The 103,159-nt window shown below is 72.5% G+C and carries 108 protein-coding genes and 2 rRNA genes (2 of these 110 only partly in view); 71 read left to right on the top strand and 39 right to left on the bottom strand.

All coding sequences use genetic code 11. From position 1 onward, the window contains the following. Positions 1–2,030, top strand: a 23S ribosomal RNA gene (locus AC0HI0_RS23735); it begins 1,048 nt to the left of the window's first position. A gap of 114 nt (positions 2,031–2,144) precedes the next feature. Continuing rightward, positions 2,145–2,261, top strand: a 5S ribosomal RNA gene (rrf, locus tag AC0HI0_RS23730). An 87-nt stretch (positions 2,262–2,348) separates the two neighbouring features. On the opposite strand, the gene AC0HI0_RS23725 is transcribed toward rrf, so the two are convergent. After that, positions 2,349–4,301, bottom strand: a complete 1,953-nt coding sequence (locus AC0HI0_RS23725) for a hypothetical protein (protein ID WP_480925701.1) — start codon at positions 4,299–4,301, stop codon at positions 2,349–2,351. On the opposite strand from AC0HI0_RS23725, the gene AC0HI0_RS23720 reads away from it, so the two are divergent. The 11 genes from AC0HI0_RS23720 (at position 4,245) to AC0HI0_RS23670 (ending at position 13,744) form a co-directional block, all read left to right on the top strand. Then, positions 4,245–4,862: a hypothetical protein gene (locus AC0HI0_RS23720; protein ID WP_480925700.1), complete on the top strand. Its 618-nt coding sequence runs from the start codon at positions 4,245–4,247 to the stop codon at positions 4,860–4,862. The two genes, AC0HI0_RS23725 and AC0HI0_RS23720, sit on opposite strands and share 57 nt — an antisense overlap. A 126-nt stretch (positions 4,863–4,988) precedes the next feature. After that, positions 4,989–5,774, top strand: a complete 786-nt coding sequence (locus AC0HI0_RS23715; RefSeq protein WP_480925699.1) for an HAD-IIA family hydrolase — start codon at positions 4,989–4,991, stop codon at positions 5,772–5,774. Between the two features lie 4 nt (positions 5,775–5,778). Continuing rightward, a complete protein-coding gene (locus AC0HI0_RS23710; RefSeq protein WP_480925698.1) occupies positions 5,779–5,952 on the top strand; it encodes a hypothetical protein in 174 nt (57 codons plus the stop codon). Positions 5,953–5,956: 4 nt separating this feature from the next. Beyond that, a complete protein-coding gene (locus tag AC0HI0_RS23705; RefSeq protein ID WP_480925697.1) occupies positions 5,957–6,763 on the top strand; it encodes a TlyA family RNA methyltransferase in 807 nt (268 codons plus the stop codon). Next, positions 6,760–7,704, top strand: a complete 945-nt coding sequence (locus AC0HI0_RS23700) for an NAD kinase (RefSeq protein WP_480925696.1) — start codon at positions 6,760–6,762, stop codon at positions 7,702–7,704. The genes AC0HI0_RS23705 and AC0HI0_RS23700 overlap by 4 nt, the downstream gene beginning before the upstream one ends. A 69-nt stretch (positions 7,705–7,773) precedes the next feature. Next, complete coding sequence (gene recN, locus AC0HI0_RS23695; RefSeq protein WP_480925695.1) at positions 7,774–9,552, top strand: DNA repair protein RecN; 1,779 nt, start codon at positions 7,774–7,776, stop codon at positions 9,550–9,552. Beyond that, on the top strand, positions 9,549–10,208 hold the full coding sequence (locus tag AC0HI0_RS23690; protein WP_480925694.1) for a hypothetical protein: 660 nt from the start codon (positions 9,549–9,551) through the stop codon (positions 10,206–10,208). Before recN ends, AC0HI0_RS23690 begins: the two co-directional genes overlap by 4 nt. Then, entirely contained in the window at positions 10,205–10,876 is a 672-nt protein-coding gene (locus AC0HI0_RS23685; RefSeq protein ID WP_480925693.1) for a hypothetical protein, read from the top strand. The genes AC0HI0_RS23690 and AC0HI0_RS23685 overlap by 4 nt, the downstream gene beginning before the upstream one ends. Beyond that, positions 10,873–11,553: a hypothetical protein gene (locus AC0HI0_RS23680; RefSeq protein ID WP_480925692.1), complete on the top strand. Its 681-nt coding sequence runs from the start codon at positions 10,873–10,875 to the stop codon at positions 11,551–11,553. The genes AC0HI0_RS23685 and AC0HI0_RS23680 overlap by 4 nt, the downstream gene beginning before the upstream one ends. Before the next feature lie 71 nt (positions 11,554–11,624). Beyond that, the gene (steA, locus tag AC0HI0_RS23675) at positions 11,625–12,809 is read left to right on the top strand and encodes a putative cytokinetic ring protein SteA (protein ID WP_480925691.1); all 1,185 of its coding nucleotides are present in this window, start codon (positions 11,625–11,627) and stop codon (positions 12,807–12,809) included. Beyond that, positions 12,806–13,744, top strand: a complete 939-nt coding sequence (locus tag AC0HI0_RS23670) for a copper transporter (RefSeq protein WP_480925690.1) — start codon at positions 12,806–12,808, stop codon at positions 13,742–13,744. The genes steA and AC0HI0_RS23670 overlap by 4 nt, the downstream gene beginning before the upstream one ends. Before the next feature lie 1,305 nt (positions 13,745–15,049). On the opposite strand, the gene AC0HI0_RS23665 is transcribed toward AC0HI0_RS23670, so the two are convergent. From AC0HI0_RS23665 to AC0HI0_RS23655, 3 genes are all read right to left on the bottom strand, one after another. Further along, entirely contained in the window at positions 15,050–17,497 is a 2,448-nt protein-coding gene (locus AC0HI0_RS23665; protein ID WP_480925689.1) for an ATP-binding cassette domain-containing protein, read from the bottom strand. Between the two features lie 98 nt (positions 17,498–17,595). Beyond that, entirely contained in the window at positions 17,596–18,006 is a 411-nt protein-coding gene (locus tag AC0HI0_RS23660) for a VOC family protein (protein ID WP_480925688.1), read from the bottom strand. A 10-nt stretch (positions 18,007–18,016) separates the two neighbouring features. After that, positions 18,017–18,457 (bottom strand): helix-turn-helix transcriptional regulator, encoded by a 441-nt coding sequence (locus AC0HI0_RS23655; protein ID WP_480925687.1) that lies wholly within the window; start codon positions 18,455–18,457, stop codon positions 18,017–18,019. 298 nt (positions 18,458–18,755) lie between these two features. On the opposite strand from AC0HI0_RS23655, the gene AC0HI0_RS23650 reads away from it, so the two are divergent. Then, on the top strand, positions 18,756–20,447 hold the full coding sequence (locus AC0HI0_RS23650) for a CTP synthase (RefSeq protein ID WP_480925686.1): 1,692 nt from the start codon (positions 18,756–18,758) through the stop codon (positions 20,445–20,447). Next, on the top strand, positions 20,444–21,058 hold the full coding sequence (locus tag AC0HI0_RS23645; RefSeq protein WP_480925685.1) for an NUDIX domain-containing protein: 615 nt from the start codon (positions 20,444–20,446) through the stop codon (positions 21,056–21,058). Before AC0HI0_RS23650 ends, AC0HI0_RS23645 begins: the two co-directional genes overlap by 4 nt. Before the next feature lie 99 nt (positions 21,059–21,157). Here the strand turns inward: AC0HI0_RS23645 and AC0HI0_RS23640 are convergent, their stop codons facing one another. After that, positions 21,158–21,679: a helix-turn-helix domain-containing protein gene (locus tag AC0HI0_RS23640; RefSeq protein ID WP_480925684.1), complete on the bottom strand. Its 522-nt coding sequence runs from the start codon at positions 21,677–21,679 to the stop codon at positions 21,158–21,160. Positions 21,680–21,904: 225 nt separating this feature from the next. Here AC0HI0_RS23640 and AC0HI0_RS23635 point away from each other — a divergent pair, with 225 nt between their 5' ends. Then, positions 21,905–22,276 (top strand): DUF2752 domain-containing protein, encoded by a 372-nt coding sequence (locus AC0HI0_RS23635; RefSeq protein ID WP_480925683.1) that lies wholly within the window; start codon positions 21,905–21,907, stop codon positions 22,274–22,276. A gap of 10 nt (positions 22,277–22,286) precedes the next feature. Here AC0HI0_RS23635 and AC0HI0_RS23630 read toward each other — a convergent pair whose 3' ends face one another. After that, positions 22,287–22,874, bottom strand: coding sequence for a DUF1707 domain-containing protein (locus AC0HI0_RS23630; RefSeq protein ID WP_480925682.1), 588 nt, complete (start codon positions 22,872–22,874; stop codon positions 22,287–22,289). A gap of 68 nt (positions 22,875–22,942) precedes the next feature. Between AC0HI0_RS23630 and ald the strand changes: the two genes are divergently transcribed. From ald to AC0HI0_RS23575, 11 genes are all read left to right on the top strand, one after another. Further along, complete coding sequence (gene ald / locus AC0HI0_RS23625) at positions 22,943–24,052, top strand: alanine dehydrogenase (protein WP_480925681.1); 1,110 nt, start codon at positions 22,943–22,945, stop codon at positions 24,050–24,052. Continuing rightward, positions 24,049–24,945, top strand: a complete 897-nt coding sequence (gene xerD / locus AC0HI0_RS23620; RefSeq protein ID WP_480925680.1) for a site-specific tyrosine recombinase XerD — start codon at positions 24,049–24,051, stop codon at positions 24,943–24,945. The genes ald and xerD overlap by 4 nt, the downstream gene beginning before the upstream one ends. Before the next feature lie 137 nt (positions 24,946–25,082). After that, a complete protein-coding gene (locus AC0HI0_RS23615; RefSeq protein ID WP_480925679.1) occupies positions 25,083–25,403 on the top strand; it encodes an ArsR/SmtB family transcription factor in 321 nt (106 codons plus the stop codon). 94 nt (positions 25,404–25,497) lie between these two features. Beyond that, positions 25,498–26,469 carry a ParA family protein gene (locus tag AC0HI0_RS23610; protein ID WP_480925678.1) on the top strand — a complete coding sequence of 324 codons (972 nt, stop codon included), beginning with the start codon at positions 25,498–25,500 and terminating at the stop codon, positions 26,467–26,469. After that, the gene (locus AC0HI0_RS23605) at positions 26,466–26,795 is read left to right on the top strand and encodes a hypothetical protein (protein ID WP_480925677.1); all 330 of its coding nucleotides are present in this window, start codon (positions 26,466–26,468) and stop codon (positions 26,793–26,795) included. The genes AC0HI0_RS23610 and AC0HI0_RS23605 overlap by 4 nt, the downstream gene beginning before the upstream one ends. Beyond that, complete coding sequence (locus AC0HI0_RS23600) at positions 26,792–27,640, top strand: segregation and condensation protein A (RefSeq protein ID WP_480925676.1); 849 nt, start codon at positions 26,792–26,794, stop codon at positions 27,638–27,640. Before AC0HI0_RS23605 ends, AC0HI0_RS23600 begins: the two co-directional genes overlap by 4 nt. After that, complete coding sequence (gene scpB, locus AC0HI0_RS23595) at positions 27,637–28,338, top strand: SMC-Scp complex subunit ScpB (RefSeq protein WP_480925675.1); 702 nt, start codon at positions 27,637–27,639, stop codon at positions 28,336–28,338. The genes AC0HI0_RS23600 and scpB overlap by 4 nt, the downstream gene beginning before the upstream one ends. After that, positions 28,331–29,071, top strand: a complete 741-nt coding sequence (locus AC0HI0_RS23590) for a pseudouridine synthase (protein WP_480925674.1) — start codon at positions 28,331–28,333, stop codon at positions 29,069–29,071. Before scpB ends, AC0HI0_RS23590 begins: the two co-directional genes overlap by 8 nt. A 566-nt stretch (positions 29,072–29,637) precedes the next feature. After that, positions 29,638–30,408, top strand: a complete 771-nt coding sequence (locus AC0HI0_RS23585; protein WP_480925673.1) for an ABC transporter permease — start codon at positions 29,638–29,640, stop codon at positions 30,406–30,408. Beyond that, positions 30,405–31,202 carry an ABC transporter permease gene (locus tag AC0HI0_RS23580; protein WP_480925672.1) on the top strand — a complete coding sequence of 266 codons (798 nt, stop codon included), beginning with the start codon at positions 30,405–30,407 and terminating at the stop codon, positions 31,200–31,202. The genes AC0HI0_RS23585 and AC0HI0_RS23580 overlap by 4 nt, the downstream gene beginning before the upstream one ends. A 1-nt stretch (position 31,203) precedes the next feature. Next, a complete protein-coding gene (locus tag AC0HI0_RS23575; protein WP_480925671.1) occupies positions 31,204–32,088 on the top strand; it encodes an ABC transporter ATP-binding protein in 885 nt (294 codons plus the stop codon). Between the two features lie 86 nt (positions 32,089–32,174). Here AC0HI0_RS23575 and AC0HI0_RS23570 read toward each other — a convergent pair whose 3' ends face one another. After that, positions 32,175–33,377, bottom strand: coding sequence for a 4-hydroxybenzoate 3-monooxygenase (locus tag AC0HI0_RS23570; protein ID WP_480925670.1), 1,203 nt, complete (start codon positions 33,375–33,377; stop codon positions 32,175–32,177). Between the two features lie 187 nt (positions 33,378–33,564). Between AC0HI0_RS23570 and AC0HI0_RS23565 the strand changes: the two genes are divergently transcribed. The 4 genes from AC0HI0_RS23565 (at position 33,565) to AC0HI0_RS23550 (ending at position 39,000) form a co-directional block, all read left to right on the top strand. After that, on the top strand, positions 33,565–34,590 hold the full coding sequence (locus AC0HI0_RS23565) for an ABC transporter substrate-binding protein (RefSeq protein WP_480925669.1): 1,026 nt from the start codon (positions 33,565–33,567) through the stop codon (positions 34,588–34,590). A 321-nt stretch (positions 34,591–34,911) separates the two neighbouring features. Then, on the top strand, positions 34,912–37,962 hold the full coding sequence (locus tag AC0HI0_RS23560) for a sensor histidine kinase (RefSeq protein ID WP_480925668.1): 3,051 nt from the start codon (positions 34,912–34,914) through the stop codon (positions 37,960–37,962). Next, positions 37,959–38,381 carry a roadblock/LC7 domain-containing protein gene (locus AC0HI0_RS23555; protein WP_015103904.1) on the top strand — a complete coding sequence of 141 codons (423 nt, stop codon included), beginning with the start codon at positions 37,959–37,961 and terminating at the stop codon, positions 38,379–38,381. Before AC0HI0_RS23560 ends, AC0HI0_RS23555 begins: the two co-directional genes overlap by 4 nt. 28 nt (positions 38,382–38,409) lie before the next feature. Continuing rightward, complete coding sequence (locus AC0HI0_RS23550; RefSeq protein ID WP_480925667.1) at positions 38,410–39,000, top strand: GTP-binding protein; 591 nt, start codon at positions 38,410–38,412, stop codon at positions 38,998–39,000. 102 nt (positions 39,001–39,102) lie between these two features. Here AC0HI0_RS23550 and AC0HI0_RS23545 read toward each other — a convergent pair whose 3' ends face one another. From AC0HI0_RS23545 to AC0HI0_RS23525, 5 genes are all read right to left on the bottom strand, one after another. Then, positions 39,103–41,037 carry a diguanylate cyclase domain-containing protein gene (locus AC0HI0_RS23545; protein WP_480925666.1) on the bottom strand — a complete coding sequence of 645 codons (1,935 nt, stop codon included), beginning with the start codon at positions 41,035–41,037 and terminating at the stop codon, positions 39,103–39,105. Between the two features lie 105 nt (positions 41,038–41,142). After that, the gene (locus AC0HI0_RS23540) at positions 41,143–41,949 is read right to left on the bottom strand and encodes an SAM-dependent methyltransferase (RefSeq protein WP_480925665.1); all 807 of its coding nucleotides are present in this window, start codon (positions 41,947–41,949) and stop codon (positions 41,143–41,145) included. A gap of 160 nt (positions 41,950–42,109) precedes the next feature. Beyond that, a complete protein-coding gene (locus AC0HI0_RS23535; RefSeq protein WP_480925664.1) occupies positions 42,110–42,568 on the bottom strand; it encodes a hypothetical protein in 459 nt (152 codons plus the stop codon). Then, positions 42,540–43,175: an RNA polymerase sigma factor gene (locus AC0HI0_RS23530; RefSeq protein WP_480925663.1), complete on the bottom strand. Its 636-nt coding sequence runs from the start codon at positions 43,173–43,175 to the stop codon at positions 42,540–42,542. The genes AC0HI0_RS23535 and AC0HI0_RS23530 overlap by 29 nt, the downstream gene beginning before the upstream one ends. A gap of 72 nt (positions 43,176–43,247) precedes the next feature. Then, positions 43,248–44,417 carry a S8 family peptidase gene (locus tag AC0HI0_RS23525; RefSeq protein ID WP_480925662.1) on the bottom strand — a complete coding sequence of 390 codons (1,170 nt, stop codon included), beginning with the start codon at positions 44,415–44,417 and terminating at the stop codon, positions 43,248–43,250. Positions 44,418–44,528: 111 nt separating this feature from the next. On the opposite strand from AC0HI0_RS23525, the gene AC0HI0_RS23520 reads away from it, so the two are divergent. Both AC0HI0_RS23520 and AC0HI0_RS23515 read left to right on the top strand, forming a co-directional pair. Next, entirely contained in the window at positions 44,529–47,141 is a 2,613-nt protein-coding gene (locus tag AC0HI0_RS23520) for a CHAT domain-containing protein (RefSeq protein ID WP_480925661.1), read from the top strand. Positions 47,142–47,175: 34 nt separating this feature from the next. Continuing rightward, complete coding sequence (locus AC0HI0_RS23515) at positions 47,176–47,946, top strand: GNAT family N-acetyltransferase (RefSeq protein ID WP_480925660.1); 771 nt, start codon at positions 47,176–47,178, stop codon at positions 47,944–47,946. On the opposite strand, the gene AC0HI0_RS23510 is transcribed toward AC0HI0_RS23515, so the two are convergent. After that, positions 47,936–48,340, bottom strand: a complete 405-nt coding sequence (locus AC0HI0_RS23510; protein ID WP_480925659.1) for a hypothetical protein — start codon at positions 48,338–48,340, stop codon at positions 47,936–47,938. The genes AC0HI0_RS23515 and AC0HI0_RS23510 overlap by 11 nt on opposite strands. Positions 48,341–48,411: 71 nt before the next feature. On the opposite strand from AC0HI0_RS23510, the gene AC0HI0_RS23505 reads away from it, so the two are divergent. Genes AC0HI0_RS23505 through AC0HI0_RS23495 form a run of 3 tightly spaced genes read left to right on the top strand, consistent with a single transcriptional unit; the run spans position 48,412 to position 49,749 of the window. Beyond that, the gene (locus tag AC0HI0_RS23505; RefSeq protein ID WP_480925658.1) at positions 48,412–48,948 is read left to right on the top strand and encodes a PadR family transcriptional regulator; all 537 of its coding nucleotides are present in this window, start codon (positions 48,412–48,414) and stop codon (positions 48,946–48,948) included. Positions 48,949–48,958: 10 nt separating this feature from the next. Continuing rightward, positions 48,959–49,288 (top strand): TfoX/Sxy family protein, encoded by a 330-nt coding sequence (locus tag AC0HI0_RS23500; RefSeq protein ID WP_480925657.1) that lies wholly within the window; start codon positions 48,959–48,961, stop codon positions 49,286–49,288. A 32-nt stretch (positions 49,289–49,320) separates the two neighbouring features. Further along, complete coding sequence (locus AC0HI0_RS23495) at positions 49,321–49,749, top strand: nucleoside deaminase (RefSeq protein WP_480934369.1); 429 nt, start codon at positions 49,321–49,323, stop codon at positions 49,747–49,749. A gap of 62 nt (positions 49,750–49,811) precedes the next feature. On the opposite strand, the gene AC0HI0_RS23490 is transcribed toward AC0HI0_RS23495, so the two are convergent. The 7 genes from AC0HI0_RS23490 to AC0HI0_RS23460 form a co-directional block, all read right to left on the bottom strand. Beyond that, positions 49,812–50,921: a CU044_5270 family protein gene (locus AC0HI0_RS23490; RefSeq protein WP_480925656.1), complete on the bottom strand. Its 1,110-nt coding sequence runs from the start codon at positions 50,919–50,921 to the stop codon at positions 49,812–49,814. After that, positions 50,914–51,510 (bottom strand): RNA polymerase sigma factor, encoded by a 597-nt coding sequence (locus tag AC0HI0_RS23485; protein ID WP_480925655.1) that lies wholly within the window; start codon positions 51,508–51,510, stop codon positions 50,914–50,916. The genes AC0HI0_RS23490 and AC0HI0_RS23485 overlap by 8 nt, the downstream gene beginning before the upstream one ends. A gap of 169 nt (positions 51,511–51,679) precedes the next feature. Further along, complete coding sequence (locus AC0HI0_RS23480; RefSeq protein ID WP_480925654.1) at positions 51,680–52,036, bottom strand: STAS domain-containing protein; 357 nt, start codon at positions 52,034–52,036, stop codon at positions 51,680–51,682. Between the two features lie 282 nt (positions 52,037–52,318). Continuing rightward, positions 52,319–53,260 (bottom strand): baeRF2 domain-containing protein, encoded by a 942-nt coding sequence (locus AC0HI0_RS23475; protein WP_480934368.1) that lies wholly within the window; start codon positions 53,258–53,260, stop codon positions 52,319–52,321. An 89-nt stretch (positions 53,261–53,349) separates the two neighbouring features. Then, positions 53,350–53,718: a hypothetical protein gene (locus tag AC0HI0_RS23470; protein WP_480925653.1), complete on the bottom strand. Its 369-nt coding sequence runs from the start codon at positions 53,716–53,718 to the stop codon at positions 53,350–53,352. A gap of 37 nt (positions 53,719–53,755) precedes the next feature. Next, complete coding sequence (locus AC0HI0_RS23465) at positions 53,756–54,511, bottom strand: SigB/SigF/SigG family RNA polymerase sigma factor (protein WP_480925652.1); 756 nt, start codon at positions 54,509–54,511, stop codon at positions 53,756–53,758. Further along, positions 54,508–54,867 carry an ATP-binding protein gene (locus AC0HI0_RS23460; protein WP_480925651.1) on the bottom strand — a complete coding sequence of 120 codons (360 nt, stop codon included), beginning with the start codon at positions 54,865–54,867 and terminating at the stop codon, positions 54,508–54,510. The genes AC0HI0_RS23465 and AC0HI0_RS23460 overlap by 4 nt, the downstream gene beginning before the upstream one ends. A gap of 179 nt (positions 54,868–55,046) precedes the next feature. Between AC0HI0_RS23460 and AC0HI0_RS23455 the strand changes: the two genes are divergently transcribed. Further along, positions 55,047–55,595 (top strand): DUF8189 domain-containing protein, encoded by a 549-nt coding sequence (locus AC0HI0_RS23455; protein WP_480925650.1) that lies wholly within the window; start codon positions 55,047–55,049, stop codon positions 55,593–55,595. Between the two features lie 480 nt (positions 55,596–56,075). Here AC0HI0_RS23455 and AC0HI0_RS23450 read toward each other — a convergent pair whose 3' ends face one another. Further along, positions 56,076–56,252, bottom strand: coding sequence for a DUF397 domain-containing protein (locus AC0HI0_RS23450; RefSeq protein WP_480925649.1), 177 nt, complete (start codon positions 56,250–56,252; stop codon positions 56,076–56,078). Positions 56,253–56,254: 2 nt separating this feature from the next. After that, complete coding sequence (locus AC0HI0_RS23445) at positions 56,255–57,097, bottom strand: helix-turn-helix domain-containing protein (protein ID WP_480925648.1); 843 nt, start codon at positions 57,095–57,097, stop codon at positions 56,255–56,257. Positions 57,098–57,185: 88 nt separating this feature from the next. On the opposite strand from AC0HI0_RS23445, the gene AC0HI0_RS23440 reads away from it, so the two are divergent. Next, on the top strand, positions 57,186–57,437 hold the full coding sequence (locus AC0HI0_RS23440; protein ID WP_480925647.1) for a hypothetical protein: 252 nt from the start codon (positions 57,186–57,188) through the stop codon (positions 57,435–57,437). A gap of 132 nt (positions 57,438–57,569) precedes the next feature. Here the strand turns inward: AC0HI0_RS23440 and AC0HI0_RS23435 are convergent, their stop codons facing one another. Next, the gene (locus AC0HI0_RS23435) at positions 57,570–58,256 is read right to left on the bottom strand and encodes an NPCBM/NEW2 domain-containing protein (protein ID WP_480925646.1); all 687 of its coding nucleotides are present in this window, start codon (positions 58,254–58,256) and stop codon (positions 57,570–57,572) included. Positions 58,257–58,677: 421 nt separating this feature from the next. Between AC0HI0_RS23435 and AC0HI0_RS23430 the strand changes: the two genes are divergently transcribed. The 7 genes from AC0HI0_RS23430 to AC0HI0_RS23400 all read left to right on the top strand — a co-directional run bounded on the left by AC0HI0_RS23430 (position 58,678) and on the right by AC0HI0_RS23400 (position 65,071). Continuing rightward, positions 58,678–59,286 carry a Pvc16 family protein gene (locus tag AC0HI0_RS23430; RefSeq protein ID WP_480925645.1) on the top strand — a complete coding sequence of 203 codons (609 nt, stop codon included), beginning with the start codon at positions 58,678–58,680 and terminating at the stop codon, positions 59,284–59,286. Continuing rightward, complete coding sequence (locus tag AC0HI0_RS23425) at positions 59,283–61,274, top strand: ATP-binding protein (RefSeq protein WP_480925644.1); 1,992 nt, start codon at positions 59,283–59,285, stop codon at positions 61,272–61,274. Before AC0HI0_RS23430 ends, AC0HI0_RS23425 begins: the two co-directional genes overlap by 4 nt. A gap of 119 nt (positions 61,275–61,393) precedes the next feature. Beyond that, entirely contained in the window at positions 61,394–62,107 is a 714-nt protein-coding gene (locus AC0HI0_RS23420; protein WP_480925643.1) for an eCIS core domain-containing protein, read from the top strand. 377 nt (positions 62,108–62,484) lie between these two features. Beyond that, positions 62,485–64,002 (top strand): phage tail sheath family protein, encoded by a 1,518-nt coding sequence (locus tag AC0HI0_RS23415; protein WP_480925642.1) that lies wholly within the window; start codon positions 62,485–62,487, stop codon positions 64,000–64,002. Positions 64,003–64,015: 13 nt separating this feature from the next. Further along, entirely contained in the window at positions 64,016–64,459 is a 444-nt protein-coding gene (locus AC0HI0_RS23410; RefSeq protein WP_480925641.1) for a phage tail protein, read from the top strand. A 4-nt stretch (positions 64,460–64,463) separates the two neighbouring features. Beyond that, positions 64,464–64,916, top strand: a complete 453-nt coding sequence (locus AC0HI0_RS23405) for a hypothetical protein (protein WP_480925640.1) — start codon at positions 64,464–64,466, stop codon at positions 64,914–64,916. Further along, the gene (locus AC0HI0_RS23400; RefSeq protein ID WP_480925639.1) at positions 64,913–65,071 is read left to right on the top strand and encodes a DUF6760 family protein; all 159 of its coding nucleotides are present in this window, start codon (positions 64,913–64,915) and stop codon (positions 65,069–65,071) included. The genes AC0HI0_RS23405 and AC0HI0_RS23400 overlap by 4 nt, the downstream gene beginning before the upstream one ends. Before the next feature lie 152 nt (positions 65,072–65,223). Here AC0HI0_RS23400 and AC0HI0_RS23395 read toward each other — a convergent pair whose 3' ends face one another. Together AC0HI0_RS23395 and AC0HI0_RS23390 are read right to left on the bottom strand one after the other, a co-directional pair. Further along, the gene (locus AC0HI0_RS23395; RefSeq protein WP_480925638.1) at positions 65,224–65,394 is read right to left on the bottom strand and encodes a hypothetical protein; all 171 of its coding nucleotides are present in this window, start codon (positions 65,392–65,394) and stop codon (positions 65,224–65,226) included. Between the two features lie 1,176 nt (positions 65,395–66,570). Beyond that, positions 66,571–67,287, bottom strand: a complete 717-nt coding sequence (locus AC0HI0_RS23390; RefSeq protein ID WP_480925637.1) for a hypothetical protein — start codon at positions 67,285–67,287, stop codon at positions 66,571–66,573. Between the two features lie 76 nt (positions 67,288–67,363). Here AC0HI0_RS23390 and AC0HI0_RS23385 point away from each other — a divergent pair, with 76 nt between their 5' ends. The 11 genes from AC0HI0_RS23385 to AC0HI0_RS23335 all read left to right on the top strand — a co-directional run bounded on the left by AC0HI0_RS23385 (position 67,364) and on the right by AC0HI0_RS23335 (position 79,697). Continuing rightward, positions 67,364–67,708 carry a hypothetical protein gene (locus AC0HI0_RS23385; protein WP_480925636.1) on the top strand — a complete coding sequence of 115 codons (345 nt, stop codon included), beginning with the start codon at positions 67,364–67,366 and terminating at the stop codon, positions 67,706–67,708. Between the two features lie 13 nt (positions 67,709–67,721). Then, positions 67,722–68,153 carry a phage tail protein gene (locus AC0HI0_RS23380; RefSeq protein ID WP_480925635.1) on the top strand — a complete coding sequence of 144 codons (432 nt, stop codon included), beginning with the start codon at positions 67,722–67,724 and terminating at the stop codon, positions 68,151–68,153. Positions 68,154–68,160: 7 nt separating this feature from the next. Next, positions 68,161–68,919 (top strand): CIS tube protein, encoded by a 759-nt coding sequence (locus AC0HI0_RS23375; RefSeq protein ID WP_480925634.1) that lies wholly within the window; start codon positions 68,161–68,163, stop codon positions 68,917–68,919. After that, entirely contained in the window at positions 68,909–70,726 is a 1,818-nt protein-coding gene (locus AC0HI0_RS23370) for a VgrG-related protein (protein ID WP_480925633.1), read from the top strand. The genes AC0HI0_RS23375 and AC0HI0_RS23370 overlap by 11 nt, the downstream gene beginning before the upstream one ends. A 12-nt stretch (positions 70,727–70,738) precedes the next feature. Further along, positions 70,739–71,020: a PAAR domain-containing protein gene (locus AC0HI0_RS23365; protein ID WP_480925632.1), complete on the top strand. Its 282-nt coding sequence runs from the start codon at positions 70,739–70,741 to the stop codon at positions 71,018–71,020. Position 71,021: 1 nt separating this feature from the next. Continuing rightward, positions 71,022–71,432 (top strand): GPW/gp25 family protein, encoded by a 411-nt coding sequence (locus tag AC0HI0_RS23360; protein ID WP_480925631.1) that lies wholly within the window; start codon positions 71,022–71,024, stop codon positions 71,430–71,432. Continuing rightward, a complete protein-coding gene (locus AC0HI0_RS23355) occupies positions 71,432–73,372 on the top strand; it encodes a putative baseplate assembly protein (RefSeq protein ID WP_480925630.1) in 1,941 nt (646 codons plus the stop codon). The genes AC0HI0_RS23360 and AC0HI0_RS23355 overlap by 1 nt, the downstream gene beginning before the upstream one ends. Further along, positions 73,369–73,908, top strand: a complete 540-nt coding sequence (locus AC0HI0_RS23350; protein ID WP_480925629.1) for a phage tail protein — start codon at positions 73,369–73,371, stop codon at positions 73,906–73,908. The genes AC0HI0_RS23355 and AC0HI0_RS23350 overlap by 4 nt, the downstream gene beginning before the upstream one ends. Further along, complete coding sequence (locus tag AC0HI0_RS23345; RefSeq protein ID WP_480925628.1) at positions 73,905–75,071, top strand: NADase-type glycan-binding domain-containing protein; 1,167 nt, start codon at positions 73,905–73,907, stop codon at positions 75,069–75,071. Before AC0HI0_RS23350 ends, AC0HI0_RS23345 begins: the two co-directional genes overlap by 4 nt. A 7-nt stretch (positions 75,072–75,078) precedes the next feature. Beyond that, on the top strand, positions 75,079–78,300 hold the full coding sequence (locus AC0HI0_RS23340) for a VWA domain-containing protein (protein ID WP_480925627.1): 3,222 nt from the start codon (positions 75,079–75,081) through the stop codon (positions 78,298–78,300). 89 nt (positions 78,301–78,389) lie between these two features. After that, a complete protein-coding gene (locus tag AC0HI0_RS23335; RefSeq protein WP_480925626.1) occupies positions 78,390–79,697 on the top strand; it encodes a COG1470 family protein in 1,308 nt (435 codons plus the stop codon). A 56-nt stretch (positions 79,698–79,753) separates the two neighbouring features. Here AC0HI0_RS23335 and AC0HI0_RS23330 read toward each other — a convergent pair whose 3' ends face one another. From AC0HI0_RS23330 to AC0HI0_RS23320, 3 genes are all read right to left on the bottom strand, one after another. Next, entirely contained in the window at positions 79,754–80,377 is a 624-nt protein-coding gene (locus AC0HI0_RS23330) for a helix-turn-helix transcriptional regulator (RefSeq protein ID WP_480925625.1), read from the bottom strand. 67 nt (positions 80,378–80,444) lie between these two features. Continuing rightward, on the bottom strand, positions 80,445–81,122 hold the full coding sequence (locus AC0HI0_RS23325) for a response regulator (RefSeq protein ID WP_480925624.1): 678 nt from the start codon (positions 81,120–81,122) through the stop codon (positions 80,445–80,447). Positions 81,123–81,128: 6 nt separating this feature from the next. Then, entirely contained in the window at positions 81,129–81,767 is a 639-nt protein-coding gene (locus AC0HI0_RS23320; RefSeq protein ID WP_480925623.1) for a sensor histidine kinase, read from the bottom strand. A gap of 195 nt (positions 81,768–81,962) precedes the next feature. Here AC0HI0_RS23320 and AC0HI0_RS23315 point away from each other — a divergent pair, with 195 nt between their 5' ends. After that, positions 81,963–82,967 (top strand): radical SAM protein, encoded by a 1,005-nt coding sequence (locus AC0HI0_RS23315; protein WP_480925622.1) that lies wholly within the window; start codon positions 81,963–81,965, stop codon positions 82,965–82,967. Here AC0HI0_RS23315 and AC0HI0_RS23310 read toward each other — a convergent pair. Further along, the gene (locus AC0HI0_RS23310) at positions 82,951–83,940 is read right to left on the bottom strand and encodes a PHP domain-containing protein (protein ID WP_480925621.1); all 990 of its coding nucleotides are present in this window, start codon (positions 83,938–83,940) and stop codon (positions 82,951–82,953) included. The genes AC0HI0_RS23315 and AC0HI0_RS23310 overlap by 17 nt on opposite strands. A gap of 167 nt (positions 83,941–84,107) precedes the next feature. Between AC0HI0_RS23310 and AC0HI0_RS23305 the strand changes: the two genes are divergently transcribed. Further along, the gene (locus AC0HI0_RS23305) at positions 84,108–84,746 is read left to right on the top strand and encodes a TetR/AcrR family transcriptional regulator (RefSeq protein WP_480925620.1); all 639 of its coding nucleotides are present in this window, start codon (positions 84,108–84,110) and stop codon (positions 84,744–84,746) included. Here AC0HI0_RS23305 and AC0HI0_RS23300 read toward each other — a convergent pair. The 5 genes from AC0HI0_RS23300 to AC0HI0_RS23280 form a co-directional block, all read right to left on the bottom strand. After that, positions 84,728–86,434, bottom strand: coding sequence for a serine hydrolase (locus AC0HI0_RS23300; RefSeq protein WP_480925619.1), 1,707 nt, complete (start codon positions 86,432–86,434; stop codon positions 84,728–84,730). The genes AC0HI0_RS23305 and AC0HI0_RS23300 overlap by 19 nt on opposite strands. A gap of 13 nt (positions 86,435–86,447) precedes the next feature. After that, positions 86,448–87,041: a nucleotidyl cyclase domain-containing protein gene (locus AC0HI0_RS23295; protein ID WP_480925618.1), complete on the bottom strand. Its 594-nt coding sequence runs from the start codon at positions 87,039–87,041 to the stop codon at positions 86,448–86,450. Further along, positions 87,038–87,502, bottom strand: coding sequence for a hypothetical protein (locus tag AC0HI0_RS23290; protein ID WP_480925617.1), 465 nt, complete (start codon positions 87,500–87,502; stop codon positions 87,038–87,040). The genes AC0HI0_RS23295 and AC0HI0_RS23290 overlap by 4 nt, the downstream gene beginning before the upstream one ends. Then, positions 87,499–87,813, bottom strand: a complete 315-nt coding sequence (locus AC0HI0_RS23285; protein ID WP_480925616.1) for a PadR family transcriptional regulator — start codon at positions 87,811–87,813, stop codon at positions 87,499–87,501. Before AC0HI0_RS23285 ends, AC0HI0_RS23290 begins: the two co-directional genes overlap by 4 nt. Positions 87,814–87,930: 117 nt before the next feature. Next, positions 87,931–88,920 (bottom strand): LacI family DNA-binding transcriptional regulator, encoded by a 990-nt coding sequence (locus AC0HI0_RS23280; RefSeq protein ID WP_480925615.1) that lies wholly within the window; start codon positions 88,918–88,920, stop codon positions 87,931–87,933. A gap of 262 nt (positions 88,921–89,182) precedes the next feature. On the opposite strand from AC0HI0_RS23280, the gene AC0HI0_RS23275 reads away from it, so the two are divergent. The 4 genes from AC0HI0_RS23275 to AC0HI0_RS23260 all read left to right on the top strand — a co-directional run bounded on the left by AC0HI0_RS23275 (position 89,183) and on the right by AC0HI0_RS23260 (position 92,026). Beyond that, positions 89,183–89,629 carry a hypothetical protein gene (locus AC0HI0_RS23275; protein ID WP_480925614.1) on the top strand — a complete coding sequence of 149 codons (447 nt, stop codon included), beginning with the start codon at positions 89,183–89,185 and terminating at the stop codon, positions 89,627–89,629. A 170-nt stretch (positions 89,630–89,799) separates the two neighbouring features. Then, entirely contained in the window at positions 89,800–90,702 is a 903-nt protein-coding gene (locus tag AC0HI0_RS23270; RefSeq protein WP_480934367.1) for a DUF1996 domain-containing protein, read from the top strand. Positions 90,703–90,782: 80 nt separating this feature from the next. Continuing rightward, complete coding sequence (locus tag AC0HI0_RS23265) at positions 90,783–91,334, top strand: sigma-70 family RNA polymerase sigma factor (RefSeq protein ID WP_480925613.1); 552 nt, start codon at positions 90,783–90,785, stop codon at positions 91,332–91,334. Next, positions 91,331–92,026 carry an anti-sigma factor family protein gene (locus AC0HI0_RS23260; protein ID WP_480925612.1) on the top strand — a complete coding sequence of 232 codons (696 nt, stop codon included), beginning with the start codon at positions 91,331–91,333 and terminating at the stop codon, positions 92,024–92,026. The genes AC0HI0_RS23265 and AC0HI0_RS23260 overlap by 4 nt, the downstream gene beginning before the upstream one ends. Before the next feature lie 456 nt (positions 92,027–92,482). Here the strand turns inward: AC0HI0_RS23260 and AC0HI0_RS23255 are convergent, their stop codons facing one another. Beyond that, positions 92,483–93,451, bottom strand: a complete 969-nt coding sequence (locus AC0HI0_RS23255; protein ID WP_480925611.1) for a zinc-binding dehydrogenase — start codon at positions 93,449–93,451, stop codon at positions 92,483–92,485. A gap of 567 nt (positions 93,452–94,018) precedes the next feature. On the opposite strand from AC0HI0_RS23255, the gene AC0HI0_RS23250 reads away from it, so the two are divergent. Further along, positions 94,019–94,690, top strand: a complete 672-nt coding sequence (locus tag AC0HI0_RS23250; protein WP_480925610.1) for a DUF4383 domain-containing protein — start codon at positions 94,019–94,021, stop codon at positions 94,688–94,690. 104 nt (positions 94,691–94,794) lie between these two features. On the opposite strand, the gene AC0HI0_RS23245 is transcribed toward AC0HI0_RS23250, so the two are convergent. Further along, on the bottom strand, positions 94,795–95,739 hold the full coding sequence (locus tag AC0HI0_RS23245) for an aldo/keto reductase (protein ID WP_480925609.1): 945 nt from the start codon (positions 95,737–95,739) through the stop codon (positions 94,795–94,797). A gap of 89 nt (positions 95,740–95,828) precedes the next feature. On the opposite strand from AC0HI0_RS23245, the gene AC0HI0_RS23240 reads away from it, so the two are divergent. From AC0HI0_RS23240 to AC0HI0_RS23225, 4 genes are all read left to right on the top strand, one after another. Next, the gene (locus tag AC0HI0_RS23240) at positions 95,829–96,485 is read left to right on the top strand and encodes a M50 family metallopeptidase (protein WP_480925608.1); all 657 of its coding nucleotides are present in this window, start codon (positions 95,829–95,831) and stop codon (positions 96,483–96,485) included. 47 nt (positions 96,486–96,532) lie between these two features. Continuing rightward, complete coding sequence (locus AC0HI0_RS23235; protein ID WP_480925607.1) at positions 96,533–98,350, top strand: thiamine pyrophosphate-requiring protein; 1,818 nt, start codon at positions 96,533–96,535, stop codon at positions 98,348–98,350. Beyond that, positions 98,347–98,532 carry a hypothetical protein gene (locus tag AC0HI0_RS23230; protein WP_480925606.1) on the top strand — a complete coding sequence of 62 codons (186 nt, stop codon included), beginning with the start codon at positions 98,347–98,349 and terminating at the stop codon, positions 98,530–98,532. Before AC0HI0_RS23235 ends, AC0HI0_RS23230 begins: the two co-directional genes overlap by 4 nt. 90 nt (positions 98,533–98,622) lie before the next feature. After that, positions 98,623–98,934, top strand: a complete 312-nt coding sequence (locus AC0HI0_RS23225; RefSeq protein ID WP_480925605.1) for a WhiB family transcriptional regulator — start codon at positions 98,623–98,625, stop codon at positions 98,932–98,934. Positions 98,935–99,122: 188 nt separating this feature from the next. Here AC0HI0_RS23225 and AC0HI0_RS23220 read toward each other — a convergent pair whose 3' ends face one another. Continuing rightward, the gene (locus AC0HI0_RS23220) at positions 99,123–99,911 is read right to left on the bottom strand and encodes a SigB/SigF/SigG family RNA polymerase sigma factor (protein ID WP_480925604.1); all 789 of its coding nucleotides are present in this window, start codon (positions 99,909–99,911) and stop codon (positions 99,123–99,125) included. Beyond that, entirely contained in the window at positions 99,908–100,333 is a 426-nt protein-coding gene (locus AC0HI0_RS23215; protein WP_480925603.1) for an ATP-binding protein, read from the bottom strand. Before AC0HI0_RS23215 ends, AC0HI0_RS23220 begins: the two co-directional genes overlap by 4 nt. Before the next feature lie 125 nt (positions 100,334–100,458). On the opposite strand from AC0HI0_RS23215, the gene AC0HI0_RS23210 reads away from it, so the two are divergent. Then, entirely contained in the window at positions 100,459–101,277 is an 819-nt protein-coding gene (locus tag AC0HI0_RS23210) for an ATP-binding protein (RefSeq protein WP_480925602.1), read from the top strand. On the opposite strand, the gene AC0HI0_RS23205 is transcribed toward AC0HI0_RS23210, so the two are convergent. Further along, complete coding sequence (locus AC0HI0_RS23205) at positions 101,204–101,641, bottom strand: STAS domain-containing protein (RefSeq protein WP_480925601.1); 438 nt, start codon at positions 101,639–101,641, stop codon at positions 101,204–101,206. The genes AC0HI0_RS23210 and AC0HI0_RS23205 overlap by 74 nt on opposite strands. A gap of 434 nt (positions 101,642–102,075) precedes the next feature. Here AC0HI0_RS23205 and AC0HI0_RS23200 point away from each other — a divergent pair, with 434 nt between their 5' ends. The 3 genes from AC0HI0_RS23200 to gcvH all read left to right on the top strand — a co-directional run. After that, the gene (locus AC0HI0_RS23200) at positions 102,076–102,315 is read left to right on the top strand and encodes a hypothetical protein (protein WP_480925600.1); all 240 of its coding nucleotides are present in this window, start codon (positions 102,076–102,078) and stop codon (positions 102,313–102,315) included. A 210-nt stretch (positions 102,316–102,525) separates the two neighbouring features. Next, complete coding sequence (clsA, locus tag AC0HI0_RS23195) at positions 102,526–103,113, top strand: cardiolipin synthase ClsA (protein WP_480925599.1); 588 nt, start codon at positions 102,526–102,528, stop codon at positions 103,111–103,113. A 39-nt stretch (positions 103,114–103,152) separates the two neighbouring features. After that, positions 103,153–103,159, top strand: partial view of a glycine cleavage system protein GcvH gene (gcvH, locus tag AC0HI0_RS23190; RefSeq protein ID WP_480925598.1) — the 5' end (the start) only. Its footprint extends 395 nt past the window's final position; 7 of the gene's 402 nt are visible here — the first part of the coding sequence; the start codon lies at positions 103,153–103,155; its stop codon lies off the right edge, out of view.

Here is a 103,159-nt window from a genome sequence, read left to right as displayed (position 1 = left end):
CGTAGTCGAGAGGGAAACAGCCCAGAACGCCGGCTAAGGCCCCTAAGTGTGTGCTAAGTGGGAAAGGATGTGGGGTCGCTCAGACAACCAGGAGGTTGGCTTAGAAGCAGCCACCCTTTAAAGAGTGCGTAATAGCTCACTGGTCAAGTGGTCCTGCGCCGACAATGTAGCGGGGCTTAAGCACACCGCCGAAGCCGTGTCATTCAGATTTTGTCTGGATGGGTAGGGGAGCGTCGTTCAGCCGTCGAAGCGCCGGAGTGATCCAGGTGTGGAGGCTGGACGAGTGAGAATGCAGGCATGAGTAGCGAAAGCAGAGTGAGAAACTCTGCCGCCGGATGACCAAGGGTTCCTGGGCCAGGCTAATCCGCCCAGGGTAAGTCGGGACCTAAGGCGAGGCCGACAGGCGTAGTCGATGGACAACGGGTTGATATTCCCGTACCCGTGTGAACGCGCCCATGGCGAACCTTGTGATACTAACCGCCCGAAGCCCGCTCTGATCCTTCGGGTGAGGAGTGACGTGGAGCGCGGGACCTGAACTTGTAGTAGTCAAGCGATGGGGTGACGCAGGAGGGTAGCTCCGCCAGTGAGTGGTAGTACTGGTGTAAGCGTGTAGGCCGACGTGTAGGCAAATCCGCACGTCATATAGGCTGAGACGTGATGCATAGCCGATTGAGGCGAAGTAGGGTGATCCCATGCTGTCGAGAAAAGCCTCTAGTGAGTGTTCATGCGGCCCGTACCCCAAACCGACACAGGTGGTCAGGTAGAGAATACCGAGGCGATCGGGCGAACTGTGGTTAAGGAACTCGGCAAAATGCCCCCGTAACTTCGGGAGAAGGGGGCCGAGGGATTTGAAGCCCCTTGCGGGCTAGGATTTTTCGGCCGCAGAGACCAGCGAGAAGCGACTGTTTACTAAAAACACAGGTCCGTGCGAAGTCGCAAGACGATGTATACGGACTGACGCCTGCCCGGTGCTGGAACGTTAAGGGGACCGGTTAGCTCTTCGGGGCGAGGCTGAGAACTTAAGCGCCAGTAAACGGCGGTGGTAACTATAACCATCCTAAGGTAGCGAAATTCCTTGTCGGGTAAGTTCCGACCTGCACGAATGGCGTAACGACTTCTCGACTGTCTCAACCACAGGCCCGGCGAAATTGCACTACGAGTAAAGATGCTCGTTACGCGCGGCAGGACGGAAAGACCCCGGGACCTTTACTATAGCTTGGTATTGGTGTTCGGTTCGGCTTGTGTAGGATAGGTGGGAGACTGGGAAGCGGCCACGCCAGTGGTTGTGGAGTCGTCGTTGAAATACCACTCTGGTCGTACTGGATGTCTAACCTCGGTCCGTGATCCGGATCAGGGACAGTGCCTGGTGGGTAGTTTAACTGGGGCGGTTGCCTCCCAAAGGGTAACGGAGGCGCTCAAAGGTTCCCTCAGCCTGGTTGGCAATCAGGTGTCGAGTGCAAGTGCACAAGGGGGCTTGACTGTGAGACCGACAGGTCGAGCAGGGACGAAAGTCGGAACTAGTGATCCGGCCATGGCTTGTGGAAGCGTGGTCGCTCAACGGATAAAAGGTACCCCGGGGATAACAGGCTGATCTTGCCCAAGAGTCCATATCGACGGCATGGTTTGGCACCTCGATGTCGGCTCGTCGCATCCTGGGGCTGGAGTAGGTCCCAAGGGTTGGGCTGTTCGCCCATTAAAGCGGTACGCGAGCTGGGTTTAGAACGTCGTGAGACAGTTCGGTCCCTATCCGCCGCGCGCGTAGGATACTTGCGGAAGGCTGTCCCTAGTACGAGAGGACCGGGACGGACGGACCTCTGGTGTGCCAGTTGTCCTGCCAAGGGCATTGCTGGTTGGCTACGTTCGGAAGGGATAACCGCTGAAAGCATCTAAGCGGGAAGCCTGTTCCTAGATGAGGTATCCCACCCTTTGTGGGGTAAGGCCCCCAAGAGACTATTGGGTTGATAGGCCGGAGATGGAAGGCCGGTAACGGCTGGAGTTGACCGGTACTAATAGGCCGAGGACTTGCTCACAAACATGCTACGCATCCACTGTGCGGTTCTGAAGGAACCGAACCGGACCACCACGGTCCCGGGCCCGGGAGGGTGTCGGGGTGTGGTGCCTACGGGTTGGTAATTTCATAGTGTTTCGGTGGTCATAGCGGTTGGGGAACACCCGGTCCCATTCCGAACCCGGTAGTTAAGCCTTCCAGCGCCGATGGTACTGCACTCGTGAGGGTGTGGGAGAGTAGGACGCCGCCGAACAATTTTTCCCTGAAAGGGCTTGTGGTGGGGGCACATCGAGATGTGCTCAAGTCACAAGCCCTTTCGGCGTGTCCACAGTAGGAGGAGTTACAGGTGTCGAGGTTCGGGGACCGTCCAGGCGACCGCCAGCGTGGCCAGGGAGACCGACCGCGCCGTTCCGAAGGTGGCCGCGCCGAGGGAGGCCGCAAGCCCAGCAGCGGTGGTGGTCGCGACAGCGGCCGCGACAACACCGGGCGGGACAGCGGCAGGAGTGATCGCGGCGGATATCCCCGCCGTGACGACAACAAGCCCAGCTTCGACCGCAACCGCGACGACCGCCCCCGTGGCGGCGACCGCAGCCGAGACGATCGCGGCAGCTACAACCGCGACGACAACAACCGGCGTGATGGTTTCCGGCGTGACGACAGCCGCTCGGACAACCGGTCCGACCGCTCGCGTTCCGACCGCCCTTTCTCGGACCGTCCGCGCTACGACAAGCCGCGTGACGACCGTGGCGGTTACAACCGTTCGGGTGGCGACAACCGGAGTTCCGGCAGTCGGTTCGGTGGTAGCCGGACCAGTGGTGGCAGCGGTGAGCGTCGTGAGTTCAAGCCGCGTGACGACCGTGGTGGATACCAGCCTCGCGACAGCCGTAGCGACAGTCGTAGTGACAGCCGCAGTGGTGAGCGTCGTGAATTCCGGCCGCGTGACGACCGTGGCGGGTACAAGCCGCGCGAGGACCGTGGGGGTTACCAGTCGCGGGACAACCGTGGCGGGGATCGCCGTGAGTTCAAGCCGCGCGATGACCGTGGCGGCGAGCGTCGTGAATATCGGCCGCGTGATGACCGGGCTGGCGAACGCCGTGAGTACCGGCCTCGGGACGACCGCGCCGGTGAGCGTCGCGAGTTCAAGCCGCGTGACGATCGCGGTGGTGAGCGTCGCGAGTTCCGGCCGCGTGACGACCGTGGCGGGGACCGTCGCGACTTCAAGCCACGCGAGGATCGCGGTGGCTACCAGTCGCGGGACAACCGCAGTGACAGTCGTAGTGACAGCCGCAGTGGTGAGCGTCGTGAATTCCGGCCGCGTGACGATCGCGGTGGGTACAAGCCGCGCGATGACCGTGCTGGCGAACGTCGTGAGTTCAAGCCGCGTGACGATCGCGGCGGCGAGCGTCGCGAATACCGCCCTCGGGATGACCGGGGGACGGACCGTCGTGAGTTCAAGCCCCGTGACGACCGTGGCGGCGAACGCCGCGAGTACCGGCCTCGGGACGACCGCGCCGGTGAGCGTCGCGAGTTCAAGCCGCGTGATGACCGCGGTGGCGAGCGTCGTGAATACCGGCCGCGTGACGACCGTGGTGGCTACCAGTCGCGGGACAACCGTGGCAGTGGCGACCGGCGTGACTCGCGTCCGCGTGACGACCGCGGTGGTTACCCGCGTCGTGACGACCGGGGCGGGTTCCGGCGTGACGATCGGCGCGATGACCGTCGCGACGACCGCAAGGACGGCAAGCGTGACGAGCGGAGCCGTGACCGGGCCGCGCGTTTCCAGGATCGGGTCGCGCAGACCGATGAGGTCTCCGGCAACGATGCCGTCGAGTCGGCCGTTCTCGCCGATGGCACGGTCGTGGTCGAGGGTGGGGCGTCCGGCACGCAGGCCGCTGCGGAGTCGGTGAGCACGTCCGACAAGGACAAGGACGTTGCCGGCCAGGACGTCGCTGACGACCTGGACGCCGACGCCGACGAGGTGGCCGAGGACTCGGACGACGAGGACTCGGACGACGACAGCGACGACCGTGGTCCCGAAGGCAGCGACTCGGACGACGTCGGCGCGGAGGATCGCGCCGACGATGCCGATGACGATGACCGCGAGGAGCGCGAGGAGCGCGACGACCGCGACGACCGTGGTGACGCGGGACAGCGGCGTGAGGACAGCGGCGAGTTCACGCGGGCCCGTACGCCGGAGTTGCCCGAGGACGCCGACATCTCCATCCTCGACCCCGAGGTGAAGCAGGAGCTGCGCGGTCTGCCCAAGGGGCTCGCCGAGATCGTCGGACGGCACCTCGCCGCAGCCGGCATCCTCATCGACAGCGAGCCCGAACTCGCCCTGGAGCACGCCCGGTACGCGCGCACCAAGGCCGCCCGGGTCGGGGTGGTGCGGGAGGCCGCAGGTCTGACCGCCTACTACGCCGGCGAGTGGGCCGAGGCGCTGTCCGAGCTGCGTGCGGCGCGGCGGATGACGCACGGCGCTGGTCACCTCGCCGTCATGGCCGACTGCGAGCGCGCGCTGGGCCGTCCCGAACGCGCCATCGAACTCGCCCGCGAGGCCCAGGGCGTCACCCTGGACCCCGAGGAGGCGGTGGAGCTGCGGATCGTCGCGGCCGGTGCCCGGCGGGACATGGGGCAGTTCGACGCCTCGGTCGTCGCCCTCCAGGGTGACGACCTGGACCCGAAGCGGCGGGACCCGTGGAGTGCCCGGCTGTTCTACGCCTACGCCGACAACCTCGCGGCGGCCGGTCGTACCGAGGAAGCCGTGAAGTGGTTCCTCAACGCCGCCCAGGCCGACGACGACAACGAGACCGACGCCGCCGAGCGCGCGTTCGACCTCAGCCCCCAGGACTGAGCCTCTGGGGCTTAGCCCCGGGACCGGCCCGCGCGGGCCGGGTGGGGCAGGATTGACCGGGACAGTGGCCCGTCCGATCGCGGGCGGGCCACTGTCGTGTCCGGACGTTCGAACGACGGGGGAACCGTGCTACTGGACCGCTACGACGCGCTGCTGCTGGACCTCGACGGCACGGTCTACCGGGGCCGGGACGCGGTGCCCGGCGCGGTGGACGCGGTGGCCGCCGCGCGGGGGCGGGGGATCGGCATCCGGTTCGTCACCAACAACGCCTCGCGCTCGCCCCAGGACGTCGCCGACCACCTGACCGAGATCGGTTTCCGCGCCGCTCTGGACGAGGTGAGCACCAGCGCCCAGGCCGCGGCGGCGATGCTGCCCGACCTGGTCCCCGCCGGTTCCGACGTCCTCGTGCTCGGCACCGACGCGCTCGCCGACGAGGTCCGCCGGTGCGGGTTCACGCCCGTCCGCGCGGCCGAGGGGGCGGCGGCCGTGGTGCAGGGCCTGTCCCAGGACCTCGGGTGGCGCGAGCTGGCCGAGGCGGCGCTGGCGATCCGGGCGGGCGCGCGGTGGGTGGCGTGCAACGTCGACGCGACCTTGCCCACCGAACGCGGTCTGCTGCCCGGCAACGGGTCGCTGGTCGCCGCGCTCAAGACCGCCACCGGGGCCGAGCCGCTGGTGGCCGGCAAGCCCGCGACGCCCCTGCTGGAGCAGGCCGCGAAGTCGCTCGGGGCGCAGCGCCCGCTGGTCGTCGGCGACCGGCTGGACACCGACATCCTCGGCGCGGTCAACGCCGGGCTGGACTCGCTGCTCGTGCTCACCGGCGTGTCGACCGAAGCCGACGCGGCCGGGCTGCCCCCGCACCTTCGGCCCACCTACGTAGCGGCGGACCTGTCGGTGCTCGATCGGCTACCGTGAAACGGTGAACTTCGAAGTTCCCCTCCCCGGACCGCCGCGTGATCCGGTGGACGGCATCGACGCCGCGCTCGCCGCGCTGGACGGGCTGGAGCAGCTCGACGTGGCCGAGCACGTGGCCCGGTTCGACGCCGCGCACACCGCGTTGACGGCCGCGCTGGCCGGCATCGACAAGGTCTGATCCGGTGCCGCGCAGGGCTCGGCTGGACGCCGAACTGGTCCGCCGCGGGCTGGCCCGGTCACGGGAGCACGCGAGTCAACTCGTCGCCGCCGGCCGGGTGACGATCCGCGGCACGGTCGCGACGAAACCCGCGACCGCCGTCGAACTGGACACCGCGCTGGTGGTGCGCGAGACCGACGACCCGAACTGGGCGTCGCGCGGCGCGCACAAGCTGGTCGGCGCGCTGGAGGCGTTCCCGGACATCGCCGTCGAGGGCCGCCGCTGCCTGGACGCGGGCGCGTCCACCGGTGGCTTCACCGACGTGCTGCTGCGCGCCGGCGCGCGCCAGGTGGTCGCGGCCGACGTGGGTCGTGGCCTGCTCGACTGGCGGCTGCGCACCGACGACCGGGTCGTGGTCAAGGACAAGACCAACGTGCGGGCGCTGACGCCCGAGGACGTCGGCGGTCCGGTTGAACTGGTGGTGGCGGATCTCTCGTTCATCTCGTTGAGGCTGGTGCTGCCCGCGCTGGCCGCGTGCCTCGACGAGGAGGGCGATCTGCTGCCGATGGTGAAACCCCAGTTCGAGGTGGGCAAGGAGCGGTTGGGGTCGGGCGGCGTGGTCCGCGATCCGGGGCTGCGGGCCGAGGCCGTGCTGGACGTCGTGGCGTCGGCCGCGGCGATCGGGTTGCGGCTGCACGGCGTGACCGCCAGCCCGCTGCCCGGCCCGTCCGGCAACGTCGAGTTCTTCGCCTGGCTGCGCCGCGGCGAGCCGCTGGCGGCCGAGGCCGCCGACGCGCTGGTGCGCGCGGCCGTGGCGGAAGGTCCCCAGTGAGCGACGACACCGGGACGGGGAGAGCCGTGGGCGGCGGGGCGGTGGCCGGGGACCGGGAGATCCTGCTGGTCGTGCACACCGGGCGGCCGAGCAACGTGCTGGTCGCGCAGGAGGTGGCCCGGCGGTTCGCGGCGGCCGGGGTGCGGCTGCGGGTGCTCAAGGACGAGGCGGCCGAGCTGGACCGGTCCTGCTACGCGCAGGTGGTGACCGCCGACGACAACGCCGCCGAGGGCACCGAGCTGGTGTTCGTGCTCGGCGGTGACGGCACGCTGCTGCGCGCGGCGGAACTGGCGCGCGCGGCGGGCGTCCCGGTGCTCGGGGTGAACCTGGGCCGGGTCGGGTTCCTGGCCGAGGCCGACTCCGACGCGCTGTTCGAGGCGATCACCCACGTCATCGAGCGCACCTACGAGGTCGAGGAGCGGATGACGGTGGACATCACCGCGTCCGTGGACGGCGAGGTGCTGGCGGGCACGTGGGCGCTCAACGAGGCGAGCGTGGAGAAGAGTTCACGCGAACGGATCCTCGACGTCGTGGTGGAGGTGGACGGCCGGCCGGTGTCGGCGTTCGGCTGCGACGGCGTGCTGGTGGCGACCCCGACCGGGTCGACCGCGTACGCGTTCTCGGCGGGCGGGCCGGTGGTGTGGCCGGACGTGCACGCGCTGCTGGTGGTGCCGTCGAACGCGCACGCGCTGTTCGCCCGGCCGCTGGTGGTGTCGCCGACGTCGGTGGTCGCGCTGGAGATCGACCCGGGCGGGCACCCGGCGGTGCTCTGCGCGGACGGGCGGCGCACGGTGGGGCTGCCGGCGGGCGCGCGGGTCGAGGTCCGGGGCGGGGCGACGCCGCTGCGGCTGGTCCGGCTGCGCGAGGGCCCGTTCACCGATCGGCTGGTGGAGAAGTTCTCGCTGCCCGTCCAGGGGTGGCGGGGTCCGCTCGCCGAATAGAACACTTGTTCGCCCGACACTCCCACCCGAACGCACCAGGCGCGCCGGTCGCCCAGTAGTGTGCGCGCTGTGCTGGCCGAGATGCGCATCCAGGGCCTCGGTGTGATCGACGAGGCCACCCTTGAACTCGCCGAGGGCTTCACCGTGGTGACGGGGGAGACCGGCGCCGGCAAGACCATGGTCGTCACGGGTCTCCACCTGCTCGGTGGTGGCCGGGCGGAGGCGTCCCGCGTGCGCAACGGCGCGGACAAGGCCGTCGTCGAAGGGCGGTTCCAGGCACCTGCGGGCAGCCCGGCCGCGAAGGTCGCCGAAGAGGTCGGCGGCGAACCCGACGACGACGGCAGCGTCATCGCCATCCGCACCGTCGGCGCCGACGGCCGGTCCCGCGCCCACCTGGGCGGCCGGTCCGTGCCGGTGGGCGTGCTGGCCGAGCTGGCCGAGCAGCTGCTGGCCGTGCACGGGCAGAACGACCAGCTGCGGCTGCTGCGGCCGACCGAGCAGCGCGCGGTGCTGGACCGGTTCGCCGGCGACGACGTGGGCGCGCCGCTGCGCAAGTACCAGAAGATCCGCGACGAGTGGCTCAAGGTCGCCGCCGAGTACACCGAGCGCACCGAACGGGCGCGGGAACTGGCGCGTGAGGCCGAGCTGCTGCGGCACGGCCTCACCGAGATCACCGCCGTCGACCCGAAGTCCGGCGAGGACGTCGAGCTGCACGACGAGGCCCGCCGGCTGGCCGACGCCGACCAGTTGCGCGAAGCCGCCTCGGGCGCGCAGTACGCGGTGGCCGGTTCGCCCGACGGCGACCCGGACACGCCCGGCGCGCTCGGCCTGATCGGCGAGGCGCGCCGCCGGCTCGCCTCCTCCGAGGACCCGAAGCTGCGCGACCTGGAGCCCCGGCTGGTCGAGGCGGAGACGCTGCTGACCGACGTGGGCGCGGAGATCGCCTCCTACCTGGAGCACCTGGACGCCGACCCGGCGCGGCTGGAGCACGTGCTGGCCCGGCAGGCCGAGCTGAAGGCGCTGACCCGCAAGTACGCCGCCGACGTCGACGGCGTGATCGCGTGGGCGGCGGACGCGTCCTCCCGGCTGGCCGGGCTGGACACCTCCGACGAGGCGCTGGCCGCGCTCGCCGCGCGCCGCGACAAGCTGGCCGTGGAACTCGCGGGCTACGCCGAGCAGGTCACCGCGGAGCGCACGACCGCGGCCGCCGAACTGGGCAAGGCGGTGTCCGAGGAGCTGACCGGGCTGGCCATGCCGCACGCGAACGTCGAGGTGGCGGTCCGGCCGAGGGTCGCCGAATCCGGTGACCCGCAGGCGGTGACGGTCGGCGGCCGGTCGCTGCACGCCGGCGCGTCCGGCGTGGACGACGTGGAGCTGCGGCTGATCGCGCACCCCGGCGCGCCCGCGCTGCCGGTGCACAAGGGCGCGTCCGGCGGCGAGCTGTCCCGGGTGATGCTCGCGCTGGAGGTCGTGCTGTCGCACTCCGACCCGGTGCCCACGCTGGTGTTCGACGAGGTCGACGCGGGCGTCGGCGGGCGCGCCGCGGTCGAGGTCGGCCGCAGACTGGCCCGGCTGGCGCGCAGCCACCAGGTCATCGTGGTCACCCACCTGCCGCAGGTCGCGGCGTTCGCCGACCGGCACCTGGTGGTCGACAAGACCGCGGACGGGATCCTCACCCGGTCCGGGGTCCGGGTGCTGGACGAGGCGCAGCGCGTCGTCGAACTCGCCCGGATGCTGGCGGGCATGGACTCCACCGACACCGGCCGGGCGCACGCCGAGGAGCTGCTGGCCGCGGCGAAAGCCGACAAGGACAGCGTTCCGGTGGTGCGGCGGAAGAAGAAGAAATGAGCCGGCGAGCGCTCGGGGTCGCCCTCGCGGTGATCGCCGCGGCGACCTCGGTCCTGGCCACCTTCCTGCCCTACAGCTGGATCGGCACCAACCTGGGCGCCACCCGGTTCGGGTTCACCACGACCGGGTGGGACAAGTACACCGAAGCCGGCCCGCTGCCCGACCTCGGGCCGCAGGCGCAGACCGGCGTGCCGGTCGTCATCGCGGCCGTCCTGCTCGCGGTCGGCGCGGCCCTGGTGTTCCTGCCCCCGCACCAGCGGCGGGCCGGCCAGTACACGGCGGTCGCCGCGACCGGGCTGCTCATCGGCTCGGTGTGGACGACGTTCGCCGTCGTCACGGCCGGCTTCACGCCGACCTTCCGCGACGCGGAGATGACCCTCGCCCACGAGTACGGCGTCGGCCTGTGGCTGCTGGTGGCGGCGTGCGCGGTGGCGATCGCGGCCACGGTGTTCCTGCACGGCGAACCCGCCGCACCCCGTCCCGCTCCGGAAGGCGTGATCGTGCACAGGCCGCAAGACGAGACCGACGACGACACCCCGCCGTTCGGCATCTCGGTGCCCGTCCTGCCCGAGGGCTACCTGGGCCCGGACCACCCCGCGCCCGGTGCGGCCGCCGGCCCCGCCGACCGGACCGACGCGCCGGAGCGGACGACGTGACCCGGCGGGTGGCGGGCGTGGTGGCGCTGCTGATCGCCGCGGTGCTGGTGTTCGCCGGGACGTTCCTGCCGCTCTACACGCAGCTGTGGGACCTCGGCGGCACACCCCGCTTCATCTGGACGATCGAGCAGACGTCGTGGCTGGTGCGCAGCGACCGGCAGGCCGTGTTCGGGCGGGGCGCGCTGTTCGGCGTGCCGATGGTCGTCGGGGCGCTGCTCATGGTGCTCGGCGCGGCACGCGCGGGCGTGCGGTGGGGGCGGCTGCTCGCGTTCGCCGGTTCGCTGCTGCTGATGGGCGGCACGTGGGCGGTCGCGCAGTACGTGTTCGCCATGCACTTCGTCGACAAGCCCGACGACGTGAACATCACCACCACCATTGGGCCCGGCATGTGGACGCTGCTGGTCGCTGGTGTGCTCGCGGTCGCGGGCGGGCTCCTCGTGCAGGAGTGGCCGCCCCGCGCGCCCCGACCGGAAGGAGCCGTCGTGTACCAGATCGAGGGTGCCGACGACGACACGCCGCCGTTCGGCATCCCCGTCGCCGAACTGCCGGTCACCACGTTCGGCGACCCCTACCCGGCGGGTACCGGAGTCGGTGCCGACGTCGATCCCACCCCGCGCCCGGGAACCGGCACCGGGGTGGGCGAGCCGGGCGGGAGAACCGGGCCGTGACCCGCAAGGCGCTGGGCGTGGTCGCGCTCGCCGTGGGCGCGCTGCTGGTGTTCGCCGGCTGCGTGCTGGAGCTGTACCGGCTCGACGGGCCGAGCACCCCCGGCACCGGCGGGTTCGCGTTCACCCCGTGGAACGTCGATTTCAAGTCCGAGCGCGCGACGCCGCCCAGTACCCAGCGCAGCCCCCAGTGGGGGTACGCGCTGGTCCTGGCCGGGGCGCTGGCCGCGTTCGCCGCCGCCACCCAGTTCCGGTCCGGCCGGCTCGCGACCGTCGGCCGGCTCGCGTCGGCGGTGGCCATCGGCCTGGTCGGAGCCACCACGTGGGCCGCGTCCACCACGGTCACCACGCTGTTCGGCGGCGGCCGGGAACCGTCGCCGAGGTTCCACCTGGTCGTCGGCTCCGGGCTGTGGACGCTGATCACCGCGTGTTCGGTGCTCCTGGTCGGGACGCTGCTGGTGCAGGACTGGCCCGCCCTCGTGCCCCGACCCGAAGGCCCGGTCGTCCACCGGGTCGGCGGCCACGACGACGACACCCCGCCGTTCGGCATCCCCCTCCCGGACCCGGCCGGCCCGCCCGCCCCGGACCCGACCGGCCCGCCCGCCGCCGCGCCCGGGGTCGACCGTACGAGCGAAGACCATCCCCCTACCGGGGGTAATCCGTCCACTGTGGAACAGTGACCTGGCTGACCTGCCCGGACCGCTCGGCGTGTTAGCCCGGAACCTGCCACGACGTGAGTCACCATCGGGTAATGAAGCTCTCCGGGTTGCTCAGCCGCACGAACCACGAACTGCCAGGTGTCACCGGCGTGGCGCGGGTCGATCGTCGGTCCGGCGACCTGCTGCGCAAGCTCAGCCCGGGTGACATCGCCGTGCTCGACCACGTCGACATCGACCGCCGCACCGCCGAGGCGCTGGTCAGCGCCGAGGTCGTCGGGGTGGTCAACGCGTCGCCGTCCATCTCCGGCCGGTTCCCCAACCTCGGGCCCGAACTGCTCATCGAGGCGGGCATCCCGCTGATCGACGGCGTCGGCACCGGCGTGCTGCGGGAGCTGAAGGACGGCACCAAGCTGCGGCTGCACGAAGGCGCGGTCTACGCGGGCGAGAAGGAGGTCGGGCGCGGCGTCGAGCAGAGCGCCGAATCCATCGCCGACGCGATGATCGAGGCGAAGGCCGGGATGGCCGCGCAGCTGGAGGCGTTCTCCGCGAACACCATCGAGTTCCTGCGCCGCGAACGCGCCCTCATCCTCGACGGCATCGGCGTGCCCGAGGTGTTCGTCCCGGTGCGCGACCGCCAGGTGCTGGTCGTCGCGGGCGGCCCCAAGCACGCCGAGGAGCTGCGCAGGCTGCGCAAGTACATCCGCGAGTACCGGCCGGTGCTGGTCGGCGTCGACGCGGGCGCGGACACCCTGCACGACGCCGGGTACAAGCCGGACATCATCGTCGGCGACCCGGACGGCATCGGCACCGAGACGTTGAAAGCCGGCGCAGAGGTCGTGGTGCCCGCCCAGACCGACGGCCACGCGCCCGGCCTGGAGCGCATCCAGGACCTGGGGATCGGCGCGGTGACCTTCCCGGCCACCGGCAACGCCGAAGACCTCGCGCTGCTGCTCGCCGAGGCGCACGGCGCGTCGCTCGTGGTGACCGTCGGGTTGCAGGCCGGGCTGCGCGAATTCCTGGACCGGGGGCACTCGGGCTCCAACCCGTCCACGTTCCTGACCAGGTTGAAGCTCGGCAGCAAGCTGGTGGACGGCGAGGCCGTCGCCACGCTGCACCGCAGCCGGGTGTCGCTCGGGGTGATGTTGTTGCTGGTCCTCGCCGCCGTGATCGCCATGGTGGCGGCACTGGCGGTGTCCGGGGTGGGGCAGGCGTACGTCGATGTGGCGGTGGACGGGTTCCGGTCCGTCGTCGACTGGTTCAAGGGGCTGTTCTCATGATCTCGATGCGCTACCACATCGTCTCGATCACGGCGGTGTTCCTGGCGTTGGCCGTAGGGGTGGTCCTCGGCTCGACCGCGATCAGCAGCAGGCTGCTGTCCGGGTTGACCGACGACAATTCTTCGTTGGGCAAGGAAGTCGCCGACTTGCAGGCGTCGCAGAACGGGTTGAACGCGAAACTCGCCGACGCGGACCGTTTCGCGACCTCGATCGGCCCGCTCGCGGTGAAGGGATTGCTGGCCGAGCGGACGGTCGTCCTGGTGACGACCGCCGACGCCAAGCCGAATGACCGCGACGCGCTGGTCGAATTGCTCCGGTCGTCCGGGGCGGCGGTCACCGGCGAATTGCAGCTGACCGACGCGTTCACCGATCCGAAGAAAGCCGACCAGCTGCGCGACCTGGTGGCCAGGCTGCAACCGGCCGGGACCCAACTGCCGACCGGCGGCGACCCCGGCACCCGCGCCGGCGGGCTGCTGGGGGCGTTGCTGCTGCTGAACAAGGACAACAACCAGCCGCAGGCGTCGCCGGACGAGAGCGCGGCGGCACTGGCCGGCCTGTCGGCGGCGGGCTTCGTGAAGCCGGGGCAGGGGCTGCGGCCCGCGCAGTTGGCGGTGGTGTTGACCGGCGGGTCGGTGTCCGGCGACTCGGCGGGCGACCGCGCGGCGACGGTGGCCAGGTTCGCGACCCAGCTGGACCGGTCCGGTGCCGGGACGGTGCTGGTCGGTGGTGAGGGTTCGGCGAACGGGACCGGCGCGGTGGGCGTGGTGCGGGCGGACACGGCGGCGACGTCGGTGCTGTCGACCGTGGACAACATCGGAACGGCGGCGGGCCGTGTGGTGGCGGTGCTGGCGCTGCGCGAACAACTGGAAGGAAAATCCGGGCGGTATGGGGTGGCGGGGAATGCGGAAGCCCCGGCACCGGGTGCGGTGGGGTAAGACGGTGGAGTAACGCGGCGGGTGGGGCGGTGCGGGTAACGCAGTAGGCCGAGTGGTGGGGTAGAGTGGTGAATGTCAGATACGGGAACGACGAATCGGTACAAGCGTCACCCCATTCGGTGAAGCTCCAAGGATTCCGGCACTAATCGGGAACCCCATTCGTTGCCGTAAATAAACGGACACGCCCCGCGGCACCCAAGCCCTGCCCACCCTGCCCACCCTCAAGTCGCCCTTAGCTTCCGCCCTCCGACCCATTCCCCTGTCCCTCCCGACCCCTGTCCCACCCACGTCCGTCCCCTCCGAACCAAGCTCGGCACGGACTGATCGCGGACGAACGAATCGCGGACCGGGAACGGGGAACGGACGGATGCTCGCCCAGTGGTCTGCGCTCGACCGCGAAGCTCGACGGCCAAGCTCGACAGCCAAGCTCAGGCTCGACAGCCAAGCTCAGGCTCGACAGCCAAGCTCAGGCTCGACAGCCAAGCTCAGGCTCGACAGCCAAGCTCAGGCTCGGCGGCTTGAGTTCGGCAGGTCGCCCACGGCAGCTGGTCGGCCAGCCGGTGGCCGTCGAACTTGGCCGTCGAGCCTGAGCGGAGCCGGCGGGCGGTGTTTCCGATCACGCGATGCGGGCCGACGCAGTTGCCTGACCGCTCCGGCTGCTAACTGCCCGGCTGCTAACGGTCCCGGCTGCGTGCCCTCGCTCTAGGCGCGTGCTGTGGCTGCGTGCTCGCGCTGCCTCTGCGTGCTCCGACTGTGGCTACATGGTCCGGCTGCCTGCCCTGGAGGTGGGCCGGGTCCAGAGGACGGGGCAGCCGACTGTCCCGACGCATCCCGACGCTTGGGTGCGCTTGGCGGACGAGCCTGGATGCCGAGCACCAACAGGCGTTGCGGACGGATGGTGCACGGATGGATGCTCGCCCGCTGCCCGCTGCCCGCTGCCCGCTGCCCGCTGCCCGCTGCCCGCTGCCCGCTGCCCGCTGCCCGCTGCCCGCGAGGCGTTCGCAGGGGCCAACGCCCGCTGGCCCTTCGCCCCAAGCCCCTTTGCCCGCCCTGCCACGGGCCGCAGGCTGGCGGCGCGCCTTGCCGCGTGAGGCGGGGAGGCGCACCTACTTCCCTGTGGGAGCTGGATGCAGGGGCTGCGGGAGCTGGGTTGCGAGCGACGGGCAAGCGGGCAGCGGGCGGAGGGGCTTTGGGGCGAAGGGGCTGGGCTCGGAGGGTGGGCTTTGGGTTACGCGGCAGCGAGGCCGCTTGTGGCAACGTGGCCGCGAGGGGGAGGGCGAGCGTGGGCGCGGGCGTAGGCGCGGGTTACGCGCCTACGTAGGTGGCCAGGTGTTGGGCGGTGAGGGTGGAGCGGGCTGCTACGAGGTCGGCGGGGGTGCCTTCGAAGACGATTTGGCCGCCGTCGTGGCCTGCGCCGGGGCCCAGGTCGATGATCCAGTCCGCGTGGGCCATGACGGCTTGGTGGTGTTCGACCACGATCACCGACTTGCCCGAGTCCACCAGGCGGTCCAGCAGGCCCAGGAGTTGTTCCACGTCGGCCAGGTGCAGGCCGGCGGTGGGCTCGTCCAGGACGTAGATGCCGCCCTTCTCCGCCATGTGGGTGGCCAGTTTCAGGCGCTGGCGTTCGCCGCCGGACAGCGTGGTGAGCGGCTGGCCCAGGCTCAGGTAGCCCAGGCCCACGTCGGCCAGGCGTTGCAGGACGGCGTGGGCGGCCGGGGTCCGGGTTTCTCCGGTGCCGAAGAACTCCTCGGCCTCGGTCACCGACATCGCCAGCACCTCGCTGATGTCGCGGCCGCCGAAGTGGTGGTCCAGGACCGACGGTTCGAAGCGCTTGCCCTCGCACATCTCGCACGTCGTCGCGACGCCGGCCATCATGCCCAGGTCCGTGTAGATCACGCCGGCGCCGTTGCAGTTGGGGCAGGCGCCTTCCGAGTTCGCGCTGAACAGCGCCGGCTTCACCCCGTTGGCCTTGGCGAACGCCTTGCGGATCGGGTCGAGCAGGCCGGTGTAGGTCGCCGGGTTGCTGCGCCGGGAACCCCGGATCGCGCCCTGGTCCACCGACACCACGCCCTCGCCCGCCGGGATCGAGCCGTGCACCAGCGAACTCTTGCCGGAGCCCGCCACCCCCGTCACCACGACCAGCACGCCGAGCGGGATGTCCACGTCCACGTCGCGCAGGTTGTGCTTCGACGCGCCGCGGATCTTCAGCGCTCCCTTCGGCGCGCGCACCGCTTCCTTGACCGACGCCCGGTCGTCGAAGTGCCTGCCGGTGATCGTGTCGGACGCCCGCAGCCCCTCCACGGTGCCCTCGAAGCAGACCGTGCCGCCGCCGGTCCCCGCGCCGGGACCGAGGTCGACCACGTGGTCGGCGATCGCGATCGTCTCCGGCTTGTGCTCCACGACCAGCACCGTGTTGCCCTTGTCGCGCAGCCGCAGCAGCAGGTTGTTCATCCGCTCGATGTCGTGCGGGTGCAGGCCCGTCGTGGGCTCGTCGAACACGTAGGTGACGTCGGTGAGCGACGACCCGAGGTGGCGGATCATCTTGACCCGCTGCGCCTCGCCGCCGGACAGCGTGCCCGACGCCCGGTCCAGCGACAGGTAGCCCAGGCCGATCTCGACGAACGACGCCAGCGTGTGGTGCAGCGTCGCGAGCAGCGGCGCGACCGACGGTTCGGCCAGCCCGCCGACCCACTCGGCCAGGTCGCTGATCTGCATCGCGCACGCGTCGGCGATGTTGATCCCGGCGATCTTCGACGACCGCGCGCCTTCGCTGAGGCGGGAGCCGCCGCACTCGGGGCACGTGGTGAAGGTGACCGCCCGGTCCACGAACGCCCGGATGTGCGGTTGCAGCGACTCCTTGTCCTTGGACAGGAACGACTTCTGGATCTTCGGGATCAGCCCCTCGTAGGTGAGGTTGACGCCGTCGACCTTGACCTTGACCGGGTCCTTGTACAGGAAGTCGTTGAGTTCCTTCTTGGTGTACTTGCGGATCGGCTTGTCCGGGTCGACGAAACCGGACTCGGCGTAGACCCGCACCGTCCAGAAGCTGTCGGACTTCCAGCCGGGGATGGTGAACGCGCCCTCGGACAGCGACTTCGAGTCGTCGTAGAGCTGCGTGAGGTCGATGTCGGACACCGAACCCCGGCCCTCGCAACGCGGGCACATGCCGCCGGTGACGGTGAAGCTGCGCCGTTCCTTCACGGTCTTCCCGGCGCGCTCCATGGTGACCGCGCCCGCGCCGCTGATCGAGGCGACGTTGAACGAGAACGCCTGCGGCGAGCCGATGTAGGGCTTGCCGATCCGGCTGAACAGGATGCGCAGCATCGCGTTCGCGTCGGTGGCGGTGCCGACCGTGGACCGGGTGTCGCCGCCCATCCGCTGCTGGTCCACGACGATCGCGGTGGTCAGGCCGTCGAGCACGTCGACCTCGGGACGCGCGAGCGTCGGCATGAAGCCCTGCACGAACGCGCTGTAGGTCTCGTTGATCATCCGCTGCGACTCGGCGGCGATCGTGCTGAACACCAGCGAACTCTTGCCCGAGCCGGACACGCCGGTGAACACCGTCAGCCGGCGCTTGGGCAGTTCGACGCTGATGTCCTTGAGGTTGTTCACGCGCGCCCCGTGCACGCGGATCAGGTCGTGGCTGTCGGCTTCGTGCAGCCCCTCGGGCCGGGGTGCCGCGGACTTGGGCGCCGCGGACTTGGGCGCTGCGGATTGGGGGGCCGCCGACCGGGGCGTCGTCTTCCTGGCCATGCTCGTCGTGTCTCCATCTGTCAGGCGGGGCGCGGCAACGGTCCGCCCGGTCGGTCGGGGGGAACGGGATCAGCCGGGTCGTCGGGTGGTCGGGGTGCTCAGCGCACTTCCTGGATCCGGATCAGGTTGCCGGCGGGGTCGCGGAACGCGCAGTCGCGGACGCCGTAGGGCTGGTTGGTCGGCTCCTGGACCACCTCGGCGTCGCCGGACTGGAGGCGGGCGAACGTGGCGTCGAGGTCCTTCGTCGCGAAGTTGATGCCGGCGTAGGTGCCCTTGGCCATCATCTCGGCGATGGTGCGGCGCTCGTCCTCGGTGACGCCCGGGTCGGCGGCCGGCGGGTGCAGCACGATGGACGTGCCGGGCTGGTCGGGCGGGCCGACGGTGAGCCAGTGCACCCCGCCGTACTCGACGTCGTTGCGGACCTCGAAGCCGAGGGTGTCGCGGTAGAAGGCCAGCGACTCGGCGGCGTCGTTGTGGGGGAGGTACGTCTGGTGGATGGTGATGTCCATGGCGGCCACATTAAGTCGGGGTCGAGGACCGCGCTTCTCGATTCCTGACCGGTCGCGTCACCTGTTTGGCCACGCACGCCGGCATGCCCTCGGTCGCCTGCGCCTCCTGGTTGCGGTAGGTGCTCGGGGGCACGCCGACCAGCTCGGTGAAGCGCGTGCTGAAGGTGCCCAGCGAGGAGCAGCCGACCGCGAAGCAGACTTCGGTGACGCTGAGGTCGCCGCGGCGCAGCAGGGTCATCGCGCGCTCGATGCGCCGGGTCATCAGGTAGCCGTACGGCGACTCGCCGTAGGCGTTGCGGAACTCGCGGCTGAGGTGCCCGGCGGACATGTGGGCACCGCGCGCGAGTGCCTCGACGTCCAGCGGCTGCGCGTACTCGCGGTCGATCCGGTCGCGGACGCGCCGCAGCCGCGCGAGGTCGCGCAGGTGGTCTGCGGCCGATTTGCTCGTCACCCGCGCGATCGTGCCACACCGGGGGGCCGGCGGGCGGGGGACGCCGGTCCGCGCGGCGCACGTCACGGTGGCCCGTCCGTGCTGGTCGGGCACGCTCCGCGACCGGGCTCGGCGCGGGTCCGCCGGGGGCGGTGGCCGGCCGGTCGGGGCGGCGGCGGGCCCACCACGGTCGGGGCTAGGCCATCCGAGTGATGGTTTGCCGGACCAGGAGCGCGCTCGGTGACCGGTGGCGTGTTAGCGTTAGGGCCCGTGGACAGGGCCGGTTGCCCTGCGGAACTTCAGACCACGGGGAGCCTCCTTGGTGCTTCAGGCACGTACGACCAAGCACGTTTTCGTCACCGGGGGCGTGGCCTCCTCCCTGGGCAAGGGACTCACCGCCTCCAGCCTCGGCCAGTTGCTGACCGCCCGGGGCCTGCGGGTGACCATGCAGAAGCTGGACCCGTACCTCAACGTGGACCCCGGCACGATGAACCCCTTCCAGCACGGCGAGGTGTTCGTCACCGACGACGGCGCGGAGACCGACCTCGACATCGGTCACTACGAGCGGTTCCTCGCCCGCGACCTGTCCGGGGACGCCAACGTCACCACCGGGCAGGTGTACTCCGAGGTGATCGCCAAGGAGCGGCGCGGCGAGTACCTGGGCGACACGGTCCAGGTGATCCCGCACATCACCGACGAGATCAAGCGCCGGATCCGGGCGATGGCTGAGCCCGGCGCGGACGGCGTCGCGCCGGACGTGGTGATCACCGAGGTCGGCGGGACCGTGGGCGACATCGAGTCGCTGCCGTTCCTCGAAGCCGCCCGCCAGGTCCGCCACGACGTGGGCCGCGACAACGTGTTCTTCCTGCACGTCTCGCTGGTCCCCTACCTCGCGCCCTCCGGCGAGCTGAAGACCAAGCCGACCCAGCACTCGGTCGCCGCGCTGCGCAACATCGGCATCCAGCCCGACGCCATCGTGTGCCGCGCGGACCGGGAGATCCCGGACGCGCTCAAGCGCAAGATCGGCCTGATGTGCGACGTCGACACGGAGGCCGTGGTCGCCGCGGTCGACGCGCCGTCGATCTACGACATCCCCAAGGTGCTGCACGGCGAGGGCCTCGACGCCTACGTGGTGCGCCGGCTCGGGCTGCCGTTCCGCGACGTCGACTGGACGGTGTGGGGCGACCTGCTCGACCGCGTGCACAACCCGGCCGAGCGGGTGCGGATCGCGCTGGTCGGCAAGTACGTCGACCTGCCGGACGCGTACCTGTCGGTCACCGAGGCGCTGCGCGCCGGCGGGTTCGCCAACCACGCCAAGGTCGAGGTCGTGTGGGTGCCGTCCGACGAGTGCCAGACGCCCTCCGGCGCGGCGCACGCGCTGGCCGGGCTCGACGGCGTGCTGATCCCCGGCGGGTTCGGGGTGCGCGGCATCGAGGGCAAGATCGGCGCGATCACCTACGCGCGCACCCGGGGCATCCCGCTGCTGGGCCTGTGCCTGGGGTTGCAGTGCCTGGTGATCGAGGCGGCGCGCAACCTCGCGGGCATCACCGACGCGAACTCGGCCGAGTTCGACGAGGGCGGCTCGCCGGTGATCAGCACCATGGCCGACCAGCAGGACGTGGTCGCCGGGCAGCGCGACATGGGCGGCACGATGCGGCTGGGCGCCTACCCGGCCAAGCTCGTGCCGGGTTCGCAGGTCGCGCGCGCGTACGGGGTGGCCGAGGTGTCCGAGCGGCACCGCCACCGCTACGAGGTGAACAACGCCTACCGGGACAAGCTCGGCAAGGCCGGGCTGGTGTTCTCCGGGACGTCGCCGGACGGGCGGCTGGTCGAGTTCGTGGAACTGCCCGAGGACGTGCACCCGTTCTTCGTCGCGACCCAGGCGCACCCGGAGCTCAAGAGCCGGCCGACCAGGCCGCACCCGCTGTTCGCGGCGTTCGTGAAGGCGGCGCTGGACTACCGGCTCGCCGACCGGCTGCCGCTGCCGGAGACCGCAGGGGCGGCGAAGTGAGGCACGAGTTCAGCACCGCGTCCACGCGCGACGTGCACATCGGGCGGGTCGTCGGCCTGCGGGTGGACGAGGTCGTCATGCCCGGCGGCGGGACCGCGACCCGCGAGGTCGTCGAGCACCTGGGCGCGGTCGCGGTGGCGGCCGTGGACGAGGACGGCCTGGTCACGCTCATCCACCAGTACCGGCACCCGCTGGGCAAGCGGTTGTGGGAGCTGCCCGCCGGGCTGCTGGACTCGCCCGCCGAGCAGCCCGTGGAGGCGGCCCGGCGCGAGCTGGTGGAGGAGGTCGGGCTGGCGGCGCGCGAGTGGGTGACGCTGGTCGACGTCGCCGCGTCGCCCGGGTTCACCGACGAGGTGGTGCGGGTGTTCCTGGCCCGAGGGCTGTCCGAGGTCGAGCGGGAGATGATGGGCGAGGAGGAGGCGGACCTGGAGGTGCGGCGGGTTCCGCTGGACGACGCGGTGGCGATGGCGCTGGCCGGCGAGATCGTGAACGGCGCGGCGGTGGCCGGGGTGCTCGCGGCGCAGGCCGTGCTGGCGGGGCGGGCGCAGGGTCGCCCGGCGGACGCCCCCTTCGCGGACCGCCCGACCAGGTTCGCCGCCCGGGGCCGCTGACCCCGGTCGACAGGGTGGGCCGGACCGCTGCGGTCCGGACCGGACGTCGGTCCGCCGCCCGCGAGAGCACTCGCGGGCGGCGGACCTGTCTTTCCGGTCCTACCGGGGCCCGGGACCGTCTCGCGGCTCCCTGCTCCCGTCGACGGCCGCGCGCAGGAAACCGTCACGGTCTGCCGACCCCAACCGCAGCCCGAGCGCGTCGGCCAAGTCCCGCAGCGTCGCCACGGTGAGGCCCGGGGCGGTGCCGGATTCCAGCTGCTGGACGGTGCGCACGCCGACCGCGGCACGCTCGGCCGGTGTTCCCCGGGTCAGCCCCCGGTCCTCCCGGGTCCGGCGCAAGAGCGTCCCGAACCCGTCGGCCACCCTGGCGCGCGCCTCCAGCACGGTGACCGCCGACAGGAAGGTCTCGCGCTCGTCCGGCCCCGACCCGAGCGCGTCGGCCAGGACCTGCGCCGTCCACGACCGGGTACTGGCGAAGTCGCCGGCCTCCAGCCGCCGGATGGTGCGCACACCCGGGTCGCAGAGCACGGCCGGCTGCTCCTGAGTGAGGGCTTTGCGCTTCCGCGCTCGTCGGAGCACCGCGCCGAACTCCGCCGCCTCCGCGCCGCCCGATGGGGTCATCCGGTCACCGATTCCGCCCCCCGGCCGTCGGCCCGACTGCGCAGGTCACAGCGGCGAACAGGCCGTCACACCGGCAAGCTCTGGCGGGTTGGCCGGCCGTCGGACCCGGCGGCGATCTGCGACGCGCCGGCAACCGCGAACAGCACCACCACCGTGGCCGGGTGCGGACGTCGGACGCGCATACGTCCGGTGTGCCGAGCCGGTCCGTGCGGGACAATGGGTCGCATGGGTGTGCGGGGACCGGTCGCGGTCGCGGTGGCGGCCGTGGGGGCCGGGGTGGGGTTGGTGTTCTTCGACCCCAACGGGCCGGGGTCGGTCTGGCCGCCGTGCCCGCTCTACGCGTTGACCGGCATCCAGTGCCCTGCCTGCGGTTCCACCCGGATGGTGCACGCCCTGCTGCACGGCGACCTGGCGGCGGCGTGGCAGCTCAACGCCGTGATGCTGGTGGCCGGGCTGCCGCTGCTCGGGTGGCTGTGGCTGCGCTGGTTGCGCGCGGCCCGGCGGGACGAGCGAACGCCACCACTGCCCCCGAAGGTGGGGGTGCCGGTGGTGGCGCTCGCGGTGGTCTGGATGCTCGTGCGGAACCTGGCCTGGTGAGCCCGGGGGGCTAGTCGCGCAGCTTGCGGCCCTGGCTGTCGGTCCCGCCGTTGACCAGCAGGATGATGCCGTCGATCAGCGACCAGATCCCGCACCCGCCGCAGGTCAGCAGCTGGGCCACGCCGATCCCGGTGTCGCCGATGTAGAACCGGCCGATGCCGAACGGCAGCACCAGTTGCAGCACGCCGGCCGCGATGCGCGACTTGTCCGACAGCGGCTGACCGGTCAGCGGGTCCACGCCGTAGGGCGCGTTCGGGCCGAAGCCCGGCGGCTGGGCGTAGGCGTAGTCCACGGGCGGGTAGCCCTGCGGAGGGCCCGGCGGGCTGTAGCCGGGCGCGTTGTAGCTCGGCGGCGGGGTGGCGTAGTCGGTGGGCGGCGCGTACTGCGTCTGCGGCGGCGGCTGCAACTGCGGGTGTGGTTGCGGCAGGTCGTGGAACAGGGCCATGAGTTCGGCGGCGGTCTCGGCGGCGGTCGCGTAGCCGACCCGCTGCTCGTACTCGCCGATCTCCAGGCGGCCCGCCGCGAAGTGGTCGTTGAGCGCGCTGATGGCAGCCTCGCGCTGCTGGTTGCCGATGCGCACCTGGTGGGGTTCCGACACAACTCGCACGCTAACAGCCCGCGCCCGCCTGTTCAGCCGGAACCCGCCGGGCGACCTACGCTGACCTGGTGTTGGTCGGAATCCCTCGGGAGCTGAAGAACCAGGAGCACCGGGTCGCCATCACCCCGGCGGGCGTGGTCGAGCTGACCAGGCGCGGTCACCGGGTGCTGGTGGAGGCCCGCGCGGGCGAGGGCAGCGCCATCCCGGACGTCGAGTTCGCGGCGGCCGGCGCGCGGATCGCGCCCACCGCGGACGACGTGTGGGGCGCGGCCGAACTCGTCCTCAAGGTCAAGGAGCCGGTCGCCGAGGAGTACCACCGGATGCGGCCCGGCCAGACCCTGTTCACCTACCTGCACCTGGCCGCGGACCCCGAGTGCACGCGCGCGGTCGTCGCCGCCGGCGTCGACGCCATCGCCTACGAGACCGTGCAGCTCGCGGACGGCTCGCTGCCGCTGCTCGCCCCGATGAGCGAGGTCGCCGGGCGGATGGCCGCCCAGGTCGGCGCGCACTGCCTGGAGCGCAACCAGGGCGGGCGCGGCGTGCTGCTCGGCGGTGTGCCGGGTGTCCCGGCGGGCCGGGTCGCGGTGCTCGGCGCGGGCGTGGCCGGGATGAACGCGGCGGCCATCGCGCTCGGGTTGCAGGCCGAGGTGGTGGTGCTGGACACCAACGTCAACCGGCTGCGGCAGATCGACTTCACCTACCGGGGGCACCTCCAGACCGTGGCGAGCAACGCCTACGAGGTGGAGCAGGCGTGCCGGTGGGCCGACCTGGTGATCGGCGCGGTGCTCGTGCCCGGCGCGAAGGCGCCCCGGCTGGTGGACAACCACCTGGTGTCGACCATGCGGCCCGGCTCGGTCCTGGTGGACGTCGCGATCGACCAGGGCGGCTGCTTCGCCGACTCGCGCCCCACCACCCACGACGACCCGACCTTCCGGGTGCACGGCTCGCTGTTCTACTGCGTGGCCAACATGCCCGGCGCGGTGCCGCACACCTCGACGTGGGCGCTCGCGAACGTCACACTGCCGTACGTGATCGCATTGGCGGACAAGGGTTTCCGGCGGGCCGTGGCGGACGACCCGGCGCTGGCCAAGGGCGTGAACGCGGTGCACGGCACGATCGTGCAGGCCGAGGTGGCCAGGGCGCACAACCTGCCGCACGTGCCGCTGGCGCAGCTGTGAGCGACCCGACCGCGCGCGCCGCGATCACCTCGTTCCTCGACCACCTGGCCGTGGAGCGCGGCACCGCCCGCAACACGCTCGACTCCTACACCCGCGACCTGCGCCGCTACGCCGAGCACCTGGACGCCCGAGGCGTGGACCGGCTGTCCGGCGTGACCGAGGCGCTGGTGGGGGACTTCCTGGCGGGCCTGCGCGAATCCGGGCTCGCCGAGTCGTCCGCCGCGCGGACCCTGGTCGCGGTGCGCGGCCTGCACAAGTTCGCCCACCTCGAAGGACTGACGCCGACCGACCCGGCGCGCTCGGTGCGCCCACCCACCCCGCCGCGCCGGCTGCCCAAGGCGCTGCCGGTGGACGACGTGCTGCGGCTGCTGGACGTACCCGGCACGCTGCGCGACCGCGCCCTGCTGGAACTGCTGTACTCCAGCGGCGCGCGGATCTCCGAGGTGGTCGGGCTGGACGTGGACGACGTGGACACCGCCGAGCGGACCGTGCTGCTCGACGGCAAGGGCGGCAGGCAGCGGCTGGTGCCGGTGGGCCGCCCGGCGCTGGCCGCGCTGGATGCCTACCTGGTGCGGGCCCGCCCGACGCTGGTCAAGCGCGGTACGCCGGCGCTGTTCCTCAACGCCCGGGGCGGCCGGCTGTCCCGGCAGACGGCGTGGCAGGTGCTCAAGACCGCGGCGCAACGGGCGGGCATCACCGCCGAGGTCTCGCCGCACACCCTGCGCCACTCGTTCGCCACGCACCTGCTGGAGGGCGGCGCGGACGTGCGGGTGGTGCAGGAGCTGCTGGGACACGCCTCGGTGACCACCACCCAGGTCTACACCCTGGTCACGGTCAACACGCTGCGCGAGGTCTACGCGACCGCGCACCCCCGTGCGACCGGTGGAACGTGAGCCCTCCACGGGTACTGTGGGGCATCCCACTCGGACGTCAGCCTTTCGGGTGACGTTCGCAGGGGGTGACATCCCGCGGCCGACCACGTAGAACACAAGCCCCACCCCGGACGCGACAAGCTGGAGGAGCCGTGCCGGTGCCCAACATCGACGAGCCGGACGCCGCCGCCATCGACCTCTGCGCGGTGCTGCACGCGCTGAGCGACCCGACCCGGCTGGCCGTCGTCCTCCAGATCGAGGCCGACGGTGAGCGCTGCTGCGGCGCGCTCGCCGTGGACGTCGCCAAGTCGACGCTGTCCCAGCACCTGCGGGTGCTGCGCGAGGCGGGCATCACCCGGACCAGGGCGTGCGGGAACCAGCGGTGGGTGTCGCTGCGCCGCGAAGACCTGGACGCGCTGTTCCCCGGGCTGCTCGACGTCGTGCTCAGGGCGGCCGATCGGACCACCGCCGTGCGTTGAGAACTCCTCGCCCGCGCTACGGCGAGGCGCGTTGCCGGGTCCCGGCGGTGTGCTTAGGCTGCGCCCAGGCAGAGGACTAGGAATCGGGAAGGCGATGTCGACACCGGAACACGCGGGCCCGTGGGGCGGCCCTCCGCCGCCCACGCCACCGTCCGGTGTGCCGAGGGCGTCGGTCGAACTGAGCCTCGCCCCGCACGCCGCGCCGGCCGACGAGGACGCCGCGGAGCAGTCGGTGGGCGAAATAGGCCCCACCGGACGACCATTGCGCTTCGTGTCGGAACCACCCCTGATCGCCCACCACGGGCCGGCGAAGATCCTGGCCATCTGCAACCAGAAGGGCGGGGTCGGCAAGACCACCTCCACGATCAACCTGGGCGCGGCGCTGACCGAGTACGGCCGCCGCGTGCTGCTGGTCGACTTCGACCCGCAGGGCGCGCTGTCGGTGGGCCTGGGCGTGCACCCGCACCAGCTGGACCAGACCATCTACAACGTGATCATGGAACGCGACGTGACGGTCCGCGACGTGATCATGCAGACCCACGTCGAGGGCATGGACCTGCTGCCCAGCAACATCGACCTGTCGGCGGCGGAGATCCAGCTGGTCTCCGAGGTGGGCCGCGAGCACACCCTGGTCCGGACGCTGCGCCCGGTCATCGACCACTACGACTACGTGCTGGTCGACTGCCAGCCCTCGCTCGGGCTGCTCACGGTCAACGCGCTCGCGGCGGCCGACGGCGTCCTCATCCCGCTGGAGTGCGAGTTCTTCAGCCTGCGCGGGGTCGCGTTGTTGATAGACACCATCGAGAAGGTCAGGGAGCGGTTGAACCCCAAGCTCGAAATCACCGGCATCCTCGCCACCATGTACGACCCGCGCACCCTGCACTCCCGCGAGGTGATGGCGCGCGTGGTCGAGGCGTTCGGCGAAGTGGTGTTCGACACGGTGATCAACCGCACCGTCCGGTTCCCGGAGACGACCGTCGCCGGCGAGCCGATCACCCGGTGGGCGCCCCGCTCGGCGGGCGCGAAGGCGTACCGCGCGCTGGCGCGCGAGGTGATCGCCCGGTGACCCGACGCCCATCACTGCCGGGCGCGTCCGAACTGTTCCGCCTCACCAGCCCGTCGGTCTTCGACGCCGTGCCCGCGCAGCCCTCCGAGCAGGAGCAGGCCCCGCGCCGGGGCACCGGCCGGCAGAAGCACTCGACCAAGATCACCGTGTACGTGTCGGACGAGGAGCTGCTGGCGCTGGAGCACGCCCGGCTCGCGCTGCGCGGCGAGCACGGCCTGGCCGTCGACCGGGGTCGGGTGGTGCGCGAGGCCATCGCGATAGTGCTCGACGACCTGGAGGAGCACGGCGAGGACTCGTTGCTGGTCCGTAGGTTGCGCGAGCGGTGACCGGCGATCCACCCGTCGCCCCGACCCCTGCCGAGCCACCCGCCGACGAGCCCGTCGCGGACGGTCGCTTCAAGGTCAAGCTGACCAACTTCGAGGGCCCGTTCGACCTGCTGCTCCAGCTCATCTCGCAGCACACCCTCGACGTCACCGAGGTGGCGCTGCACCAGGTCACCGACGACTTCATCGCGCACATCCGGGCGCTGGGCGACAGCTGGGACCTGGACGAGACGACCGAGTTCCTGGTCATCGCGGCCACCCTGCTCGACCTCAAGGCGGCCCGCCTGCTGCCCGCGGGCGACGTCGAGGACGAGGAGGACCTGGCCCTGCTGGAAGCCCGCGACCTGCTGTTCGCGCGGCTGCTCCAGTACCGGGCGTACAAGCAGGTCGCCGCCCTGTTCGGCGAGCTGGAGCAGGGCGCGTACCGGCGCTACCCCCGGTCGGTGGCGCTGGAGGAGCGCTACGAGGGGCTGCTGCCCGAGGTGATGCTCGGGGTGGACGCGCGGCGGTTCGCCGAGATCGCGGCCGTGGTGTTCCGGCCCAGACCGGTCCGCACGGTGTCCACCTCGCACGTCCACCAGCACCGGGTCTCGGTGCGCGAGCACGCCGGGCTGCTGCGCGGGCTGCTCGCCGAGCGCGGCACCATGACCTTCGCCGAGGTGGTGGCCGAGTGCACCGAGACGATGGAAATCGTGGCCCGGTTCCTCGCGCTGCTGGAGCTGTACCGGGAGAAGGCGCTGGCGTTCGAGCAGCCCGACCCGCTGGGCGAGCTGCGCATCACGTGGGTCGGCGGCGCGGTCGAGGACGCCGAGGCGGAGGCCCGGGACGAGGACGAGGAGTACGGGTGACCGAGCCGGAGACCACCGCCGAGCAGGCCGTTGCCGAACCGGCCGGCGGCGCGCCGCCGCCGGCCGACGACGGGTTGTTCCCCGCGCCGACGCCCGCCGACGTGGCCGCCGACCCGGACGAGCCGGTGGCCGAGGCGGTCGAGGGGCTGCCCGACCTCACCGACGACGCGGAGTTCGAGGGCGCGCTGGAGTCCGTGCTGCTCGTCGTGGACAGCCCGATCGACGAGAAGCAGCTCGCCGGCGTGTTCGAGCAGCCGGTGAGGCGCGTCACGAAGGCCCTGCACGCGCTGGCCGCCCGGTACACCGACCGGCGCAGCGGCATCGACCTGCGTAGAATCGGCGACGGCTGGCGGTTCTACACGCGGGACCGCTTCGCGCCGTTCGTGGAGAAGCTGCTGCTCGACGGGCAGCGGGCCAAGCTCACCCGAGCCGCCCTGGAGACCCTGGCCGTCATCGCCTACCGGCAGCCCGTGACCCGGGCCCGGATCGCGGCGGTGCGCGGGGTGAACGTCGACGGGGTGATCCGCACGCTGGTCGCGCGCGGGCTCATCGCCGAGACGGGCACCGACACCGACACGGGCGGTCTCCTCTACCGCACGACCGAACTGTTCCTGGAGCGGTTGGGGCTGTCGTCGCTGGACGACCTGCCGCCGATCGCTCCCCTGTTGCCCGAAGTGGATGCGATCGACGATGTCTGACCAGGGACCCGAAGGGATTCGGCTCCAGAAGGTGCTCGCCAAGGCGGGTATCGCCTCTCGACGCGTGGCCGAGGAGCTGATCGACCTGGGCCGCGTCCAGGTCGACGGCGAGGTGGTCCGCGAGCAGGGCCGCCGGATCGACCCCGAGACGGCGGTCGTGCACGTCGACGGCGTGCGCGTGGTCCTCAAGGACGACGTGGTGACGCTCGTGCTGAACAAGCCGCGCGGCGTGCTGTCCACGATGCACGACGAGACGCACCGCCCGTGCGTCGGCGACTACCTGGCCAACCGCAAGGAACGGCTGTTCCACGTCGGCCGGCTGGACGCCGACACCGAGGGCCTGCTGCTGCTGACCAACGACGGCGACCTGGCGCACCGCCTGATGCACCCGTCGTACGGCGTGTCCAAGACCTACCTGGCCGAGGTGCCGGGCCCGGTCGCCAAGGACGTCGGCAAGCGGTTGCGCGCGGGCATCGAGCTGGAGGACGGGCCGGTCACGGTCGACTCCTTCAAGCTGATCTCCTCCGCGCCCGGCCGGGCGCTGGTCCAGGTCGTGATCCACGAGGGCCGCAAGCACATCGTGCGCCGGCTGCTGGAGGCGGTCGGGCACCCGGTGGAGCACCTGGTGCGCACCGCCGTGGGCGAGGTGCAGCTGGGCAACCAGCGCCCCGGCTCGATGCGGGTGCTCAACCGCCAGGAAGTCGGCTCGCTGTACAAGGCCGTCGGGCTGTAGGGCCCGACGGGGGTGTCCGGTCGCGACCGGACACCCCCGTTCCCCCTGGTGGAGCCCCCTCCGGCTCCACCTCACTCTTGGTACGCCGAACCCGTTGTCCAGCGTCGGCACGTGGACGCTGACCGGGTGGCGAGCGGGCGGGCGGTCCGACGTCCCGGTGGTCGAGCAGGCAGGCGCACCACTCGGCGGTGGCGCTGTCGGTGACCGCGCACCCGCCCCGACCGACGTGCACACCGCCCCTGCGCCGCCCCGACCACCGCCGGCACCTCGATGAGCTGCCTCGATCGGGACACCGACCCGGACCGGATCGGGGAGCGGATCTGCGGGACCGTCCACCCCTGCACGACCGGTGAGCAGCGGCGCGCGCACTTCCCGGACCAGCCGTTCGGCCCGCCGTGCCCCTGGCAGTCCGCTCGGAGGCTTCAGTGGGCGTTGACAGTCGCAACCCCTGGACCGGTGAATATTCGTGACAGTGATTTGTCGTGCACTCATTGTCGCGATGGGTGCCGACTCTCTAGATTGAGCCGCGTTGGCTGGGGTTGATCAACTGGAAGTAGGCGTTGCGCGTGCGTGCGCTCACCCGAGGACTGCTCGGTGTGGCCGGGTTCCTCGTCATCTGGGAGCTGTTCGGCCGGTCACGGCTGGTTCCCGCGGAGTATCTGCCGCCACCTTCGGTGGTCGGGGTCGAGTTAGCCGGGCTGCTGGGCGACCAGGCGTTCTTACGCGACGTCATCGCGACCGTGCTGGCGCTGCTGATCGCGGTGGGACTGTCCATCGGCATCGCCGTCCCCTTGGGACTGGTGCTGGGCAGCGTTCCCCCGGTGCGGCACGCGACCCGCGCGGTGGTCGAGTTCCTGCGGCCCATCCCGTCGGTCGCCCTGATCCCGCTGGCGATCCTGGTGCTCGGCATCGGGCCGGAGATGAAGATCACGCTCGCCGTGTACGCGGCGGTGTGGCCGATCCTGTTCAACACGATCTACGCGCTCGACGAGCTGGACCCCCTGCTCGTGGAGACCGCCCGGGTGTTCGGCACCGGCCGCGTGCGGGTGCTGTTCTCCGTGGCGCTGCCCAGTTCCCTCCCGTTCGTCCTCACCGGAATCCGGTTGGCCGCCACGACCTGCCTGGTCGTGCTGGTCAGCGTGGAACTGCTCGCCGGTGGTTCCGGCGGCGGGCTCGGGCAGTTCATCATGAACGCGCGCAGCGGCGCGGGCCGGATGGACCTGGTCCTCGCCGGGACCGTGGTCGCGGGCGTGATCGGGTTCGCGGTCAACGAGGGCCTGGAACGCGCGCAGCGCCGCTGGGTCGCGTGGAGTTCGGTCACCGGAGGACGGTCATGACCCGTTTCTTCCAGCGCTGGGCGGTGTTCGCGGGCCTCGTCGTGGTCTGGGAACTGCTGACCTGGTGGGCCGACGACCCGTTCTTCCCGCGTCCCACCGTGATCGCCGAGTCGGCGTGGACGCTGTGGCTGTCCGGTCCCGCGGACCACCTGTTCCTCACCTCCACGGTGTTCGACCACGTGTTCCCGAGCCTGGGCAGGCTGTTGGCCGGTTGGGGCATCGCCGCCCTGATCGGCGTCTCGCTCGGCGTGGCGCTCGGCCGTTCCGCGACGGCCATGCAGTACGCCGGGCCGCTGTTGACGTTCCTGCGCTCCATCCCCCCGCCGGCCCTGGTGCCGGTGTTCCTGCTGGTCTTCAGCGTCGGCACGCAGATGCAGCTCGCCACGATCGTGTTCGGCGTGCTGTGGCCGATCCTGCTCAACAGCGTCGACGGCGCCCGCTCCGTCGACGCGACCAAGTCCGAGACCTCGGCGGTGTTCCGCATCCCGAAGTTCCAGTGGGTCCTCGGGGTGGTCCTGCCGGCCGCCGCGCCGAAGATCTTCGCCGGGCTCCGGGTCAGCCTGTCGCTGTCCCTGGTGCTCATGGTGGTCTCGGAACTGGTCGGTACCGACAACGGGATCGGGTCGCAACTCCTCGTCGCCCAGCGGGAGTTCGACTTCCCCGACATGTGGGCCGGGATCGTCCTCTTGGGAGTTCTCGGCTACGCCCTCAACACCGTGCTCCTCGTCTTCGAGCGCCGCGCCCTGTCGTGGCAGCCGAAGCGGGAGCGCACCCCCGCGACGGTGGAGGCTTGACATGACCGCGATGTTGTCCGTGGCCGATCTCGGCCATACCTACCAGGCGAAGGACGGTGCCCACACCGCCATCGCCGACCTCTCGTTCACCGTGGGGCCGGGTGAGCTGGTCTGCGTGGTCGGCCCGTCCGGCTGCGGCAAGTCCACGCTGCTGCGCACCATCTCCGGCCTGGTCCGGCCGACCAGGGGCGAGGTGTCCCTGCACGGCAACGCGGTGCTCGGGGTGCCCGACGACCTGGCCGTGGTGTTCCAGGACTACAGCCGCTCGCTGTTCCCGTGGCTGTCGGTGCAGAAGAACGTCGAGTTCCCGCTGAAGCGCTCGCTGGGCCGCTCCGCGCGCCGCGCGCGGGCCGCCGAGGCGCTGGAGTGGGTGGGACTGTCCAAGGCGCACCGCAAGTACCCGTGGCAGCTCTCCGGCGGGATGCAGCAGCGGGTGGCGATCGCGCGGGCGCTGGCCTACCGGCCCGCCCTGCTGCTGATGGACGAGCCGTTCGCGTCGGTGGACGCGCAGACCCGGTTCGAGCTGGAGGACCTGCTGCTCAAGGTCAAGGCGGAGCACGACACGACGGTGCTGGTGGTCACCCACGACATCGACGAGAGCGTGTACCTGGGCGACCGGATCCTGGTGCTGTCCGGCTCGCCCGCGTCCGTGGTGGCGGATTTGCCGGTGCGGTTGCCCGCGCCGCGCGACCAGATCACCACGCGTGAATCCGACGCATTCGTGGCGTTGCGCGCCGAGGTGGCGCGGTTGTTGAACGTCGGCAAGGGTTCGGGTGAGGTGCGGGCCCGCCGGAAGGCCGACGAGCAGTCCGCGGCGAAATGGGCGGAGGCCGAGCGGGCCGAGGTTTCCCGCGCCGAATCGGAGGACCGCGCGGCGTCGTCCTGATTTTCCCGTCGACCGCCGAGGGCGGGCGATTCCCGAGGGAATCGCCCGCCCTCCGGTTTTTTCGCGGTGGGGTGCGGGAACGGAATTCAGGGGCCGACGTAGTTTTGCGCGAAATACCCGGCGGACGACCGGGAACCGATGAGGTGTTCGAGTCGGGCCTGGCCCAATCGGCTGAGGAACGGCTCCGGCGAGCGGTGCAGCATGAAGACCATCCACTGCGAGAACTCCTGGGCACGCCACACCCGGCGCAGGCAGGTGTCCGAGTACTCCTTCAGCCCAGTCTCGTCACCCGTTCGGTGGTAACCGGTCAGGGCGGCGGCCAGCACCTCGGCGTCGTGCAAAGCGAGGTTCATTCCCTTTGCGCCGACCGGCGTGATGATGTGGGCCGCGTCGCCGAGAAGGTACAGGTTGCCGTGGTTCATTGGTTCAACCACATGGCTGCGCATGTCCAGGATCCGCTTCTCCACGATGCGGCCCTCGGTCAATGACCAGTCCGAGTCGCGCAGCGCGAAGCGCTTGTGCAACTCGGTCCAGACCCGCTCGTCCGGCCAGTTGTCCACGGTGTCGTCCACCGGGACCTGGAGGTAGTAGCGGGAAACCGTCGAACTGCGGAGCATGTGCCCGGCGAAACCGTCCGGGTGCAGCGCGTAAATCACCTTGTGGGTGGACGGCGGCGCCTCGGCCAGGATGGACAGCCACTCGATGCCGTGCTGGTGGGAGAACTCCTGGATGGCCCCGGCCGGGATGCTGCGCCGGGTCACGCCGTGGAAGCCGTCGGCCCCGGCGATGAACGAGCAGTCCAGCCGCTGCGCGCGGCCGTCGGCGGCGGTCCAGGTGAGGGCCGGCTCGCTGCTCTCGATGTCGTGCAGCTCGACGTCGGTGACGCTGAACCGGACGTCGCCACCGCCCGCCACGTACGCGCCCACCAGGTCTTTCACGACTTCCTGCTGCGGGTAGACGTAGTGCGTCTGCCCGTCGTAGAGCGCCGAGTAGTCCACCTCGTGGGCCCGCCCGTCGACCCGGAACTCGCACGCCCCGTGCCGGTCGGCCTCGCGCAGCAGCCGGTCGGCCAGGCCGTGCTCGTCCAGCATCCGGACGGCCCGGTGTTCGATGACGCCCGCGCGCGGGCGGGTCTCGATGTGCTCGCGGGTGCCGCGTTCCAGCACCACGCAGGGGATCCCGGCCTGCTGGAGCAGGTTCCCCAAGGTCAGTCCGGCCGGTCCCGCGCCGACGATCCCCACCGGACGCCGGTTGCTCTGTACGGCCCATTCCCCATCAAGATCGCTCACCGCGTACCCCAACCTCTGGACAGCCTGTGCAAAGATGCTCACCGAAGGTAGTGGATCAGCCTTCGAGTGTCGGTCGACTGGGGTCTTGTCGAACCACCAAAGTCACTTTGAGTGGTTCTGCACTGACCACATGTCGCCCGTGCATCCTGCCCCCGCAATGTCGCCACTCCAACAGGAGATGCCCCCCATGACTCGTAGAGTCGGCCTCTCGGCAAGAAGGATCATCGGCGTTCTGTCCGCAGTCTCGATGCTCGCCGTGGTCTCCGGCTGTGGCCTGCTCGGAGGTTCCTCGGACAAGCCGACGGACGCCGCCGCCGCTCCGGGCAAGGTCGAAAAGACCAAGATCAAGCTTGGTCTGCTGCCGATCCTCGACGTCGCCTCGGTGCACGTCGCGATCAAGAAGGGCTACTTCAAGGACGAGGGCCTCGAAGTGGAGCCGGTCACGATCCAGGGTGGCGCCGCGGCCATCCCGGGCCTGGTGAACGGTGAGCTGGACATCACGTTCGGCAACTGGGTCTCGTTCTTCGCCGCGCAGGCCAAGGACGTGGCCAAGGGCGTGGACGGCCTGAAGCTGATCAACGACGGCTACCAGGCCAAGCCCGAGATGTTCCTGATCCTGACCGGCCCGGACTCGGCCATCAAGTCGCCGAAGGACCTGGCCGGCAAGACGATCGCGATCAACACGTTCAAGAACATCGCCGAGCTGACCGCGAAGGCGACCCTGGAGGCCAACGACGTCGACCCCAAGTCGGTGACCTTCAAGGAGTTCCCGTTCCCGGACATGCAGGCCGCGTTGCAGAACAAGACCGTGGACGCCGCCTTCATGGTCGAGCCGTTCATCAGCAAGGCCCAGCGCGCGATCGGCGCGATCACGGTGCTCGACGCCGCGTCCGGCCCGACGGACGGCATCCCGGTCGCGGGCTACGGCACGACCGGCAAGTTCGCCAAGGAGAACCCGAACACCGTCGCCGCGTTCCAGCGCGCGTTGACCAAGGGCCAGCGCGACGCGGCCGACCGCCCCACGGTCGAGCCGCTGCTGGTGGAGTACGCCAAGGTCGACAAGGAAACGGCCAGCCTGGTTCACTTCGGTGAGTTCCCCACCACGCTCGACGCGACCCGCCTGCAGCGGGTGGCCACGCTGATGAGGACCTACGGTCTGCTGGAGAAGGACTTCGACGTCAAGCCGATGTTGGTGGCCGCGTCGGGTAGCTGACCCGGTCGCGGGGGAGCCCGGGGTCGGGCTCCCCCGCGACGTGTTATCCGTTCGGGTCGGGCGCGTGAAAAAGCCGTGAACGCGGGTTAGCGATCGTTTAGCCCGCCCCCCTCGGCGGTGCGGGACAATGGTTGATTTGCAAAATACCGGTGTCCTCGTCCGAACGGCGGTATGACTTCCGGGGATTTTCCACCAAGATCCACCGGGTTTGTAAGGACGTGTCGTTAACTGGCTGGGGGGCTGGGGAGTGTGCTGACGGTGCGCGGTCACGATGACCACGCCTCCGGGAGTGAACCGGAGCGGATTGAACCCGACGAGACGGTGGACGCGGTTCCACCCGAATCGGGTCCGAGCACAGGCACCACCGCGCCCGCCGACCGGGAGATCTCCCGGTGGCGTCTGCGCAACTGGAGGCTGCGCAGCAAGCTCGCCGTGGTGCTCCTGGTGCCCGCGCTGAGCACGCTGACCCTCGCGGGCCTGCGGCTCAACACCCAGCTCGACGACGTCGAGCTGTACGGCAAGGTGCAGCGCGAACTCCAGCTGTCCGCCCAGGCCGCCGCCGTGTCCGACGCGCTCCAGCTGGAGCGCGACGCCGCGGTGTGGTTCGTCGCCGGTGGACGCGCGGACAACAGCGCCGACCTGGTCGCGCGGTCCGCGAAGGTCGACCAGGAGGTCAACAAGTACCGCGAGGTCGCCGCGTCCACCTCCGGCATCGACGAGAGCGTGCGCGGGTCGTTCGAGAAGTCGTTGCAGTCGCTGGACGGCCTGTCCGCGCTGCGCAACACGACGCTGACCACGAAGTACCCCGACATCTCGGTGAACAGCGCCTACGGCCAGGTGCTCAGCGCCCTCGCGCAGGTGCACCGCACCACCGCGAGCAGCCTCAGCAACGAGACGATCACCCCGCTCTCGGGCGCCAACCTCGCGCTGTACAGCGCGAAGGAGCAGCTGTTCCAGCAGAACGCGATCCTGCTGTCCACGGCCAAGCGCGGCCAGTTCGCGCCGGGACAGGTCAACGCGCTGCGCGCGGCCCAGTCCCGGTTGGACGCGGCGCTGACCGACTTCGTCAACACCGCGAGCCAGGAGAACCGCCAGCGGTACTCCGACACGGTGTCCGGGGCCGCGGTGGACGCCCGCAGCCGGCTGGTGCAGCTCGCGCTGGTGCAGCAGGACGAGTCCGGCGAGGTGTCCATCTCCGACGCCGAGGTGATGCGGGTCGGCGAGGAGACCGGCGCGCTCTACCGGCAGATCGCCCTGGACATCGAGAAGCAGGCCGACCAGGCGTCGGTGGCGCTGACCGAGCGGGCCCGCGGCGACGCCTGGCGCGACGCGGCGCTGGTCGCCGTGGCGCTGATCATCGCGTTCGCCCTGATGGCCTTCGTCGCCCGGTCGATGCTCACGCCGCTGCGCGTGCTGCGCCGGTCCGCGATGGACGTCGCCCGCAACCGCCTGCCGGAGGCGATCAAGCGCATCCGGACGCACCGCGACCCGGCCCGCGCCGCGGAGGAGTCGCTGGTGCCGGTGCCGATCCACACGACCGAGGAGGTCGGGCAGGTCGCGCGGGCGTTCGACGCCGTGCAGCGCGAAGCCGTCCGCCTCGCGGTCGAGCAGGTGGCGCTGCGCGCGAACGTCAACGACATGTTCATCAACCTCTCGCGCCGCTCGCAGGCGCTGGTCGAGCGGCAGATCACCGTCATCGACCGGCTGGAGCAGGACGAGCAGGACCCCGACCAGCTGGCCAGCCTGTTCGAGCTGGACCACCTGGCCACCCAGATGCGCCGCAACAGCGAGAACCTCCTGGTGCTCTCCGGCACCACGGTCAACCGCCGGGTCACCCGGCCGGTGCCGATCTCCGAGGTGCTCGGCGCGGCGGTCTCCGAGGTGGAGAAGTACGCGCGCGTGCAGGTCGCGCCCGCGCCGGAGCTGCGGGTGCAGGGCCGCGTGGTCAACGACCTCGCGCACCTCATCGCCGAGCTGCTGGACAACGCGACCGCGTTCTCCAAGCCCACCACCAAGGTGACCGTGCGGGCGATCGAGACCCGGCGCGGCGAGGTGTCCATCCGCATCCACGACCGCGGTGTCGGCATGCAGGAGCAGGACATCATCGACGCGAACATCAAGCTCGCCGAGCCGCCCGAGGTCGACGTGTCGGTGGCCCGCGAGATGGGCCTGTACGTGGTCGGCCAGCTGGCCAAGCGGCACGAGATCCGGGTGACGCTGACCAACAACGACGACATAGAGGGTGGTGTGACCGCCCAAGTCGTGCTGCCCGTGTCGCTGCTGCACCGCGGTCCCGAACCGCTGGCCGCCCGGCCCGCCGCGCCCGCGCTCCCGCAGCGCCAGGCGACGCCGGAGCTGGAGGGCAGCGGGGTCGGCGTGCTGGCCGGTGTGCCGAAGTGGACGCCCGACCAGGCGCCCGCGGCCTTCACCGGCCCGGACGCGACGCCCGCGCCGTTCCCGGCGCCCGCCGAGTCCGCCCCGTACCCGCAGGTGGTGCCCACCCCCGCGGACGAGGGCACGAACTTCTTCCAGGTCGAGCAGACCCCGGCGGCGGACCTGTTCACCGCCACCGTCGCGGAGACCGTGCCGCCCGTCCAGGGCGCGATCGACTACTCCTACCCCGGCACGGCCAAGGCCCCGCCGATCGTGGTGGAGGAAGACGACGCGTCCACTCAGCGGCTGCCGATCTACGAGGACGTGCTGTCACGCTGGTTCCAGGGCAGCGAGGGAGCGGAGGCGCCGGTGCACGGCGAACTCACCGACGACGTGCCGCCGGAGACGCCGGCGGAGAAGACGATGTTCGCCGACCGGGTCGACCTGGTCGGCGACGCGGACCGGCCGGAGACCGCGTCCGAGCGGACCGTGTTCGCCGACCGCGTGGACCTCGTCGGCGACGGTGACCGCCGGGACAAGCCGGAGCAGGTGGACCGGGTCGGCCCGACGCCCACCGCCGCCGGCCTGCCCAAGCGCGCGCCCGCGCCCTCGCCGGTGCCCGCGGCCACCTCCGGGTGGGGGCCGGCCGACGAGGGCTGGTCCGCCGCGAGCGACAAGCTCAAGTCCGAAGTGGACGACACCACCACCGCGGGCCTGCCCAAGCGGGTGCCCAACGCCCGCCTGATGCCCGGCTCCCTCAGCGCTCCGTCGCCGCACCCCTCCTCGCCGTCCGCCAACGGCAGCTCGGCCGCCGCCTCCGGCGTGGCCACCGCCGCACCGCCGCGTCGCTCCGCCGACCGGCTGCGCCAGCGCTTCGCCACCTACCAGCGCGGCATCCAGATGGGACGCGAGTCCGCCGACGAGAACGGGATGCCCTGGGAGGGCGCACCGTTCGGCAACGCAGACATCCCCGGCAACCAAGGCAAGGAGCAGACGTGACCACCGCAGCCGAGGAACTCGACAACTTCAGTTGGCTGGTCGACGACTTCGTGAGCCGCGTCGCGGGCGTGGCGCACGCGATCGTGGTGTCCGCGGACGGCCTGCTGCTCGCGTCCTCGGAACGGCTCCCGATCGACCGCGCGGAACAGCTCGCCGCCGTCGCGTCCGGTCTGGTCAGCCTCAACCTCGGCGCGGCGCGCTGCTTCGAGGCGGGCGACGTGAAGCAGACCGTGGTCGAGATGGAGCGGGGCTACCTGTTCCTGATGTCGATCAGCGACGGCTCGTGCCTGGCCGTGCTGGCCGCGCCGAACTGCGACATCGGTCTCATCGGCTACGCCATGACCCGGCTGGTCGAGCGGGTGGGCGTGCAGCTCACCCCGGAGATCAGGTCCCAACTGCACGTCGCGATGCGTGGCTAGATCCTCTTCTAGGGAAAGCGGAAGCAACATGAGCGGTGGCGCTCCCGGGAGGCCGGGCACACCGAGCCTGACGGTCACGTCGACCAAGATCGTGGTCGCCGGCGGGTTCGGCGTCGGCAAGACCACGTTCGTCGGCTCGGTGTCCGAGATCGTGCCGCTGACGACCGAGGCGGTGATGACCGAGGCCAGCGTCGGCGTGGACGACCTGTCCAGCACGCCGAACAAGATGACCACCACCGTGGCCATGGACTTCGGTCGCGTGTCGCTGGACCAGGACCTGATCCTCTACCTGTTCGGCACGCCCGGCCAGCACCGCTTCTGGTTCATGTGGGACGACCTGGTGCGCGGCGCGATCGGCGCGGTCGTGCTGGTCGACACCCGGCGGCTGTCCGACGCGTTCGCCTCGATCGACTTCTTCGAGGACCGCGAGCTGCCTTACGTGGTCGGCGTGAACTGCTTCGACGGGCTGCTGCACCACCGGATCGAGGACATCCGCGAAGCGCTCACCATCGACCAGGCGGTGCCGATCGTGCCGTGCGACGCGCGCAACCGGCAGTCGACCAAGCAGACGCTGATCACGTTGGTGCAGCACGCGATGAAGCTGCCGACCTTCGCCTGAAACGCCGATCTCCGCACGTGCGCGGCGGGGTCGTGGGAGAAATCCCGCGACCCCGCCGCGTTTTTCGTCCACTGTGGAGCCGGACGGGTCGTCGGGCCCGGGTCACCACCGTACGGACAGGTCCGCCCCGGACACCTCGCTGACCACCAGCGCGCCGGTCGCCCGCACCAGCGGGACCAGCAGCGCCAACGCTTCCCGGGCCAGCGGCTCCTCCGGCGGCACGTCCAGCTCCACGCCGTGCAGCGCGTGCCGCTGCACCAGGGACAGCTCCCGCAGCCCGCAGTCGAACCCGTGCAACATCCGCCGCACGCCCATGTCCGCCAGCGTGGCCAGGTTGTCCTCCACCACGTCCAGCCCGCCCGCCAGGCAGCCCGACGACAGGCTCACCCACAGCTCGGGCGCGGCCAGCCCGGAGGCGCGCAGCGCGTCCCCGACCCTGGTCGCGAGGTCCGGGTCCCGCGACTGGTCGGCCGACAGCCGCACCACCACCGGCACGTCCTCGGCCGCGGCGAACGCGCACGCCTCGTCCAGCAGCCACTCGCCCAGGTGCCCGCTCAACCCCAGGGTGTCCGCGAAGTCCAGGCACTCCTCGTGCCCGACGACCCCGAACTCCGGTTCGTCCCAACGCAACCGCGCCGCCACCGCGACCCGCTCGCCGCCGTCGCCCGGGGCCCGCACCACCGGGCGGTAGTCGATGGCGATCTCGCCGTTCTCCAGCGCGCCCGGCATGGTCGCGATCAACGCCAGCCGGCCGCGGTCGCGGGCGTCCTGGCCGGCGTCGTAGATGCCCCACTGGCCCTTGCCGCCGCTCTCCGCCCGCCGCAGCGTCGAATGCGCCTGGCGCAGCAACGCCATCGCGTCGCCGTCGCGCGCCGACGTGCGCACGAAACCCATGCCCGCGGTGACGCCCACGCCGCGCCCGGACAGGTACACCGGTTCGGACAGCTCGCGGTCGATCGCCTCGGCCAGCGCGGAGATGCTCGGCGTGCCCGGGGCGTCCTCGATCAGCACCACGAACTCGTCGCCGCCGATCCGGGCCACCGTCGCGTTCTCGTCGGACACCACGGTGGTCAGCCGCTGCGCGACCACCCGGAGCATCTCGTCGCCCGCCTCGTAGCCGATGCCGTCGTTGACGATCGCCACGCTGTCCACGTCCAGGTAGCACAACGTGATCGAGCCCGGCCGGCTCAGCGCCCGCTCCAGCCGGGGCAGGAAGCTCTGCCGGTTCGGCAGCCCGGTCAGCACGTCGTGCAACGCCTGGTGGCGCAGGTAGTCCCGGAGCATCCGCTGCTCGGTCACGTCCTCGATCACCGCGACGTGGTACTTCGGCCGCCCGTCCGGGCCGCGCACCGCGGACAGCGCGACGTTCGTCCACATCGGATCGCCCAGCGCGCCGGTGAACTGCTGCTCGATCCGGGTGTCCGCGCCGTCCGCCGCGGTCCACGCGGCGCGCAGCCCGGCCAGCTCCGCCGGTTCGAACAGCTCCGCCGGGTCGACCGCGCGCGCCGCGCCCTCGGCGTGCCCGAGCATCCGCACCAGCGCCGGGTTCGCCTCCAGCACCGCGCCCGCCGCGTCGAAGATCGCGATGCCCACGCCGGAGGAGGTGAACACCTGCCGGAACCGGGCCTCGCTGTCGTGCAGGTCCTGCCGGGTCTGCTCCAGGGTGGTCAGCAGCGACGTGCGGATCTCCTCCTGCTCGGTGAAGATCTGCTCGCGCGCGGCGTTCGCGTAACCGGCCGAGACCGCGCCGAGCACCTGCGCCACCCGCGCCGGGTCGGCGTCGGACAGCGCCGCGCCCAGCACCTCGACCGTGCACCGCAGGCTGTCCCGCCCGGTGAACCTGGCCTCCACCAGCCACTCGCCGAGCCCGGTCGCCGCGTCGGCCCGGAACTCCGCCTCGGCCACCGATCCCGCCAGCGCCTCCCAGTGCCGGGCCAGCCGGCGGCGGACCTTCGGGCGCGACAGCGGCGAGTACGCGGAGTCCAGCAGGGCGCGGGTCCAGTGGCCGACCGGATCGGCGCGCGCGGCACCGGCCACGGGAGGCGCTCCCGAGGCTTGCACGTCAGGTGCCGAATCGGTCATCGCGGAGAGGTGGCGCATAAGATCAGGTCCGCAAATATTGCGCACCCGACCGGGTCCGCGTCAAGGCTTGCGGCCGACCACCGCGTACATGTTCGAGCGGCCCGGGTCGTCCGGGACGTCCTCGGGCGACTCCGGCCGCCACTGCGGTGTCCACACCAGTCCCGGTTCGACCGGTTCGAAGCCGTCCACCAGGTCCAGCACGGCCGCGCGCGACCGGGGCACGACCGGCTCGGCGGCCCGGCTGAAGATGCTCACCCCGGCCGCCGCCTCGCGCGGCATCAGGTCCGAGGTGAAGTGCGACAGGGCCAGGCAGCTGCCCGGCGCGAGCCGGTCCCGGTAGTGGGCCAGCACGCCCCACGGGTCGTCGGAGTCCGGCACGAAGTGCAGCACGCTCACCGCGAGCAGCCCCACCGGGCGTTCCAGGTCGATCAGCAGCCGGGTCTCCGGCGCGTCCAGCACGGCGTCGGGGTCGCGCAGGTCGGCCAGGATCGCGGTCGCCTCCGGGTTGGCCGCCAGCAGCAGCTCGGAGTGCGTCACGGCGACCGGTTCGACGTCCACGTAGACCACCCGGCACTCCGGGTTCGCGTCCTGCGCCACCTCGTGCACGTTGCCCACGGTCGGGATGCCCGAACCCAGGTCGAGGAACTGGGTGATGCCGGCCTCCACCAGCGCCAGCACCACGCGCCGCAGGTAGGACCGGTTGAGCCGGGCCATGTCGCGCACCGGCAGCACCCCGGCGAGTTCCTCGGCCACCGCGCGGTCGACGGCGAAGTTGTGCCCGCCGCCCAGCAGGTAGTCGTAGACGCGGGCCGAACTCGGCGCGTCGAGGTCGACCGAGGCCGGAGCCCAGCGCACCCGTTCGGACACCGACCTGCCTCCGCCAACCGAGGGGAATTCGTCTCACGGTACTGGTGGCCGGGGGCCGCCGCGCCCCTCGCGCAGCGCAATCACCCACAAGTGACCACCGCGGGACCGGTGTCCGGGCGTGAAAGGGCCCCGTCGCGAAGGGCTGGGCATCGCGACGGGGCTAGACGCAGACCCAGTCGGTCATCACGGTCGTGCCGTCGGTCTCGATCCGGAACCGGACCGGACCCGCCGGGGGCGGCCCGAGCAGGAAGCACCCCAGTTCGTCCAGCTCGGCGTCCTCCACCGGGCCGGTCGCGGTCAGCAGCACGACCCGCGCCGCCCGCGCGGGCAGCACCTGCCCGGCCACGCCCGCCTCGGTGACCTCCACCTGCACGGAGATCCCCTCGGCGTCGAACACCAGCTGCCGGGCGGTCAGCGCGGCCCGCGCCCGGCCCGCCAGCTCGGCGTCCAGGATCGAGTCGTAGCTGGTCAGCAGCATCAGCTCGGCGTCGACGGTGCGCCAGGCGTAGGCCGCCCGCGCCGCCTCGTAGAACTCGGCGGGCACCGCGCGCGCCTCGGCCAGCGCTTCGGTCAGGTCCCTGAGCAGGACCTCATCGCTTTCCCACCCCGGAACGCTCACCCAGCACACCTCCTCCCACACCGCCGCGGACCGGCCGGGGATCGAGGTACCGCAGCACCTCGGGGGTCCGGCGCAGCTTCTCCAGGCACCGGATGCGGGTCGGCCCGATGCTGCCGACCGGCATCGCCAGCTGCTCGCTCACCGCCGCGTAGCTGGGCGGCGGGTCGGCCATCAGCTTCGCCAGCAGTTCCCGGCACTGCGCGGTCAACGTCCGGAAGCCGTCCCGCAACGCCTGCCGGCGCTGCGCGGCCTCCATCTCCTCGTCCAGGTCCGCCACCGCGTCGACCGGGCTGGCCGGCTCGTCGTCGGACAGCGGGTCGTACGGCTGGGTGCGCTGCTGGATGCGCAGCATCCGCAGGCACTCGTTGCGGGTGGTCGTGGAGATCCAGCCGGGCAGCGCTTCGGGGTCGCGCAGCCTGCCGATCTGCTCGACGAGGCGCAGCCACAGCGTCTGGTTGACGTCCGCCGCGTCCGCCGGGCGCAGCCGGTGCTTGTAGATCACCGACAGCACCAGCGGCGTGTAGCGGTCCACGATCTCGTTCCAGGCCCGCTCGTCGCCCTGCGCCGCCGCGCCGACCAGCGCGGCGATGGGAGATGCAGGGGTCACGGCCCCTCCTGGGCTCGGGTCTCCTCGTTGCTTCCACACACTACGGAGTTCGGACGTCCCCGCCAGATACGACTAGTCCACCAGGACCCCGTAGTTCGGGAAGAACTCCGCCCCGGTGAGCAGCTTGTCGCGCGCGGCCTCGGCGGACAGGCCGTGCGTGGTCATGGTCTCGGCGATCCGCCCGGACACGTGCGGCGCGGCGAACGAGGTGCCCAGCCAGTAGGCGAAGCGGTCGTAGACGTCCACCACGGTGTCGCCGGGCAGCGCCCACCGGCCCTTGAGGTAGGTGCTGGTGCGGTTGCCGACCGCGCACGCGTCCACCCAGTGCCCGAAGTTCGAGTAGCACGCCGGCGCGCGCGAGCCGTCCCGCTCCTGGGCCACCGCCGCCACGCCGACCACACCGGGCAGCGCGGCGGGCCAGCTCGGCCGGTTGGTGCCCTGGTTGCCCGCCGACGCGACCACCACGGTCGTCTTGGGCAGCTTGGCCAGCGCCCGGCGGACCGGCTCGGAGGCCACGTCGTCCTGGGTGAAGCAGCCCAGCGAGATGTTGACGATCTGCACCCGCTCGTCGAACGACGCCAGCGCCCGCGCGAAGTCCTCCTCGGTGCCCAGCCCGGACGGGTCGAGCGCCTTCTCCGGGTCGAACCGCACGCCCGGCGCGGCCTGCCGCACCACGCCCGCGACGAACGTCCCGTGCCCGCCCTCCAGCGCGAACACGTCGCCGCTGGAGTAGGCGGCGTCGACCTCGTCGGTCTTGGGCAGGTACGCGCCGCCCAGCCACAGCGGGTGGTCCGCGGCGGCGGTCCGGGAGATGCCGGTGTCCAGGATGCCGACGACGACGCCCTTGCCCCTGCCCTCCGAGCCGTTGGGCGGGTCCGCGATGGGGCCCGCCACGTGCGGCGGCTGCCCCGGGTGGCCGTGCATGTTGCCGCCGTGGCCGACCACCGCGTGGTGCGGCTGCACGAACGGCACCCGCTCGCCGGGCCACTGCTGCGGGTCGCGCAGCAGCCGGACGATGGCCGGGATGTCGTCGGAATTGCGCGGCAGCACCAATCGGGACATGCCGGCGAAGTCCCGGCCGCGTTCGTTCCCGATCCCGTTCTGGGTGAGTTTCCGACCGACCCGCAGCACGTCTTCGGGAATCGTCAACAGCTCCCGTGCGACGAACAGGAACTCACGACCGCGCTCGGCGTGCAGCCGCAGGTCCTTGTGCTCCTTGATCGCCTGCTCGAACGCTCTCACGTACAGCTCTGGGCGGTTCGACGATTCGGACACCACGGCCTCACATGCAGCGTAGACGGGTGCTGAGCTTGATCAAGCTACCACAGTGTTCTTGGTAATAAAGTGTGGTCCGTGGCCGGGATTTCCGCCGCCGCAGCGCTGGAAGCCCGGCAACGGGACCCGCACGCGGCAATAGAGATGGGCCGTTCGGCGCTGAGGGCGGCGCGGGCGGCGGGCGACGCGCGCGAGGCGTCCACCGCCGAACGGGCGATCGGCCTGTCGCTGCGCGAACTGCACGAGTTCGACGGCGCGCTGCGGCACCTGAGGCGGGCGGTTCGGATCGCCGAACAGGCGGGCTCCGGCCGGCTCGCCGCGCTGGCCCGGGTGAGCCTGGCGTTCGTGCTGTCCAACACCGGGCGGCACGCGCTGGCGCTGCGCACGGTGAACGCGGCGCTGCCCGAACTGCGCGGCGTGGACGCCGACTACGCCCGGATGCAGCGCGGCCTGGTGCTGCACTACCTGTGCCGCTACGACGAGGCGCGGCGCGAGTACAACTGGGCGATCGAGGCGGCCCGCCGCGACGGCGACAAGCTGGGCGAGGCGCGCGCCCGCAACAACCGCGGCCTGCTGCGCGCCTACACCGGCGGCCTGCGGGCGGCCGACGAGGACTTCGACCGGGCCGCCGTGCTCTACCGGGAGCTGGACCAGGAACTCGCCGTCGCGGACGTGCGCTGGAACGCGGGCATCTCGGCCTCGCGCGCCGGGGACGTGCCCCGCGCGCTGACCATGTTCGCCGAGGCCGAGCGGGAGTACCGGCGGCTGGAGGTGCCGCGCCCGGCGCTGCTGATCAACCGGCTGGAGGTGCTGGTGTCCGTGCCGCTGCTGGAGGAGGCGCGGGCGGCGGCCGACCGGGCGTTGTCGGAGCTGGACAAGAGCCTCGTGCTGGCCCGCTCGGAGGCGTTGTTCTACCGGGCGCGGATCGCCCTGATGGAGGGCGACCTCGACCTGGCGGTGCGGATGGCGGTGTTGGCGCGCAAGGGTTTCCGCCGGGAGAAGCGCGAGGTGTGGGAGGTCGGCGCGCGGCACGTGGAGCTGCGCGCGGCGTACCTGAGCGGCGAGCGGTCGCGGGCGCTGTGCACCGCGATGACCCGGGTGGCGTCCCGGTTGGACGAGCTGGGCTGGCGGATGGCCGGGCTGGAGGCCCGGGTGGACGCCGCGCTGATCGCCCGTGAACTCGGCGACGAGCGGCGGGCGCTGGTCGAGCTGACGGCGGCGGGCGCGGCCCGGCGCGGCGGTCCGGCGGCGCACCGCGTGCAGGGCTGGTACGCCGAGGCGTTGCGGCGCGACCTGGCGGGCAACGCGCGGGGCGCGCAGAGCGCGTTGCGGCGCGGGCTGGGGCTGCTCGACGAGTACCGGGTGTCGCTGGGCGCGGCGGAGTTGCGGGCGTTGAGCGGTGCGCAGGGCAAGGCGCTGGCGTTGGAGGGGCTGCGCACGGCGGTCGCGAGCGGGCACGCCGGGCGGGTGCTGAGCTGGGCGGAGAGCTGGCGGGCCGGGGCGATGCGGATGACGCCCGCGCGCCCGCCGGAGGACTCCGGGCTGGCCGACGCGCTGGCCGAGCTGCGGGCGGTGACCTCCGACATCGACCTGGCGCTGCTGGCCGGCAAGCCCACCGCGGCGTTGCGGCAGCGGCAGTTGCGCGGCGAGCAGCGGGTGCGCGAGCTGACCCGGCAGACCAGCGGCGGGGGAGCGGTCGACCGGGTGCCCGCGGTGCGCGACCTGGCGTGGGCGCTGGAGGACGCGGCGCTCGTGGAGTACGTCGACTTCGCGGGCGCGCTGCTGGCCGTGGTGGTCGCGGGCGGTCGGGCGAGCCTGCACCGGCTGGGGCCGCTGGACGGCGCGGTGCGCGAGATCCGGCTGTTGCGGTTCGCGCTGCACCGGCTGGTGACGCTGCCCGAGCACCTGGACCGCACGGCGGTGCGCGCGGGCGCCGAGCACGCGGCGTCCCTTTTGGACCGTCGGCTGCTGGAACCGTTGCGGCGCAGGCTGGAGGAGCGCGCGCTGGTGCTCGCGCCGACCGGGCTGCTGGGCGGCCTGCCGTGGTCGGCGCTGCCGGGCTGCCGGGGGCGGTCGGTGACGGTGGTGCCGTCGGCCACGGTGTGGCAGCGGGCGGCGTCGTCGTCGCGGGTGCCGCACGACCGGGCGGTGCTGGCGGCCGGGCCCCGGCTGCCCGCCGCGCCGACCGAGATCGCCGCCATCAGGCCGTTCACCGGCGACGCGTCGGTGCTGGTGGGCGCGGCGGCGACGGTGGACGCGGTGGCGGCGGCGATGGACGGCGCGCCGCTGGCGCACGTGGCGGCGCACGGCTCGTTCCGCGCGGACAACCCGCTGTTCTCCGCGCTGGAACTGGCGGACGGCCCGCTGACCGTCTACGACCTGGAACGCCTGCGCAACCCGCCCGCCCGGGTGGTGCTCTCGGCGTGCGACTCGGGCCTGTCGGCGGTGCGGCCGGGCGACGAGCTGATGGGCTTCACGTCGGCGCTGCTCGGCCTGGGCACCCGGACCCTGATCGCCCCGGTGGTGCCGGTGCCGGCCGAGGTGACCACGCCGCTGATGGTCGACCTGCACCGGCGGCTGGGGTCGGGGGAGACCCCGGCGGTCGCGCTGGCGGACGCGCAACGGGCGTACGCGGACGGCGGCGACGCCGAGTTCGCGGCCAGCGTGGGCTTCCTGTGCTTCGGCGCGTAGTGCGACCGGCCGGCCGGTGTGCTGCGATGGCGCGGTGACCACCCTCGACGCCCTCCTGGTCCGGATGGAGCGCAACCTGGCCGAGCACGCCTGCCACCTGCACCGCGGCCTGCCGGGCGCGACCGTCGTGGAGACCGGTGACGTGGTGGTCGCCGACAGCGGGCTGGCCGACGACACGTTCAACGTCGTGGCCGCCGCCCGCTTCCCGCCCGGCGCCGCCGACCGCCGCGTCGCCGAGGTCCTCGCGGCGCTGCCCGACCGGCCGTTCTCCTGGTGGGTGGGCCCCGCGTCGACCCCGCCCGACCTGTCCGACCGGCTCACCGCCGCCGGTTTCCCGCCGGCCGAGCGGGAAACCGCGATGTGGGCCGCCCTCGACGGCCGCACCCCGCCACCGTCCGCCCTCGACGTGCGCGTGGTCACCACGCCCGCCGGAGTGGCCGACTACGCCGGGGTCCTCGCCGCGAACTGGACCCCGCCCGCCGCGACCGTCCGCGACTTCTACGCCCGCGCCGCCGCGCCGGCCGGCCCCGCGCGCTACCTGGTCGGCTACGCGGACGGCGTCCCGGTGTGCTCGGCCGAGGTGTTCCCGCACGCGGGCGTCGCCGGGATCTACAACATCTGCACGGTGGCGGCGCACCGCCGCCGGGGGCACGGCGGCGCGATCACCCTGGCCGCCCTGCACGCCGCCCACGCCCTGGGCAGCCGGGTCGCGGTCCTGCAGGCGTCGGCGGAGGGCGAACCGGTCTACCGCCGGCTGGGTTTCCGCTCGTGCGGCCACTTCACCGAGCACGCCGTCAGGCCGTGACCCGCTCCCGTCGCACGACGATCACGCACAGCACGGCCAGCACCAGGCACGTCGGCGTCCAGATGGCCCGCTCGACGTCGCTGCGCGAGATCGCGTTCATGACGGTCCCCAGCGCGCAGTAGGCCGCGAAGAACCACACGGCCCGGTGCACCCACCGGTCCGACAACGGCGTCCACACGTCGTGACCGCCCCGCCGCAACACGGTCAGCACGGCGAGCGCGAACACCGGCACGGCCACCGCGCTGGCGATCCGCAGCCCGGTCGGCAACTCCGCCGCCGCCCCGCCCCACGCCGCACGCCCCCACGGCACCCCGACCGCCAACGCGGCCTGGAACACCGCCAACCCGCCGAACAACCCGGCCGCGACGCGCGACGCGGTTCTGGCTGCGGACATCCCGATCCCCTATCCTCAGACTTGTATCTGCCAGCAATATCTAACAGGAATATCTAACAGATAGGTGTGCGATGGCAAGGGTGAGCCAGTCCGAACTCGCGGTGCTGGGCGCGCTGAGCGTGCGCCCGATGACCGGCTACGCCGTGCGCGAGTCGATCCGCGACGTGCTCGGCCACTTCTGGAGCGAGAGCTACGGCCAGATCTACCCGACCCTGGCCCGCCTGCACGCCGAGGGCCTGCTCGACCGCCACGACGGCGACCGCGCCGGCTCCACCACCTACTCGCTGACCGGCGCCGGCCGCACCCGGCTGCTCGAACTGCTCCGGCAGCCCGACGTCCCGCGCCCCGAGCGCAACGGCCTGCTGCTGCGGCTGTTCTTCGGCCGCGCGCTGGGCCCGGCGGCGTGCCTGGACCTGGTCCGCGAGGCCAAGGCGGACGCCGAGCACCGGCTGGCGGCCTACGCCGCGATCCGCGCCGAGGTGGCCGCCGACGAGCAGGACGGCGAGCACCGGCCCTACATCCTGCTCACCGTGTCGGCCGGCGAGCACGCCGCACGGGCCGCCCTGGCCTGGGCCGAGGAGGCGATCACGGTGCTGGGGTCGCTCTAGGCTGCCGGACGTGGCATTCGACGAGGTGCTCGCCGACCGGGTGGGCGAGGAACTGGCCGGGCTGCCGGGGCTCGGCACCAAGCGGATGTTCGGCGGGCTGGTGTTCCTGCTGCACGGCAACCTGCTGGTCGGCGTGTACGGCGACGACCTGGTGGCCAGGGTCGGCCCGGACGCCGCGCAGGCGTGCCGGGCGCTGCCGGGCACCCGGTCGTTCGACATCACCGGCAAACCGATGCGCGGCTGGCTGCTGGTCGACGGCGAGGTGCTGGACGAGGACTCCGGCCTCGCCGACTGGATCGGCCGGGCCCGCGAGTTCGTGGAGGGGCTGCCGCCCAAATGACGGGCTAGGTTGGGCCGGTGGACGCACAGGGCATGCTGGCGGTGGCGGTGCAGGAGGCCCGGGACGGGCTGGCCGAGGGCGGGATCCCGATCGGCGCGGCGCTGTTCGACGTGCACGGCGAGCTGCTCGGCCGCGGCCACAACCGGCGGGTCCAGGACGGCGACGCGTCCACCCACGCCGAGACCGCCGCGTTCCGCGCCGCCGGCCGCCGCCGCACCTACCGCGACACGGTCATGGTGACCACGCTGTCGCCGTGCTGGTACTGCAGCGGCCTGGTCCGCCAGTTCGGCATACCGCGCGTGGTGATCGGCGAGGCCCGCACGTTCCACGGCGGCCACGACTGGCTGGCCGGGCACGGCGTGGCGATCACCCTGCTCGACGACCCGACGTGCGCCGGCCTGATGTCGGACTTCATCGCGGCCCGCCCGGAGCTGTGGTTCGAGGACATCGGCCAGGACTGACGACGACGAAGGGGGTCCGTGCGCCCCCGACGCGCACGGACCCCCTGGCCTTCCCCCTAGGCTCAGCCCGCGGGCTTGACCCCGATCTTGTCGGCCACCCCGGTGTCCACCGACGTGAAGCTCAGGACGGTGCCCGCCTTGAAGCGGTCCAAGTCGCGGCTCGCGACCTCGCGCTCGCCGATGAACTGGCCCGTCTCCGGGTCGATGATGATGTCCTGGCGGGTGCGCCCGTCGTCGATGCCCAGCGCGGTGCCGACCCGGCCGGCCAGGTTGGCCTGCTTCTCGGTGACCACCAGGCCGGGCACCTTCGCCAGCGCCTTGTAGAGGGTGGCCCGCACGTCCTTGCCGACCAGGCCGCTGCGCAGCGCGTCGGCCGCGTAGACCAGCAGCTCGGCGTCACCGCGGTCGTTGTCCGGGGCGTCGTCGGACAGCCGCTTGAACAGCGCGTCCGGGTCGGTGGGCAGGCTCGCCTGCCACTCGGCGGTCGGGTTCTGCCAGCCGCCCTTGTCGGCGCAGCGCCGCTCGGGTTCCTGGGCGAAGAAGTCCCCGCACGGGGCCCGCCACTCGCCCTCGGGCCAGCCGCCCTCGGACTCCACGCCCGCCGCCTTCGCCTCCTGCTCGGTGCCCAGCACCCACTGCTGGTTGCCGGTCACGTCGCGGCGCAGCAGCCACTCCTGGCGCGGGTCGGTCGGCGCCCACGTCTCCAGCACGTTCTCCGCCAGCCGGGCGAAGTCCTTGCCGTCGGCGGAACTGGACGCCATCCACCAGGCGTGCGTGGCGACGTAGCGGTACTGGCCCGGCCGCACCTCCGGGTCGATCGCGCCGATCGCCCCGGAGGACGCCCGGTCCAGCGTGGACACCGCCTCCGCGCTGGCCGGGGCCGGACCCCGGCCGAACGACACGGTCTGCACCACGAGCCCGCCCGCGACCAGCACGGCGACCGCCGCCGCGCCGATCAGCCAACGTCGTTCCACGCGTCGTCCCGGACGTTCCCCGGTCACCTGGATCTCCCCCTGGGCCACGTCGACCCCTCCCTGTTCGGTGGTGTTCAGCAGCTCCGCCCTGGCCCGCGCCAGGACCGGTTCGGGCGTGCGGACGTCCGCGTTGAGCGCGTCCAGCGCGCCGTCGAGTTCGTCGTCGGTCCAGATGCGGCGGACGTTGTCGTCACTCATCGCGAGTCCTCTCGTGGTCGGTGGCGGACGCGTGGGCGCGCAGTCGCCGGCGCACGCGGTGCAGCCGGGACCGGACGGTGCCGACCGGGATGGCCAGCGCTTCGGCCACCTCGTTCGAGTCGAGCCCGGCCCAGCTGGTCAGCAGCAGCACGTCCCGGTCGCCGGCGTCCAGGTCGGCCAGCGCGCCGGCCAGCAGCCGGGCCCTGGTCGCCGCGTCGACCTGGTCGGCCACCCGGTTGCCGTGGTCCTCGTCGCCGGCTGCGGAACCGGCCGCCCGCGCGGCGGCGTGCAGTCCGCGCACCTCCTGGCGCAGGTGGCGGCGCAGCAGGTTCGTCGCGATGCCGTAGAGCCAGGACCGGGCGGTCCCGCGTTCGGGCTGGTAGGACGCCCTGGTCTGGAACGCCACCAGGAACGTCTCGCCGACCAGGTCGTCCGCGAGGTCGCCGACCCGGCGCGCGAGGTAGCGGTGCAGCGGTCGGGCGTGCCGGTCGAACAGCCGCCCGAACACCCGGTCCGGCCGAGGGCCGGTCAGGTCGGGTCGTTCGTCCGCGTCGGCCGTCCCGGGCCCGGCGCTCGCGTGATCGGTCATCGTCCTCACACCAGGTATTGCCCGCGGGCGGCGGCGACGTTCACGGCCGGTCGGCGCGGGCCGTGCCCGGGACGGCGCGCGGCCGGGCGTCGGGGTGCGGAAACGCGAACGGCGGGCGGACCCGGTGACCAGCGCACCGACTCCACCCGCCGCACCGCGTGCGCGAGGGCTAGATCCGCCCGAGGGCCTCTTCCAGGGTGGCCGCCAGCGTGAACACCGCCGTCAGCCCGGTCGCCTCGATCGGCCGCAGCACCGCGCGACCGGAGGCGACCACGAGCAGCGGGACGCCGAGCCCACCCGCCCGTTTGCTGCCGGTGACCAGCGATTCGAGGCCCGCCGACCCGAGGAACCGGACCTGGGTCAGGTCGACCACCACGCCGCGCACACCGGTCACCAGGGCGCTCTTGAGCGGCCTGGCCAGTTCGTCCGCGCTGCTCGCGTCCAGCTCGCCGGACACGCGCAGCACCACCACCCCGTCCGACCGGTCCACCTGTACGGACGCGAGCGCTGCCGAGGGCTCTGGCACGCCCGTCTCCTCTCTCATCGCGCACCGCCGATGCGGCGCGTGGTCCACGGTAATCCGGAGCGCGCGACCGCGGTGGCCCTGTCCGGGCCACGTCCCCTCGGCGCGCGGCCACTCCGGGTGATCCTGTCCGGACGAAACCCCGGACAGCGGACGAATGGGTGCGCACCGGGACGGCGAAGGGCCGGAACCCGCGTTCCGGCCCTCGGTCCTCAGCAGCGTCATGGCGCACCAATACCCAGTGCGCGCGCGGTTCAACCCAAACTTCCGGGTGAATTCCCGGATTCACTCGTCGCGCAGCAGCGCCCCGGCGTCCTCGTGCAGCCGCACGGCCTCGCCGACCAGCACGACCTCCGCCCCGGACACCGCCGCCAGCAGCGGCAGCACCTCGTCGGCCCGGCCGCCGTCGGCGTCGAGCGAGCCCACCAGCGGGTCGCTGAGCAGCAGCGTGCCGACCGTCCCGGCCTCCAGCGCGGCCTGCACCGCCGCCACGCCGTGCACGGCCCGCCCGGTCAGCCGCGCCGACTCGTCCCGGAACCGCCGCACCGCGCTGCGCCGCCCGTCCTGGTCGGCCCGCCCGGTCAACGCGGCCACCGCGCCGTCCACCGCGCCGTTCGGGGCACCGTCCGGTGCGCCCTCCACCTCGACCACGAGGTGCCGGTACCGCTCGGGCAGCGCCACCCGCAGCGACCGCCGCGCCGACAGCGTGCCCGCCAGCACCAGCAGCGGCGCGTCCAGCAGGTCCACCAGCGCGGCGGCCTCGGACGCCACGTCCGCCACCTCCGCCGGGTCCAGCTGCCGGTCGGGCCGTCGGGCGCCCACCGACGCCACGGCCACCGGCCGTCCGGTCGGGTCGACGCCGCGCAGTTCCGCGCCGTGCGCGCCCACGTCCACGACGACGTGCGGCAGCAACGGCTCGGACAGGTCGACCATCGGCAGCAGGTACGGCAGGTCGCCGAACCGCGCCACGTACCCGGTCGGCGGCACCGGCAGGAACAGGTCGACCAGCACCCGCCCGTCCGCGACGACCAGCGCCCGCCCGGTCATCCCGGCCGGTGTCACGTCGGTCAGCGCGCCGTCCAGGACCTCCAGCACGTCCGGGCCCGCGCCGAAGCCCTCCAGCTGGTCGCGCACCGCCCGCCACCGCAGGTCCAGGTGGTCGCTCACGTCGAGGTAGACCGAGGCGAACGGCCCGTCCACCCCCACGACCCCCTGCCAGCTCTGCATCACGCGGCCCTCCCGATCGGTGTCACCCGAGAGGTACCCGTCCGGTGCCCGGGGCAACCGCGCCCGGCCACCGGCCGTCCGCGCCGGGGCTACGGCAGCCGGCCGGCCCGCCGCACCGCGCCCCGGCCGCGCTGCTCGCTCCACACGCAGCTCTCCGCGATCCCCACCGAGGCGAACCCGAGCAGCAGGTGCGCGGCGTTGCCCACGAACCCGGCGTCCATCGCGCCGCCCGAGTCGCCCAGCCCGTAGGCGAACACGACCAGGAACACCAGCCCCATCAGCGTGCCCACCAGGCGTGCCGCGCGCGCCCGGAACGCGGCCACCAGCACCACCGCGCCGGTGATCACGTGCAGCAGCCCGAGCGGGCCGCGCCCGGCGGCGAAGTCGACCACACCCCACACCACGAGCAGCGCGCCGAGCACCAGTGCCGTGCGCTGCGGCCAGGACAGGTTCGCCACGGCGACCACCCCGCTCTCCCGCCCCGTGTGGGCTCAGTCACACATCATCGAGCAGACTGCGCAACCGGGCCAGCGAGCGGCTCAAAAGCCTCGACACGTGCATCTGGGACACTCCCACGGAGTCGGCGATCTGGCTCTGCGTCATGTTCCGGAAGAACCGCAGCACCACGATCCGCCGCTCGCGCCGGGGCAGGCCGCGCAGCATCGGGTCCAGCGCGTGCTGCAACTCGACCACCTCCAGCGCCGGGTCGTCGAACGCCAGCCCCTCACCGGTCAGCTCGCCGCCGGCGAGGTCGCCGCCGGTCAGCTCCTCCAGCGACAGCAGGTGGTGCGCGGAGGTGGCGTGCAGGCCCTCGTACACCTCGTCCAGGCCGATGCCCAGGTGCCGGGCGACCTCGGTGGGCTTGGGGGAGCGGCCGGTGCGCCGGGCGAGTTCGACCCGCGCGGTGTCGATCGACAGGCACAGCTCCTTGAGCCGGCGCGGCACCCGCACCGCCCAGCCCTGGTCGCGCAGGTAGCGCCGCACCTCGCCGGTGATCGTGGGCACCGCGAAGGCCAGGAACTCGATCCCGCGCCCGGCGTCGAACCGGTCGACGGCGTGGATCAGCCCCAAGGCGGCGACCTGCCTGAGGTCGTCCACGTTCTCCCCGCGTTCGGCGAACCGGTCGGCGATGTGCCTGGCGAGCGGGAGGTGCTCGGTGACCAGGTGGTCGCGCAGCCGCGCGTAGCGCGTGCCATCACGTTGTGCCGCCGCCAGTTCCACGAACATCGGCTGGTAATCGACCGCGTTCATGCCCGGCACCTCAACTCGACGTGCAACAGGCCGTCTCCATCCACCCAGGTGGCCACCGTGTCGGTCACCGAACTGACGACCCGCCAGTACAACGAGCGGTGATCGGGGACGGTCACGGCCGATGAGCGGACCTGTGCGCGAAACCGAACGGAATCACCGTCTCGGACGAACCGGCACACCAGCAGTGCGTGCCTGCGGGCACGCGCGATCAACGTCCCGCACGCCTCGTCGACCGCGATGACCAGGTCGACGGCGAGTCCGGGCAGGGGCCGCGCGACGGCCTTGGCGACCGCCCGGATCGTGGACAGGTGCGCGGGTCGTGCCGCCAGTCTCAATTCCACGTCCGCGCGGTCCATGCGTGGCGCATACCCCCGTCGCGGCCCGGTTACACCCCGTCCACACAGGACCGGGCCTCGGAATCGTGAAAGCCCGGCCGGCAACGGAATGGCAACCCCGCGCCGACAAGGTGGGACGTGGGCCGCCCGCGTCGACCGGCCCTCGGCCCGAGCCGCGGGCATCTGGAGAGGGGAATGCCGTGCTGCTGGACAAGGTGAAGAGACTGGGGCGCGCCGCCGCGCTCGTGACGACCGCGGCCGCCTGCCTGGCCGGCCTGACCGCCGGCACCGCTGCGGCCGCGCCGCAGGGCCAGGCGGTAGCCGTGAACGCGGTCAACGCCGTGCCGCCGGTGCTGAACTGCGATGGCCGGTCGGAGGAGTTCAGCCTCGGCGAGGACGGGGCGCTGTGGCACCGGTGGCAGGTGTCGGACGGCGGTCCGTGGAGCGGTTGGTACAGCCTGGGCGGGTCGTTCATCTACGACATCGCCATCGCGCTGAACGCCGACTGTCGTTTGGAGGTGTTCGCCATCAGCACCGGGCACGCCATGCACCACATCTGGCAGCTCTCGCCTTCGGGCGCGGCCGGGTGGAGCGGCTGGGGCAGCCTCGGCGGCTACCTGACCAGCAGCCCGGCGGTGGGCTACCTGAGCGGCGGGCGCGTCGAGGTCAGGGCCTGGGGCCCGGACGGCGTCCTGCACCGCATCGCGCAGACCGCCTGGGCGTCCGGCCCGTGGACCGGCTGGTACTGACCTGCCCTCCGGCGGCCGGGAAACCGGCCGCCGGAGCCGTCGCGGCCCTCAGGTCGAGGCGGGAGGCGTTCGGCGGCGAGGCGGGTGGGTGCCGGGAGCTGAAGGTGGGGGCACTGCGGTCTGGCCTGACTCCGTGCGTGCGGGAAAGGCCGGGCGAGGCCGTGGACCTGCCGATCTCGACGGGGCCACCCCGCGTGTGTGGGCGTGCCGGTAGGCCATCGCTCCACCGTCGACTGGACCACCCCCGCGCGTGCGGGGAAGCGGGGACAGCGGCCAAGAGGTAGGCCCGCACTACGGACCACCCCCGCGTGTGCGGGGAAGAGGCTTGTTGACTAGGCGTTTTGTGGGCGGCGGCGGGTTTCATTCGGTGCGTCGAGGTTCCGGAAATCGGGTCCGTTGGTACGACATCGAGGTTCGACATCGTTCGGCCGGAGCCTCGCGCGACGGTCTGACGACCAGGCCCTGTGCCCGCCGGAACGGCTACTTCAAGCCGTCGAGGAACCTCGTGAACTCGCCGACGGCGAACGTCAGCGTCGGGCCGTCGGGGTTCTTGGAGTCGCGGACCGCTGCGGCCTCGTCCGTCCGGGCAAGCTCCACGCAGTTGGCGACGTCGCTGCTCCGGCTGCTCTTGCGCCAACGGGCTGTGGTCGAGTCCACGGTCACTCCTTGATCAGCTCTGCGAGCAGGTCGGCCGTTGCACCGGGTGCAAGACCCACTCCGAGAATATTGCGCAGAGCAAGCCGGTAGCCCTCCAAGTCGGCCGGATCCTCCAGGAACAAGCCGGTGACCTGGTTCTCGACGAACACGATCGCCGGCTCGTGCTCGAACTCCAGGATCATGAACGCCCCGCGCAGCCCGACGTGCGGCCCGACGCTCATCGGCACCGCGACCACCGTGACGTTCCGCTGTTCGTGGACGTCTTGAAGCCGCCGCAGCTGGCGGCGCATCACCCCTCGGCCGCCGACCTCGATGCGCAACGCGGCTTCGTGGACCACCGCGAGGTACTGCGGGCCGTTGCTTCGGGACAACAGGGTCTGCCGGGCCATCCGCGCCGAGACCAGGGTGTCCAGTTCCTGCTCCGAGAGCGTCGGATCCATGGCTTTGACCAGGAAATGGGTGTATTCGGCGGTCTGCACCAGACCTGGGATCATCAGCGGTTCGTAGTTGTGTATGCGCAACGCTTTGTTCTCGAAATCGATCAGTGCGCGCCACAGCTTCGGGAGTCCGGCTTGACGTTCCCACCAGCCCATCTCCTCACCTCTGCGCATGAGGTCGAGGAGTTCTCTGCGACGGTGGCCCTGCACCTTGTAGAAACCGAGCAGGGAAGCGACGTCGTCGATCTGGAGGCCGCTCTTCCCGGTCTCCATCCGGCTGATCTTGCTCGCCGACACGCCGAGTACCTCGGCGACGTCTTCGCAGCTCAGGCGATGTTGTTCGCGGTAGATTCGCAGGGCGTTGGCCACGGTCCGGGAGCGCACCGAGGTGTAGGCGTTTCCTGGCATGGCGTCATCGTCGTCAAGTCCACATTTGATCGGCAATTACCCGATCGGGCTATGTATTGCACCCGTTGCACGATGTCACCCTGCCGTCATGAATACCCAGCAGAAGCTCGCCCACATGGCTGCCCGGCCGCTCGGCAAGAAATTCGTCGTGCCCGCTTACGGCGACCTCGGGCCGGCCACGATCGAATTTTCCCTGCCGCACGTGAAGGTGACCGATTCGGACGGCCGGGTCATCGTGATAACGCCTCGCCAGGCGGAGTTGGTCGCCGCCGCGCTGGACAACGTCACCTCGTGGTTCGAGGACGTCGAGGACCTGCCGGAGGACGTGACCCGGGGTTGACCCGGTGGTCGGGCCGACCGGGAGGCCGGGCCGGCTCGGGAGGCGAGCCGGCCCGGGTCCCCGTCCCCTCGAACGGGTCTGCCGGGCCCGATCCAACGGGCCTGCCTGGCCGGGTCCTGCCCCGGCCGGGCCTTACTTGACCGGGGTGAGCAGCGGGTCGGCCCAGACGCCGACGCGTTCCGGGCCGGGGCACTTGCTCGCGTCGCCGGCCGGCGGTTTCACGCCGATCACCAGGCGGAGCACCCCGGTCACCGGGATGTCCACCAGTTGCGGGGCTTTGTTGGTCACCGCCGCCAAGTCCACCACGCGATTTCCGTCGGTGAGTGCGTAGAAATCCAGCGGCTTGGTCTCGGCGGACTCGTCGGATATCCCGACGAACGCGGTGAACCGGGCGAACCGGCCGTCCAGCGGGTATTCGATCTGGTTCGACTCGCACCACGCTCCGGTGGCCGCCACCGCTTTGTCGTGCGGCACGCCTTTCAGCCGGGCCGGGCCGGCTGTCCAGAGGTTTTCCGCCGGGTCGTTCCGGACCGGCCCCAATTCGCCCAGGGAAATCGCGCCGGGGGACACCTCGGGGAACGACTTCGCGGTGCCGATCGTGCCCGCTGCGGTGGGCTGCGAGGTCGGCGCGGCCTGCGGCGGGGCGGGCTCGGCCGGGGCGTCCTGGCTGCCCAGGGCGACTACCAGGGCCAACGCCGCGACGCTGGCCAGCGTCAACGACAGCAGCACGCGCGGCGCGGGGCTGTTCCCGGTCCGCGCGGTGGCCAGCACGGTCACCCCGATCAGCAGGCAGACCGCCGAGCCGACGGTTTTCAGCAATACCGTCGGAAAGGTGAGAATCGCGATCAGGGTGCCGGTGAGACTGGTCGCCGCCCCGGACCAGCGGGCCACCGTGATCGCCGTCTGCGGAGAAGTCGGCTCGCTTTCCGGGTGGTCCACCGCGGTGTGCGCCCGTTGGTGCCGACCATCCATTGGCCACGGATCCTCTCTACGGCGACCGACCCGAGCACGGCTCGCGAGTTCGCGCCGACATCCCGGTTGGCGCGCACAGTAGCACCGATCCGGGCATGATCAATACGCGGAAAAGCGGACGGCCGAAGCGTCGGGTTTCCGTATTAGTGCGGTAATTGCAAATGAAATGGTTGGGCCGGTGAACTGCCCTCGCGGGCAGCCGGCGCTGCCCCAAGGTCCGTCGCCGCGTCGCTGCCCCCGACCTGCGCCGGACCCCCAAGGTGGAGGCGTGATTCACGAGGTGGACGAGGCCCTTCGCCGGCTGGTCCGGGACGACGCCCTGCGCGGCACGGACGTCGAGGTGGCGTTCGACGCGCCGACCAAGGACTGGGCGGCGCGCCGCAACGCGCCCACCGTGAACGTCTACCTCTACGACATCCGCGAGGACATGCGCCGCCGCCAGCGCGGGCTGCTCAACGAGTACGACGACGGCAAGGTCGTCGCGCGCCACGTGCCGCCGCGCTACATCAAGCTGTCCTACCTCGTCACCGCGTGGACCCAGCGCTCCGAGGACGAGCACCGCCTGCTGTCCGAACTGCTGGTCGGGTTCATCCGGCACGAGTCGGTGCCCGCCGGCCTGCTCGCCGGGTCGCTCGCCGCGCTGGAACTCCCGGTACCCATGTCGGTCGCGCTGCCGCCGCCGGAGGACCGCGCGTTCGCCGACGTGTGGACGGCGCTGGGCGGCGAACTCAAGCCGTCGCTGGACGTCGTGGTGTCCGCGCCGGTCGACTCGGGCCGGGCGTTCCCGGCCGGCCCGGCGGTGGAGGAGGGCGTGCGCCTGGAGATGGGCGGCGACTCGGTCGCGCACCGGCCCGCGATGACGCGCAGGCACCAGTGAACGCGGGCAGCCTGCCGCACGTGTTCGCCCGGCTCGCCGCGCTGGAGCGGCGCATCCGGGACGCGGTCGCGGTGCGCCGCCAGGCCGATCCGAACCCGGACGACCCGTTTCGCGGGCTCTACCTGTCCGACGAGGCGATCGACACCCTGCTGGCGTCCCGGCGCGACCCGTTCGTGCCGTTGCAGTCCTCGCCGGCGTCCGGGCGGCTGGGCCGGCTGGCCGAGGTCGCCGGGCTGTCCGGTTTGGACGTCGAGGTGCTGCTGGTGGCGCTCGCGCCGGACGTGGACAGCCGGTTCGAGCAGTTCTACGGCTACCTGAACGACGACGTGACCCGGCGGCGGGCCACGGCGGGCCTGGCGCTGCGGCTGTGCGGTCTGCCCGAGGCGTCCGCCGCCGGGCGGTCGCGGCTCGACCCGTCGGCTCCGCTGCTCGCCGCCGGCCTGCTCGTGGTGGAGGACCGGGAGCGGCCGTTCCTGTCGCGGTCGCTGCGCGTGCCCGACCGGGTGGTCAACCACCTGCTCGGCGACGACACGCCGGACGCGGCGCTGTCCGGTGTGGCGCGGGTGGTGGACGAACCGGTGCTCGTCGCCGACGTGGCCCGGATCGTGCAGGCGCTGCGCGCCCGGGTCCGCTTGGCGTACCTGAGGGAACGGCCCGGTGGCGGTGCGCGGGAGTTGGCGGCGGCGGCGTTGGCGCACGCGGGTTTCGCGGTGCTGGAGGTCGACGCGGACCGGCTGCGCGCCGAACCCGACCACGACGAGTTGGCCACGGCGGTGCTGCGCGAGGCGGTGCTGCGCGGCGCGGGCGTGGTGCTCGGGCCGGTGGAGGACGCGCCCCGGCTGCGCCCGCTCACCCACCCGTCGGTGCCGCTCGTGGTGCACGGTCCGGACGTCTGGAACCCGCAGTGGAGCACCGATCCGCCGTTGCTGCACGAGGCTTCCGCGCTGCCCGTCACCTCCCGCGCCGAGCTGTGGCGGGAACGCCTGCACGGCAAGCTCGCGCCGGACGTCGACCCGGCCGCCGCGACCGCGCACTTCGTGCTCGGACCGGGCCAGATCGCCCGCGCCGCGCGGGCCGCGTCGATGTCGGCGCTGGTGGACGGCGGCGTGGTGACCACCGCGCACCTGCGGGCGGGCGCGCGCAGCCAGAACGCGGCCGGCCTGCAACGCCTGGCCCGCCGCATCGAGCCGGGCGTGACGTGGGAGGACTTGGTGCTGCCGGCGGGCGTCGTCGGGCTGCTGGGCGAACTCGCGGCCCGCGCCAAGCACCGGGGCCGGGTGATCGACGAGTGGCGGATGCGGCCCGGCGGCGGGCGCGGGCGCGGTGTGACGGGCTTGTTCGCCGGGGATTCCGGGACCGGCAAGACGATGTCGGCGGAGGTGATCGCCGCGTCGCTCGGGCTCGACCTGTACACGGTGAACCTGGCTACCGTGGTGGACAAGTACGTCGGCGAGACCGAGAAGAACCTGGAACGGATCTTCACCGAGGCGGCCGGGGTCAACGGCGTGCTGCTGTTCGACGAAGCCGACGCGATCTTCGGCAAGCGGTCCGAGGTCCGCGACGCGCACGACCGCTACGCCAACATCGAGAGCGCGTATTTGTTGCAGCGCATGGAGACCTTCGACGGGATCGCCGTGCTGGCCACCAACCTGCGGGCCAACCTGGACGAGGCGTTCACCCGGCGGCTGGACGTCGTGGTCGACTTCCCGGTGCCCGAGCAGGACCTGCGCCGGGTGCTGTGGGACAAGTGCCTGGGTGATTCGGTGCCGCGCACCGGGGTGGATTTGGACTTCCTGTCCGGGGCGTTCGAACTGGCCGGCGGGCACATCCGGTCGGCGGCGGTGACCGCCGCCTACCTGGCCGCCGAGGCGGGGCGGCCGATCGGCATGGCCGAGGTGGTCGGCGCGGTCGCCCGCGAGTACCGCAAGCTGGGCCGGCTGGTCGGCGCGCGGGAGTTCGGGCCGTACCTGGACCTGGTGGCGTCGTGACGGCGCGCTGCCCGTTCGGGCAGTCGAGTACGCCCGCGCGGGCGTGCGGACGCCGCCGGCGCGGCCCGACGCGCCGGGACCATCCTCTAGGGCGACACCTCTGACACGTGGGGGCGACCATGCGCGGTCACGAGCACGACGGCGAAGCCTCGTTCCGGCCGAAGGGCGACCGGGTAGAACGCGAGGAGCACGACCTGATGGGCCGTGCGGCGGCGGCCGGGCGGGCCGACGTCCTGGGCCCGGCGGGCATGCTGGGGCTGCAACGCGCGGTCGGCAACGCGGGCGCGAGCGCCGTGGTGGAAGAGGAGTCCCCGGTGCACGACGTGATCCGGTCCAGCGGGTCGCCGCTGGACGTCGGCGTGCGCGAGGACATGGAATCCCGGTTCGGCCAGGACTTCTCCGGCGTCCGGGTGCACACCGACGGCGCGGCCCACGAGTCGGCCAAGTCGGTCAACGCGCAGGCGTACACGGTCGGCGAGAACATCGTGTTCCAGAACGACAAGTACGACCCGGCCTCGGACGCCGGCAAGCACGTGCTGGCGCACGAGCTGACGCACGTCGTGCAGCAGCGCAGCGGCCCGGTCGACGGCACCGAGGCCGGTGGCGGCGTGAAGGTGAGCGATCCGTCCGACCGGTTCGAGCGCGAGGCCAGTGCCAACGCCGACCACGTGATGTCGGCCGCGCCCGCCGCCCCGGTGCAGCGGCACGAGGACCACGACCACGTTCACGGCGCGGAGACGGTGCAGCGCGAGGACGCGCCGGCCGAGGAGGAGGAAGCCCCGGCCGCGCAGACCTACGTGCAGCGGGAAGAAGAGGAGGAAGCGGCCGAGTAACCCGGCGCTCCTCCCGTTCGCACGCACTGCGGCGCGGCCTCCGTTCGCATCGGCGCGCGTGTGAAACCCTTGTCACGTAATGGATTTCTTGTGCAGTTGCCGGTGTTCAGCGGCGCTTCCGGTTTGGTCGGCTCGTGCGGCGACGGTGTCCGCGCGGCCCTTTTCGGCTTTGTGGAGCCGATTTTGGGCTATTGAGGCCGTTTTCCCGGGTTCTGTCAACGGATTTCGTCGTTCACGGTCGGGTGGCGCGGGTGGTTGCCTCTTCGGGCAGCTATCGGTTCCCCCTGGCACAGCCTCGTGGTCGTTTCGGAGAGGTGTGCGCGGGCCGGAGCATTCTCGCTACAGCCGGTTCCGCACGGACTTGGGAGGCAACGCAAATGCCCACCTATCTCTCGCCGGGGGTGTACGTCGAGGAGGTGGAAGCGGGTGCGCGGCCCATCGAGGGCGTGGGCACCGCCGTCGCCGCCTTCGTGGGATTCGCCGCGCGCGGCCCCTTCAACACCCCGACCCTCGTCTCCAACTGGGCCCAGTACGCGCAGACCTTCGGCGACTTCGTCGAGAACTGCTACCTGGCCCAGTCGGTCTACGGCTACTTCCTCAACGGCGGCACCAACTGCTACGTCGTGCGCATCGGCGGCGAACGCGGCAACGGCAACGGCTCCGAGCCGACCGGCCCGCAGGCCGCGCTGGGCAACTACCGGGTGCAGGCCAAGGAGCTGGGCGCGGCCGAGATCACCGTCGAGGTGGCCGACCCGGCCGGCGAGAACCCGCCGGACGACCGGTTCACCCTGCTGGTCAAGCAGAACGGCAAAGTGGTCGAGACGCACAACGTGACCACCAAGCGCACCAAGGACAACGTGCTCACCGTCGTGCAGGAGAAGTCGAACCTGATCACGATCGAGGAGACCTCGTCCGCCCTGGCCAAGCCCGACAAGGGCGCGGTCACGCTGAAGGACGCGCCCGCCGCGCCGCCCGTGCCGCGCAAGATCGCCGCCGACGACTACGTGGGCGACGTCGCGGACCGCACCGGGTTCGGCGGCCTGGAGGCCATCGAAGAGATCACCATGGTCTCGGTGCCCGACCTGATGAGTTCCTACCAGCGCGGCCTGATCACGCTGGAGTCGGTCAAGGCCGTGCAGTTGGCGATCATCGCCCACTGCGAACTCATGGGCAACCGGATCGCGATCATCGACCCGCCGCCCGCGCTGAACCCGCAGCAGGTGCGCGACTGGCGGCAGAACGTCGCGGGCTACGACTCGAAGTACGCCGCCCTGTACTACCCGTGGATCAAGATCTTCGACCCGGCGACCGACGAGCACCAGTTCGTGCCGCCGAGCGGGCACATGGCCGGGGTGTGGGCGCGCACCGACGGGACGCGCGGCGTGCACAAGGCACCCGCCAACGAAGTCGTGCGCGGCGCGGTGGCGCTGGAGACCCAGCTGACCAAGGCGGAGCAGGAACTGCTGAACCCGATCGGCGTGAACTGCGTGCGGTCGTTCCCCGGCCGGGGCATCCGGGTGTGGGGCGCGCGCACGCTGTCGTCCGACCCGGCGTGGCGGTACCTCAACGTGCGGCGGCTGTTCAACTACCTGGAGGAGTCCATCCTCAACGGCACCCAGTGGGTCGTGTTCGAGCCGAACGACGACGCGCTGTGGGCCCGGATCCGCCGCACCATCAGCGCGTTCCTGGTGACGGAGTGGCGCAAGGGCGCGCTGTTCGGGCTCACGCCGGACGAGGCGTTCTACGTCAAGTGCGACCGCGAGACCAACCCCGCCGAGAGCATCGACATCGGCCAGGTGGTCTGCGAGGTGGGCATCGCGCCGGTGAAGCCCGCGGAGTTCGTGATCTTCCGGTTGGCCCAGATCTCCGGCGGCACCAGCCTCGTCAACGAGTAAAGGCGGTTGAGTCATGGCCCTTCCCGACCTCGACACCTCGGTCGGCCATTCGTTCGGGCTCGAAGTCGACGGCGTCGCGATCAAGCAGATCTCCGAGGTCTCCGGCTTGAAGATGGAGCAGGACGTCATCGAGCTGAAGCAGAACACCAACGACGGCAAGTACATGATCAAGAAGCTGCCCGGCCGGCCCAAGGCGGGCGAGGTCACCCTCACCCGCGGCCTCACCGGCGACAACAGCTTCGAGAAGTGGGTCAAGGACGCGCACTTCGGCAAGATGACCAACGCCCGCAAGGGCGGCGCGATCATCGTCTACGACTACGAAGGCCAAGCGATCAAGCGGTACAAGCTGACCAACGCGTGGCCGAAGTCGCTGGAGATCGGCACGCTGAAGGCCGGCGACACCAGCGTCCTGACCGAGAAGCTCGTGATCACCTACGAGCAGATGGAAGTCGAGTGACGCCATGCGCAGGGTGATGGCGGCGGTTCCCCCGCAGGCACCGGACCCGGTGGCCGCGCCGGAGTCGCCGACGCGCGCCGAACCGTCGATGCGCACCGAGTTCGCGTTCGAACTACCGCGCGGGTACGTGGACGACGCGGGCGTCGTGCACCGGTCCGGCGTGATGCGCCTGGCCACCGCGCGGGACGAACTGGTGCCGTTGCGCGACGACCGGGTGCGGGAGAACGCGGCCTACCTCACGGTCGTGCTGCTGGCCCGGGTGGTGGAGCGGATCGGCACGGTCACCGACGTCCACGTGGGCGTGGTGGAGAACCTGTTCGCCTCGGACCTGGCGTTCCTCCAGGACATGTACCGCAGGATCAACAGCGAGGGCCACACCCGGGCGGCGGTGGCCTGCCCGGAGTGCGGGCACGGGTTCAGCGTGGACGTCGCGGGCGGGCGCCTGGGGGAATCGTGACGTACGCGGCCGACCGACTGCACGAAGAGGTCGCGTACGTGGCGTACCACTTCCACTGGTCATGGGAGTCCATTTTGGACATGGAACACCAGGACCGGCTGCGGTACGTGGCCGAGATAGCCCGCATCAACAACCGGATCAGCCAGGGGCGGTGAACCGCGATGTGGCCGTGGGGCAGACGGCAGGCCGAACCACGTGCGGCGCAACCGCGCGTTGCCGAGCCGCGCGTTGCCGAGCCGCGTGCGGCCGAACCCGTGCTGCGCGGGGAGTGGCGTGCCCTGCCGCCCATTCAGCGGGTGGTGCCCGATCACCCGCTGGTGAACCCGGTGGAGCGGTTCTCGTCGTCGCTGGCGTCCTGGCGCTCGCCCGCGTACCTGGAACCCCTGGCGCACCGCGTGGCCGCCGGGGAGCCGTCCGGGTTGATCACCGGGTTGGCGCGGCCGGTGGTGTCGCGGGTGGTGGAGTCGACGGTGGACATGCCGGTGGCCCGCCCACCGGCCCGCAAGCCTCGGGGATCGGTGCTGCAACGCCTGCTCGGCTCCCTGTGGCCGTCGACGCCGCAGCCGGGGCCGACGCCGCAGGAGTCCGCCACATCCGAGACGTCTGACGTCGCGTTGCCTGACGTCGAGCCGGTCTCCGCGGGGCTGGTCGTCGCTGAACCGCAGCTCGCCGGACCGGATTCCGCCGGACCGGATCCCGCTGAATCGGCACCAGTTGAATCGGCACCAGCCGAGCCGGTTCCGGGCGATCCGGTCGGACCGCTTGCCGTGCGGAACGACGCTCCGGTGGCGTCGGGTGGTGCACGGGCCGTCGAGGCGAAGGTTGCGACGGTCGAGCGGCCGGTTGTGCAGCGCGTTGCCGCATCGGCGGTAGCGGTCCCTCCGGCGGCAGTGGATCCACCGGCGGTGGAAGTTTCGGCTGAGCGCCCGCACGTAGTGGACTCGGTGCCGGAAGAGTCGGTGGTTGCGCCGACGGAAACGTTTGCGGACCCGGACCCGGACCCGGAGCCGGACCCGGACCCGGAGCCGGAGCCGGACCCGGAGCCGGAGCCGGAGCCGGAGCCGGAGCCGGACCTGGGCTTGAGCCCGGAGCCAGGCGAGAAATCGGCCCGGGGTGCGGACTCACCTCTGCCGGTGGTGGCTCGGATGGCAGTTGAATCGCGGGCTTCCGTGCCTCGATTGGGACTGGGATTGCCCCGAATCGGGTCCACGTCCGGTCGGGTGGCAGACGCACCGATGGTCGGTGCCGAGCCGCCAGGCGGGGGAGTGCTGGACAGATCACCTGTGGACACGGCACCTGTAGACGCGGCACCTGCGGATAGGGAGTCTGCGGACAGAGGATCTGTGGAGGATTCCGCCGAGCCGGTGCTGGGGATGGCATCGGCTTTGCCCGTGTTCAGCGATCCGCCTGCGTTTGGACCGCTCACGCCTGATCCACTCACGCCTGATCCGGCCACGCATGATCCGCTTACGCCGGAACCGGCTGCGCCCGGATGGCCCGCCCCGAACACGACTGAAGTCGGGTCGGCAGCGGGCGAACCGACTGCCGCGCCTGAGCCAGTTGCGGCTCAGCCGGTCGCGGTTGAACAGGCTGTGTCGGAACCGGCTGCGATTGGAACGACCGCGCCGACTCTCGCCGCGTCGGGCCCGGCGGTTCAGAGGTTGGCGGAATCGGCCTCCGGCTCCCCGACCTCGGCCGCGCAGATCCCGGCGAGCCCGGTCCCCGCCACAGCTATCCCCGCCACACCGATCTTGGCTACACCTGTTGCGGTCACGCCTGTCGTGGTCACGCCTGGCACCGCCGTGCAGAGGTCTGCTGTGCCTGGTCGGCTGGAACCGGTTTCGAGCGGGTCCCCATCCGCCGAGTTGCGTTCGATCACGCCCCCGATTACGCCCTGGATCGCGCCGACTGGCATCGGGGACGCGAGCGGTGAGCTGTCGGAGGCTGCGGCCACCGTCGTTCCCGAGACCCAGGCCCTGACGGTCGGCGTCCCTTCGGCAAGCGCAACCGTGACCGAGGTGACCGTGTCCCGCTCGGTCGCGCCCAGCTTTGGAGTGTCCGGCCCTGGCACGTCCGGCCCTGGCACGTCCAGCCCCGTCCCTCCCAACCCCGTCGTGCCAAGTCCGGTCCCGCTCAGGTCCGGCACGTCCGAACCGGCGTCCGGTCCGGCTACCCGTGGGCCGGCCTCGCCCGGCTTGGTCTCGCCGGGTCCTGTTGCGCACGGGCTCGTCGGCTCCGGACCTGGTGCGTCGAAGGCGTCCAGCACGGTCTCGTCGGGGATCACCGTGTCGCGGATGGTGACGTCGGAGGTCGTACCGGTGGAGAGCGGGGTGGAAGCGGGCACGCTGGGGGTTGCGCCGGAGATGACCACCTTCGCCTCACCACGCACGTTCGCCAACGCCGTTGGGCCGTACCGGCACGTTCAGAGGTCCGTCGAAGTGGGTTCGGTGGCGCAGCCCAAGCGGCTCGGGCTTGGTGCGCCGGTTGCCGCGCCGCACACCACCGGGACGTTCGTGCAGCGCGTGGAAGCACCGGCCGTCCCGCAGACGACGCAGTTCCCGCAGCACACCGAGGTCGTGGTGGCGCGGGACGTGGCCGACGCGCCCGCCGAGGCTCCCGCACCCCCGGCCTCGGAAACCCCGGCCTCCCCGGCGAACCCGGCCGCGCCGGCCGCCGGGCCGGAGCCGGAGGAACTGCTCAAGAAGCTCTACGAACCGCTGCTGCGCCGGCTCAAGGCCGAACTCTGGCTGGACCGGGAGCGGCGCGGGTTGTTGACCGACCGGTGGCACTGAGAGGACTGGGGCGATGGCTGAGGTGGAAGAGGCGGTTGCCGTGTGCTTCGTGGTGCGCATCGACGACGAGAGCCTCGGGTCGTTCAACAGCTGTGACGGGCTCGGTGTCGAGTTCACCATCGAGCAGCGGGAGGAGGGCGGCAACAACGGGATGGTGTGGCAGCTCCCCACGCGGATCAAGTACTCCAACGTGAAGCTCTCCCGGCCGGTCACCAAGGACTCCGCCAAGATCATCAAGTGGATCGCGGGCATGGCGGCCGGGATCGCGCGCAAGACGGCGGTGATCGAGGCCCGGACGTTGCAGGGCACGGTGATCGCCAGCTGGTCGCTGTCCGGCGTGGTCCCGGTGCGGTGGAGCGGGCCGCAGCTGTCCGCCGACTCGCCCAAGGTCGCGACCGAGACGCTCGAACTGGCCCACCACGGCTTCCTGACGTCGGCGAGGTGACGCGACCATGGCCTCCCCCATCACGTTCACGTCCGCCGGCGCGTCGAGGGCCACCAGCTACGCCGCGCCCAGCAACCTCCAGAAGGCCGTGCTCGCCGTGCACAGCCCGCCCAAGGCCGGTGGCGCGGCGAAGCCCGGCGGGCTGCTGCACGAGATCGCGTTCCAGTTCAACCCCAAGGAGCTGTCGCTCACCAAGAACGCCAAGTGGGAGCGCAGCCGCCAGGCCAACAACCCGAAGTCCGGCACGCCCGAGTTCAAGGGCTCGGACCCGGCCAAGCTCGCGCTGGAGCTGTTCCTCGACGCCACCGAGCACATGGACGACAGCGTGGTGAAGAAGGTCGAGCAGCTCTTCGCCTGCTGCGTGCCCACCGAGGACAGCCGCCAGCACGGCAAGGGCTCGCCGCCGTGGGTGATCTTCAAGTGGGGCGGCATGACCGGGTTCCCGGCCTACGTCTCCGGCGTGACCGCGAAGTACACCCTGTTCACCCCGGCGGGCACGCCGGTCCGCGCGCTGTGCACGGTCAACCTGGAGGAGATCTCCGGCGAGCAGGGCGGCCAGAACCCCACCTCGGGCGCGCTGGCGGCCCGCGATTCGCACGTCCTGGTCGCGGGCGACACGTTGCAGTCGTTGGCGTACAAGGTCTACGGCAACGCCGAGCTGTGGCGGGAGATCGCCGAGGCCAACGACATCGACGACCCGATGCGGTTGCGGCCGGGCTCGCGGCTGCTGGTGCCGGCGCTGGAGGAGATCCGCGATGGTCAATGAGAGCTTCGCGAACACCCTGGTGATCGAGGTGGAGTCCGCGCCGCTGCCCGAGGACGTCAAGCCGCTGCTCACGCACGCCTACGTGGACGGCAGCCGCAACCTGCCGGACGTGTTCGTGCTGCGGTTCCGCGACCCCGCGCACGTGGTGCTGGCCAAGGGGAAGTTCAAGATCGGCGCGAAGGTCGCGCTGAAGGTGCAGACCACCGACCCGGGCGGGCCGCAGCCGTTGATGAGCGGCGAGATCACCGCGGTGGGCGTCCAGTTCGACAGCGACGGCACGTTCACCGAGGTGCGCGGGTACGACCTGGCGCACCGGCTGTTCCGGGGCCGCCGCACGGTCGCCTACCCGAGCATGACCGTCGCCGACATAGTCCGGAAAGTGGCGCAGCGGGCCAAGATCCCGGTCGGCACGATCGACGACGTGAAGGGTTTCGGCGGCCGGCCCAACACCCAGATCAGCCAGGACAACCTCAGCGACTGGGAGTTCCTGTCCCGGCTGGCAGGCGCGGTCGGCGCGCAGATCGCGGTGCTGGAGGGCAAGCTCGAATTCCAGCTGCCGGACAAGCCGACCAGCGCGCCCGCGAAGTCCGCCAAGGCCAAGACCAACCCGCTGGTGCTGGAGATGCACCGGACGCTGCTGTCGCTGCGCGCCTCGATCACCGCCGCCGAGCAGGTGCCCGAGGTCCAGGTGCGCGGCTGGGACTACGAGAACAAGAAGGAACTCACCGCGACCAGGAAGCCCGACATGGTGGGCACCGAGGTGACCGGGGTCGACCCGGTCGAGCTGGCGGGCAAGTTCGGCAGCCCGCCCTTCCTGGCCACCGGGCCGTACCGGGCGCAGGGCGAGGTGGACGCGGTCGCCGCCGCGCTGAGCACGCAGCTCGGCGGTGCGTGCGCGGAACTCGCGGGCGTCGCGCGCGGCAACCCCAAGCTGCGCGCGGGCACGGCGGTGGCGCTGACCAACATCGGCGACCCGTTCGCGGGCAAGTACACGCTCACCAGCACCCGGCACCTGTTCGCCGAACAGGGCGGCTACACCACGGAGTTCACCGTCTCGGGCCGCCAGGAGCGCTCGCTGTACGGGCTGGCCAACGGTGGCGGCGGGCGCGACGGCCGGGCCGGGCTGGTGCCCGCCGTGGTCACCGACGCGCGCGACCCGGCGAAGCTCGGCCGGGTCAAGGTCAAGTTCCCGTGGCTGTCCGACGAGTTCGCCAGCGGGTGGGCGCGCACGCTGCAACCCGGCGCGGGGCTCGACCGGGGATCGCTGGTGCTGCCCGAGGTCGGCGACGAGGTGCTGGTGGGCTTCGAGCACGGCGACTTCGACGCGCCGTACGTGCTCGGCGGCCTCTACAACTCCAAGGACACCTCGCCCAAGCTCGGCGTGGAGCCGATCGACGGCGGCACCGGCGCGGTGACCGTGCGCGGATTCGTGTCCCGCAAGGGGCACAAGGTCGAGTTCGTCGAGGACCAGGGGATCCTGATCTCCAGCGGGGACGGGAAGTTCGCGGTCAAGCTGGACCAGAAGAACCAGGTGGTCGAGGTGACCAGCGGCAAGGCCGTGGTGGTCAAGGCGCAGAACGGGATCACCCTCGACTCGGGCACCGGGCCGCTGGAGCTCAAGGGGCAGAAGATCACCGCGCGGTCGCAGACCGACGTCGAGGTCGCGGCGGGCGCGCAGCTGAAGATGAGCGGTTCGGCGGGCGTCAAGGTCGAGGGCGCGACGGTGTCGGTTGCCGGACAAGGGCAGACCGAGGTCACGTCGAGCGGTGTGCTCACCGTGCGCGGCACCCTGGTCAAGATCAACTGAGCGGAGGCGGACGTGCCACCAGCGGCGAGGGCGGGCGACCCGACCGGGCACCCCGGCGTGGTCGGGCCACCGGGCGTGCCCACCGTGCTGATCGGCGGGATGCCCGCCGCGGTCGTGGGCAACCCGCACATCTGCTCGTTCCCCGGCCTGCCACCGCACCCGCCGACCGTGATCGTGCCGCCGGGCTGCCCGACGGTGCTGATCGGCGGCCGGCCGGCGGCCCGGATGGGCGACCTGTCCGCGTGCGGCGCGCCCATCGTGGTGGGCTGCCCGACCGTGCTGATCGGAGGGTGACGTGGACTTCGTCGGACGCGGGCTGGCGTTCCCCGTCCACACCGACGCCACCGGCTCGGTGGCGCTGGTCGGCGGCGACCGCGAGATCGTGGAGAGCATCCGGCTGATCCTGGCCACCGCGCCCGGCGAACGGCCGATGCGCCCGGAGTTCGGCTGCGCCATCCACGACCTCGTGTTCGCGCCCGCCGACGCCGCCACGGCGGGCCGGATCGCCTACGAGGTGCGGATCTCCCTGGAGCGCTGGGAACCCCGGATCACCCTGGCCGACGTCTCGGTGGGCTTCGACGAGGTCGACCAGGGCACCCTGCTCATCGACATCCGGTACGCGCTGCGCGGCACGAACGACCCGCGCAACCTGGTCTTCCCCTTCTACGTCATCCCGCCGCACGAGGCCGACGAGGAGGGCGCCTGATGTCGCTGCCCACGCCGAACCTGGACGACCGCCGCTTCCAGGACCTGGTGGACGAGGCCAAGCGCCGCGTCCAGCAGCACTGTCCGGAGTGGACCGACCACAACGTGTCCGACCCGGGCGTGACGCTGATCGAGGCGTTCGCGCACATGGTGGACGAGCTGCTGTACCGGCTCAACCGCGTGCCGGACCTGCACTACCTGCGGTTCCTCGACCTCATCGGGGTCACGCTGTTCCCGCCCACCGCCGCCCGCGCCGAGGTCACGTTCTGGCTGGCCGCGCCGCGCGAGGTGCCGGTGGTGATCCCGCACGGCGCGCAGGTCGCCACCGAGCGCAGCGAGATCGAGGACCCGGTGGTGTTCACCGTCGACCGGGAGCTGTCGATCACGCCGTGCGAGCTGGCCCACCTGGTCACCGCGCCCGCCGACGCGAACGTCCCGCCGGCCGACCGCACCGACGAGCTGCGCGACGGCAAGTCGCCGGAGTGCTTCGGCGACCCGCCGGTCGCGGGCGACGCGGTCCTGTTCGGGCTGTCGAACGCGGTGCCGGGCTGCGCCGTGCTGTTCCGGGTCGAGGCGCACGCGGAGGGGCGCGGCGTCGACCCGCGCGACCCGCCGTGGGTGTGGGAGGCGTGGAACGGCAACGGCTGGAGCAAGTGCCAGGTCGACCGCGATTCCACCGCCGGCTTCAACAAACCCGGTGACGTCGTCGTGCACGTCCCCCGCACGCACGCCGTTTCCGTGGTCGCCCGGCAACGCGCGGGCTGGGTGCGCTGCCGGGCCGTCGAGCCCGCGCCGGACCGGCCGTTCTACCAGCGCCCGCCCAAACTGGTCTCGGCCACCGCCGCCACGATCGGCGGCACCACCGACGCCACGCACGCCGACATCGTGCGCCGCGAGACCATCGGCGTGTCGGAAGGCGTTCCGGGGCAGCGGTTCGCGCTGACCCGCACGCCGGTCGTGGTCGCCGACGGCGCGCTCGTGGTCGAGGTCGCGTCGGCGGACGGCTGGGAGCGCTGGACCGAGGTCCGCACGTTCGCCGAATCCGGCCCGGCCGACCGGCACGTGGTGCTCGACCGGGTCGGTGGCGAGGTGATCTTCGGCCCGGCCATCCGCCAGCCGGACGGCAGCGTGCGCAACTTCGGCGCGGTGCCGGCGAAGTCGTCCGCGATCCGGGTGCCGGAGTACCGGACCGGCGGCGGGCTGCGCGGCAACGTCGCGCGCGGCCTGCTCCAGGTGCAGCGCGACCCGGTGCCGTTCGTCAGCTCGGTGGTCAACCGCGAGCCCGCGAGCGGCGGCGTGGCGGGGGAGTCGGTGCGGGACGCGGCGATGCGCGGACCGCTCGTGCTGCGCACCAGGGACCGCGCGGTCACCGCCGAGGACTACGAACTGCTCACCCGCGAGGCCGCGCCGGAGATCGCCCGGGTGCGGTGCGTGCCGGCGGGCCAGGGGTCGGCGGCGGTGCGGGTGCTGGTGGTGCCCGCGGTGGGGTTGGGCGAAGAGGCCGATTTCGGGGCGCTGCAACCGGGTGCGGACGTGCGGCAGCGGATCGAGCGGTTCCTGGACGACCGGCGCTGCATCGGCGCGCGGGTGTCCGTGGAACCGCCGTTCTACCAGGGCGTCACGGTCGTCGCGCAGCTCAAGGCCCGCCCCGGCACCCCGGAGGACGTGCTGCGCACGCGGGCCGTGCAGGCGCTCTACGACTACTTCAACCCGATCAGCGGCGGCCCGGACGGCGACGGGTGGCCGTTCGGCCGGCCGGTGCAGTCCGGCGAGGTGTTCGCGGTGCTGCAACGGATCTCCGGCGTGGAGCTGGTCGAGGACGTCAAGCTGTTCGGCGCGAACCCGGTGACCGGCGAGCGCGGCAACGCGGTGCCCCGGCTCGACCTGCCGCCCAACGGGCTGGCCTTCTCCTACGGCCACCAGGTGCGGGTGACGCGATGAGGATCGGCGGACCCACCCTGCCCACGCCGCACCCGCTGGCCGAGCGGCTGCCCGCGGTGTACCTGGAGGACGAGTTCACCCAGCGGTTCCTGGCGGCGCTGGACGAGGTGCTCGCGCCGGTGTTCACCGCCCTGGACGGCTTCGCGGGCTACCTGGACCCGAGGGTCGCCCCGGAGGACTTCCTGGACTGGCTGGCGCACTGGGTGGCGCTGGACGTCGGCGAGGGCTGGTCGGTGCAGCACCGCCGGCTGCTGGTGGCCACGGCGGTGCGGCTGCACCGCAGGCGCGGCACCCGGCCGGGCCTCATGGAGCACGTGAGCCTGCTGACCGGCGGGCGGGTCGAGGTGTTCGACAGCGGGGGCTGCACGTCGACCGACCGGCCGGGCGCGCCGCTGCCGGACGGCGGGCCCGCGCGGGTCACCGTCCGGGTCCGGGTCGCGGACCCGGCCGGGGTGGACCGGGTGCGGCTGGCCGCGGCGATCGCCGCCGCGGTGCCCGCCCACGTCGTCGTGGAACTGGAGGTTGGGGGACCATGATCGTCTGTGCGCAGTGCGGGGAGCGCAACGCCGAGGGCGCGGAGTTCTGCGGCTCCTGCGGCACCTACCTGGAGTGGGAGCCCAAACCCGACCGGCAGCCGGTGCCCGCCCCGCCGCCCGCCGGGTGGCCGGGCCGCGCGCCCGGTCCGCCGCCGGGGTGGCCGGGGCCGCCGGCCGGCCGGCCACCGGGTCCACCGGGCCCGGGACCGGGCCGCCCGCCGGGTCCGCACCCCGGCACCCAGCCGGGGATGCCGCCCGTGCCGCCACAACACACGCCGCACCAGCCCGCGCCCCAGCAGCCCGTGCCGCAACCGGCGCCGCAGCAGCCGGGACCGCAGCAGCCGGGCGCGATGCAGCCGACCGACCAGCGGCAGGCCCCGCCCGGTCACCGGCCCCGGCTCACCGAGCGCCGCGCGGCCCAGCCCGGCGACCTGATCTGCGGCCAGTGCGGCGAGGCCAACCCGCCGGTCCGGAAGTTCTGCGCGCGCTGCGGGGCCGGGCTGGTCGAGGCGCAGGTCGTCGCCGAGAAGTGGTGGCGCAGGATCTTCCCCCGGCGGCAACCGGCCAAGGCCGGCACCCGGCACCGGCGGCGCGGCACGGTGGGCCGGACCGTCGGCCGGGTGGTCCGGTGGGCGCTGGCGGTCCTGCTGCTCGGCGGGGTGGGCGCCTACGCGCTGGTCAGCCCGTTCCGCGAGGCGGTGAACACCCAGGCCGGCGCGGCGGTGGACACCGTGCGGGACTGGTTCTCCGAGCAGGCCCGGCCGGTCCGCCCGAGCCAGGTCACGGCCAGCGCGTCCGTCGCCGGCCACGGGCCGGACCTGGTGGCGGACAACGCGAAGAACACCTACTGGGCGGCACCGGCGCAACCGCCGCCCGCCCTGGTGTTCACCTTCGAGGCACCGGTCACCTTCACCGAGGCCATCTTCCAGATCGGCATCGGCGAGAAGTTCCAGACCGCCCAGCGCCCCAACCAGGTGCACCTCGTGTACTCCAACGGCAAGACGTTCGACCTCTCGCTCACCGACCAGCCCGACCCGCAGACCGTGAAGATCGGGAACGCGGACGGCGTGCGGACGGTCGAGCTGTACATCGTGTCGACGTACCCGTCCTTGCAGGGCACCGACGTCGCCATCTCCGAGATCGAGTTCTTCACGGTGGAATGAGGCAGCGGTGGGGATCGGACGGACGAACCGGTCGACGGCGGTCGCGGTGGTCTGCGTGCTGTTAGGGGGTCTGCTGCTCGGCGACCGGCCCCTGGTGGCCGCCGCCCAGCCGGATCCGCTCAAGCCGTACCGGATCGGCGCGAGCCGGGGCGGGCCCGCGGACATCTGGAGCACCGACTCGCGCGGTGGCGACCAGCGCGCGGTCACCACCGGCGGCGCGCCGGCCGACCGGGACCCCGCCTACTCCCCGGACGGCACCCGGATCGCGTGGACCGAGTCGGCCGGCGGCGAGGAGCCCTCCCGGGTGCGGGTCGCCAACGCCGACGGCTCCGCCGCCCGCTACCTCAGCGGCCGGCGGGGCGAGTCCCAGCCCACCTGGTCGCCCGACGGCACCCGGATCGCGGTCACCGAAGGCGATTCCATCGGCATCGTCCGGGTCTCCGACGGCGTGCTGCTCTCCACCGTCGCGCAGCCCGACCACCTGCGCAGCCAGGACAGCCGGCCGGCGTGGTCGCCGGACGGCCGCACGATCGCGTTCACCCGCAACAGCCAGGGCCTGGACACCCCGCTGGTCGCGCCGCGCTCGGTGGGGGCCTCGACCCCGCCGGGCGGCTCCTTCGCCACGTCCGCGACGCTGCGCACCCCGTCGGTGCCCCGGCGGCCGGAGATCATGTTCCTGCTGGACACCACGGGTTCCATGGGCGACGCGCTCGCCGCGTTCAAGGCCCAGATCCCCGAGGTGATGAGGTCGATCCTCGCCAAGGACCCCGGCGCGCGGTTCGGCGTGGCCTCCTACAAGGACACCCCGGACCGGGGGCGGCGCTACGAACTCCTGCTGAACCTGACGACCGTCGCGGAGGTCGAGGCGCTGCTCAAGGACCCCGAGAAGCTCAAGGCCGAGGGCGGCGGCGACAGCGCCCCGGAGGACTGGTTCAACGGCCTGCACCGGATCGCCCGCGACCTGGACCTGGACAACCAGGGCCGGCACCTGGTGTTCGACCAGCCCGGCACCAGCCGGATCGTCGTGCTGGCCGGCGACGCGAGCAGCAAGCAGACCGGCGACCCGTGCGAATCCGACCTCGACCCCCCGGTCTGCGAGTGGTACTGGTCGCTGGAGCAGATCAAGCTGGACCTCACCGGGACCTACCCGCCGACCGACGAACCGCGCGGTATCAAGATCGTCGCGGTGCCGATCCTGGGCGCCGGCGACGGCCTGGACCGGCAGCTCCAGGCCACCGAGCTGGTCAAGCACACCGGCGGCTCGATGGTCGCCGAGGGCGCGGCGCCCCCGGAGATCGCGCGCGCCATCGACCGGGGCATCCGGGACATCCCGGTCACCGTCACGCCCGCCGCGTCCTGCCCGCCCGGCGTCTCGGTCATCTTCACGCCACCCACCGCCACCGTCAACGGCGACACCGACGTCACGTTCCAGGAGACCGTCCGGCTGGACCCGCCGGGCGACGGGCCCGCCGTCCGGGCGGTCGGCGACCTGACCGGCTGCACGGTCCGGTTCCTGTTCGACGGCAAGGAACCCACCCGTCCGCACGAGCAGACCATCCGGATCACCGAGGCCGCCGCGGGGCTGCCCACCGTCGTGGTGAACGGGGCCGCCGTGCCCAGCCCGCAGGGCGTCCCGGTCGCGGTGGACTTCAGCTCCGCCGCCACGTCGGCGGCCGGCGCACCGCTCACGCCGACCTGCGACGCCGTGCCCGGCGCGCTGTTCCCGGTCGGCATCACCAGCGTCACGTGCGGCGCGACCGACGCCGGGCGGGTCAACCGGGCCACCTCGACGGTGGCCGTGTTCGTCCCGGAAGACGTGCCGTACCGGGACATCTGGCTGGCCGACGTGAGCGGGCCGGTCGTGCAGGCCGACCTGTCGGTGCGGTTCGCGGCGGCGTGCGCGCGCAAGGACGAGGACCCGGACTGGTCGCCCGACGGCCTGCGGCTGGTCTACCGGCACGAGGGCGCGCTGTGCACGGCCAACGCGGACGGCGGCAACGCCGTCGTGCTGGTGCCCGGCCCGGACGCGGAGGAACCCGCGTGGTCGCCGGACGGCGCGCTGATCGCGTTCTCCCGGCCCGCCGGCGGGGAGGGGCCGCGCCGGATCTTCGCCGTGCCGCCCAGCGGCGGGACGCCGCGCGAACTGGTCTCCTTCGGCGACCTGGACGCGCGCGGCCCGGCGTTCCAGCGGCTGCCCGACGTGGTGGTGACCGGGGCGGCGGTGCCCGCGCGGATCCCCTTCGGGGGCAGCACGACCGCCCGGTTCCGGGTGAGCAGCACCGGGCTCGTGCCGACCACCCCGACCGTGGCGCTGACCGTCCCGGCCGGCCTGCGGATCGACGGCCTGACCGCGTCCGCCGGCACCTGCGACGCCACCACCCGGACCTGCGCGCTGCCCCGGCTGGTGCGCGGGTCGACCGCGGAGATCCGGCTCGCGGTGACCGGTGTCGTGGCGGGCGCGCAGGTCGTGCGCGCCGACGCGGGCACCGACGTGAACCCGGCCGACAACCGGGCCGAGGTCACCGTCACCGTGGCCGAGGAGGTCAAACCGCCGCCCACGCCGGGATCGCTGTCCACGGCCGTCGCCGTGCTGCCCGCCGAGAGCTACGTCGGCGGGGAGGACGTCGTGCTGGTCTTCAAGGTGCGCAACGGTTCCGGCACGCCGATGACCGGGGTCCGCGTGGTGACCTCGCTGCCGCCGCAACTGGTGCCGCCCACGGCGGTCTCGCCGGGCTGCGCGGTCGACGGCAGCTCGTGCGACCTCGGCGTGCTGCCACCGCTGGCCGAGGCCGAGGTCCGGATCTCGTTGCCCGCCAAGGCCGCCGTGGACACCAGCGCGGGCGGCTCGGTGCTGGGCACCGGGCCGGACAGCGACGCGGCGGACAACACCGCGGTCGGCAGAGTCCTGGTGCGCCAACCGAAACTCACCGTCGAACCGCTCATCGGACCGACCGGGTTCGTGCCCCGGGTGACCGGCAGCGGCCTGCCGCCCGGCGCCTCGGTCGCGCTCGCCTGGTCGCCGGGCATCTCGGCCACGCCCGGCACGGTGACCGTGCGGGACGACGGCACGCTCGACACCGGGTTCCTGGTCTTCGAGAACGACCTGGTCGGCTTCCGGGAACTGGTGGTGACGCCCTCGGCGGGGCCGGGGTTCGCCGCCGTGCGGTCGCAACGCTTCCTCGTCGTGCAGCGGACCCTGCAACCACCCGACTTCGCCACACGCGGCTGAACGGCTGCCCGTAGGGGCAGCGGGGAACGCACCGCACCCCACCCTTCCGCCACGTGCCACCGCTTTCCGTCCACCGGAGGATTCACGACATGGGCGCTACCGCGACGCTGTCCGCCACGGGCCTGGCCGTGGAGCCGGGCTCTGAGGTCACCTGCACGGTCGTCGTGCGCAACACCGGGGAGCTGGTCGACCAGTTCACCGTCGACGTGGTGGGCGACGCCGCGGGCTGGGCGGCGGCCGAACCGGAGTCGGTGAACCTGGTCCCGCAGGCGTCCGCCGAGGTGGTGGTGCGGTTCGCGCCGCCGCGCGCGGCGGACGTGCCGGCCGGGCCGGTGCCCTTCGGGGTGCGCGTCACCTCCCGCGAGGACCCGTACGGCTCGGTGGTCGAGGAGGGCGTGGTCGACGTCGGCTCGTTCACCGACCTGAGCGCGGAACTCGTGCCCACCAAGGTCGAGGCGGGCCGGCGGGGCAGGTTCGAACTCGCCGTGGACAACGTCGGCAACCACCCGGTGGCCCTGCGGTTCATCCCCGGCGACCCCGACGGCGAGCTGGACTTCAAGCTGGACAAGAAGGAGGTCGTGCTCGCGCCCGGCACCGCGGCGTTCGTGCGGCTGGTGGTCAAGCCCCGGGACACGTTCCTGCGCGGCCAACCGCAGTCCCGGCCGTTCCGGGTGGAGGTGCTGCCCCAGGTCGGCAACCCGCTGGTCGCCGACGGCACGTTCGTGCAGCGGCAACTGCTGCCGAAGTGGCTGCTGCCCGCGCTGCTCGCGCTGGCCGCGCTGGCCGCCCTGCTGGGCGTGCTGTGGTTCACCCTGTTGCAGGCCGCGGTCAAGTCCGCCGCGCGCGACGCGGCGACCGAGCAGGCGGGCGACGTCAAGGCGGCGGTGCAGCGGGCCGAGGACAGCGCCGGTCAGGCGAAGACGGATTCCCAGCAGGCCAAGGGGAACTCGGAGGCCGCGATGCAGGCGGTCGGTCTGGACCCCAACCCCGCGCCCGGCTCGACGCCGACCCCGGTCCGGCCGGCGGCGAACCAGCCGGCCGGCGACCCCACCGACTTCCGGATCGCCGCCGACTCCGCGATCACCGCCAACCCGGAGCTGTACAACGACTTCGTGTTCACCCCGTCCGACGACAAGAAGTCGTTGAACGTCAGCGACATCGTGCTGCAGAACCCGCGCGGCGACCTGGGCACGGTCCGGGTCATGCGCGACACCAACGGGACCCGCGGCATCATCCTGGAGCTGAACCTGGCCAACTTCCGCGACCTGGACCGGCACTACGTGCAGCCGTTGCAGTTCAAGCCGGGGGAGAAGGTGGTGTTCTCGGTCAGCTGCCAGAACCCGGCGGAGAAGGGGAACTGCAAGCCCGCGGTGTCGTTCTCCGGACGGCTGGTGTGAGGGTGCGGCGAGGCCCCGGTGGGTCGAGGTGCCGCCGGGGCCGGCGGCCGCGGGGGTCAGATCAGGCCCTCGCGCAGCGCGAACGCCACGGCGTGGGCCCGGTTGCGCAACTGGAACCGGTTGGTGATGTCGTGCAGGATGCTCTTGACGGTCCGCTGCGAGTAGCACAGCTTGTCGGCGATCTCCTTGGTCTCGAAGCCGTCCGCGATCAGCCGCAGCACCTCGGTCTCCCGGTCGGACATGCCGGCCATGGTCCAGCCGTTCGGGTTGAGCACGTTGCGCTGCAACCGGGACACCCGGTCCAGCAGCCGGCCGAGCAGGTCCGGCGGCAGCGCGCCCTGCCCGGCGGCGGTGGCCTTCACCAGGCGCACCAGCGTGTCCGGGGTGGCGTCCGAGCGGCGGATCACCGCGGACACCCCGCTGCTGACGATGTTGAGCAGCTCCGGGTCGGCGATGTCGCCCGCCACCAGCACGATGTTCGGGCTGCCCTGCACCTGGAGCCGGCGCAGCAGCTGCTGGGCGGTGCCGTCCAGCCTCTCCAGCACCACCAGGGCGACCGGCGCGGGCTCGTCCGGCTCGACCAGGCGGATCTCCGGCCGGGACCGCAGCGCCGCGGTCACCCCGGCCCGGGTGATGGAATCCGCCGCGTGCAGCGCCACCGCGATCTGCTCACCGTTCATGACAGCTCCCGCCCTCGTGACCGACGCCCCCACCGGGTCAATCGTCCCGAGCGGGGGTGTCCCGGCACTACGGCCCCGGTGTCCCGACTTGTCCCGACTCCTCGCCCAAACCGGCCCGCTTGGCCCGGGACACCGCCTGCGCCCGGTCGGCCACGTGCAGCTTGCGCAGGATGTTCGACACGTGGTTGCGCACCGTCTTGGGGCTGAGCACGAGAACCCGGGCGATGGCCGCGTTGCCCCGGCCGTCGGCCATCAGGCGCAGCACCTCGCGCTCCCGGGCGGTCAGCTCCGGGAACGCCTCCGCCTCGGACCTGGCCGACGTGCCGAAGTAGGCCAGCAGCCGCACCGCGATGCCGGGGCTGAAGATCGCCTCACCCTCGGCGACCGCCCGCACCGCCCGCACGATCTGCTGCGGCCGGGCGGCCTTGAGCAGGTAGCCCAGCGCGCCCGCGCGCATCGCCGCGAACACCGAGTCGTCGTCGTCGAACATGGTCAGCACGAGCACCCGCACGGTCGGGTCGTGGGCGACGATCCGCCGGGTCGCCTCCACCCCGCTCAGGTCGGGCATGTTCAGGTCCATCACGACCACGTCGGGGCGCAGCTCGGCGGCCAGCTCCACCGCCATCGTGCCGCCGGACGCCTCACCGACCAGCTCCAGGTCGTGGGCGGCGCCCAGCGCGGTGGCCAGGCCGTAGCGGAACAGCGGGTGGTCGTCCACCACCAGCGCCCGGAGCGCAGGCGGCATGTCCGCTCACACTCCGCCCGCGACCGGCAGGTCGACGGCTATCCGGGTGCCACCCGCGGCGCCGCCCTCCATCGCCCACGTCCCGCCGACCTCGTGCGCGCGTTCCCGCATCGAGTTGAGTCCCACGCCGTTCCCCTCGGGTTCGCCCGCGCCGCAGCCGTCGTCCACGACTTCGACGTGCAGGCCGTCCGCGCACCACAGCCGCACCACGCAGGTGCGCGCGCCGGCGTGCCGGACCACGTTGGTCAGCGCCTCGCAGATGATCCGGTAGGCCGCCACCTGGACGGCGATCGGCAGTTCCGGCAGGTCGGTCTCGGCCTTGACCAACACCCGCACCGGGTGCCGGTCGGCCAGGGTCGCGACGTGCGCCCGCACCGCGCCCGCCAAGCCCAGTCTGGCCAGTTCGGCCGGGTAGGCGCCGGCCGCCAGCCGGCGGATCTCGCCGACCGCGTGGTGCATCTCCTCCTCCAGCCGGGCCAGCAGCGGGCCGGCCGCGGCCGGGTCGCGCGCCACCAGGTGCCGGGCGGCGCGCAGGCCGAGCGCGATCGCGGCGAGGGAGGGACCGAGCCCGTCGTGCAGTTCGCGCAGCACCCTGCGCCGGGCCTCGTCGGCCGGATCGGTGGGCACTGCGAACTTGCGGCGCACGTCCCCTCCCCGTCAGGCGGCGTCCGGGCTCTCGCCGCCTCGTCTAGAAAGTCGCAGATTCGACAGAGGTTGTTTCAGGCAAACGCGCAGGTTCCCACGTTGGGGGGAATGGTCCGCGTCCTTGGTGACGGAATGACGTATCACCGGTCCGCTTGCCTGCTCCATACGGATATCAGGTGTCACGGGAGGGTGGAAATGGGGCAAACGGGCGGCAGGGCGGTCCTCCAGGTTCACCCGACCAGGCTGTGCAACCTGCGATGCCTGCACTGTTACTCCAGCTCCGGGCCCGACGTGGCCGAGTCCGTGCCCATCGGGGTGCTGTCCTCGGTGGTCCGGGACGCGGCCGGGCTGGGCTACGACGTGATGAGCGTCTCGGGCGGGGAACCGTTCCTCTACCCGGAGCTGCCCGCATTGTTGCGGGCCGCGCGGGATGCCGGAATGCGAACGACCGTCACGACGAATGCGGTCGCGCTCACCCAGCGCCGGATCGGACTCGTCCGCGGACTGGTCGACCTGGTCGCCGTGTCGCTGGACGGCGACCAGGGCACCCACGACCGCATCCGGGACCAGCAGGGCGCGTTCGACAAGGCGCTGGCGGGCATCCGGCGGCTCACCGAGGCGGGCATCCCGGTCGGTGTGGTCACCACCCTGACCCAGGGCAACGCCACCCAGCTCGGCGAGGTGGCGCTGGCCGCGTCCCGGTCCGGCGCGCTGCTGCTCCAGGTGCACCCGCTGGAGCCGGAGGGCGCGGCGAACCGGCGGATGGCGGGGGAGCGGCCGGACGCGGTCGAGCTGGCCTACGCGGCCGTCGAGCTGGGGCGCATCGCCGAGGAGCACGGCCTGGCCGTGCAGCTCGACGCCGTGCCGAGGACCCTGCTGGCGCGCAAGCCGGAGGCGTTCATGGCCGCCCCGGTGGCCGACGAGCGTCCGCTGGGCCGCTGGCTGACCCCGCTGGTGATCGAGGCGAACGGCGCGGCCGTGCCGGTCGCCTACGGCTTCGACCGCCGCTACTGGCTGGGCAACGTGCACGACCGGCCGCTGGCCGAGCTGGCCGGCGGCTGGGACCCCGCGCCGTTCCTGGACCTGTGCCGGTCCACCTGGCAGCGTCTGGTGGACGGCCGCACCGGGCCGCTGATCCCGTGGTACGGCCACCTGGTGCGGGCGTCCCGGACCGCCCGCACCGCTAACGCCGGGCGGTGAGCAGCTCGGCCGCCGACCGGGTGTTGATCACCCGGGCCGGGTCCACGCCGCACTCCTCGGCCCGCTCGCAACCGTAGGACAGCCAGTCGAGCTGGCCGGGCGCGTGCGCGTCGCTGTCGATGGCGAACTCGCAGCCCAGCTCCACGGCCAGGCGCAGCAGCCGGGTCGGCGGGTCCCGGCGCTCCGGCCGGGAGTTGATCTCCACCGCCGTCCCGTGGTCGCGGCACGCGGTGAACACCGCCTCGGCGTCGAACTCCGACTCCGGGCGGCCCTTGCCGACCACCAGCCGCCCGGTGCAGTGGCCCAGCACGTCCACGAGCGGGTTGGCCGCGGCGGCGCGCAGCCGCTCGGTCATCGCCGCCTTCGGCATGCGCAGCTTGGAGTGCGCGCTGGCCACCACGACGTCCAGCTGTGCCAACAGGTCCGGGTGCTGGTCCAGCGACCCGTCGTCGAGGATGTCCACCTCGATCCCGGTCAGCACCCGGAACGGCGCGAGTTCGGCGTTCAGCCCGGCCACGACCGCCAACTGCGCGCGCAGCCGGTCGGCGGACAGCCCGTTGGCCACGGTCAGCCTCGGCGAGTGGTCGGTGAGCGCCACCCACTCGTGCCCGAGGTCGCGCGCCGCCTCGGCCATCTCCCGGATCGGGCTGCCGCCGTCGGACCAGTCGGAATGCGTGTGGCAGTCGCCTTTCAGCCGGGCGCGCAGCGCCTGGCCGCCGACCACCGGTTCGCGGAACCGGGACAGGTAGGCGGGTTCCCGGCCCGAGGCGGCGTCCAGGATCACGCCCGCGGTGGACTTGCCGATGCCGTCGAGGTCGGTCAGCGTGCCGTTCGCGACCCGCGCGGCCAGTTCGCCGGGCGGCAGCGCGGCCACCACCTCCGCCGCCCGGCGGAACGCCCTGACCCGGTACGTGGGTTCGCCCGCCCGTTCGAGCTGGAACGCCACCTGCCGCAATGCCCAGAGGGGATCCACCCGTCCTGTCTACCCCGCCGCCCGGCCGCCCGCGCGCCGATCGGGGTAGTCGCGAAGGGCGTTCGTGGGCTTTGCGCCGGGTCCACTCGGGACGTCGGCTTTCGAGACGGCACCGGTTCGTCGCGAAGGGTTGCGGTCGCCGGGGATGTGCGGACAGCATGTCCGCCATGTCCCCACGGTCACCGGTCGGGTCCCTCGGGTCACGACGTCGGCCCAGCAAAGGCGATCTCACCTCGCAGGCCATCCTGGACACCGCCGAACGGCTGCTCCAGAACCGTTCCCTGGACGACATCGCGGTGGACGAGCTGGCCGCCGGCGCGGGCATCTCGCGGTCCACGTTCTACTTCCACTTCTCGTCCCGGGAAGCCGTGCTGCACGCCCTGTCCGCCCGCGTGCTGGACGCGCTTTACGAGTCGGCGTCGTCTTGGCTGCGGCGGGGCAGCGAGGCCCCGGAGGCCGCCATCCGGCGGGCGCTGGGCGCGACCCTCGCGGTCTGGCGCGCGCACGGCCCGGTGCTGCGCGCCGCCGTCCGCGCCCGCGACACCGACCCGCTGATGCGCGAGTTCTGGACCGGGGTGGGGCGGCGGTTCGTCGACGCCACGGCCGAGCAGATCTCGACCGAGCGGGACGCCGGGGTGGCGGTGGACGGACCGGACGCGCGATCGCTGGCCGCGGTGCTGATGTCCATGAACGAGCAGGCGTTCCTGGGCCGGTCGGTCGCCCGCCGTTCGGCCAAGAAGGACCGCGACCTGGTCGACACGTTGACGTTCGTCTGGCTGCGGTCGGTCTACGGCGACCCGTCGTGAGCGGGACGGCCGAAGTGCTCGGCCAGCCGGCGCAGCGACACGGCCATCCCGCGCGCGAGTTCGCGCCGGCCGAAAGCCTTGATCAGCAAGCCCTTCAGCGCCGACGCGGGCACCTGCGAGGAGCGCAGGCGGACCAGCGTGCCGCCGCCCGCGGGGGTCAGCTCGATCCGGAACTCGGTGTAGGCGGCGAACTTCGGCGCGGGCCGGCCGTCGACGCGCTCGGCGACGTGCCGCCACGCGAGCACCTGCGGCCGGCGGTACTCGACGACCTCCTGGTCGACCTCGGTCCGCCGGCGGCCCCACCGGCCGTGCTGGGTGCGCAGCTCGCCGCAGCCCGCGCCGGAGACGACCTCGACCCGTTCGGCGAACTCCAGCCACTCGGCGGTGCGCTCGGCTTTCGACACGACGTGCCAGACCCGCTCCGGCGACGCCTCGACCACGGCACTGCGCACGACCACGATCACCCCGCCATGGTAAGTCCCGCAACGCGGATCTACCGGAACCAGAGGCCGCCGGCGCGTCGGTACCCCAGCGCGCGGTAGGTCGCATCCACAAGGGACTGCCCGCGCGCGTTCACCCCGACGCCGACGCCCTGGCGGGTCATCGCGTAACCGAACGACAGCCGCGCGGCGGGCGCGGCGAACCCGAGCGAGCCGCCCATCCCCGAGTGGCCGAACGCGTCCTCGGAGAGCCCGACGGCCTCCCGGTCGTTCGGCGGCAGGTGCGGCGTTGTCCACGCCCTTGACGAAACCGAGCGAGAACCGGCTCGGCGCGAGCAACACCTCGTCGTGCCCGGCCGACACCACCGACGACATCAGGACGAGTTGCCGTTCGTCCACCAGGTCCACGCCGTCGTGCGCGCCGCCCAGCGCCAACGGGCGGTACATCCCGGCCAGGCCGCGCGCGTTGGTGATGCCGCCGGTCGAGCCGTACTGCGCGGCGTGCGACTCGCGGCTGTTCGTCGCGGCCAGGTAGCCGCCGTCGTTGCCCAACAGCAGTGCCTGCACCGAATCCGGCTGCGTCAGGGCCGTCACGTAGAGCGTGGGCGGCGCTTCGCCCGGCGCGGCCGGGAGCGTCGGCGCGACCCGGGGTTCCAGCTCCGGCGGCAGGGAGAGCCAGAAGTCCAGGCCGAGCGGTCCGGCGACCTCGGCGGCGAAGAACTCCGCCAGGCTCGTCCCGCCGATCCGGCGGACCAGTTCGCCGACCAGGTGGCCGAACGTCAGCGCGTGGTAGCCGTGCCGGGTGCCGGGCCGCCACAACGGCTCCTGCCGGGCGAGCACGTCGGTCATCAGCGCCCAGTCGTACATCGCGCCCGGCGGCAGCGGCGCGCGCACGACCGGCAGCCCGGCCTGGTGGGCGAGCAGGTGCCGGACCAGCGTGTCCCGCTTGCCCGCCTGGCCGAACTCGGGCCAGTACCGGACCACCGGCGCGGACAGGTCGAGTTCGCCGCGCCGGGCCAGGACGTGCGCGCACAGCGCGGTCGCGCCCTTGGTGGACGACCACACGTGCGTGACGGTGTCCTCGGTCCACGCCCGCCCGCCCGCGTCGCCGCCCCACAGGTCGACGACGGGTTCCCCGTCCACGGTGACGTGGACGCTCGCGCCGGCCTCGCCGCGCTCGGCGAAGTTCCGCTCGAACTCGGCCCGCACCTCGGCGAACGCCGGCGCGCAGGTGCCCTCGACGGTCATCTGCCCTCCCGGCTCACGAGACCTGCGCGACCCACGCGGGTTCCCGGACTTCCTTCTCGGCGACCTCGACCCGGTTGAACGCCGCCGGGTCGACCCGGCGGTAGCCGTGCCGCACCACGCTCTGGTAGAGCACGTCGGAGACGACCAGGACGGCGTCGCCGAGGAGCCCGGCGCGCACCGGGTCGGCGTCGGCGAGCCGGCAGGCGGTGTTCAGGTCGCTGCCCACCCAGCCGTGCGCGTCCCGGTGCACCTCGCCCGCGTGCAGGCTGACCCGGATCCGGATCCTCGGCACGGCGGTGGCGTTGTGCCGCCGCAGCCGGGAGATCACCTGCGGGATCACCGGGTCCAGGATGTCCACTTTGGACACCAGGGCGGGGATCAGCACCATCATGCCGTCGCCCCGGTCCTGCCAGCCGAGGTCGGCCTGGCGCACGCCCACCGCGCGGAAGCCGTCGCGCACGGCGTTGGTCAGCACGTCCCGCGCGATCATCTGGTGCGGGTTGGGCCACCGCCCGAAACCCGCGATGTCCACCACCAGGATGGACCGGTACTCGGGTCCGTCCTGGTGGCGGAACCACCGCCAGGGGCGGGGCAGTTCGACGGTCATCGGGATTCCCCCTGCAACGCGCGGCGCAGCATCCAGGACCGGCTCAACAGCCGCACGGCGTGCGGGATCCGCCGGGCCGGTGGCAGGTCGGCGAGTTCGGCCCGGAACTCCTCGTGGTAGCGGGCCTGGTGGCGGGGCGGCAGCACGGCCACCGCGAGGTCGACCAGCCGGCTGTCGGGCCGGGGTTCCAGTTCCAGCCGGATCATCCGGGCGGCGGCGACCATCGGCTCGAAGCTGGCGGTGGCCAGGTAGTTGCGCTCCACCGCGAACTCCAGCCACAGCACCCGCCGGTAGACCTCGCGCAGCCGGACGTCCCCGTCGCGCTCCAGCGCGCGGCGCAGCTCCAGCGCGAGGTGGTGGGCGAGGTGGCGGTCCAGGATCCGGTCGAGCTTGCCGTCCAGCACGGCCTCCAGGTCGTGCGCCAGCAGCCGGATGCGGGCCAGGCGGTCGCGTCTGGTCATGTCCCACCTGCCGCGTGCGGGCGGAGCAGGCCGAGCCTGGGCACCGCGCCCCGGGCCCGCGCCATGGCCGCTCTGGCCACCGCGATGCTGTCCGGGTCGAGCCGGTAGTACCGCCGCCGGGGCCGGCCGCGCTCGTGCGGGTCGGCGTCCTCCCAGCGGCTCTCCAGCCAGCCGCACTGCTCCAGCCGCGCCAGGATCGGGTGCACCGTCCCGCTGGGCAGTTCGGCGACCTGGCAGATCTCCAGCCCGTACCGCTCCAGCGTGGGTTCCTCCAGCAGCACACCCAGCACGAGCTGGGTGGGCAAGGTCATCTTGGGTCCCTTCCGCGCCGCAACCATGGTCTAACTCTACCTAGGGTGGTGGCGCTGCGCAATCGGTTCCGCACGCAGAGTCGCGCCGGGGTGGAATCCGGCCGGTCGGGCAGCGGGTCAGGCCGGTTCACGGGCCGGGGCGGTGGTGGCGCGGACGACGAGCTGCGTCGGCAGGACCACCAGCGGCGGGTCGGTCGCGTCCGCGTCGAGGCGGGCCAGCAGCATCGCCACGGCGGTCCGCCCGGCGGCGGCCAGCGGCACCGCCACGGTGGTCAGCGGCGGGGAGCACAGCGACGCGTAGGGCAGGTCGCCGAACCCCGTCACGCTCACCTCGCCGGGCACCCGCACGCCCCGGTCGCGCAGCCGCGCCAGCACGCCCGAGGCCATGACGTCGTCGTAGGCCATGATCGCGGTGGCCCCGGTCGCGAGCGCGAGGTCCGCCGCCTGCGTGCCGCCCTCGAACCGGGGCGCGAACGGGCCCAGCTCGACCAGCTCCACGCCGTGCCGCGCGCGGGCCGCCGCCAAGCCTCGCCGGCGCTGCCCGTTCGACCACGACGTGCGCGGGCCGTCGAGGAACGCGATCCGCCGGTGGCCCAGCGCCACCAGGTGCTCCACCACCTGCCGCGCGCCGCCCGCGCCGTCCAGCACGGTCGCCGGCACGCCCGGCAGGTCGCGGTCGAGCAGCACCAGCGACGTCGCGCCCGCCACCTCGGCCACCTGCTCGTCGGTCAGGCCCGGCGCGCAGACCAGCACCCCGTCGACCTGCTTGGCCATGGCGTGCACCAGCTTCGCCTCGGTGCCCGGGGCCTCGTCGCCGCCCGCCACGAACACCGCGTAGTCGGCCTGGGCGGCCCGCGCCTGCGCCGCCTTGAGGATGCCGGTGAAGAACGGGTTGTCCAGGTCCGGCAGGACGATCCCGATGTTGCCGGTCCGGCCGGTGATCAGGCCGCGCGCGGCCCGGTTGGGCCGGTAGCCGAGTTCGGCCGCCGCCGCCAGCACGCGCGACCTGGTCTCCGCGCGGACCAGGTCCGGCGTGGTCAGGGCGCGGGACACGGTGGCCACGGACACGTGCGCGCGGCGCGCCACGTCGCGGATGGTGATCGCCACGCGCTACCTCCGGAAGGCCGTTCGGGCCGGTCCCGACCAGTGAAGCGGACCTGGCGGCCGACGAGAACGCCCGCCGCCGAACACCCCGCCGCGCCACCGGCGCCGGCGGGCCGGAAATCCGGTTGAACCGATCGTCGGACCGCTCCGTGTCAGGGGTGTCCCGCCAACGCACGGAAAGGTCGCACCGCGATGAACACCCGCCGTAACCCGTCCCCGCTGGGCTGACCGCCCTCCCGACCGACCCCCGAGAAACCAGGCGACCATGCGCGATCCGATCCTCGACGGCGCACTGCGCCGGGTCCGGGCCGAGCAGGCCCGCGACCGCAGGCGGCGCGGCCGGGTCGTGGCGGCCACCGCCGGCACGCTCGCCGCCGCGGTGCTGGCCGGCGGCCTGTACCTCGGCCGGCACAGCCTGCCCGAGGCACGGGTCCTGGTCGCCACCACCGGCACCACCCGGATGACCACCACGATCACGCCCGCCGACGGCTGGGTGCGGCTGCACGCCGCGGTCGACGGCATCGACCCCGGCGAGCGGTGCACGCTCGTCGTCACCGATTCGCACGGCCGGCGGCACGTCGCCGGCGGCTGGGTCGCGGCCCGGCGCGGGGACACCGACCTCGCGGGCGCGGCCCTGGTCGACCCGGCGGACCTGGCGGCGATCAGCGTCGTCACGGCCGACGGGCGGACCCTCGTCAGCACCCCGGCCTAGCCGCGAACACACCACCCCCGAAGGAAACCGCCGTGTTCGGCGTGCCCGCACGCCCCCGCCCGCCGGCGCGGCCCGCTGCCGCGCCGGCGGGCGGCGCTGTTCGCCGGGGCGTGACCGGACGGTTGCCCGTACCGCGCGCCGGAACTGGCAAGCTGTTGCCCGTGAGGCGGATGCTCCCCCTGTTCCTCGTGCTCCTCCTCGCCTCGTGCGGGGCCGACGGCCGGTCGGTCGCCATCGAGGACGTGCCCCCGCCGTCGCCGTCGCCGGCCGTCGTCGCGGGCGCGTCCACCGGGACGTTCACCGTCGAGTGCGGGCGCAACGAGCAGCGGCACCTCAACGCCGACAACATGGTCATCGCGCCCGGCACGCCGTTCGGCGCGCACCACACCCACGAGTACGTCGGCAACCTGAGCACCGACCACACCAGCACCGACCGGTCGCTGGCCGCCGCGCCCACCTCGTGCGCGGGCGGCGACCTGTCCACCTACTACTGGCCCGTGCTGCGGCTGACCGACGCCGTCGGGCACGACGCGCACGCCCAGGGCGGCGGCGCGCACGGCAACACCGGCGAGGTGCTGGCCCCGTCGCGGGTGTCGGTCACGTTCGCGGGCAGCCCGGTCGGCAAGGTCGTGCCGATGCCGAGGTTCCTGCGGATGATCACCGGCGACCCGGCCGCGCTGACCTCCGGCGCGGGCACCGCGAAGTGGAGCTGCGCGGGCTTCGAGGACCGCTCCACCGACCGGTACCCCGAGTGCGGCCCGGCCCGCGAGGTGCTGCGCACCTACGACTTCCCGAACTGCTGGGACGGCCGCAACACCGACAGCGCCTCGCACCGGGCGCACGTGGTGCCCGCCGCGTCCAACGGCGCGTGCGTGAAGGGCACGTTCCCGATCCCGAGGCTGCGCGTGCGGGTGTACTACGCGGTGCCGGCCGGGCGGCCGTTCGCGCTGGACAGCTTCCCGGAGCAGTTGCGCGACCCGCGCACGGACCACGCGATGTCGGTCAACGTCATGCCGGACGCCCTCGCCGCCGAGGTCGCCGCCTGCCTCAACCAGGGCCGCACCTGCCCGTGAGAACTTTCTCCGCCCCGGGTTGAACCGATCCGGCGCGGGGGCCGTGTCCGTGTCGAGGAGTGGACGAGAGGAGTGGGTGGATGGCGGCTTTGTGGTCCCGGAAACGGGAGACCGCGGCCGACGAGGCGCTGATCCGGTCTCTCTACGAAGAGCACGGCCGGGCGTTGCTGGCCTACGCCACCAGGCTCACCGGGGACCGGGCGGCGGCCGAGGACGTCGTCCAGGAGACCCTGGTCCGCGCGTGGCGGCACCCGGACGCCCTGGTCAACGGCAAGGGCTCGGTGCGCGGCTGGCTGCTCACGGTGGCGCGCAACATCGTCACCGACCGGATCAGGGCGCGCGCGGCCCGGCCCCAGGAGGTGGCCGAGACCCCCGCGACCCCGCCGGTCGAACGCGACCACGCGGAGTCCGTGGTGAACTCGGTCGTCGTGCTGGAGGCGCTGGACCGCTTGTCGTCGGACCACCGCGACGTGCTGATGGAGATCTACTTCCGAGGCCGGAGCGTGACCGAGGCGGCGGAGGCGTTGGGCGTGCCGCCCGGCACGGTCAAATCGAGATCGCACTACGCGTTGCGGGCCCTGAGAGAGACGTTCGTCGGACAACAGGTCGCGCTGAAGGGGGTGGCCGGATGACCACGAACCACGATCCACAGCTGCTGGGCGCCTACGTACTGGGCGTCCTGGACGAGCCGGAGGTGCGAGCGGTGGAGGAGCACGTGGCGGCCTGCCCGCGGTGCCGCACCGAGGTCGACGAACTGCGGGCGATGGAAGAGGCGATGGGCGAGGTGCCGCCCGAGCTGCTGCTGGACGGGCCGCCCGAGGGCGCGGACCTGCTGTTGCAGCGGACGTTGCGGCAGGTGCGCCACGAGCGCGCCGGCCAGGTGCGGCGGCGGCAGGTCGGGCTCGGCGTGGCGGCGGCGGTGGTCGCGGCGGTCGTGCTCGGCGGCGGTTTCGCGGTCGGCCGGGGCACCGCGCCGACCGAGCAGGTCGCCGGCCCCACGCCGCCCACGGTCGTCACCGACGCCAAGGTCGGCACCGCCGTCGACCCGGTGACCGGCGCGCGGATGACCGTGCAGGTCAAACCCGCCGCCGGGTGGGTGCGGCTCAACGTCTCGGCGGCGGGCATCGCGAAGAACCGCAAGTGCAAGCTGGTCGTCGTCGCCAAGGACGGCACCAGCCACGAGGCGGGCAGCTGGCTGGTGTCCGCGCTCGGCGAGAAGGAGGGCACCAACCTGGACGGGTCGGCGTTGGTCGCGCCGGACGACGTGGCGGCCGTGGAGGTCCGCGACTTCGACGGCGAGCGGATCGTCTCCGTGCGGGTCTGAGCCGGCGGGCCGGGTGTCCCGCTCCCGGGCGGGGCACCCGGCGCGGACCGAACTCCACGTCAGGACCGACCACCTGCTGAAGGCCGCACCTGGCCCGTGGCGTCCGAGGGTCGGCGTCCGCGCACACCCGGGTCACCTGTTCCGGTGCCTGCCCCGATGGCCGGGCTGCGACAGGCGGCTGCGCGGGGCCGGCGAACGCACCACCCTGCCCGACATCCCGCACGCCGACCCCGCCCTGGCCGCCGACCGGCCGGGACACGTCCTGATCGCCGTACGGGCGCGATTTCGAGCACGCGCCGGCCGACGCCCGGGGTTGAACCTCGAACGACACGGCGGACGCACACCCGCCTGGGCCGCCGTCCGGGTCCCGCAACGCTGACCGCCGCCATCCGGCACGACGACCACACCGGTCAAGTGCTCCCCGACCGCCTACGACCACCAGCCCTCGGAACCAATTTAGGGGATGAGCACGACCTTGCCGGTGGTGGCGCGGCCTTCCAGCGCGGTGTGCGCCGAGGCCGCGTCCGCCAGCGGGAACGCGGTGGTGCGCGGCGTGAGCCGGCCCTCCGCGAGCGCCTGGAGCGCCACCGTCTCCAGCTCGCGCAGGCTGGTCCCCTTGAGCAGGCGCGGCCCGAGCGCGACCGTCGCGGTCAGGCCGCCCCGGTAGAGGTCGAGCGTCTCGATCCGGGTCGGCTCGCCCGCCGACCAGCCGAACAGCACGATCCGCCCGCCCACGCCGAGCAGTTCCAGCGCCTGCCGGCCCACCGCGCCGCCGACGCCGTCGAGCACCACGCTCACCTCGCCGAACTCGGCCCGCACCTCGTCGGCCCAGTCCGGCCGGGTGTAGTCGACCACGAGGTCCGCGCCCAACTCCCGCACCAGGTCGAGCTTCGCCGCGGTCGCCGCGCCCACCACCCGCGCGCCGACCGCCTTGGCCTCCTGCACGAACAGCGCGCCCAGCCCGCCCGCGGCGGCGGGCACCAGCACCACGTCGTCCGCGGCGAGCCGGGCGACCCGCAGCACCCCGAACGCGGTCCGGCCGGTCCCGATCATCGCCACCGCGGCCTTGTCGGACACGTGGTCGGGCAGTTCGTGCAGCGAAGCCGCGTTCGCGACCGCCAGCGCCGCGTACCCGCCACTGGCCGCGCCGAGGTGCGCCACCACCCGCTTGCCCAGCCAGGTTTCCGCGACCCCCGCGCCGACCCGCGCGACCACGCCCGCGACCTCGCGGCCGGGCGTCATGGGCAGCTCCGGCACCGGGAACGGGCCGCCCGTCTCGCCCCGCCGGATGGTCGTGTCCAGCAGGTGCACGCCCGCCGCCCGCACCGCGACCTGGACCTGCCCGGCGCCCGGACTCGGGTCGGGCACCTCCTCCGGCCGCAGGGTCTCCGCCGGTCCGAACTCGTGCTGTCGGATGGCACGCATCGGGTGTTCCCCCATTCGCTGGTTGTCGAACCACCGTAGGAGTTCGACTTAAGTGGAGGTCAACACCGCGCGCCCGGGCCCGGGCGCGCGCGGCGGTGTCCGGGCGGATATTCCTTTGACGCCAACGGGTCTCCGGGGAGATAGTCGTACCCGACACCGGAAAGGGGAGATGTCGTGGAAAGCAACGAAACCGAGTGGACCGGCGCGGCGACGCGCAGCGCCCGGTGATGCGCCCGACACCCTCGTTGACCTGCGCCTAGGTGGCCGGGCCGGGAACGTGCGAAACGCGTTCGCGGCCATTGTCGGAACCTGGCGCTATTTGTCGCGGTGATCCGCGCGTGATAGGGCGCGCAACGCGACGCCCCGGCCTTCATGGGGTGGGTCGGGACGACTCCGGCACGGCGGGGTGAGTGGCTCCTGTCGAACGGGGGACGGGTCCGTGCGCCCGTTCCCCACCCCCGGTCCGCGCCTTGGCCCGGGCCCGGGTTTGCGCCCTGTGACGGTCGGGTAGCCGATGGTGGTCCGGAGCCCGGCAGGCGGGCTCTCGTGTCCTCATGGGAGGGCGTGATGACCCACTCGACCGTCGGTCGCGTCAAGGTCGCTGGCCTCCAGCCCGCCCAGGTGCTGGCAGGTCTGCTCGGCCTCGCTTTCCTCGTCGCCGGCGTGGCCGGCTTCGTCCGCACCGGGTTCGGCGACTTCGCGGGCGAGCAGCACGCGATGCTGCTCGGCTTCGCCGTCAACCCGCTGCACAACGTCGTCCACTTGGCGTTCGGCGTGCTCGGTCTGCTGATGGCCACCGGCTCGGGGCTGTCCCGGCTGTACGGCTGGATCGTGTTCCTGGCCTACGGCGTGGTCCTGGTGTGGGGCCTGATGCTGGTCGGCGTCGTCTCGGTGAACCCGGTCGAGCGGCTCGGGAACCCGTTGGCGCTCAACGTGAACGACAACTGGCTGCACCTCGGCATCGCCGCGGTCGGCCTGCTGATCGCGGTGCTGCCCGCGCGGCGCAAGATCGTCGTGCCGGAGGCGCCCGTCGAGCCCGTCGTGGAGCGCGACGAGAGCATCCGCGACCCGAAGGCGCCCGTCCACGACGAGCCGGAAATGCCCGTGCAGCGCGACAAGGAGCCGCTGCACCCGCACGACCAGCGCATCGAATCCGTCGACCCGACCGTCTCGCCGCGGCCGGTCCAGCCGATGGACCCGGCTGTCGCCGAGCAGCACAAGGCCCGGCACTACCGCTGACCCACCACGAGAACCGGGGTACCGTCCACTGTGGACGGTACCCCGGTTCTCGTGCGTCCCCGGGTGGTGCGGCACCGCGCGTCGTGCGCCCGGTGGCGGCGAGGTCAGGACGCGGCGTCGAGGCGGGTCACCTGGTCGTCGTCCAGCTCCAGGGTGAGCGCGCCGAGCGACTCGTCCAGCTGGGCCACCGAACTCGCGCCCACGATCGGCACGACGCCCTTGCCCGCCAGCCACGCCAGCACGACCTGGTTCACCGTCGCGCCCAGCTCCGCCGCGACCTCGCCCAGCGCGGCCAGCCGCCGGGTCGTGCCGGGGTGGTCGTAGCCCTCGTGGCGCGGCTTGTCGCGGTACGCCCCGGACAGCAGCGGCGAGTACGCCACCAGCGCCAGGTCGCCCTCCTCCCGCGCGTAGTCGAACAGCTCGTCCGACATGTGCACGTGCGCCCACTCCGGCAGCTTCACGTCCGGTCGCGGCCGCAGGTAGCTGTGCCGCTGCTGCACCGCCGCGTACCGGGGCCAGCCGTGGGCCCGGGACACCGCCCGCGCCCGGTCCAGCCGCCAGGTGGCGTGGTTGCTCGCCCCGATCTCCCGCACCGCACCCGACGCCACCAGCGCGGCGAACGCGCCCAGCGTCTCCTCCAGCGCGACCGAGCGGTCCTCGACGTGGCTGTAGTACAGGTCGATCCGGTCCGTGCCCAGCCGCTTCAGGCTCGCCTCGGCGGCACCGCGCACGGCGGCGGCGGACAGCCCCTCGGCGTCCTCCAGCCCCGCGCCGGGGGTGCGCGGGCGCGCGCCGACCTTGGTCGCCAGCACGACCTCGTCCCGGTTGCCGCGCGCGGCCAGCCAGCGCCCGACGGTCTCCTCGCTCTCGTCGCCCGTGCCGCCGTCCCAGAACACGTAGTTGTTCGCGGTGTCCACGAACGTGCCGCCGGCTTCGGCGAAGCGGTCGAGGATCGCGAACGAGGTCCGCTCGTCGACGTACTTGCCGAACGGCAGGGTGCCCAGGCACAGGGCGCCGACGTCGAGGGTTCCGATGTGCTGTCGTGTCACGCCGGCCAGCCTGGCTGCTGGAGCGCGCTCCAGGTCAAGCGCGGACATCCGCACCGGGAGGTGGGCCGGGCCTGGCATCCTGGACGGTGATGTCGACATTCGCGCAGTGGGCGCCCGCCGTGCTCGCCCTGGTCCTGGTGGCCAGCCCGGGTATCTGGCGGTTGAGCCGCAACACGATCACCATCGCGCACGAGGGCGGGCACGCCCTGGTCGCGCTGCTCACCGGCCGCCGGCTGGAGGGCATCAAGCTGAACTCGGACACCTCGGGCGTGACCGTGTCCAGCGGCCGGCCCACCGGCATCGCCGTCGTCCTGATGTACCTCGCCGGGTACGTCACCCCGTCGCTGCTCGGTCTCGGCGCGGCGGCCCTGGTCACCGCCGACCAGGTCCGGCCGCTGCTGTGGGCGACGGTCGGGCTGCTGGCGGCCATGCTGATCATGATCCGCAACCTGTTCGGCGTGCTGTCCGTGGTGGCCACCGGCGCGGTGATGTTCGCCGTCTCCTGGTACGCCACCGCCGAGTGGCAGGCCGCGTTCGCGCTGTTCGTCGCGTGGTTCCTGCTGCTGGGCGGCGTGCGCCCGGTGGGGGAGTTGCAGAGCCGCCGGATGCGGGGCCGCGCGCCCGACTCGGACGCCGACCAGCTCGCCCGGATCACCCGCGTGCCGGGCCTGCTCTGGGTGCTGGTGTTCGCCGCCACCACGATCGGGGCGCTGCTGCTGGGCGGTCGCATGTTGTTGCCGCGGTAACTCCCGGGTACCCGGTGCGCGGGACGCACCGACCCGAGGAGGCAGTGATGCTGGTCGCCGACTACGTGCTCGAACGCCTGCGCGACTGGGGCGTCGAGCACGTGTTCGCCTACCCCGGCGACGGGGTGAACGGCCTGGTGGCCGCCTTCGGGCGGGCGGGCAACCGGCCGAAGTTCGTGCAGTCGCGGCACGAGGAGATGTCCGCGCTCGCGGCCGTCGGCTACGCCAAGTTCGGCGGACGGGTCGGCGTGTGCCTGGCCACCTCCGGTCCGGGCGCGATCCACCTGCTCAACGGCCTGTACGACGCCAAGCTGGACCACGTCCCGGTGGTCGCCATCGTCGGGCAGACCGCGCGCACCGCCATCGGCGGCGCCTACCAGCAGGAAGTCGACCTGCACGCGCTGTTCCGGGACGTCGCCTCGGCCTACCTGGTCGACGTGACCGTGCCCGAGCAGCTGCCCAACGCCCTCGACCGGGCGATCCGCACCGCCGAGGCGCAACGCGCGCCCACCGCGTTGATCATCCCCGCCGACGTGCAGGAACTCGACTACGCACCGCCCCGGCACGCGTTCAAGCACGTGCCGTCCAGCCCGCCCAGCCACGCGTGGCACGCCTCGGTGCCGCCGCGCGCGGAACTCGACCGGGCGGCCGCCGTGCTCAACGCGGGCGAACGCGTCGCGCTGCTGGTGGGCCAAGGCGCGCGGGGCGCCGCGGCCGAGGTCCGCGAGGTCGCCGAGCTGACCGGCGCGGGCGTGGCGAAGGCGCTGCTCGGCAAGGACGTGCTGCCCGACGACCTGCCCTACGTGACCGGGGCGATCGGGTTGCTCGGCAGCAGGCCGAGCTACGAGCTGATGCGGGACTGCGACACGCTGCTGATCGTCGGCTCCAGCTTCCCGTACTCCCAGTTCCTGCCCGAGTACGGCAAGGCGCGCGGCGTCCAGGTCGACCTGGACGGCGGGCTCATCGGCATGAGGTACCCCACGGAGGTCAACCTCGTGGGCGACGCCGCCGCCACGTTGCGCGCGCTGATCCCGTCGCTGCGCCGCAAGGAAGACCGTTCGTGGCGCGAGAAGGTGGAGCGCGACGTCGCCGACTGGTGGGGCGTCGTGCGCGAGCAGGCGTTCGTCGCCGCCGACCCGGTCAACCCGATGCGGATCGCCTGGGAGCTGTCCGAGCGCCTGCCCGAGGACGCGATCGTCACCGCCGATTCCGGCTCCGCCGCCAACTGGTACGCCCGGCTGGTGCGGCTGCGCGGGGCCAACCGGGGCTCGCTGTCGGGCACCCTGGCCACCATGGGCGCGGGCGTCCCGTACGCGATCGGCGCGAAGTTCGCCCACCCGGACCGCCCGGTGGTGGCCCTCGTCGGTGACGGCGCGATGCAGATGAACGGCCTCGCCGAACTGCTCACCCTGGCCCGCTACCAGCACGAGTGGGCGGACCGGCGGTGCGTGGTGTGCGTGCTGCACAACAACGACCTCAACCAGGTCACCTGGGAGCTGCGGGCGATGGGCGGCGCGCCGAAGTTCGCCGAGTCCCAGACGCTGCCCGAGGTCGGCTACGCCGAGTTCGCCCGGTCCATCGGCCTGCTCGGCATCGACGTCACCGACCCCGGGGCGCTGGGCGCGGCGTGGGACGCCGCACTGGCCGCCGACCGGCCCGCCGTGCTGGACGTGCGGTGCGACCCCGACATCCCGCCGATCCCGCCGCACGCCACCTTCGACCAGGTCAAGTCGATGGCCGGGGCGATGGTCAAGGGCGACCCGGACGCCTGGGGCGTGGTCGCCAAGGGCGTGCGGACCAAGGCCCGGGAACTGCTGCACCGCTCGCCCCGCGACGCGGACGACAACCGAGGAGGCACGTCATGACCGACCCCGACGAACAGCCGCTGGACGAGGCCGAGCAGTTCGACGAGGACGAGTTGGACACCGACCCGCTGGAGTACGGGCCGCCCGACCACTGGAGCGCGGCCGACGGCCCCACCACCCCTCGTGAGCAGCGCGAAGGGGAGACCTTGGACGAGCGGCTCGCGCAGGAGGAGAAGGGGTAACCCGATCGGGGAGGACACGTTTGTCCCCCCGTCCCGCCGGGGTACGTCTTGATCGCACCTGAAACGACTCCAGCAGGGGGTATGTCCGTCATGACCAGCACCGCGCGCCTGCCGAAGCCAGTCACCGACGTGTGGGACTGGCAGAAGGAGGGACTCTGCCGAGGCCGTGACAGCGCGGTCTTCTTCCACCCGGACAACGAGCGCGGCTCCGCCCGCACGGCCCGCGAGGAGCGGGCCAAGCAGCTCTGCGGGCGCTGCCCGGTGCTGCTGGAGTGCCGGCGGCACGCGCTGGCCGCCCAGGAGCCCTACGGCGTGTGGGGCGGCATGGGCGAGGACGAGCGCCGCCGGCTGATCACCGCGGCCCGCCGGCACGACTCCGACCGCAGCCACACCGCGGCCTGACCACCGACACCCCCACCCGGCGGCCCCCTGCCCGGGTGGGGCACGACCCGCGGCCGGCGGCGTCCCCTGAACCGCCGGCCCGCGACGCACCGGCCACGAGCCCCGGTCGTCCGCGGTGCGACGAGAGCAACGACAGCGGGGCCGGTCGGAATCCCGACCGGCCCCGCTGTTCGTCGTGCCGCTGCCCGCTACTCGGTGAGGCCGTCGCGCAGCTGCCGCAGCGTCTTGGCCAGCAGCCGCGACACGTGCATCTGCGAGATCCCGACCTTCTGCGCGATCTGGGTCTGCGTCATGTTGCCGAAGAACCGCATCACGACGATCTTGCGCTCCCGCTCCGGCAGCTTCTCCAGCAGCGGGTGCAGCGCCTCCCGCTGCTCGATCGCCTCGATCTCCGGGTCCTCCTCGCCGAGCGTGCTGCCCAGCGAGATGGAACTCTCGTCGGCCGTGAGCAGGTCGTCCAGCGACGCGCTGTGGTAGGCGTTGCCCGCAGCCAGACCCTCGTGGATCTCGTCGCGCGACAACCCCAGGTGCTCGGCCAGCTCCGACGGCGTCGGGGCGCGCCCCAGCTGCTGGGACAGCCGCGACGACCCGGCGTTGATCGCCAGGTGCAGCTCCTTGAGCCGCCGCGGCATCCGCACCGACCAGCTCGAATCGCGGAAGTACTTCCGCACCTCGCCCATGATCGTCGGCACCGCGAAGGACAGGAAGTCGCTGCCCCGCTCCGGGTCGAACCGGTCCACGGCGTTGATCAGGCCGACCGTGGCCACCTGCACCAGGTCGTCGTAGGGCTCGCCGCGGTGGCCGAAGCGCCGGGCGATGTGCTTGGCCACCGGCAGGTGCTCGGTGACCAGTTCGTCCCGCAGCCGCTCGCGCTCCGGCGTGCCCTTCTCGGTCTCGGCGAGCCGGACGAACAGCGGAGCCAGGTGGTCGTAATCCCCCTGCGAACGTGTCGTGCCCCCGTTTTCGGACGCCGTCACGCCGTCCCCTGCGACCGCTTGACCAGGTCGATGTGCACTTCGTAGGCGTCCGACCGGGGCGCCACCCAGGTCGTGACCGAGTCCACCAGCGCGCTGAGCACCCGCCAGCCGAAGCTGTCCCGGTCCGGCGGCGCGGACCGCTTCGAACCGACCGTGGTGAACACCTGCACCGCACCACCCGCGACCAGGAACCGGGCGCTGAGCACCGCGCTCGGCGCGGCCAGCGAGATCAGCGTGGAGCACGCCTCGTCCACCGCCAGCTTCAGGTCCTCGATCGAATCCAGGTCGAAGTCCTGGCGCATGGCGATGTCCGCCGCCACCGCTCGGACGATCGACAGCTGCGTGGGATCGGCCGCCATCCGCAACTCCACCCCGGCCAAGGGGTCATCCGACTCGCCGCTCTGCGGCTCCGTGTGCGACACGCTCACCTCATCGTCCGTTCTGTCTCGATGGTGCTGAAGCTATCGGTACCCGATCGGACAGGTCCTCACACGTGTAAGGCCCGCGCTCACCGGGAAGACCCGTTGAAGCATCACTGGGAGGGCTTTTGAGCGAAAGACTCGCGGACCGCCGCTGGGGGGTCGAGTTCCCGGCCGCCGCCACGCGGCTCTCGGAGGTCCGCGTGCGACTCGACGCGTGGCTGGCCACCGTCGGGGTACCCGACGACGACCGGTACGACCTGGTCACAGCGGTCAACGAAGCGATGAGCAACTCCGTCGAGCACGCCTACCCGCCCGGCGCGCCCGGCGTGGTCCGGGTCGCCGCCGACGCCCGGCCCGACGGCCGGGTGCGGGTGGTGGTGGCCGACGAGGGCGCGTGGCGGGTGCCGCCGGTCGCGCTGTCCGATCGCGGCCGGGGCCTGCTGCTGATGCGCGAGAACGTGGACGAGGTGCACGTGGACCGGTCCGCCGGCGGCACCCGCGTCACGCTGGTGCTGGCCGCCCGGCACACCACCCGCGGCACGTACCGGCCGTCGCCGCCGGACCAGGTCGTGGTGGTCGAACGGGCCGGGTGGGTCGAGGTCGTCGTGCTCGGCGACGTGCCCGCGCGCGACGGGCCCGCCGTCCGGCGGCGCATCCTGACCGCCGCCCGAGGCGGGTCCGTGCCCGTCGTGGTCGACCTGCGCGCCCTGGGGACGCGGGTCGAGGGGGTCGTGCGCGGCCTGCGCGGCATCGCCGAAGCCGCGGCCGCCGCCGGCAACCGGCTGGTGGTTCGGGCACCGGAGCACGGCCCCGCGCACACCGCGCTGGTCGCGGCCGGCGTGGACCAGGTCGTCGACCTGGTGACGCACGCTAGCCCGCCGACGATTCGCCATCCGCCGCCCGCACCGCCGCCAGCGCCTCGGCCACCGAGCCGTGCACGCTGAACACCTCGCCGAGCCCGGTCGCGGCCAGCGGCCGGATCACCGCGCGCTCCACCGCGACCACCCGGAACGCCGTCCCGCGCCGCTGCGCGTGCTGGGACGCCTCCACCAGCACGGCCAGCCCGGCCGAGCCGAGGAAGCTCACCGCGGACATGTCGAGCACCAACGTGTTGCCGTCGTCCAGCCGACCGAGCACGTCCGCGCGCAACTCCGGCGCGGTCAGCATGTCGATCTCACCACCGACGGCCACGACCGAGACACCGTCCACCGGCCGGTCCACCGAGCGGACCACCCGCGCGGTACGCGTGCCGTCCGCGGCGGACCCGGCTCCGCTCGTCGCCACGACGTTCGGATCCTGCACCGTCACGAGGACTCCTCTTCACTGATGAACTGCTGGGGAGGGAAGCCCAGGCGTGCGGCAGCGCCGAGCACGTATATGCAGCGTGGCGACACTAATGGCCCGTAAGCCGGAGCTTCCCCGGCGCGGCTGTTGGCTCAACCGCTGCGCCACCCACCGTACGGAGCCCTCCCGGACACCACAAGCGGGCAGATGGCGTCTTGATCAGCCTCAGTGTAGTCGGACGGTCGTCCGGCGGCGGATGACGCACGGTGAACGGTTCGATCCCGGGCCGGCGGGCTACACCTGAGGGGAAGGGTGTCGCGCAACTCGGCGACCGAACCGCCCGATAAGCGAGACTTACCGCAAATCAGGGGTGGCGGACGCCACAGTTCCCGCACAATCCTGAGCAGGGGATAACGCCGCGATGGGCGCGGGCGACACCCCGTACGGAGGGATTGACGATGAGCACCAGAACGGAAACCGAGTCCGAGCCCGCGAAGCGCAGGGCGGCGCGCGCTGTCTCCACCGGCGCGGGAACGCTGCCCACAGCCCCGTGCAGCGTGGTCTGGAGCAAGGGCCACGCCTACGTGCTCGAAGGTTTCCGAGCCCGCTGGGTCGGCGTGGACGACCGAGGTCGCCCGCAGGCGCTCAGCGGCGAGCAGTTGCAACGCCGTGGCTGGAGCCGCACCCGGTCCCACTGACCGGAACGCGGACCGCCCGCTCCACCGAACCCTCGGACTCCCCGTGCTGACGGCGCGCCGGGTCCCCCAGAGTCCGAGGCTCGGGCCACCCCCACGCACCCCCGGTCACCGGACCGGGTGGTCACGCCTGCCCGGAGGACCACGCCGGGCACGGCCCGGACAACACCCGTGCCGTGCCCGGTCCCCCCGGCCGGCTCTACAGTTCCGGGTGTGCCGCAAGACCCCGCAGACCGGTGGCTGACCATCCCGAACGCGCTCAGCGTGCTCCGGCTGCTCGGCGTCCCGTTGTTCCTGTACCTGCTGCTCGGCCCGCAGGCGGACGGCTGGGCGGTGGTCGTGCTGGTCGCCGCGGGCCTGTCGGACTGGCTGGACGGCAAGGTCGCCCGCTGGCTGGACCAGATGAGCCGGCTGGGCGCGCTGCTCGACCCGGCCGCGGACCGGCTCTACATCCTGGCCACCCTGGTCGCGTTCGTGGTCCGCGACATCGTGCCGTGGTGGGTGGCGGCGGTGCTGGTCGGCCGGGAACTCGTGGTCGGCGCGTGCCTGCCGGTGCTGCGCCGCCGCGGCTACGGGCCGTTCGAGGTCAGCTACCTCGGCAAGGGCGCGACCTTCAACCTGCTCTACGCGTTCCCCATGCTGCTGCTCGCCCAGGGCACGTCGACCGCCGCCGAGGTCGTCCGACCGGTGGCCTACGCGTTCATGGTGTGGGGCGGTGCGCTCTACTTGTGGTCGGGGGCGCTGTACGTGTACCAGTTCTCCCTCGCCCTACGTCGACCGCCGGGGGTCGTACCCGCCTGAACGGGCCGTGGGAAGATCCGGCAGCGAAGATCCACCGTCATGAAGG

The sequence above is a fragment of the Saccharothrix sp. NBAS 001 genome (assembly GCF_056640475.1).
The sequence above is the reverse complement of the archived record's forward strand: the minus strand, read 5'-3'. Positions and strand labels throughout refer to the sequence as shown.

What these genes read in the sequence shown, in the direction of transcription:
- AC0HI0_RS23690 (WP_480925694.1), top strand. Translation starts at nt 9,549, where the DNA reads ATGAGCCGGCGAGCGCTCGGGGTCGCCCTCGCGGTGATCGCCGCGGCG.
- steA (WP_480925691.1), top strand. Translation starts at nt 11,625, where the DNA reads ATGAAGCTCTCCGGGTTGCTCAGCCGCACGAACCACGAACTGCCAGGT.
- AC0HI0_RS23670 (WP_480925690.1), top strand. Translation starts at nt 12,806, where the DNA reads ATGATCTCGATGCGCTACCACATCGTCTCGATCACGGCGGTGTTCCTG.
- AC0HI0_RS23665 (WP_480925689.1), bottom strand. Translation starts at nt 17,497, where the DNA reads ATGGCCAGGAAGACGACGCCCCGGTCGGCGGCCCCCCAATCCGCAGCG.
- AC0HI0_RS23660 (WP_480925688.1), bottom strand. Translation starts at nt 18,006, where the DNA reads ATGGACATCACCATCCACCAGACGTACCTCCCCCACAACGACGCCGCC.
- AC0HI0_RS23640 (WP_480925684.1), bottom strand. Translation starts at nt 21,679, where the DNA reads ATGACCCCATCGGGCGGCGCGGAGGCGGCGGAGTTCGGCGCGGTGCTC.
- AC0HI0_RS23635 (WP_480925683.1), top strand. Translation starts at nt 21,905, where the DNA reads ATGGGTGTGCGGGGACCGGTCGCGGTCGCGGTGGCGGCCGTGGGGGCC.
- AC0HI0_RS23610 (WP_480925678.1), top strand. Translation starts at nt 25,498, where the DNA reads ATGTCGACACCGGAACACGCGGGCCCGTGGGGCGGCCCTCCGCCGCCC.
- AC0HI0_RS23590 (WP_480925674.1), top strand. Translation starts at nt 28,331, where the DNA reads ATGTCTGACCAGGGACCCGAAGGGATTCGGCTCCAGAAGGTGCTCGCC.
- AC0HI0_RS23580 (WP_480925672.1), top strand. Translation starts at nt 30,405, where the DNA reads ATGACCCGTTTCTTCCAGCGCTGGGCGGTGTTCGCGGGCCTCGTCGTG.
- AC0HI0_RS23575 (WP_480925671.1), top strand. Translation starts at nt 31,204, where the DNA reads ATGACCGCGATGTTGTCCGTGGCCGATCTCGGCCATACCTACCAGGCG.
- AC0HI0_RS23565 (WP_480925669.1), top strand. Translation starts at nt 33,565, where the DNA reads ATGACTCGTAGAGTCGGCCTCTCGGCAAGAAGGATCATCGGCGTTCTG.
- AC0HI0_RS23550 (WP_480925667.1), top strand. Translation starts at nt 38,410, where the DNA reads ATGAGCGGTGGCGCTCCCGGGAGGCCGGGCACACCGAGCCTGACGGTC.
- AC0HI0_RS23510 (WP_480925659.1), bottom strand. Translation starts at nt 48,340, where the DNA reads ATGTCCGCAGCCAGAACCGCGTCGCGCGTCGCGGCCGGGTTGTTCGGC.
- AC0HI0_RS23505 (WP_480925658.1), top strand. Translation starts at nt 48,412, where the DNA reads ATGGCAAGGGTGAGCCAGTCCGAACTCGCGGTGCTGGGCGCGCTGAGC.
- AC0HI0_RS23495 (WP_480934369.1), top strand. Translation starts at nt 49,321, where the DNA reads ATGCTGGCGGTGGCGGTGCAGGAGGCCCGGGACGGGCTGGCCGAGGGC.
- AC0HI0_RS23490 (WP_480925656.1), bottom strand. Translation starts at nt 50,921, where the DNA reads ATGAGTGACGACAACGTCCGCCGCATCTGGACCGACGACGAACTCGAC.
- AC0HI0_RS23485 (WP_480925655.1), bottom strand. Translation starts at nt 51,510, where the DNA reads ATGACCGATCACGCGAGCGCCGGGCCCGGGACGGCCGACGCGGACGAA.
- AC0HI0_RS23475 (WP_480934368.1), bottom strand. Translation starts at nt 53,260, where the DNA reads ATGCAGAGCTGGCAGGGGGTCGTGGGGGTGGACGGGCCGTTCGCCTCG.
- AC0HI0_RS23465 (WP_480925652.1), bottom strand. Translation starts at nt 54,511, where the DNA reads ATGAACGCGGTCGATTACCAGCCGATGTTCGTGGAACTGGCGGCGGCA.
- AC0HI0_RS23460 (WP_480925651.1), bottom strand. Translation starts at nt 54,867, where the DNA reads ATGGACCGCGCGGACGTGGAATTGAGACTGGCGGCACGACCCGCGCAC.
- AC0HI0_RS23445 (WP_480925648.1), bottom strand. Translation starts at nt 57,097, where the DNA reads ATGCCAGGAAACGCCTACACCTCGGTGCGCTCCCGGACCGTGGCCAAC.
- AC0HI0_RS23440 (WP_480925647.1), top strand. Translation starts at nt 57,186, where the DNA reads ATGAATACCCAGCAGAAGCTCGCCCACATGGCTGCCCGGCCGCTCGGC.
- AC0HI0_RS23420 (WP_480925643.1), top strand. Translation starts at nt 61,394, where the DNA reads ATGCGCGGTCACGAGCACGACGGCGAAGCCTCGTTCCGGCCGAAGGGC.
- AC0HI0_RS23415 (WP_480925642.1), top strand. Translation starts at nt 62,485, where the DNA reads ATGCCCACCTATCTCTCGCCGGGGGTGTACGTCGAGGAGGTGGAAGCG.
- AC0HI0_RS23410 (WP_480925641.1), top strand. Translation starts at nt 64,016, where the DNA reads ATGGCCCTTCCCGACCTCGACACCTCGGTCGGCCATTCGTTCGGGCTC.
- AC0HI0_RS23405 (WP_480925640.1), top strand. Translation starts at nt 64,464, where the DNA reads ATGCGCAGGGTGATGGCGGCGGTTCCCCCGCAGGCACCGGACCCGGTG.
- AC0HI0_RS23395 (WP_480925638.1), bottom strand. Translation starts at nt 65,394, where the DNA reads ATGTCCACCGTCGACTCCACCACCCGCGACACCACCGGCCGCGCCAAC.
- AC0HI0_RS23380 (WP_480925635.1), top strand. Translation starts at nt 67,722, where the DNA reads ATGGCTGAGGTGGAAGAGGCGGTTGCCGTGTGCTTCGTGGTGCGCATC.
- AC0HI0_RS23375 (WP_480925634.1), top strand. Translation starts at nt 68,161, where the DNA reads ATGGCCTCCCCCATCACGTTCACGTCCGCCGGCGCGTCGAGGGCCACC.
- AC0HI0_RS23370 (WP_480925633.1), top strand. Translation starts at nt 68,909, where the DNA reads ATGGTCAATGAGAGCTTCGCGAACACCCTGGTGATCGAGGTGGAGTCC.
- AC0HI0_RS23355 (WP_480925630.1), top strand. Translation starts at nt 71,432, where the DNA reads ATGTCGCTGCCCACGCCGAACCTGGACGACCGCCGCTTCCAGGACCTG.
- AC0HI0_RS23350 (WP_480925629.1), top strand. Translation starts at nt 73,369, where the DNA reads ATGAGGATCGGCGGACCCACCCTGCCCACGCCGCACCCGCTGGCCGAG.
- AC0HI0_RS23345 (WP_480925628.1), top strand. Translation starts at nt 73,905, where the DNA reads ATGATCGTCTGTGCGCAGTGCGGGGAGCGCAACGCCGAGGGCGCGGAG.
- AC0HI0_RS23335 (WP_480925626.1), top strand. Translation starts at nt 78,390, where the DNA reads ATGGGCGCTACCGCGACGCTGTCCGCCACGGGCCTGGCCGTGGAGCCG.
- AC0HI0_RS23330 (WP_480925625.1), bottom strand. Translation starts at nt 80,377, where the DNA reads ATGAACGGTGAGCAGATCGCGGTGGCGCTGCACGCGGCGGATTCCATC.
- AC0HI0_RS23325 (WP_480925624.1), bottom strand. Translation starts at nt 81,122, where the DNA reads ATGCCGCCTGCGCTCCGGGCGCTGGTGGTGGACGACCACCCGCTGTTC.
- AC0HI0_RS23315 (WP_480925622.1), top strand. Translation starts at nt 81,963, where the DNA reads ATGGGGCAAACGGGCGGCAGGGCGGTCCTCCAGGTTCACCCGACCAGG.
- AC0HI0_RS23305 (WP_480925620.1), top strand. Translation starts at nt 84,108, where the DNA reads ATGTCCCCACGGTCACCGGTCGGGTCCCTCGGGTCACGACGTCGGCCC.
- AC0HI0_RS23300 (WP_480925619.1), bottom strand. Translation starts at nt 86,434, where the DNA reads ATGACCGTCGAGGGCACCTGCGCGCCGGCGTTCGCCGAGGTGCGGGCC.
- AC0HI0_RS23295 (WP_480925618.1), bottom strand. Translation starts at nt 87,041, where the DNA reads ATGACCGTCGAACTGCCCCGCCCCTGGCGGTGGTTCCGCCACCAGGAC.
- AC0HI0_RS23290 (WP_480925617.1), bottom strand. Translation starts at nt 87,502, where the DNA reads ATGACCAGACGCGACCGCCTGGCCCGCATCCGGCTGCTGGCGCACGAC.
- AC0HI0_RS23285 (WP_480925616.1), bottom strand. Translation starts at nt 87,813, where the DNA reads ATGACCTTGCCCACCCAGCTCGTGCTGGGTGTGCTGCTGGAGGAACCC.
- AC0HI0_RS23275 (WP_480925614.1), top strand. Translation starts at nt 89,183, where the DNA reads ATGCGCGATCCGATCCTCGACGGCGCACTGCGCCGGGTCCGGGCCGAG.
- AC0HI0_RS23270 (WP_480934367.1), top strand. Translation starts at nt 89,800, where the DNA reads ATGCTCCCCCTGTTCCTCGTGCTCCTCCTCGCCTCGTGCGGGGCCGAC.
- AC0HI0_RS23265 (WP_480925613.1), top strand. Translation starts at nt 90,783, where the DNA reads ATGGCGGCTTTGTGGTCCCGGAAACGGGAGACCGCGGCCGACGAGGCG.
- AC0HI0_RS23260 (WP_480925612.1), top strand. Translation starts at nt 91,331, where the DNA reads ATGACCACGAACCACGATCCACAGCTGCTGGGCGCCTACGTACTGGGC.
- AC0HI0_RS23255 (WP_480925611.1), bottom strand. Translation starts at nt 93,451, where the DNA reads ATGCGTGCCATCCGACAGCACGAGTTCGGACCGGCGGAGACCCTGCGG.
- AC0HI0_RS23250 (WP_480925610.1), top strand. Translation starts at nt 94,019, where the DNA reads ATGACCCACTCGACCGTCGGTCGCGTCAAGGTCGCTGGCCTCCAGCCC.
- AC0HI0_RS23240 (WP_480925608.1), top strand. Translation starts at nt 95,829, where the DNA reads ATGTCGACATTCGCGCAGTGGGCGCCCGCCGTGCTCGCCCTGGTCCTG.
- AC0HI0_RS23235 (WP_480925607.1), top strand. Translation starts at nt 96,533, where the DNA reads ATGCTGGTCGCCGACTACGTGCTCGAACGCCTGCGCGACTGGGGCGTC.
- AC0HI0_RS23230 (WP_480925606.1), top strand. Translation starts at nt 98,347, where the DNA reads ATGACCGACCCCGACGAACAGCCGCTGGACGAGGCCGAGCAGTTCGAC.
- AC0HI0_RS23225 (WP_480925605.1), top strand. Translation starts at nt 98,623, where the DNA reads ATGACCAGCACCGCGCGCCTGCCGAAGCCAGTCACCGACGTGTGGGAC.
- AC0HI0_RS23200 (WP_480925600.1), top strand. Translation starts at nt 102,076, where the DNA reads ATGAGCACCAGAACGGAAACCGAGTCCGAGCCCGCGAAGCGCAGGGCG.